The organism is Ruegeria sp. YTSC004, assembly GCF_059609805.1.
Genome location: NZ_JBXWMJ010000012.1, coordinates 1 through 113659, shown reverse-complemented (window position 1 = coordinate 113659; position 113659 = coordinate 1). Strand labels below are relative to the sequence as shown.

At 57.6% G+C, this 113659-nt stretch carries 114 protein-coding genes (1 of these 114 cut by a window edge); 59 read left to right on the top strand and 55 right to left on the bottom strand.

Translation table 11 applies throughout. The features are described from left to right. Positions 1 to 615, top strand: the 3' portion of a protein-coding gene (locus tag AC2FFP_RS19200; RefSeq protein WP_496779099.1) for an SH3 domain-containing protein. 39 nt of this gene lie to the left of the window's left edge; only the last 615 of its 654 coding nucleotides appear in the window; its start codon lies off the left edge, out of view; its stop codon occupies positions 613 to 615. Here the strand turns inward: AC2FFP_RS19200 and mfd are convergent. Continuing rightward, positions 612 to 4070: a transcription-repair coupling factor gene (gene mfd, locus AC2FFP_RS19195; protein WP_496881378.1), complete on the bottom strand. Its 3459-nt coding sequence runs from the start codon at positions 4068 to 4070 to the stop codon at positions 612 to 614. The two genes, AC2FFP_RS19200 and mfd, sit on opposite strands and share 4 nt — an antisense overlap. 19 nt (positions 4071 to 4089) lie before the next feature. Further along, entirely contained in the window at positions 4090 to 4617 is a 528-nt protein-coding gene (locus AC2FFP_RS19190) for a component of SufBCD complex (RefSeq protein WP_496723037.1), read from the bottom strand. 119 nt (positions 4618 to 4736) lie between these two features. Between AC2FFP_RS19190 and hemB the strand changes: the two genes are divergently transcribed. From hemB to AC2FFP_RS19170, 4 genes are all read left to right on the top strand, one after another. Further along, entirely contained in the window at positions 4737 to 5735 is a 999-nt protein-coding gene (gene hemB, locus AC2FFP_RS19185) for a porphobilinogen synthase (RefSeq protein WP_496881377.1), read from the top strand. Between the two features lie 142 nt (positions 5736 to 5877). Next, positions 5878 to 6450, top strand: coding sequence for a lipid-binding SYLF domain-containing protein (locus AC2FFP_RS19180; RefSeq protein ID WP_058271789.1), 573 nt, complete (start codon positions 5878 to 5880; stop codon positions 6448 to 6450). 173 nt (positions 6451 to 6623) lie between these two features. Continuing rightward, positions 6624 to 9086 (top strand): penicillin acylase family protein, encoded by a 2463-nt coding sequence (locus AC2FFP_RS19175; protein ID WP_496881376.1) that lies wholly within the window; start codon positions 6624 to 6626, stop codon positions 9084 to 9086. A gap of 108 nt (positions 9087 to 9194) precedes the next feature. Then, positions 9195 to 9590 carry an SgcJ/EcaC family oxidoreductase gene (locus AC2FFP_RS19170; RefSeq protein WP_496738465.1) on the top strand — a complete coding sequence of 132 codons (396 nt, stop codon included), beginning with the start codon at positions 9195 to 9197 and terminating at the stop codon, positions 9588 to 9590. 12 nt (positions 9591 to 9602) lie between these two features. Here the strand turns inward: AC2FFP_RS19170 and AC2FFP_RS19165 are convergent, their stop codons facing one another. The 5 genes from AC2FFP_RS19165 to trkA all read right to left on the bottom strand — a co-directional run bounded on the left by AC2FFP_RS19165 (position 9603) and on the right by trkA (position 14457). After that, positions 9603 to 9887 carry a putative quinol monooxygenase gene (locus tag AC2FFP_RS19165; protein ID WP_496881375.1) on the bottom strand — a complete coding sequence of 95 codons (285 nt, stop codon included), beginning with the start codon at positions 9885 to 9887 and terminating at the stop codon, positions 9603 to 9605. Positions 9888 to 9905: 18 nt separating this feature from the next. Beyond that, entirely contained in the window at positions 9906 to 11177 is a 1272-nt protein-coding gene (gene hflX, locus AC2FFP_RS19160; protein ID WP_496764609.1) for a GTPase HflX, read from the bottom strand. Continuing rightward, positions 11177 to 11416: an RNA chaperone Hfq gene (hfq, locus tag AC2FFP_RS19155; protein WP_005982826.1), complete on the bottom strand. Its 240-nt coding sequence runs from the start codon at positions 11414 to 11416 to the stop codon at positions 11177 to 11179. The genes hflX and hfq overlap by 1 nt, the downstream gene beginning before the upstream one ends. 126 nt (positions 11417 to 11542) lie before the next feature. Beyond that, positions 11543 to 13081: a TrkH family potassium uptake protein gene (locus AC2FFP_RS19150; protein ID WP_496723048.1), complete on the bottom strand. Its 1539-nt coding sequence runs from the start codon at positions 13079 to 13081 to the stop codon at positions 11543 to 11545. Next, complete coding sequence (gene trkA, locus AC2FFP_RS19145) at positions 13081 to 14457, bottom strand: Trk system potassium transporter TrkA (RefSeq protein ID WP_109311769.1); 1377 nt, start codon at positions 14455 to 14457, stop codon at positions 13081 to 13083. Before trkA ends, AC2FFP_RS19150 begins: the two co-directional genes overlap by 1 nt. Positions 14458 to 14553: 96 nt before the next feature. On the opposite strand from trkA, the gene AC2FFP_RS19140 reads away from it, so the two are divergent. After that, positions 14554 to 15036: a hypothetical protein gene (locus AC2FFP_RS19140; protein ID WP_496721695.1), complete on the top strand. Its 483-nt coding sequence runs from the start codon at positions 14554 to 14556 to the stop codon at positions 15034 to 15036. 12 nt (positions 15037 to 15048) lie between these two features. On the opposite strand, the gene ntrX is transcribed toward AC2FFP_RS19140, so the two are convergent. The 5 genes from ntrX to dusB all read right to left on the bottom strand — a co-directional run bounded on the left by ntrX (position 15049) and on the right by dusB (position 22293). Beyond that, positions 15049 to 16458: a nitrogen assimilation response regulator NtrX gene (gene ntrX / locus AC2FFP_RS19135; protein ID WP_496738462.1), complete on the bottom strand. Its 1410-nt coding sequence runs from the start codon at positions 16456 to 16458 to the stop codon at positions 15049 to 15051. Continuing rightward, a complete protein-coding gene (locus tag AC2FFP_RS19130; RefSeq protein WP_496764606.1) occupies positions 16455 to 18743 on the bottom strand; it encodes a sensor histidine kinase NtrY-like in 2289 nt (762 codons plus the stop codon). The genes ntrX and AC2FFP_RS19130 overlap by 4 nt, the downstream gene beginning before the upstream one ends. Positions 18744 to 18842: 99 nt before the next feature. Beyond that, the gene (locus AC2FFP_RS19125) at positions 18843 to 20210 is read right to left on the bottom strand and encodes a response regulator (protein ID WP_496881374.1); all 1368 of its coding nucleotides are present in this window, start codon (positions 20208 to 20210) and stop codon (positions 18843 to 18845) included. A 38-nt stretch (positions 20211 to 20248) separates the two neighbouring features. Continuing rightward, the gene (locus AC2FFP_RS19120) at positions 20249 to 21313 is read right to left on the bottom strand and encodes a two-component system sensor histidine kinase NtrB (protein ID WP_496881373.1); all 1065 of its coding nucleotides are present in this window, start codon (positions 21311 to 21313) and stop codon (positions 20249 to 20251) included. Continuing rightward, the gene (dusB, locus tag AC2FFP_RS19115) at positions 21310 to 22293 is read right to left on the bottom strand and encodes a tRNA dihydrouridine synthase DusB (protein ID WP_496881372.1); all 984 of its coding nucleotides are present in this window, start codon (positions 22291 to 22293) and stop codon (positions 21310 to 21312) included. Before dusB ends, AC2FFP_RS19120 begins: the two co-directional genes overlap by 4 nt. A gap of 184 nt (positions 22294 to 22477) precedes the next feature. Here dusB and AC2FFP_RS19110 point away from each other — a divergent pair, with 184 nt between their 5' ends. The 6 genes from AC2FFP_RS19110 (at position 22478) to AC2FFP_RS19085 (ending at position 28456) form a co-directional block, all read left to right on the top strand. After that, positions 22478 to 23608 (top strand): bifunctional 2-C-methyl-D-erythritol 4-phosphate cytidylyltransferase/2-C-methyl-D-erythritol 2,4-cyclodiphosphate synthase, encoded by a 1131-nt coding sequence (locus AC2FFP_RS19110; protein WP_496881371.1) that lies wholly within the window; start codon positions 22478 to 22480, stop codon positions 23606 to 23608. Next, positions 23605 to 24102, top strand: a complete 498-nt coding sequence (locus AC2FFP_RS19105) for a phosphatidylglycerophosphatase A family protein (RefSeq protein WP_496881370.1) — start codon at positions 23605 to 23607, stop codon at positions 24100 to 24102. The genes AC2FFP_RS19110 and AC2FFP_RS19105 overlap by 4 nt, the downstream gene beginning before the upstream one ends. Next, complete coding sequence (locus AC2FFP_RS19100) at positions 24099 to 24575, top strand: CinA family protein (protein ID WP_496881369.1); 477 nt, start codon at positions 24099 to 24101, stop codon at positions 24573 to 24575. Before AC2FFP_RS19105 ends, AC2FFP_RS19100 begins: the two co-directional genes overlap by 4 nt. 160 nt (positions 24576 to 24735) lie before the next feature. Next, entirely contained in the window at positions 24736 to 25917 is a 1182-nt protein-coding gene (locus tag AC2FFP_RS19095; protein ID WP_109311760.1) for an ammonium transporter, read from the top strand. 142 nt (positions 25918 to 26059) lie between these two features. Next, the gene (locus tag AC2FFP_RS19090) at positions 26060 to 26740 is read left to right on the top strand and encodes an orotate phosphoribosyltransferase (RefSeq protein ID WP_480508506.1); all 681 of its coding nucleotides are present in this window, start codon (positions 26060 to 26062) and stop codon (positions 26738 to 26740) included. Positions 26741 to 26965: 225 nt separating this feature from the next. Further along, complete coding sequence (locus AC2FFP_RS19085) at positions 26966 to 28456, top strand: replicative DNA helicase (protein WP_496723064.1); 1491 nt, start codon at positions 26966 to 26968, stop codon at positions 28454 to 28456. Positions 28457 to 28459: 3 nt separating this feature from the next. Here the strand turns inward: AC2FFP_RS19085 and AC2FFP_RS19080 are convergent, their stop codons facing one another. Then, complete coding sequence (locus AC2FFP_RS19080) at positions 28460 to 29002, bottom strand: GNAT family N-acetyltransferase (protein WP_496881368.1); 543 nt, start codon at positions 29000 to 29002, stop codon at positions 28460 to 28462. Positions 29003 to 29231: 229 nt separating this feature from the next. Here AC2FFP_RS19080 and alr point away from each other — a divergent pair, with 229 nt between their 5' ends. The 13 genes from alr (at position 29232) to AC2FFP_RS19015 (ending at position 40038) form a co-directional block, all read left to right on the top strand. Then, a complete protein-coding gene (alr, locus tag AC2FFP_RS19075; protein WP_496764585.1) occupies positions 29232 to 30266 on the top strand; it encodes an alanine racemase in 1035 nt (344 codons plus the stop codon). Then, positions 30263 to 31045, top strand: coding sequence for an MlaE family ABC transporter permease (locus tag AC2FFP_RS19070; RefSeq protein WP_472723887.1), 783 nt, complete (start codon positions 30263 to 30265; stop codon positions 31043 to 31045). The genes alr and AC2FFP_RS19070 overlap by 4 nt, the downstream gene beginning before the upstream one ends. Further along, entirely contained in the window at positions 31042 to 31788 is a 747-nt protein-coding gene (locus AC2FFP_RS19065; RefSeq protein WP_108858454.1) for an ABC transporter ATP-binding protein, read from the top strand. Before AC2FFP_RS19070 ends, AC2FFP_RS19065 begins: the two co-directional genes overlap by 4 nt. 2 nt (positions 31789 to 31790) lie before the next feature. After that, a complete protein-coding gene (locus tag AC2FFP_RS19060) occupies positions 31791 to 32237 on the top strand; it encodes a hypothetical protein (RefSeq protein ID WP_496779121.1) in 447 nt (148 codons plus the stop codon). Positions 32238 to 32241: 4 nt separating this feature from the next. Then, the gene (locus AC2FFP_RS19055; RefSeq protein ID WP_496779123.1) at positions 32242 to 32691 is read left to right on the top strand and encodes a paraquat-inducible protein A; all 450 of its coding nucleotides are present in this window, start codon (positions 32242 to 32244) and stop codon (positions 32689 to 32691) included. A gap of 197 nt (positions 32692 to 32888) precedes the next feature. After that, positions 32889 to 33620, top strand: a complete 732-nt coding sequence (locus AC2FFP_RS19050; RefSeq protein WP_496881367.1) for a DNA repair protein — start codon at positions 32889 to 32891, stop codon at positions 33618 to 33620. Positions 33621 to 33740: 120 nt separating this feature from the next. Next, positions 33741 to 35102 carry a DNA repair protein RadA gene (gene radA, locus AC2FFP_RS19045; RefSeq protein WP_058278214.1) on the top strand — a complete coding sequence of 454 codons (1362 nt, stop codon included), beginning with the start codon at positions 33741 to 33743 and terminating at the stop codon, positions 35100 to 35102. A 40-nt stretch (positions 35103 to 35142) separates the two neighbouring features. Continuing rightward, positions 35143 to 35742, top strand: coding sequence for a CvpA family protein (locus tag AC2FFP_RS19040; RefSeq protein ID WP_496881366.1), 600 nt, complete (start codon positions 35143 to 35145; stop codon positions 35740 to 35742). A 191-nt stretch (positions 35743 to 35933) separates the two neighbouring features. After that, positions 35934 to 36539 carry an AAA family ATPase gene (locus AC2FFP_RS19035; protein WP_496764576.1) on the top strand — a complete coding sequence of 202 codons (606 nt, stop codon included), beginning with the start codon at positions 35934 to 35936 and terminating at the stop codon, positions 36537 to 36539. Between the two features lie 595 nt (positions 36540 to 37134). Then, complete coding sequence (locus AC2FFP_RS19030; RefSeq protein WP_496764573.1) at positions 37135 to 37275, top strand: hypothetical protein; 141 nt, start codon at positions 37135 to 37137, stop codon at positions 37273 to 37275. A 36-nt stretch (positions 37276 to 37311) separates the two neighbouring features. After that, the gene (gene purF, locus AC2FFP_RS19025; protein ID WP_496764571.1) at positions 37312 to 38835 is read left to right on the top strand and encodes an amidophosphoribosyltransferase; all 1524 of its coding nucleotides are present in this window, start codon (positions 37312 to 37314) and stop codon (positions 38833 to 38835) included. A 268-nt stretch (positions 38836 to 39103) separates the two neighbouring features. Beyond that, positions 39104 to 39352, top strand: coding sequence for a hypothetical protein (locus tag AC2FFP_RS19020; RefSeq protein ID WP_282151357.1), 249 nt, complete (start codon positions 39104 to 39106; stop codon positions 39350 to 39352). Positions 39353 to 39393: 41 nt separating this feature from the next. Continuing rightward, complete coding sequence (locus tag AC2FFP_RS19015; protein WP_496723088.1) at positions 39394 to 40038, top strand: SDR family NAD(P)-dependent oxidoreductase; 645 nt, start codon at positions 39394 to 39396, stop codon at positions 40036 to 40038. A 59-nt stretch (positions 40039 to 40097) separates the two neighbouring features. On the opposite strand, the gene AC2FFP_RS19010 is transcribed toward AC2FFP_RS19015, so the two are convergent. From AC2FFP_RS19010 to AC2FFP_RS18995, 4 genes are all read right to left on the bottom strand, one after another. Further along, entirely contained in the window at positions 40098 to 40940 is an 843-nt protein-coding gene (locus AC2FFP_RS19010; RefSeq protein WP_496844233.1) for an ATP-binding protein, read from the bottom strand. Between the two features lie 116 nt (positions 40941 to 41056). Continuing rightward, positions 41057 to 41932: a twin-arginine translocase subunit TatC gene (gene tatC, locus AC2FFP_RS19005; protein WP_496723092.1), complete on the bottom strand. Its 876-nt coding sequence runs from the start codon at positions 41930 to 41932 to the stop codon at positions 41057 to 41059. After that, the gene (tatB, locus tag AC2FFP_RS19000) at positions 41929 to 42387 is read right to left on the bottom strand and encodes a Sec-independent protein translocase protein TatB (RefSeq protein ID WP_496723094.1); all 459 of its coding nucleotides are present in this window, start codon (positions 42385 to 42387) and stop codon (positions 41929 to 41931) included. Before tatB ends, tatC begins: the two co-directional genes overlap by 4 nt. 6 nt (positions 42388 to 42393) lie before the next feature. Continuing rightward, positions 42394 to 42609, bottom strand: coding sequence for a twin-arginine translocase TatA/TatE family subunit (locus AC2FFP_RS18995; protein ID WP_170354368.1), 216 nt, complete (start codon positions 42607 to 42609; stop codon positions 42394 to 42396). A gap of 217 nt (positions 42610 to 42826) precedes the next feature. Here AC2FFP_RS18995 and AC2FFP_RS18990 point away from each other — a divergent pair, with 217 nt between their 5' ends. Together AC2FFP_RS18990 and AC2FFP_RS18985 are read left to right on the top strand one after the other, a co-directional pair. Beyond that, the gene (locus AC2FFP_RS18990; protein WP_496881365.1) at positions 42827 to 43135 is read left to right on the top strand and encodes a hypothetical protein; all 309 of its coding nucleotides are present in this window, start codon (positions 42827 to 42829) and stop codon (positions 43133 to 43135) included. A 15-nt stretch (positions 43136 to 43150) separates the two neighbouring features. Then, a complete protein-coding gene (locus AC2FFP_RS18985; RefSeq protein ID WP_496881364.1) occupies positions 43151 to 43822 on the top strand; it encodes a helix-turn-helix transcriptional regulator in 672 nt (223 codons plus the stop codon). A gap of 61 nt (positions 43823 to 43883) precedes the next feature. On the opposite strand, the gene AC2FFP_RS18980 is transcribed toward AC2FFP_RS18985, so the two are convergent. From AC2FFP_RS18980 to AC2FFP_RS18945, 8 genes are all read right to left on the bottom strand, one after another. Further along, positions 43884 to 45050: a peptidoglycan DD-metalloendopeptidase family protein gene (locus AC2FFP_RS18980; protein WP_496881363.1), complete on the bottom strand. Its 1167-nt coding sequence runs from the start codon at positions 45048 to 45050 to the stop codon at positions 43884 to 43886. A gap of 63 nt (positions 45051 to 45113) precedes the next feature. Beyond that, a complete protein-coding gene (locus tag AC2FFP_RS18975) occupies positions 45114 to 45764 on the bottom strand; it encodes a protein-L-isoaspartate(D-aspartate) O-methyltransferase (protein WP_496881362.1) in 651 nt (216 codons plus the stop codon). Next, positions 45761 to 46543, bottom strand: coding sequence for a 5'/3'-nucleotidase SurE (surE, locus tag AC2FFP_RS18970; protein WP_496881361.1), 783 nt, complete (start codon positions 46541 to 46543; stop codon positions 45761 to 45763). Before surE ends, AC2FFP_RS18975 begins: the two co-directional genes overlap by 4 nt. A gap of 120 nt (positions 46544 to 46663) precedes the next feature. After that, complete coding sequence (locus tag AC2FFP_RS18965) at positions 46664 to 47749, bottom strand: ABC transporter ATP-binding protein (RefSeq protein WP_496881360.1); 1086 nt, start codon at positions 47747 to 47749, stop codon at positions 46664 to 46666. A gap of 80 nt (positions 47750 to 47829) precedes the next feature. Beyond that, on the bottom strand, positions 47830 to 48876 hold the full coding sequence (locus tag AC2FFP_RS18960) for a methyltransferase domain-containing protein (RefSeq protein WP_496881359.1): 1047 nt from the start codon (positions 48874 to 48876) through the stop codon (positions 47830 to 47832). 105 nt (positions 48877 to 48981) lie between these two features. Then, on the bottom strand, positions 48982 to 50094 hold the full coding sequence (locus AC2FFP_RS18955; protein ID WP_496764549.1) for a YhaZ family DNA alkylation repair protein: 1113 nt from the start codon (positions 50092 to 50094) through the stop codon (positions 48982 to 48984). A gap of 2 nt (positions 50095 to 50096) precedes the next feature. Beyond that, positions 50097 to 50876: an SDR family oxidoreductase gene (locus AC2FFP_RS18950; protein WP_496764547.1), complete on the bottom strand. Its 780-nt coding sequence runs from the start codon at positions 50874 to 50876 to the stop codon at positions 50097 to 50099. A 69-nt stretch (positions 50877 to 50945) separates the two neighbouring features. After that, a complete protein-coding gene (locus AC2FFP_RS18945) occupies positions 50946 to 51308 on the bottom strand; it encodes a SnoaL-like domain-containing protein (protein WP_496723112.1) in 363 nt (120 codons plus the stop codon). A 109-nt stretch (positions 51309 to 51417) separates the two neighbouring features. On the opposite strand from AC2FFP_RS18945, the gene AC2FFP_RS18940 reads away from it, so the two are divergent. The 4 genes from AC2FFP_RS18940 (at position 51418) to AC2FFP_RS18925 (ending at position 55696) form a co-directional block, all read left to right on the top strand. Then, positions 51418 to 53025, top strand: a complete 1608-nt coding sequence (locus AC2FFP_RS18940) for a peptide chain release factor 3 (protein ID WP_496723114.1) — start codon at positions 51418 to 51420, stop codon at positions 53023 to 53025. Positions 53026 to 53074: 49 nt separating this feature from the next. Next, the gene (locus AC2FFP_RS18935; RefSeq protein ID WP_496881358.1) at positions 53075 to 53218 is read left to right on the top strand and encodes a hypothetical protein; all 144 of its coding nucleotides are present in this window, start codon (positions 53075 to 53077) and stop codon (positions 53216 to 53218) included. Further along, the gene (locus AC2FFP_RS18930; RefSeq protein ID WP_496881357.1) at positions 53215 to 54144 is read left to right on the top strand and encodes a glycosyltransferase family 2 protein; all 930 of its coding nucleotides are present in this window, start codon (positions 53215 to 53217) and stop codon (positions 54142 to 54144) included. Before AC2FFP_RS18935 ends, AC2FFP_RS18930 begins: the two co-directional genes overlap by 4 nt. 184 nt (positions 54145 to 54328) lie before the next feature. Further along, complete coding sequence (locus tag AC2FFP_RS18925; protein WP_496738434.1) at positions 54329 to 55696, top strand: DEAD/DEAH box helicase; 1368 nt, start codon at positions 54329 to 54331, stop codon at positions 55694 to 55696. Here the strand turns inward: AC2FFP_RS18925 and AC2FFP_RS18920 are convergent. From AC2FFP_RS18920 to AC2FFP_RS18910, 3 genes are read right to left on the bottom strand one after another with little or no spacing between them, the layout of a single operon-like run. Then, positions 55693 to 56595 carry an EamA family transporter gene (locus AC2FFP_RS18920; RefSeq protein ID WP_496844229.1) on the bottom strand — a complete coding sequence of 301 codons (903 nt, stop codon included), beginning with the start codon at positions 56593 to 56595 and terminating at the stop codon, positions 55693 to 55695. The two genes, AC2FFP_RS18925 and AC2FFP_RS18920, sit on opposite strands and share 4 nt — an antisense overlap. 21 nt (positions 56596 to 56616) lie before the next feature. Next, positions 56617 to 57501, bottom strand: coding sequence for a fatty acid desaturase (locus AC2FFP_RS18915; RefSeq protein WP_496738432.1), 885 nt, complete (start codon positions 57499 to 57501; stop codon positions 56617 to 56619). Further along, positions 57494 to 57697, bottom strand: coding sequence for a DUF2061 domain-containing protein (locus tag AC2FFP_RS18910; protein WP_058278218.1), 204 nt, complete (start codon positions 57695 to 57697; stop codon positions 57494 to 57496). The genes AC2FFP_RS18915 and AC2FFP_RS18910 overlap by 8 nt, the downstream gene beginning before the upstream one ends. A gap of 105 nt (positions 57698 to 57802) precedes the next feature. On the opposite strand from AC2FFP_RS18910, the gene AC2FFP_RS18905 reads away from it, so the two are divergent. Continuing rightward, complete coding sequence (locus AC2FFP_RS18905) at positions 57803 to 58666, top strand: helix-turn-helix domain-containing protein (protein WP_496764538.1); 864 nt, start codon at positions 57803 to 57805, stop codon at positions 58664 to 58666. A gap of 94 nt (positions 58667 to 58760) precedes the next feature. Beyond that, positions 58761 to 58943 carry a hypothetical protein gene (locus AC2FFP_RS18900; RefSeq protein WP_496738430.1) on the top strand — a complete coding sequence of 61 codons (183 nt, stop codon included), beginning with the start codon at positions 58761 to 58763 and terminating at the stop codon, positions 58941 to 58943. Here AC2FFP_RS18900 and AC2FFP_RS18895 read toward each other — a convergent pair. The 4 genes from AC2FFP_RS18895 to bcoG are packed head-to-tail and all read right to left on the bottom strand — an operon-like array spanning position 58940 to position 62311. After that, entirely contained in the window at positions 58940 to 59701 is a 762-nt protein-coding gene (locus AC2FFP_RS18895) for an SDR family oxidoreductase (protein WP_496779152.1), read from the bottom strand. The genes AC2FFP_RS18900 and AC2FFP_RS18895 overlap by 4 nt on opposite strands. Next, entirely contained in the window at positions 59698 to 61164 is a 1467-nt protein-coding gene (locus tag AC2FFP_RS18890; protein WP_496764534.1) for a carnitine 3-dehydrogenase, read from the bottom strand. The genes AC2FFP_RS18895 and AC2FFP_RS18890 overlap by 4 nt, the downstream gene beginning before the upstream one ends. Before the next feature lie 5 nt (positions 61165 to 61169). Further along, positions 61170 to 61403: a hypothetical protein gene (locus AC2FFP_RS18885; protein ID WP_496764531.1), complete on the bottom strand. Its 234-nt coding sequence runs from the start codon at positions 61401 to 61403 to the stop codon at positions 61170 to 61172. Then, positions 61400 to 62311, bottom strand: a complete 912-nt coding sequence (gene bcoG / locus AC2FFP_RS18880) for a 3-dehydrocarnitine:acetyl-CoA trimethylamine transferase BcoG (RefSeq protein WP_496764529.1) — start codon at positions 62309 to 62311, stop codon at positions 61400 to 61402. The genes AC2FFP_RS18885 and bcoG overlap by 4 nt, the downstream gene beginning before the upstream one ends. 133 nt (positions 62312 to 62444) lie before the next feature. On the opposite strand from bcoG, the gene AC2FFP_RS18875 reads away from it, so the two are divergent. Further along, positions 62445 to 63431, top strand: coding sequence for a GlxA family transcriptional regulator (locus tag AC2FFP_RS18875; protein WP_496781265.1), 987 nt, complete (start codon positions 62445 to 62447; stop codon positions 63429 to 63431). A gap of 70 nt (positions 63432 to 63501) precedes the next feature. Here the strand turns inward: AC2FFP_RS18875 and AC2FFP_RS18870 are convergent, their stop codons facing one another. From AC2FFP_RS18870 to AC2FFP_RS18855, 4 genes are all read right to left on the bottom strand, one after another. Then, positions 63502 to 64548, bottom strand: coding sequence for an aldo/keto reductase (locus AC2FFP_RS18870; protein WP_496781264.1), 1047 nt, complete (start codon positions 64546 to 64548; stop codon positions 63502 to 63504). A 271-nt stretch (positions 64549 to 64819) separates the two neighbouring features. Continuing rightward, positions 64820 to 66031, bottom strand: coding sequence for an NADH:flavin oxidoreductase/NADH oxidase family protein (locus tag AC2FFP_RS18865; RefSeq protein WP_496881356.1), 1212 nt, complete (start codon positions 66029 to 66031; stop codon positions 64820 to 64822). 154 nt (positions 66032 to 66185) lie between these two features. Then, the gene (locus AC2FFP_RS18860; protein WP_282118261.1) at positions 66186 to 66644 is read right to left on the bottom strand and encodes a DNA polymerase III subunit chi; all 459 of its coding nucleotides are present in this window, start codon (positions 66642 to 66644) and stop codon (positions 66186 to 66188) included. A gap of 4 nt (positions 66645 to 66648) precedes the next feature. Further along, positions 66649 to 68115: a leucyl aminopeptidase gene (locus AC2FFP_RS18855; protein WP_496764516.1), complete on the bottom strand. Its 1467-nt coding sequence runs from the start codon at positions 68113 to 68115 to the stop codon at positions 66649 to 66651. Between the two features lie 240 nt (positions 68116 to 68355). On the opposite strand from AC2FFP_RS18855, the gene lptG reads away from it, so the two are divergent. From lptG to rsmA, 5 genes are all read left to right on the top strand, one after another. After that, positions 68356 to 69456 (top strand): LPS export ABC transporter permease LptG, encoded by a 1101-nt coding sequence (gene lptG, locus AC2FFP_RS18850; RefSeq protein WP_496844222.1) that lies wholly within the window; start codon positions 68356 to 68358, stop codon positions 69454 to 69456. Beyond that, positions 69456 to 71618: an LPS-assembly protein LptD gene (locus AC2FFP_RS18845; protein ID WP_496881355.1), complete on the top strand. Its 2163-nt coding sequence runs from the start codon at positions 69456 to 69458 to the stop codon at positions 71616 to 71618. The genes lptG and AC2FFP_RS18845 overlap by 1 nt, the downstream gene beginning before the upstream one ends. Next, positions 71609 to 72862: a peptidylprolyl isomerase gene (locus tag AC2FFP_RS18840; protein ID WP_496723143.1), complete on the top strand. Its 1254-nt coding sequence runs from the start codon at positions 71609 to 71611 to the stop codon at positions 72860 to 72862. Before AC2FFP_RS18845 ends, AC2FFP_RS18840 begins: the two co-directional genes overlap by 10 nt. Continuing rightward, positions 72859 to 73824 carry a 4-hydroxythreonine-4-phosphate dehydrogenase PdxA gene (pdxA, locus tag AC2FFP_RS18835; RefSeq protein ID WP_496723145.1) on the top strand — a complete coding sequence of 322 codons (966 nt, stop codon included), beginning with the start codon at positions 72859 to 72861 and terminating at the stop codon, positions 73822 to 73824. Before AC2FFP_RS18840 ends, pdxA begins: the two co-directional genes overlap by 4 nt. An 84-nt stretch (positions 73825 to 73908) precedes the next feature. Then, entirely contained in the window at positions 73909 to 74751 is an 843-nt protein-coding gene (gene rsmA, locus AC2FFP_RS18830; RefSeq protein ID WP_113790091.1) for a 16S rRNA (adenine(1518)-N(6)/adenine(1519)-N(6))-dimethyltransferase RsmA, read from the top strand. A gap of 59 nt (positions 74752 to 74810) precedes the next feature. On the opposite strand, the gene AC2FFP_RS18825 is transcribed toward rsmA, so the two are convergent. The 3 genes from AC2FFP_RS18825 to prfA all read right to left on the bottom strand — a co-directional run bounded on the left by AC2FFP_RS18825 (position 74811) and on the right by prfA (position 77542). Further along, on the bottom strand, positions 74811 to 75407 hold the full coding sequence (locus tag AC2FFP_RS18825) for a DUF4167 domain-containing protein (protein ID WP_496721647.1): 597 nt from the start codon (positions 75405 to 75407) through the stop codon (positions 74811 to 74813). Positions 75408 to 75644: 237 nt separating this feature from the next. Further along, on the bottom strand, positions 75645 to 76490 hold the full coding sequence (gene prmC, locus AC2FFP_RS18820; protein ID WP_496881354.1) for a peptide chain release factor N(5)-glutamine methyltransferase: 846 nt from the start codon (positions 76488 to 76490) through the stop codon (positions 75645 to 75647). Then, on the bottom strand, positions 76487 to 77542 hold the full coding sequence (gene prfA / locus AC2FFP_RS18815) for a peptide chain release factor 1 (protein ID WP_058277596.1): 1056 nt from the start codon (positions 77540 to 77542) through the stop codon (positions 76487 to 76489). The genes prmC and prfA overlap by 4 nt, the downstream gene beginning before the upstream one ends. 63 nt (positions 77543 to 77605) lie before the next feature. Here prfA and AC2FFP_RS18810 point away from each other — a divergent pair, with 63 nt between their 5' ends. Then, complete coding sequence (locus tag AC2FFP_RS18810) at positions 77606 to 77893, top strand: hypothetical protein (protein ID WP_496764504.1); 288 nt, start codon at positions 77606 to 77608, stop codon at positions 77891 to 77893. On the opposite strand, the gene AC2FFP_RS18805 is transcribed toward AC2FFP_RS18810, so the two are convergent. From AC2FFP_RS18805 to AC2FFP_RS18790, 4 genes are all read right to left on the bottom strand, one after another. Continuing rightward, a complete protein-coding gene (locus AC2FFP_RS18805; RefSeq protein WP_496764502.1) occupies positions 77834 to 78232 on the bottom strand; it encodes a DUF1499 domain-containing protein in 399 nt (132 codons plus the stop codon). The genes AC2FFP_RS18810 and AC2FFP_RS18805 overlap by 60 nt on opposite strands. 319 nt (positions 78233 to 78551) lie before the next feature. Then, entirely contained in the window at positions 78552 to 79499 is a 948-nt protein-coding gene (gene speB, locus AC2FFP_RS18800; RefSeq protein ID WP_496881353.1) for an agmatinase, read from the bottom strand. 62 nt (positions 79500 to 79561) lie between these two features. Then, positions 79562 to 80530 carry an agmatinase gene (gene speB, locus AC2FFP_RS18795; RefSeq protein ID WP_496881352.1) on the bottom strand — a complete coding sequence of 323 codons (969 nt, stop codon included), beginning with the start codon at positions 80528 to 80530 and terminating at the stop codon, positions 79562 to 79564. Positions 80531 to 80542: 12 nt separating this feature from the next. After that, positions 80543 to 81706 carry a M20 aminoacylase family protein gene (locus AC2FFP_RS18790; RefSeq protein ID WP_496881351.1) on the bottom strand — a complete coding sequence of 388 codons (1164 nt, stop codon included), beginning with the start codon at positions 81704 to 81706 and terminating at the stop codon, positions 80543 to 80545. Between the two features lie 66 nt (positions 81707 to 81772). On the opposite strand from AC2FFP_RS18790, the gene mazG reads away from it, so the two are divergent. The 3 genes from mazG to AC2FFP_RS18775 all read left to right on the top strand — a co-directional run bounded on the left by mazG (position 81773) and on the right by AC2FFP_RS18775 (position 84081). Beyond that, positions 81773 to 82630: a nucleoside triphosphate pyrophosphohydrolase gene (mazG, locus tag AC2FFP_RS18785; protein WP_496881382.1), complete on the top strand. Its 858-nt coding sequence runs from the start codon at positions 81773 to 81775 to the stop codon at positions 82628 to 82630. 63 nt (positions 82631 to 82693) lie between these two features. Then, the gene (locus AC2FFP_RS18780) at positions 82694 to 83635 is read left to right on the top strand and encodes a nucleoside hydrolase (RefSeq protein ID WP_496881350.1); all 942 of its coding nucleotides are present in this window, start codon (positions 82694 to 82696) and stop codon (positions 83633 to 83635) included. Further along, positions 83632 to 84081, top strand: a complete 450-nt coding sequence (locus AC2FFP_RS18775) for a GNAT family N-acetyltransferase (protein WP_496779183.1) — start codon at positions 83632 to 83634, stop codon at positions 84079 to 84081. Before AC2FFP_RS18780 ends, AC2FFP_RS18775 begins: the two co-directional genes overlap by 4 nt. Before the next feature lie 48 nt (positions 84082 to 84129). Here AC2FFP_RS18775 and AC2FFP_RS18770 read toward each other — a convergent pair whose 3' ends face one another. The 6 genes from AC2FFP_RS18770 to AC2FFP_RS18745 form a co-directional block, all read right to left on the bottom strand. Next, positions 84130 to 84297 (bottom strand): hypothetical protein, encoded by a 168-nt coding sequence (locus AC2FFP_RS18770; protein WP_199528541.1) that lies wholly within the window; start codon positions 84295 to 84297, stop codon positions 84130 to 84132. A gap of 151 nt (positions 84298 to 84448) precedes the next feature. After that, positions 84449 to 84988: a GNAT family N-acetyltransferase gene (locus tag AC2FFP_RS18765; RefSeq protein ID WP_496779185.1), complete on the bottom strand. Its 540-nt coding sequence runs from the start codon at positions 84986 to 84988 to the stop codon at positions 84449 to 84451. Between the two features lie 46 nt (positions 84989 to 85034). Next, positions 85035 to 86312, bottom strand: coding sequence for a phosphopyruvate hydratase (gene eno, locus AC2FFP_RS18760; RefSeq protein WP_496723170.1), 1278 nt, complete (start codon positions 86310 to 86312; stop codon positions 85035 to 85037). Between the two features lie 145 nt (positions 86313 to 86457). After that, positions 86458 to 87339, bottom strand: a complete 882-nt coding sequence (locus AC2FFP_RS18755; protein ID WP_496779187.1) for a DMT family transporter — start codon at positions 87337 to 87339, stop codon at positions 86458 to 86460. Positions 87340 to 87474: 135 nt separating this feature from the next. After that, a complete protein-coding gene (locus AC2FFP_RS18750; protein ID WP_496738406.1) occupies positions 87475 to 87888 on the bottom strand; it encodes a Fur family transcriptional regulator in 414 nt (137 codons plus the stop codon). 71 nt (positions 87889 to 87959) lie between these two features. Further along, complete coding sequence (locus AC2FFP_RS18745; RefSeq protein WP_496844214.1) at positions 87960 to 88664, bottom strand: endonuclease/exonuclease/phosphatase family protein; 705 nt, start codon at positions 88662 to 88664, stop codon at positions 87960 to 87962. A 204-nt stretch (positions 88665 to 88868) separates the two neighbouring features. Here AC2FFP_RS18745 and AC2FFP_RS18740 point away from each other — a divergent pair, with 204 nt between their 5' ends. Beyond that, positions 88869 to 89756, top strand: a complete 888-nt coding sequence (locus tag AC2FFP_RS18740) for a DMT family transporter (RefSeq protein ID WP_496844213.1) — start codon at positions 88869 to 88871, stop codon at positions 89754 to 89756. Positions 89757 to 89852: 96 nt separating this feature from the next. Then, entirely contained in the window at positions 89853 to 90824 is a 972-nt protein-coding gene (locus AC2FFP_RS18735; protein ID WP_496844212.1) for a cation efflux transmembrane domain-containing protein, read from the top strand. An 11-nt stretch (positions 90825 to 90835) separates the two neighbouring features. On the opposite strand, the gene AC2FFP_RS18730 is transcribed toward AC2FFP_RS18735, so the two are convergent. Beyond that, on the bottom strand, positions 90836 to 92254 hold the full coding sequence (locus AC2FFP_RS18730; RefSeq protein ID WP_496844262.1) for a protein adenylyltransferase SelO: 1419 nt from the start codon (positions 92252 to 92254) through the stop codon (positions 90836 to 90838). An 85-nt stretch (positions 92255 to 92339) separates the two neighbouring features. Between AC2FFP_RS18730 and AC2FFP_RS18725 the strand changes: the two genes are divergently transcribed. The 9 genes from AC2FFP_RS18725 (at position 92340) to AC2FFP_RS18685 (ending at position 101384) form a co-directional block, all read left to right on the top strand. Beyond that, positions 92340 to 92759, top strand: coding sequence for a cupin domain-containing protein (locus AC2FFP_RS18725; protein WP_496779195.1), 420 nt, complete (start codon positions 92340 to 92342; stop codon positions 92757 to 92759). Positions 92760 to 92762: 3 nt separating this feature from the next. Beyond that, positions 92763 to 93665 (top strand): fatty acid desaturase, encoded by a 903-nt coding sequence (locus tag AC2FFP_RS18720; protein WP_496844211.1) that lies wholly within the window; start codon positions 92763 to 92765, stop codon positions 93663 to 93665. A 241-nt stretch (positions 93666 to 93906) separates the two neighbouring features. Next, positions 93907 to 95028: an aromatic ring-hydroxylating oxygenase subunit alpha gene (locus tag AC2FFP_RS18715; RefSeq protein WP_496881349.1), complete on the top strand. Its 1122-nt coding sequence runs from the start codon at positions 93907 to 93909 to the stop codon at positions 95026 to 95028. Further along, entirely contained in the window at positions 95025 to 96551 is a 1527-nt protein-coding gene (betC, locus tag AC2FFP_RS18710) for a choline-sulfatase (RefSeq protein ID WP_496881348.1), read from the top strand. The genes AC2FFP_RS18715 and betC overlap by 4 nt, the downstream gene beginning before the upstream one ends. Before the next feature lie 5 nt (positions 96552 to 96556). Beyond that, on the top strand, positions 96557 to 97351 hold the full coding sequence (locus AC2FFP_RS18705) for an SDR family NAD(P)-dependent oxidoreductase (protein ID WP_496881347.1): 795 nt from the start codon (positions 96557 to 96559) through the stop codon (positions 97349 to 97351). Continuing rightward, a complete protein-coding gene (gene kce / locus AC2FFP_RS18700; RefSeq protein ID WP_496723195.1) occupies positions 97351 to 98283 on the top strand; it encodes a 3,5-dioxohexanoate:acetyl-CoA acetone transferase in 933 nt (310 codons plus the stop codon). The genes AC2FFP_RS18705 and kce overlap by 1 nt, the downstream gene beginning before the upstream one ends. A 10-nt stretch (positions 98284 to 98293) precedes the next feature. Beyond that, positions 98294 to 99712: a gamma-aminobutyraldehyde dehydrogenase gene (locus tag AC2FFP_RS18695; RefSeq protein ID WP_496738397.1), complete on the top strand. Its 1419-nt coding sequence runs from the start codon at positions 98294 to 98296 to the stop codon at positions 99710 to 99712. Beyond that, positions 99712 to 100452: an SDR family NAD(P)-dependent oxidoreductase gene (locus AC2FFP_RS18690; protein ID WP_496738396.1), complete on the top strand. Its 741-nt coding sequence runs from the start codon at positions 99712 to 99714 to the stop codon at positions 100450 to 100452. The genes AC2FFP_RS18695 and AC2FFP_RS18690 overlap by 1 nt, the downstream gene beginning before the upstream one ends. After that, entirely contained in the window at positions 100452 to 101384 is a 933-nt protein-coding gene (locus AC2FFP_RS18685) for a 3-hydroxyacyl-CoA dehydrogenase NAD-binding domain-containing protein (protein WP_496764460.1), read from the top strand. Before AC2FFP_RS18690 ends, AC2FFP_RS18685 begins: the two co-directional genes overlap by 1 nt. Here the strand turns inward: AC2FFP_RS18685 and AC2FFP_RS18680 are convergent. After that, complete coding sequence (locus AC2FFP_RS18680) at positions 101362 to 102393, bottom strand: GlxA family transcriptional regulator (protein WP_496764458.1); 1032 nt, start codon at positions 102391 to 102393, stop codon at positions 101362 to 101364. The two genes, AC2FFP_RS18685 and AC2FFP_RS18680, sit on opposite strands and share 23 nt — an antisense overlap. A 301-nt stretch (positions 102394 to 102694) precedes the next feature. On the opposite strand from AC2FFP_RS18680, the gene AC2FFP_RS18675 reads away from it, so the two are divergent. Beyond that, positions 102695 to 103744, top strand: a complete 1050-nt coding sequence (locus AC2FFP_RS18675) for a GFA family protein (protein WP_496764456.1) — start codon at positions 102695 to 102697, stop codon at positions 103742 to 103744. A gap of 197 nt (positions 103745 to 103941) precedes the next feature. On the opposite strand, the gene AC2FFP_RS18670 is transcribed toward AC2FFP_RS18675, so the two are convergent. The 3 genes from AC2FFP_RS18670 to gntH are packed head-to-tail and all read right to left on the bottom strand — an operon-like array spanning position 103942 to position 108220. Beyond that, entirely contained in the window at positions 103942 to 105171 is a 1230-nt protein-coding gene (locus tag AC2FFP_RS18670; RefSeq protein ID WP_496881346.1) for a HupE/UreJ family protein, read from the bottom strand. Positions 105172 to 105217: 46 nt separating this feature from the next. Next, positions 105218 to 106984 (bottom strand): hypothetical protein, encoded by a 1767-nt coding sequence (locus AC2FFP_RS18665; protein WP_496844207.1) that lies wholly within the window; start codon positions 106982 to 106984, stop codon positions 105218 to 105220. Positions 106985 to 107038: 54 nt separating this feature from the next. After that, positions 107039 to 108220, bottom strand: coding sequence for a guanitoxin biosynthesis MBL fold metallo-hydrolase GntH (gene gntH, locus AC2FFP_RS18660; protein ID WP_496844206.1), 1182 nt, complete (start codon positions 108218 to 108220; stop codon positions 107039 to 107041). Between the two features lie 200 nt (positions 108221 to 108420). On the opposite strand from gntH, the gene AC2FFP_RS18655 reads away from it, so the two are divergent. Beyond that, positions 108421 to 108942 (top strand): TetR/AcrR family transcriptional regulator, encoded by a 522-nt coding sequence (locus AC2FFP_RS18655; RefSeq protein ID WP_496844205.1) that lies wholly within the window; start codon positions 108421 to 108423, stop codon positions 108940 to 108942. Positions 108943 to 109114: 172 nt separating this feature from the next. Here AC2FFP_RS18655 and AC2FFP_RS18650 read toward each other — a convergent pair whose 3' ends face one another. Next, positions 109115 to 110173 (bottom strand): anhydro-N-acetylmuramic acid kinase, encoded by a 1059-nt coding sequence (locus AC2FFP_RS18650; RefSeq protein WP_496844260.1) that lies wholly within the window; start codon positions 110171 to 110173, stop codon positions 109115 to 109117. A gap of 209 nt (positions 110174 to 110382) precedes the next feature. Between AC2FFP_RS18650 and AC2FFP_RS18645 the strand changes: the two genes are divergently transcribed. The 3 genes from AC2FFP_RS18645 to AC2FFP_RS18635 all read left to right on the top strand — a co-directional run. Continuing rightward, positions 110383 to 111651, top strand: a complete 1269-nt coding sequence (locus AC2FFP_RS18645) for an MFS transporter (protein ID WP_496881345.1) — start codon at positions 110383 to 110385, stop codon at positions 111649 to 111651. A gap of 91 nt (positions 111652 to 111742) precedes the next feature. Beyond that, positions 111743 to 112996: a tyrosine--tRNA ligase gene (gene tyrS / locus AC2FFP_RS18640; protein ID WP_282168145.1), complete on the top strand. Its 1254-nt coding sequence runs from the start codon at positions 111743 to 111745 to the stop codon at positions 112994 to 112996. 117 nt (positions 112997 to 113113) lie between these two features. Further along, a partial coding sequence (locus AC2FFP_RS18635) for a hypothetical protein (protein ID WP_496881344.1) occupies positions 113114 to 113659 on the top strand: 546 nt, incomplete at its 3' end.

The following is a 113659-nucleotide window of genomic DNA, read 5'->3' as shown; positions in this document are numbered from 1 at the left end:
CCAGCCCTGGCTGACCGGCAGTCATTTCCGCCGGTCGATGAAGCAGAACGCGATCCTACCCTTGTGGCCTTTCGGGAGAGTTTGTTGGCGAGCGTGGCCGCACGTGATACCGACACCGTTATCGCAGCTGCTTGCCCGGACATCTACCTCAGCCATGGCGGAAGCGGTGGGCCCGGGGAATTCCTTGAATACCTCGGCCCGGAAAACAGCTCTCTAGAAGACCAGAGCCGCGAAGCCTATTGGAGCGATCTGGAAACCACCCTGTCCCAACCGGGCTATTTCGACGACGAGGGCGAGTTTTGGATGCCGCATCAATGGCAGATCACCTTGCCTGCCTCATTGGACCCTTACGTGGCCTACTTTGTCACCGGTGAGAACGTCAGTCTTCGGCAAGCCGCCGAACCAGGCTCCCCAGCGCTGAGCCTCATCAGCTACGAGATCGTCATCGTCCCGACCCATCGAGACGGTGCCGACTATCAACCGGTGATGCTGACTGACGGCACGCGGGGATTCATGCACGGCGACTTTCTATGGCCCATGACAGGTCACCGCGCCGCGCTTGTGAAATCGGACGCGGGCGAATGGCAATTGTGCACTTTCGTCAGCGGAGACTAGGCTTTCGCCTTTTTCTTCTTCGCTGCCATGACCTTTTCCGCCAGATCGCGGGCGATGGCAAATGCGCCTTTGATCTTGTCGCTGTCCTTCTTCCAATCGCGTCTGACGACGATCTTGTTGTCCTTGACCTTGGCCAAACCGCGCTGGTTCTGAATGAACTCTACCAAACCCTCCGGCGAGGCGAACTTGTCGTTGTGAAACTGGATTGTCGCGCCCTTCGGCCCGCCATCCAGTTTTGCAATCCCTGCGCGTTTGCACATCGCCTTGATGCGCACGACCAGCATCAGGGTGTTTACCTCTTTCGGCAGCGTGCCGAACCGGTCGATCAGTTCTGCGGCAAAACCTTCCAGCTCGACCTTGGTCGAAAGCGACGACAAGCGACGATAAAGCCCAAGGCGCACATCCAGATCGGGCACGTAATCTTCGGGGATCAGAACCGGCACGCCCAGATTGATCTGTGGCGCCCATTGATCGTCGGCTTCAGACAGCCCTTCCATTTCACCGGCTTTGATCTTGGCAATCGCCTCTTCCAGCATCGATTGATAGAGCTCATAGCCAACATCGCGCATCTGGCCGGACTGTTCCTCACCCAGCAGGTTGCCCGCACCACGAATGTCCAGGTCCTGCGATGCGAGCGTGAACCCGGCCCCCAGAGTATCCAGCGAGCCCAAAACCCGCAGGCGCTTTTCGGCTGTCGCCGTCAGTTTCTGACGCGGTTTGGTGGTCAGGTACGCATAGGCACGGGTTTTGGAGCGACCCACCCGGCCTCGGATCTGATAAAGCTGAGCCAGCCCGAACATATCTGCCCGGTGCACGACCATCGTGTTGGCGGTTGGAATATCCAGCCCGCTCTCCACAATCGTGGTCGCCAGAAGCACGTCGTACTTGCCGTCATAAAAAGCGTTCATTCGGTCGTCGAGTTCACCCGCCGCCATTTGCCCATGCGCCACCATATAAGTCAGCTCGGGCAGTTGTTCCTTTAGGAATTCTTCGATCTCTGGCAGGTCCGAGATGCGGGGAACAACGTAGAAGCTCTGCCCGCCTCGATAGTGTTCGCGCAGCAGGGCTTCGCGTATGGTCACGGCGTCGAATTCGCTGACATACGTGCGAATGGCAAGACGATCGATAGGCGGCGTGCCGATAATCGACAGGTCGCGCACGCCGGTCAGCGACAGCTGCAGCGTCCGTGGGATCGGCGTGGCGGTCAAGGTCAGCACGTGAATGTCGCTGCGCAGCTGTTTCAGGCGTTCCTTGTGACCGACGCCAAAATGCTGTTCTTCGTCGATGATCAACAGGCCCAGATTGTTGAACCGGATACCCTTGGCCAGCAACGCATGGGTGCCGATCACGATGTCGACGGTCCCGCGCGCCATACCATCACGGGTCTGCTGTGCATCTTTCGCGGACACAAACCGCGACAGCTGCCGCACTTCCAGCGGAAAGCCCCGGAACCGTTCCTTGAAACTGGCCGCGTGCTGACGCGCCAGCAATGTGGTCGGTGCAATCACGGCCACCTGAACACCGGACATCGCGGCGACAAAGGCCGCGCGCATGGCAACCTCGGTTTTGCCAAAGCCCACGTCACCACAGATCAACCGATCCATCGGTGCGCCGGAATGGATGTCCTCCATCACCTCGGAAATCGCGCGCAGCTGGTCGTCGGTTTCCTGATATGGAAAGCGGGCGCTGAACTCCTCCCACGCGTGGGGCGGTGGATCCATGACCGGAGCTTTGCGCAAAGCGCGTTCAGCGGCGATACGGATCAGCTTGTCCGCCACCTCGCGGATGCGTTCTTTCAGCTTGGCTTTCTTAGCCTGCCACGCACCTCCACCCAAGCGGTCCAGCAGACCTTCGTCATGGCCGTATTTCGACAGCAGCTCGATGTTCTCAACCGGCAGATACAGCTTGGACTGTTCTGCATATTCCAGCAGCAGGCATTCATGCGCAGCACCGGCCGCCGTGACCACCTCCATCCCCATGTACCGCCCGATCCCGTGGTCGACGTGAACCACCAGATCGCCTGGGCTGAGCGACTGGGTTTCGGTCAGGAAATTCTCGGCCTTGCGGCGCTTCTTGGGCTGGCGGATAAGGCGGTCACCCAGCACGTCCTGCTCGGCGATCACGGTCAGACCGGACGTTTCAAAACCGTGCTCAAGCGCCCAGACCGCCAGATGCAATCCGCGTTTGCCAATCCGGGTGCCATCGGTGACGGGGATGGCTTCGGCCAGACCTTCATCCTCGATCAAGCCGGTCAGGCGCTCTCGTGCCCCTTCGGAATAAGACGCAATCAAGACGGGCCCCTTGGCCATCTTGTCGGTAATATGGCTTGCCAAAGCACCAAACAGGCTGATGTTTTCTTGCTGCCGCTCTGGTGCGAAATTGCGGCCGATCCGCCCACCTGCATCGATCACACCGGGACCGCTGGCCTGGGGCAGCGGGCTGAACTGCATCACCCGCCTGTCCGCGACCGCCTGCTCCCATGCGGCATCGTCCAGATAGAGCAACCCAGGTGGTGTTGGCTTATAAACCGTGTCCATGCGCGAACGGTTTTCCAGCGCCAGACGCCGCGTTTCATACTGATCGGCAATTGTATCCCAGCGGGCAAGCCGCGTGGGTGTCACCTGATCATCCACAGTGATCGTCGCATCCGGCAGATAATCGAACAGGGTTTCCAGCTTTTCGTGGAAGAATGGCAGCCAGTGTTCGATGCCCTGATGCTTGCGGCCCGCGCTGATCGCCTCATACAGCGGATCATCGGTGCCCGCGGCACCAAATTCGATGCGATAGTTTTGGCGGAACCGCGTTATGGCGGCGTCATCCAGAATGACCTCGGACACCGGGGCCAATTCGACAACATCCAGCTTTTCGGTCGTGCGTTGCGAGACCGGATCGAACCGGCGCGCGCCGTCCAACACGTCTCCGAACAGATCCAAACGTACGGGACCGGATTCGCCCGGAGGGAAAATGTCGATGATACCGCCACGAACCGCATAGTCGCCCGGCTCCATCACCGTCGGACTTTGCGTGAACCCCATGCGTACAAGGAAGTTCCGCAGCGCCGTTTCGTCGACGCGGTGATTCACGCGAGCGGTAAAGGCCGCCTCGCGCAGCACATCTCGCGCAGGCACTCGCTGGGTCGCGGCGTTCAGCGTGGTCAGCAGGACAAACCGTTCCGGCATCTGATGCACCAATGCCGCCAAAGTCGCCACACGCGCCGCCGCAATGTCGGCGTTGGGTGACACCCGGTCATATGGCAGGCAGTCCCACCCCGGGAACACAAAGACCGGCATATCGGGGGCAAAGAAGGCCAGTGCGGCCCGCATTGCCTCCATCCGTTTGTCATCACGCGCGACGTGGCAGACCGGCCCGCCAACGCGCGCGATCTCATTCAGAACAAGCTGTGCGTCAAACCCTTCGGGAGCGCCGCCAACCGTCACATGGTTCGGAGCTGTCATCGCATTGCCTTTCTGATTTTCATCCCCCGAGAACGCCGATCGAGACGTTCTGGTACATACCCCAAAGTGACGTGATGACAATTGAGATCATGCCAATGATCTGGGTGTAAATCCTGCAGCGTACAAGGATCTTTGACACGCTTCCGAGCACCGGCTCGATGCCTTGCAACTTGCGCGCGGCGCGAATGTTGATCAGCATCACCAAACTCACGGGGAACAGCAACAAAAACACGGCCTGTGCAAATTCAACGCCATAGTAGAAACCCAACATCGCAAGCCCGGTAAAAAAGAAACAGCATAAAGCAAGAATAACCAGGCCTGACATATCAACGATGTAAAGCAGCCTGTTCCCATTGATCCGAACGATATCCAGCAGGTCCTGTTCGGACTGTCCGCCAACACGACGGGCACGTACAAGCAGATCGTAGGGAACCCCCATCGCCCAGTGGCTGGCCGACGACCAGAGCACCGCCAGCACGATCCAGTACCACAGATTCGAAAAGCTGCGCATGTCGATGAGTTCGAAAATCGAAGAGTGCAAATCCACGCATCAGCCCTTTGTTCATTGTCCTTGGGGCGTTCTTCGCGCAGGCGCGTCCAATGTTACCCTTGAGACCATCGGGAATTCATGCCACCCAATGCACGATTATTCAAGGAGAGCGCGACATGAAACCGACCATCGCCCCCTACCCCCTTACGCGATTTCGCCGGGCGCGCCAATCCGGCGCCATTCGTGGGTTGGTGCGGGAAAACGCGCTGACGACAGACGATCTGATCTGGCCGGTTTTTGTGCGCGATGGTGAAGGCATTGAAGAACCCGTACCTTCGATGCCCGGCGTTGTGCGGCGCTCGGTCGATCTGATCGCAAAGGCCGCAGTCGAGGCACAGGCTATGGGCATCCCGGCGATCTGCATCTTTCCCTACACCGATCCCAATCTAAAAACCGAAGATTGCGCCGAGGCGTGGAACCCCGACAACCTGTCAAACCGGGCCATTCGGGCAATCAAATCTGCAGCCCCTGATATTGCCGTGATGACCGACGTGGCGTTGGATCCCTATAACATCAATGGCCATGACGGCTACGTCGTCGATGGCGAGATTGTGAACGATCAGACTGTCGAGGCGCTGGTCAAAATGACACTGGCGCAGGCTGAGGCCGGCGCCGACATCATTGGTCCCTCAGACATGATGGATGGCCGCATCGTTGCGATGCGTCGCGCGCTTGAGACTGCGGGGCACCACAACGTGATGATCCTCAGCTATGCCGCCAAATATGCCAGCGCATTCTATGGTCCCTTCCGCGATGCAGTAGGCGCGTCAGGTGCGCTGACCGGTGACAAGAAGACCTATCAGATGGATCCGGCCAATTCGAATGAGGCGCTGCGCCTGATCGAACGAGATCTGACCGAAGGTGCCGACATGATCATGATCAAGCCGGGGATGCCATATCTGGATATCTGTCGGCGCGTGAAAGACACGTTTGGCGCGCCCACATACGCCTATCAGGTGTCCGGTGAATACGCGATGGTACAGGCTGCGGCGCAGAACGGCTGGATTGATGGTGAGAAGGTCATGCTGGAAAGCCTGCTGGCCTTCAAGCGCGCAGGCTGCGATGGAATCCTGACCTACTTTGCACCGCAGGTCGCACGCATCCTTCAGGGCTAAAACCCCGGACGGTCGCGACTTTTCGCCGATTGTGAACGCTGTTGGACCAGCTTTCCCGTGACACACGGACGCAATCGGCGTATTCTTGCACACAAGATCGGGAACACCCGACACTTCAGGCAGTTTATACAGAGAAAAAAACATGAGCAGTTCCAACTCTCCCCGACTAAACCGTCGTGGCTTTGCGCTTGGCATGGCCGGGCTCACACTGACCGCAGCATGCGGAAACGGTGTAGGCAATTCCAATGCGGCCCAGATCGACGCCCGTGTGAACGTGACGTTGAACGAAATGTTCAGCAAGTACCCCAACACCGTCGAGATCGCCAACAAAGCCGACGGCATGCTGGTGATGCCCCTGATCACCGAGGCCGGGTTCATCTTTGGCGGTGCCTATGGCCAGGGCGCGCTGCGCATTAACGGTGCAACGGTAGACTATTACTCGGCCCTATCCGGCAGTGCTGGTCTGCAGATCGGCGCGCAACAATATGCGCACGTCCTGTTCTTCATGACGCAGGACGCGCTGGATGACTTCCGCCGCTCCAGCGGTTGGACGGCGGGTGCGGATATCGGCTATGTCGTCGATGCCACCGGCGACTCGCTCTCGACCGACACAACCCAATTGCGTAAGCCAGTGTTGGCCGCCGTTTTCGGACAGGCTGGTCTGAAATTCGGCGCGACCGTCGAAGGCACCAAGTACACGCGCATCATCCCCTGATACAGAATACCACCCCCCCCTTTGCCACGAACCCCGCCACATGTTCAAAACCATATGGCGGGGTTATTCATCTCAACATGTTAACTCAACGTTCGCGCGGCGTTCCTCTTTCGGTTGCCCGGTCCTTCCAGTAGGGTTCAGCCAATAATTTCTTATGGGGATATGGGGCGTTCATGGGTCTTGTCTTTCGCTGGCTGGTACGGATTGCTACGGGCCTGATCCTGTTGGCCGTTGCGGCTGTGGGCCTTGTCTACTTTCTGGCCAGCCAGTCCCTGCCGGATTATGATCAGACCGTCGAAGTCAACGGGCTGCGCGCCCCGGTCGAGATCGTGCGCGACACCGCCAATGTTCCGCATATTCTGGCCGAAAGCGACCCGGACGTGTTCTTTGGCCTAGGCTATGCCCATGCGCAGGATCGCCTGTGGCAGATGACCGTGATGCGTCGCACGGCGCAGGGCCGTTTATCCGAAGTGTTTGGCAAGCGCACTGTCCCCATCGACAAGCTCTTGCGCCGTTTTGACTTGTACAGTCTTGCCCACCGCTCGGTCGAGGTGCAGGACGATTACACCAAAGCTGCGCTGCGCGCTTATTCTGCGGGCGTAAATGCCCGGCTGGACGAGATCAATGAGAACGCATTGGGACGCGGCGCGCCCGAGATGTTTCTGTTCAACGCATCTGTTTCGCCGTGGCAGCCCGGCGACAGCATTGCGATCATCAAACTGATGAGCTTGCAACTGTCCGGCCATTTGAAAGATGAGGTCCTGCGCGCCCGCACATCCCTGATGCTGAACGATCCTCAGCGGCTGGCCGATATCCTGCCAGATGTGCCGGGTGCGGGCATCGCGGCGCTGCCGGAATATGCGTCTTTGTTCCCAGAACTACCGCGCTATGCCGAAGGCACGCCGATGCCAGACTCGCCGCTGTCACCATTCCCTAAACGCGGCTTGGCCGGGGCGTCGAACGCGTGGTCCGCCGCGCCTTCGCGTTCGGCGATCGGGGGCACCCTGCTGGCCAACGACCCTCATCTGGGCCTGACCGCACCGGGCATTTGGTACCTGGCACGGCTGGAGCTTGCCAAAGGCGGTGTCATCGGTGCAACCATTCCAGGCGTTCCCGCGATCATGACGGGCCGCAGTGACCGGCTGGGCTGGGGTCTGACGTCGTCTTACCTAGACGATCAGGATGTTCACATCGAACAGCTGAACCCTGAAAACTCAGAAGAATACCTGTCGCCCGAAGGTTATAAACAGTTCCGCTCGCGCCCCTCAATCATCGAGATTAAAGATGAAGCCCCAATCACACTGACCCTGCGCTGGACCGAGAACGGACCCGTCTTGCCCGGCAGCCACTACGATCTGGAAACGATCACCCCGCCCGGACACGTCGCGTCGTTGTCCTGGACGGCGCTCAGCCCGCGTGACACGTCGATGACAGCGTCGATGGCCTTGATGAATTCGGACAGTGTGCGCGAAGCCATCGATGTGGCCGAGCTGTTCATTGCGCCCTCGCAAAACCTGTCGCTGGTCGACAAGGACACGATCGGCATGAAACTAATCGGCGCAATGCCAAGCCGAGACCTTCGCAACCAAAGCCGCGGCCGTATCCCAACGCCCGGTTGGCTGGCCGAGAATTCGTGGCAAGGACGTTTGCCCTATGCGAACAACCCCGAGTTCGTGGCTCCGGCAGGGGGGATTTTGGGCAATACAAACAACAAGATCATCGACCGCCCCTTCCCCGACCATGTCTCGTATGAATGGGGTGATACGCAGCGCGTGCACCGTTGGGAACGCCTTATGCAATCGCGCGAGGTTCACACCCGCGACAGCTTTATCGAAGCGCAGCTTGATACCGTCAGCTTTACCGCCCGCTCGCTTCTGCCGCTAATCGGCGCCGATCTTTGGTTCACCGGAGCCTCTGCGCCCGACGGCACACCTGAACGCCAGCGTCAGGTCGCGCTGGCCTTGCTGGCCGAATGGAACGGTGAGATGAATGAACACCTGCCCGAACCGCTGATCTATGCCGCATGGTTGCGCGCGTTGCAAATCCGACTGATCTCGGACGAGTTGGGGCCGTTGGCTGCCGAATACAAACATGTTGAACCGCTGTTCATCGAACGGGTCTACCGCGATATCGACGGCGCCTCGGTCTGGTGCGACGTGCGCCAGAGCGCGCCAGTGGAAACCTGCACCGACATGGCCCGGTTGGCGCTGGACGACGCGCTGATCTGGATCAGCGAGAAATACGGTGGTTCGCTGGAATCGCTGCGCTGGGGAGACGCCCATCAGGCCACGCATGACCACCCGGTTCTGGGCACGGTTCCCGTTCTGCGGTTCTTCGTCAACATCCGCCAATCCACCAGCGGCGGCGACAACACCCTACTGCGCGGACGGACATCAGGCGAAGGGCCCAACCCTTTCCAAAACGTGCACGGTGCGGGATATCGCGGCGTCTATGATTTTGCCGATCCCAACAGTTCGGTCTTTATCACGGCAACGGGTCAGTCGGGGCATTTCCTGTCGCGCTACTACGACGATCAGGCCCAGCTTTGGCGGCGAGGTGAGTATATCCCCATGTCACTGGACATGGATCTGGCCCGCGCGGCAGCAGTCGGCGTAACCAACCTGACCCCGCGCTGATTTCACTGCTTCGGCAGGACCTTGCCCCTTTTGCAAGCTGCCGTGGACGCGCGCAGGTGTTTTCGCCTACGATCTGCAAGCCGACAATTCGGGACCTTGGGGGTACAGATGGCCAGTTTTCGGGATATGTTGAACAATCTCGCACGCGATTACGCAATCGCGTGGAGCTCAGGCGACCCAAATGCGGTTGCCAGCTTTTTTGCCCCCGACGGGCAGATCACGATCAACCGGGGTGAACCAATTGTCGGCCGTGCCGCCGTCGCAGACATGGCGCGCGGATTCTACGCCGACTTCCCGGATCTGGAAGTGCGCTGCGACATGCTGCGATGGGCCGGATCACACGCGATTTTTGTCTGGACACTGGAAGGTCATCATTCCGAGACCGGCAACCACGTGGTCACACGTGGTTGGGAAGAATGGGAGCTGACCGAAGACAACGAAGTCCAATCTTCGCTTTTCTGGTTCGATGCAGACGACTATCAGCGCCAGATAGACGGGCAGTAGCGGACGCCCCGCCTAAACGCGCGTGATCTGATAGTCGCGCGGAATGCCTTCTGTCACCTTGAACCAGGTCGAGGCTTTGGTTCGCGCCTGATGGGCGTCAAAGGCCGCTTGGTATTCAAAAATTTCGTGTACGTTGAACCGACCGGGAATATCCGCGTCTTCTGTGACGTCGAATGTGATGCAACCCGGTTCGGCCCGAGTCAGGGCGATGTGGTCCGGCAACGCCTCCCGCACCTGTGTGACACGGTCGGCAGGCACCGAAATATGACCACGCAGAACCACCTTAACTTTTGCCATCGTGACCTCGCTTATCGATCAAAGCGCGGCGAACTGCGCCGCCTGCTTGTCGGTCCACAATACGGTGATCTGAAATCCGTCATCCGTCTGCTCTTCGGATTGAACGACATCCTGACGGAACAGCCACGCACGCTTGTTGCCTTCGGCAAATGCCAGCGTCAGAACCATCTCGTGCCGAACCCCCTGCAAATTAACCGCGATCTCGGCCAACAAAGGTTCGATGCCTTCGCCCGTCACAGCAGAAATGGCAAAGATCGACGGGTCGCGGTCGGCCCGGGCAAACGTGGCCTCGCGCTCATCTTCGTTCAACAGGTCGATCTTGTTCCAGACCTCAAGCCGGGGCCGTTCGTCATCAACGCCCAACGAGGTCAAAATGGTCTCGACATCCCGGGCTTGCGCCTCGGTGTCTTCATGGCTGATGTCGCGCACATGCACGACGATATCTGCGCCCAGAACCTCTTCGAGTGTGGCGCGGAAGGCCGCGACCAGTTCGGTCGGCAAGTTCGAAATGAACCCCACCGTGTCCGACAGAATCACCTCGGGACCATCGGGCAGCTCAACCCGCCTCATCGTGGGGTCCAGAGTTGCGAACAGCATGTCCTTGGCCATCACCTCGGCACCGGTCAGGCGATTGAACAAAGTTGATTTGCCGGCGTTCGTATAGCCCACCAACGCAACAATCGGATACGGCACCTTGGCTCGCGCAGCACGGTGCAATGTCCGGGTCTTGATCACCTTCTGTAATTGACGGCGCAGTCGCACAAGCTGATCGTCAATCGCCCTTCGGTCAGCCTCGATCTGGGTTTCACCGGGACCACCGACAAACCCCAACCCGCCCCGCTGACGTTCAAGGTGGGTCCAGGCGCGCACCAGACGCGTACGCTGATAGCTGAGCGCGGCCATCTCGACCTGCAGCACACCTTCACGAGTACGGGCGCGGTCGCTGAAAATCTCCAAAATCAACCCGGTCCGGTCGAGAATTTTGACCTTCCACGCTTTTTCCAGATTGCGTTGCTGAACGGGGGTAACCGGCCCGTCGATCAGAACCAGCTCGACCTCGGCGTCATGAAATCGTTCGCCCAATTCTTCGATCTTGCCGGTCCCGAACAAAAGCCCCGGCTGGGCACGCGGCAGGCGCACAATATCGGACCCGATCACATCCAGATCGGGCAAAGCGGCAGCCAGCGCCACCGCCTCTTCCAGCGCCGGTCCAGGAACACGGCGCTGTTCATCTGATTTGATTTCCGGATGCAGCACCCAAGCCCGGGTGCGCGTCCTGTCATGTTCCATCAAGAGGCGTCTTCGCCCTCATACAGGTTGATCGGCTGCGACGGCATGATCGTAGAAATTGCGTGTTTATAGACCAGCTGCGACTGTCCGTCGCGGCGCAACAATACGCAGAAATTGTCGAACCAGGTGATGACACCCTGCAATTTCACACCGTTGATCAGGAAAATTGTGACCGGGACCTTTGCTTTCCGTACATTATTCAGGAACGCGTCCTGCAGATTCTGTCTGTCCGAAGCCATATTATTATAATCTCGCCATTGTTCTTGCTACGCGCTGCGGACCAACGCGCTCCCTCTGGCAGAGTATGGAGTGTCGTTAACCGATATTCCAGATGAAAAATAAGGTGTCGGCAAAGGTGAGGATTCTTAGTCTCGCCAGAGGGTTGGCGTAATCAGCGCAATGATCGCCAATGTTTCCAGTCGCCCGATCACCATAGCCGCACACATGGTCAGCTTTGCGCCCCAGGGCAAATCGACCAGACGGATGGGAACATCGGTGGCCAGTTCGATCAGCGGCCCGGTGGTGCTGAGTGCCGCGACGCTGAGGACCATCGCCTGTTCAAACCCCGACCCCATCGCGGCCAGCAGCAGATTGAACAGTGCTGCGGTCAGGGCGAACATCATCAGGAATATCCAGGCGATAAAGGCTCCGTCGCTTTGAATGCGACGGTTACCGCCGCCAATGCCACTAACGGATGAGGGATAGATCAACCGATCAATCTCGCGCGCGCCATTGAGGTACAGGGCAAAGACCCGCAACAGTTTGACCCCACCCGCCGTTGTGGCCACCCCACCTCCGATCAGGGCGAGACCCATCAGGATCAGTCCGGGGGTGCCAAGGCCGGACAATTGCTGGGCATCATTCCAGTTTGCGCTTTCGAAACCGGCTGTGGTCAGGAAAGACAACGCCGTAAAGATCATGCCCCAAATCACGCTGAGTGCCTGAAGCGGTTCCAGCTGATTGCCGATTTCCAGAACGCCGGCCCAGACGCGCGCGAACAACAGTGCCGCGACGACAACCACAATCATCAAGCCAATCCGGAATTCGGGGTCTTGGTCCAGCCGGGAATAACCTGTGGTCGCCGTATCGGTCGAAAACGTCAGCCGCGACAAAGCGAAGAACAGGAACAGAAACAGGATCGCCTCGCCCGTTATGCCTGCCTGCGCCCCCTCCAGCCCGCCGACCGGAGATATCCCCGACGTGGCCATGGTTGACATGGCGTGACACACGGCAGTCAAACCGTTTTCGCCAGCGATCAGTAGCAATATCCAAATGGTTGAGGTCAGACCGGTATAGACTGGTGTCAAGGTCCGGGTCACACGGATCAGACGGCCGCGGGGGTCGACCTCTTCGCTTTGTGCGACGCCCGACACCGGGCGACCGGGCTGGCCGCGCGCCGTAATCTCGAACCCGCCCAGCGACAAGGGCGCCAGAATTGCAGCGGCAGCAATCCACATCAGCAAGCCGCCCATCCAGCCGACCAAAGCACGCCACAGGTGTAGAGGTGCGGTCAGGCGATCCGGGTCCGGAAACAGATCTGCACCGGTGGTGGTCACAGCACTGACCATATCAAAATACGCATTCAAAAAGGTGGTGTTGCCCAAGGCATCATGCAGCGGAATCGCCAGAAACAGCGGCAGAACGGTAAAACACCCCAGCAACACGGCCAGTTGCCCAAGCGTCCCACGTCGCGGCACCCGATTTGATGCTGCCACAGCGATCGTGGATACCACGAACAGTCCCAGAAGGCCGGAATAGAAAAAGGATCGCGACGTGTCGTGATCATCCAAGGCCAGCGCGTAAATCGCTGGAATCCACATCGACAACGCAGCGATTCCCGAGATCAACAGAAACAGCGGCAATCGCTGTATCAAAGTGATCTGTTGTCTCAGAGCGCGCGCCATCAGAAGAAATCAATTGAAACCTGCATCAGGCGCTCGACCTCGGGCACGTCCTTGGCCATCGCAAAGATTGCCACCACGTCCTTTTCGTCGATCCGCAGGCTGCCTGTCGGGCGCAAAAGCTCATCGCCTTTTCGTACAGCACCCACCAGAACGCCTTCGGGAAAATCGATATCCCGCAGCTTCTGTCCTGCCATGGGCGAGGTCGACAGCACCTCGGCCTCGATCACTTCCGCCTCGGCATCCCCGATAGAATACACCTGCCGCACCCGCCCGTGGCGAATATGGCGCAGGATCGAGCTGACAGTGGTTGCACGCGGGTTGATATAGGCGTCGATCCCCAGTGGGCCCATCAGGGCAACCATGCTGGGATCATTGATCAAGGCAATTGCCAAGGCACAACCTTCGGCCTTGGCCCGCACCGCAGCCAGCATGTTGGCACGGTCGTCATCGGTGACCGCCAACATCGCGTCGGCGCGCTCGATCCCGGCCTCGCGCAACAAAGCGGCATCCAGCCCGTCGCCATTCAGGACAATCGTCCGTTCCAGTGTTTCGGCGGCTATTTCAGCGCTTTGGCGATCACGCTCGATCACCTTGGCGCGCACGCGGCTTTCACGCTCTTCCAACGTCCGGGCCACTTCCAACCCGACATTGCCGCCACCAACGATCACGACGCGGTCCTGCTTTTTGTGGGTCTTGCCGAAAACCTCCATTGTGCGGTCCACGTCTTTGACATTGGTAAAGACATAGCATTCGTCGCCGACAAATAGCTGATCTTCGGATTCAGGCGCAAACAGCGTTCCATCCCGCCGAACACCGACAACGATTGAGCTGAGCGTCGAAAACAGGTCCGTGAGCTGCCGCAATGGCGTGTTCACGATGGGGCAATCTTCGTCAATACGGATGCCCAACAGCTGCGCCTGCCCATCCATGAACATCTCAGTATCAAAGGCGGACGGGGCCGAAAGGCGGCGCATGGCAGCAGCTGCGACTTCGCGTTCAGGGCTGATCACGACGTCGATGGGCAAGTGGTCACGACGGAACAGATCCGAATGGATCGCCTGCAAATACGATTTAGCCCGCAACCGCGCGATCTTGCGCTGGATGGAAAAGATCGAATGCGCCATCTGGCAGGTGACCATATTCACCTCGTCCGAATGGGTCGCCGCGATGATCATATCGGCATCCCGCGCGCCTGCGCGTTCCAGCACGTCAGGATAGCTGGCAAATCCGGCAATCCCCTGAACATCCAGCGTTTCCGTCGCCCGGCGCACCAGATCGGGATTGTTGTCCACCACCGTTACATCATTCAGTTCGCCCGACAAGTGCCGTGCGATCTGCCAGCCGACCTGACCGGCACCGCATATGATGACCTTCATGTTTCTGGCCCTTCTGCCTGAAATCCTTGAATGACAGATGCCCCCAAAGCGGTCAATTGAATTGTCATTCGGGCGAAGCTGGGGCAAGATAACCCTATGAAATCAGTGCTTCACTTACTAATTCCTCTGACCGTCCTGTCCGCATGCAGCGGCCCACTTTCGCTGTACTACCGCGAAGGTGAAAGCGTGTCGCGCGCGCAGTCCGAGACCACGCAATGTCAGGTTAAGGCGGTAAATGACGTTCCCGTGGCTAATCAGGTGCGGCAAAGCCCGCCCACATACTGGCCGGGACGCACTTATTGCGACAACCGGGGGCACTGCTATCGCTCGCCTGGTTGGTGGGAACCCGGGCGCGTGTATACGGTCGACGTGAATGCCGGTCTGCGCAATCAGGTCGAGGCCCAATGCATGGCCAAAAAAGGCTTTCGTCCGATCAGCCTGCCACCCTGCAAACAGAGCGTAAAGTCTCAGGTTCCACCTGCGCGCACAACGAAACTGCCGCCGCTGGGAACCCAATCCTGCTATGTGAAATTCGACGACGGCTCGTTTCAGATCATCACCCCGGGTCAGGCAGGGTAAAGCCCCGGCGGATTACTCCGCCGGTTCTGGTTCGTCGATCTGCGCCACCCGCGCCCCGGATTTGTTCGAGGTCACAACACCAAGCGATTTCAGCTTGCGGTGCAGCGCGCTGCGTTCCATGCCCACAAAGCTGGCAGTTCGGCTGATATTGCCACCGAAACGGTTGATCTGGGTCAGCAGGTACTCACGTTCGAACGCCTCGCGCGCTTCCCGCAGCGGCAGCGTTGCCAGCGCACCGGACAAAACCACGCGGCCCGAGTCGTCGGTTTTCTCTTCTTCGGTTGGCAATTCGCGGGCTTCGATCGGGCCTGTTCCATCGCCCAGGATCAGGACACGCTCGATCAGGTTCTTCAGCTGACGCACATTGCCGGGCCAGGTCATGGTCTGCAACAATGCCACCGCCTCTTCCGAGATTTCGCGAATCGGTAAGCCTTGGGTTTCGTTACACATTTCGATGAAATGCTGCGCCAGAACCGGAATATCCTCGCGACGGTCCTCCATCGAAGGCACGGCGATCGGCACAACGTTCAGGCGGTGATACAGCTCTTCGCGGAACCGGTCAGCTTCGATTTCGGCATCAAGATCGCGATTTGTCGACGAGATGACCCTCAGATCCACTCGCACCTTGTCAGACCCGCCTACCCGCTGGAATTGCTGGTCGACCAGAACCCGCAGAATCTTGGATTGCGTCCCTAAGGGCATGTCGGCCACTTCGTCAAAGTAGATCACGCCTCCGTGGGCCTCTTCCAGCAAGCCGGATTCGATCCCGCGTTCCGTTGACTCGCGCCCGAATAGCACCTCTTCGACGCGCTCAGGTTCGACCCCTGCGCAGTTAACGATGACGAAAGGGGCGTTGGCGCGGTTGGAATGGGCGTGGATATAACGCGCGGCAATCTCTTTGCCTGACCCGGCTGGCCCGCTCAACATCACGCGGCCGTTCGACTTGGTAACCTTGTCCAGCTGGCTCTGCATCGCCCGGAACGAGGCCGATTTGCCGATCATGTCCGAGTTTGTGACCTCGCGGCGCTTGAGCGAGGCATTCTCGCGGCGCAAGCGCGAGGTCTCCATGGCGCGGCGGATCACGACCATCAACTGGTCTATGTTGAACGGCTTTTCGATAAAGTCGTAAGCGCCCTGCTTGATCGCCGCCACAGCAATTTCGATATTTCCGTGACCGGAAATGATCACCACCGGCACGTCAGGGTTGTCGCGTTTCACCGACTTCAGGATATCGATCCCGTCCATGCGGCTGTCTTTCAGCCAGATATCAAGGATCAACAGACCCGGCGGCTCAGAATTGATCGACGACATACACTCGTCCGAGTTTGCCGCCAGCCGGGTGGAATAGCCTTCGTCCTCCAGAATGTCGGACACCAGTTCGCGAATATCGCGTTCGTCATCTACGATCAGAATGTCGCTCATCTTTGGCCTGCTTTCAGTTTGTTAGTATGAATTGCCTGCTTTTGTGGCGCTGCGGTCTGGGAAATATTGCCCCCTGGCAAACGGATCACGGCCATCGCACCGAAATGGTCCTGTCCGTCGAAAACGGGCGCGTCTTCCAAAGTCAGCGCTCCGCCATGTTCTTCTATGATTTTCTTGACGATGGGCAGGCCCAGCCCCGTGCCTTCGTCGCGCGTGGTGACATAGGGTTCAAATAACCGCGCCCGATCTTCGGGCAACCCAATGCCATTGTCCGCTATTGTAATGATCGTACCCGTATCATCGTTGGAGATGTCCACTTTGATCTGTGGCTTCAAATTTTCTGGCGGGCCTTTTTTCTTAAGTGTTTCAATGGCCTCACCCGCGTTCTTTATCAAGTTCGTCAACGCCTGGTTCAACATCGTCGCATCGACATCTGCCAGGATGGGGTTGTCTGGCAACGTCGCGTCGATCTGAACGTCCGGCTGTCCGGCTTGCTGCAACAACACGGCTTCGCGCACCAAGTTAACAACGTCTTCCTCACGCCGAACCGGTTCGGGCATCCGCGCGAATTTCGAAAACTCGTCCACGATCCGCCGCAGATCGTTGGTCTGCCGCACGATCACATCGGTCATGGATTCAAGGCTGTCACAATCCTCTTCGTTCAGTTTGCGCGAGAATTTGCGCTTGATCCGTTCCGCGCTGAGCTGGATCGGCGTTAGCGGGTTCTTGATCTCATGGGCAATACGGCGGGCCACATCGCCCCAGGCCGCCATGCGCTGTGCACTGACCAGATCGGTCACGTCATCAAAGGCCACCACGTAGCCTTCCAAACCGCCATCCTCACCGCGCCGGATCGCCATGCGCACGAGCAAGTTTTCCAACCGCCCCTTGCGCGTGACCTTAACCTCACCCTGTACGGCCTCTTGACCGCTGGCTTTCAGATTTTCGAACAAGGGAAGGAATTCGGGAACTGCGATGCCGATAGCCAATTGTTCTTCACCGCGCGACCAGTCCAGAAGACGCTCGGCCGAGCGGTTTACGAATGTGACACATCCATCCGAATCGACGCCGACTACACCGGACGTCACCGAGCTCAGTACAGAATCGAACAGGCGGCGGCGGCGTTCAATTTGACGCGTGTTTTCCAACAACGTTTCGCGTTGGCCTTTTAGTTGCCGCGTCATCTGATTGAAATAACGACCTAACATGGCGATTTCGTCATCGCTGGCTTCTTCGATGACCTGAACGCTCAGATCCCCGGCACCGACCCTTTGTGCGGCGGTTGTCAGACGGCCAACCGGGCGCGACAGGCGTTCGGCGAACCACATCCCCAAAGACATCGCGGCAAGGATCAGGATAACCGCAAAGCCCAGGTACAGGAGCCCGAACTCAAAAAGAACCCGGCCCCTTTCACTTTCAAGCTGTTGGTAGAATTGAACCGTTTCCTTGGTGTCATCCAGCAATTTCAGCAGTTCGCCATCCACCTCGCGGCTAACATAGAGATACCGGTCCAGATAAGCCTGCAACGGCACCAGCGCGCGGAATTCGTTGTTTTGCCAATCGGCAATGATCAGAAGGCCACTGTCGGTTGCTTCAACCATCTGCTCCGGTGTCGGCGGTTCATAATTGAACAGGTAGGACCTGTCGCCACGAGATTTGATTTCGCCACCGCCATCAATGACATAGGCCTCGCGCAAGCCCCGTTGAATCTGCGATTGTCCCTGTGCCAGAACCTCGCGCAATTCGGCATCCGAGATGTAAAAGTCCAGCGTTCGCGCATTGTCGAGGAACCGAGAAAGAACGATGGCGTCCTGTGTCAGGCCGCTGCGGTGCTCAAGCTCATAGGCCTCTGCGGCGGACAGGGATGATCCGACAACCTGACGGACCCGATCCGAAAACCATCCCTCAAGCCCGATATTTACCGTCAGGCCGGCAAAGATCGCGACGGTCACTGTCGGCACCAGGGCCAGCAAGGTGAACGCACCGATCAGCCGCAGGTGCAGACGAGATCCGGCAGATTTTGCACGGCGTGCAGCAATCAGACTGAACACCTGCCCCAGAACAAGTGCTGCAACGACCAGCACATAGACCAGATCGGCCAGCAGAATCAGCCGCAGCGTAGGCGCTGCCGAACCCAAATCAAACGGACCGATGACCAGATACGTGGCCAACGCCAGAATTGGCCCCAGAAGGACCAGCCCCAAGGTGCTAAAATTGCGCAGCTTTCGGGATTTCCGCCACCGATCAATCGATAGGATCAGCCCGCTCTGTGCTCGGGTTGCCACCGTCTGCCCTCATCCTGATGTGCCGCTTGCGCGACGTACCGCCATATCTCGTGGTCGTTGCCGGGCTTGTACCCGGATGCCACGCTTTGTGTGGCGATATTACATCAGTTTGCGTCGGCGTGTCACCTGAATATCGAGATCGGTGATTTTTTTGCGCAGCGTATTCCTGTTGATCCCCAGCAAATCCGCACATTTCGCCTGATTTCCGCCGGTTGCGTCCAGTGCCTGCTCGATCAAGGGGCCCTCAACCTCGCGCAGGATGCGCTGATACAGGCCCGGAGGTGGCAACAAATTGCCGTGCAGATCGAAATAGCGACGCAAATGACGGGCCACAGAGGCCGAGAGTTTCTCCCTTTCGCCGTCACCAAGAATCGGTTCCGCTTCGGGCTGACTGCCCAAAACCATCTCAACCTCGGCTTTCGATATTTCTTCGGCCCGGCTGGTCAGGCTTAAACGTCGGATCGCGTTTTCCAACTGTCGTACATTACCGGGCCAGGAATACCTTCGGATCAGTTCTACGGCCTCGGAGCTGAGCCAGCGCTTTGTGCCATGCTCCCGTTCTTCGCGGGCAAGGAAGTGGTCAACCAGCAGGGTGATATCGTCCACCCGCTCGCGCAGCGCTGGCACGTGGATCGTCGCACCGCACAGTCGATAATACAGATCCTGACGCACCCGCCCGCTTTCCATCGCTTCGGTCAGGTCCGATTGGCTGGTCGCCATAAAACGCGGAAGATGATCGCCGGGCGTGTCCATCATCCGGACAATACGTGCCTGGACCTCATCTTCGATATCAGCGATCTCGTCGATCAACAGGGTGCCGCCCCGTACCCTGGCCATAATGCGCGCAGGTCCCTCGAGGTCACGCAGATCACCAGCGGTCGCAGTGACGAAGGGCAGCATGCGCCGGTCCGAAAAATCATGAATAGCTCGCGCTATCAAGGACTTGCCGGTGCCACTTTCACCGGAAATCATGACAGAAAGATCGGTATTCATCACACGTGCCACAAGGCGATACAGCGCCTGCATCCCCGGAGTGCGCCCGACCAGCGGCAGCTCCTCAGGACGGTCTTCGGCAGGTACGACCGCATCCGCCTGCACGCGTTGCTTTTGCTCCAAGGCCCGTGCGGTCCGCTTCATCAGGTCTGGCAGATCAAAGGGTTTGGGCAGATAGTCATATGCATCCGCCTCGGCCGCTTGAATGGCGGTCATAATCGTGTTCTGCGCCGAGATCACGATGACCGGCAGCCCCGGACGATCCTGCGCGATTTTTGGCAACATCTCCAGCCCGTTGCCATCCGGCATAACCACGTCCGAGATTACAACGTCTCCTTTGCCCTCGCCGACCCAGCGCATCAGGGTGGTCAGCGAGGATGTCGCATGAACCTTGCACCCGGCCCGCGTCAGGGCCTGAGTCAGTACGGTTCGGATTGTGCGATCGTCATCTGCGACCAGTACTGTGCCATCCATCAGGTGCTCTCCTTACTATCTCTGCCCGGTTGTCCATCTCAGGTCGCGTCGCGCGGTGCGCGCCTGAGCGACAGTCGGAATACGGTGTGTCCCGGAACCGACTCAGCCAAGATCCAGCCGTCGTGGTCCGAGATGATTTTGCTGACCAGCGCCAGCCCAAGACCGGTGCCGTTTTCCCTGCCCGACACAAACGGATCGAAAATGTCGCTGCGGATGTTGTCCGGTAGCCCCGGGCCGTCATCGATGATTTCAATCTGCAGGGGCAAAGAATGCCCCGAACCGTCGCTGCGGCGCAGGCGGAAGGAATGTTCGAAATACGTCCGCAGGCGGATTGTCCCGCCTTTGGGGGACGCCTCGGATGCATTTTTGAGCAGGTTCAGCACCACCTGCAAAAGTTGATCCGGGTCACCATAGGCCAGCGGCAACGAGGGGTCGTAATCCTCGATAATCGTCATATGCGCGCCAAAGCCCAACAGCGCTGAGCGCCGCGCACGGTCCAGAACGTCGTGGATATTGACTGGTTTGAAATCTGGCTGGGTCAGGTTCCCAAATTGCTCGACTTGCTCTAACAGCTTCACTATTCGGCGGCTTTCAGCAACGATAAGATCTGTAAGTTCAAGGTCTTGCTGACTGATATTCATGCTCAGAAGCTGCGCAGCCCCGGTGATCCCCGCCAATGGGTTCTTGATTTCATGTGCCAGCATTTCCGCCATGCCAATCGCCGATTGCGCCGCAGATTTTACCGTGTTGCCCCGTGTCATCCGCCCCGCCAGTTCGCGTGGGGACATGGTCATGATCATCGACCCCGGATGCCCAAGCAGCGGCGCAATTTGCAAAGCGCATTGCAGCGGCGCCCGATTACCTGACCCCACATCCACATCATTCACGAAAAGCGGTGTGCCCTGTAGGCGTGCGCGCAAAAACGCTTCTTCCAATGGTGCATCCACGGCGATCTGGTCCCAGACCGGATGACCGATAACTGCATTACGGGAGGCGTTCAGGAACCCCTCTCCGGCGGAATTCACATCGGTGATCCGGTCATCGGCATCAATAATGAAAGCCGGAACCGGTAGTGAAGCCCAGATGTTTTGGTCCGAGGTCATGCTGCTGCCTCTGCGTCGCTGTGCAGGGCATCGCCCAACAGACGGAGCACCTCGGCGGTATCCCGCGAGGTCAATACCGCACGGCGAAGGGTTGCCGGGGTCGCGGCCTCATCCATGTACCAGCCAAGATGTTTACGTGCCACGCGCAGCCCCAGATCGGTGCCGTAAAAGTCCAGCATCGCCTCATAATGACCGCGCACCATGTCGATCAGGTCGCCATTGGCGGGGATGACCGGCGCTTGTGCGCCATACAAATCGTGGCACATCTGGGCCAGCAGCCATGGCTTACCCTGCGCCCCACGCCCGACCATGACGCCATCGGCACCTGAGTGGTCCAAAGCCGTGCGCGCTGCATTAGTATCTACGATATCCCCGTTCGCGATGACGGGGATCGACACCGACTCTTTCACCGAACGGATCGCTTGCCAGTCCGCGCGTCCCTTGTAGAACTGGCACCGCGTACGCCCGTGGATTGTGACCAGTTGGATGCCCGCACCTTGCGCCCGGCGCGCCACATCCGGTGCGTTCAGCAGGTTGTCGTCCCAACCCAGACGAGTTTTCAGAGTGACCGGAATGTCGACAGCCTCGACCACGGCCTCAATCAGCGTCAGCGCGTGGTCCGGCGTCTTAAGCAGCGCCGAACCGGAATAGCCATTCGTCACCTTCTTTGCCGGGCAGCCCATATTGATGTCGATCACCCGCGCGCCACGATCGGCCACCTGACGCGCAGCCTCGGCCATCCAATGCGCCTCGCGCCCGGCAAGTTGAACAGCGGTGTTTTCAACGTCAGCAGACAGCTCGGCCCGTTCCCGCACGCCCGGTTTGGCCTGCACCATTTCCTGACTAGCGACCATTTCGCTGACGACCATGCCCGCGCCAAAGCGCATCACCAGATCGCGGAACGGTCGATCGGTGATCCCGGCCATCGGGGCCAGCATGACCGGCGGATTTAAGGTTTTGTCGGCGAGGTGCAGGGTCAACGTGCTTAATCCTTGGGCAGTTGCGACTTAGATATCGAATTCCGCGCATATGAACAACAAAACGGCAGGAAACAAGCTTGCAAAATCACCACTTGACTATTTTTTAAGCAACTTGACGCGGGTGATTGCCTCTACATTCACCGCAGCTTAAACACTGCGCTCAAATCATCGGAGAATTCGCCCAATGACCACCGCCGCCATCATCGTCGCCGCAGGACGCGGATTGCGCGCCGGAGGCGGCATTCCCAAGCAATGGCGACCATTGGCCGGACGCAGAGTTGCAGACTGGACCATCGACCGCTTTCGCCATCAGGTCGATCATATTGTTCTGGTGCTGTCCGAGGATGATAAGACCGCTTGCGACGAGTTTTTAGGCTCTGATCTGCTGCTGGCAAAAGGTGGCAGCGATCGTGCCGGGTCGGTACGGAACGGGCTGGATGTATTGGATGGGATGGGGATCGAACATGTCCTGATTCACGACGTCGCTCGCCCCTGCGTGAGCAGCCAGACCATTACAGGCGTCCTGACCGCCCTGACCAAGCATGAGGCTGCAGCGCCCGGTCTGTCCGTTACAGATGCGCTTTGGACCGGTGACGAAGCCGTCGTTACGGGTACGCAGGACCGGACGGGTCTTTTCGCAGCCCAGACCCCACAGGGTTTTCGCTATGACGCGATTGTAGCGGCGCACGCGGCCCATTCTGGCGGCGCGGCGGACGATGTCGAGGTCGCCCGTGCCGCAGGTATGAACGTGGTAATCGTGCCAGGCGATGCCGATAACATCAAAATCACAAGACCCGAGGATTTTGCCCGGGCGGAACGCGTATTGGGGACAGACATGGATGTGAGACTGGGCAACGGCTATGACGTGCATCGCTTTGGCGACGGGGATCACGTAATCCTGTGCGGCGTCAAAATTCCCCATGACCGAGGGCTGCAGGGCCATTCGGATGCGGATGTCGGCATGCACGCGGTTACTGATGCAATCTATGGCGCGCTGGCGCAGGGCGATATCGGTCAACACTTCCCGCCATCGGACCCGCAATGGAAAGGCGCGGCAAGCGAGATCTTCCTGCGCCACGCGGTCGAGTTGTCGGCCCAGATGGGTTACAGCATCTCAAATGTCGATTGCACGCTGGTCTGCGAATACCCCAAGATCGGTCCGCACGCATCCACGATGCGTGAAGAAATGGCGCGAATCATGGGGCTGCGCGTCGATCAGATATCGGTCAAGGCGACCACGTCTGAACGCCTTGGTTTTACCGGGCGAAGCGAAGGCATCGCCTCGCTTGCAACTGCCTGTTTGGTGAAGTCATGAACGCCGCGCGATTGATCGGGACGGTTTGCGGCGTCGGATATCTGCGCCCGGCACCAGGAACATGGGGATCTCTGGCCGCCCTGCCCCTGGCCTGGGTTCTACATACGCTGGGCGGTTTTCCCTTGTTGGTCATCGCCACTGTCGCCGTTTTTGTCGGTGGCCTGTGGGCAACCAAAGTGATGACTGCTGGGCAGGAAGATCACGACCCGTCCGAAATCGTCATCGACGAAGTAGCCGGGCAGTTCATCTCGCTTTGGGCCATTTCCTACCCATCTTGGGCGCATGGAATTGATATTACAGCCCTTTGGCCCGGCTGGATCGCAGGTTTCCTTCTGTTTCGCCTGTTCGACATCACGAAACCCGGCCCTGTCGGTTGGGCTGATCGCAAAGGTGATGCGATGGGGGTGATGCTGGATGACGTGATCGCCGGCGTCTTTGCCGGGATCGGCGTTCTGGCTTTTGCCGGCATCTCGCACGGTGTCCTTGGCCTATGAATGTCGCCACCTTGCTTGACCGCGCCAAGTCGCAAGGCGTGATGATCGCGACAGCCGAAAGCTGCACCGGCGGCATGGTCGCTGCCGCACTGACGGATATTCCAGGCAGCTCAGCCGTGGTGGATCGCGGGTTTGTCACCTACACCAATGAAGCCAAGCAGCAGATGCTGGGTGTGCAGCCCGAAACGCTGGAAGCTCATGGCGCGGTGTCCGAGGAAGTGGCGCAAGAGATGGCCGATGGCGCATTGAGGAATTCAGACGCGCAATTGACCGTGTCCATCACCGGCATCGCGGGTCCTGGTGGATCCGAATTCAAACCCGAAGGCCGCGTGTGCTTTGGATTGGCAGTGGACGGGCAGAAGACGATAACCGAAACGGTCGAATTCGGGGCGTTGGGGCGTGACAAGGTCCGGCTGACCGCCCGTGATTATGCGTTGGACCTGCTGTCACGCGGCCTTTCGTCAATTGCTTAATAATCTAGCACCCCACTCATTTTGGCGCTCATTTAATCACCGGTTCACAAAAGGCCCTTAAAACAGGCGTCAAAAACCACCTCTGCCTCTTTTTTCCCCGCCTTCTCTCCGCTTCAACGCCAGCTACGCAAGCTGAAGACGCCACAGAGGAGACCGGCTGATGAACGGAGCCGATACCGCCTGGATCATAGTTGCAACTGCACTGGTCCTATTCATGACATTGCCGGGCCTCGCCCTGTTCTATGGCGGCCTCGTGCGCGCCCGCAACGTGCTGAGCGTTTTCATGCACTGCTTCTCAATCGCTTGTTTGATGAGCATACTTTGGTTGGTCGCCGGATACTCGATCGCATTTGGTGACGGTGGGTCGGGCCTGTGGGGCGGTCTGGGCAAAGCCTTCCTGAACGGAGTTGATGTCGACAGCCTGTCGGGCACCCTGCCCGAGGTTCTGTTCTTTGCCTTTCAGATGACCTTTGCAATCATCACCCCCGCCCTCATCATCGGCGCGTATGTCGAGCGTGTGGGCTATGGCTTTGTGATGATCTTCTCGGGCCTGTGGATGCTGCTGTGCTACGCACCCGTCGTCCACTGGATCTGGGGTGGCGGCATTCTGACCGATGGCGGCATTCTGGGCGAGATCGGCGTGCGTGACTTTGCCGGTGGTATCGTAGTGCATGAAACCGCAGGTCTGGCCGCGCTGATCATCGCCGTGGTCCTTGGCCCGCGCCGCAATCGCACAACCCCGCCACACAACCCTGGCTACGTCATGATCGGTGCCGCGATGCTTTGGGTTGGCTGGTTTGGCTTCAACGGCGGTTCACAATTGGCGGCAGATGGCGGTGCCGCTATGGCGATAACAGTCACGCATATCTCGGCCGCAACCGCATCGCTGACATGGGCGCTGTATGAACGCATCAAATATGGTAAAGCCTCGATGGTGGGCCTGGTTACAGGTACGATTGCGGGTCTGGCCTCGATCACTCCGGCCTCAGGCTATGTCGATCCGGTTCAGGCGCTGATCATCGGTGCCGTAGCAGGCGTGTTGTGTCAGGAGGCCGTGAACATCATCCGTAACAAGCTGAACATCGACGACACTCTGGACGTGTTCGCGGTGCACGGCGTCGGCGGCATCTTTGGCACCATCATGATCGCTGTGTTCGGCCTGGGTGCCTGGACCGCGCAGTTGGGCGGGCTGGTCATCGTAGGTGTCTTTACGGCAGTTGTCACATTTGTGTTGATCAAGGTGGTTGCGCTGATCACCCCGCTTCGCGTAGATGCAGAAACTGAGACAAACGGGCTCGATCTTTCGGTACACGGCGAGCGTGCCTATGACATGAGCAGCTAAGCCCACCTTGGCTGCCTCTTGCCCGCAAGGGCCAAAGCGGGCCTCTTCTTGAGGTCCGCTTTTCTTTTGCTTGCACCCTCTCGACTCTGGGCCGCGGGACGGGCTATCAGCCCGCAATGCCATTCAGCCCAGAGGTACCGTTATGATCCCCAGTTCATTCCCCGACAGCACCGAAATCGCTCGCCTGACCGCGCGGATGTTGCTGGAGATCAAAGCCGTCCATTTCAATTCGCGTGAGCCGTTCACACTGGCCAGCGGCTTGCCCAGCCCGACCTATATCGACTGCCGCAAGCTGATCTCGTACCCGCGCATTCGGTCGACCCTGATGGATTTCCTGACCGTCACCGTGATGCGGGATGCCGGGTTTGAGGCATTCGACAATATCGCCGGCGGTGAGACCGCGGGCATTCCCTTCGCCGCCATGGTTGCCGAGCGATTGGCGCTGCCGATGACCTACGTGCGCAAAAAGCCAAAGGGTTATGGCCGCAACGCCCGTATCGAAGGCGCGATGAGCGAAGGTGAACGCGTGCTGCTGGTCGAGGATCTGACCACCGATGGCGGGTCCAAGCTGTCCTTCGTGGATGCGATCCGCGAAACAGGTGCCACTTGTGGGCACACGGCGGTCATCTTCTACTATGGCATCTTCCCCGAGACCGAAAAAACGTTGGGCGACCACGGCATCCAACTGCATCACCTGTGCACATGGTGGGATGTTCTGGCCGAGGCCAAAGCGCAGAAAGCCTTTGATCAGGAAACACTTGACGGTGTCGAAGCCTTCCTGAAAGACCCGCGTGGCTGGCAGGAAGCAAATAAATCCACGTAAACCTCTTGTGGACAGATTGGGGATAAGCCCGGAAGAATCGGTCGACCGGCCACGATATCTGGTGACTTTTGCCCCAATTCCTACATAATAAGCTACGCATACACAGGTATCCAAACTGTCAGGAAAGTTATCCCAAGGCTTTATCCATAGTTAGCCACAGGTATTTCCAGATAGCCGACACGCCGAAATAGCGTGTAGAAAGCGCCGCAGGGCAGCGGGGACAAAATGAACGAGATCAGTAGCATCGAGCAGGCAGCAGCTCGGATTCAGAACGCCGAAACCATGCCGCATTCCATTGAGGCCGAACAGCAGCTTCTGGGTGCGATCCTGACCAATAACGATCTTTATGATCGGGTCGCCTCGATCATCGGGGCCGAGCATTTCTATGACCCGGTTCACTCCCGGATTTATGAAGTCGCCTCGACCCGGATAGCCAAGAATGCGCTGGCCTCGCCGGTGACACTGAAATCCTTCATGGCCGAAGATGAGGGCCTGCAGGAACTGGGTGGCCCGGCCTATCTGGTCAAACTGGCGGGCGCATCGATCAGCGCCTTTGCGGTGCATGACTATGCCCAGATGATTTATGATCTTGCCATCCGGCGCGAGCTGATCCGCCTGGGTCGGGATATCTCGGACAAGGCGGCGCGGGTTGATGTCTCAAGCGAGCCGAAAGAACAAATCGTCGAGGCCGAGCAACAGCTTTATCAGTTATCCGAGCAGGGCCAGACCGAACAGGGATTTCAATCCTTCCTCAAGGCGGTCACAGAAGCCGTCAACGTCACCAACGAAGCGTACCAGCGCGGTGGTGGCATGGCAGGGATTTCCACCGGTCTGGCCGACTTGGACAAACAACTGGGTGGATTGCACCCTTCTGACCTGATCATTCTTGCCGGTCGTCCGTCGATGGGGAAAACCTCTTTGGCGACCAACGTGGCATTCAATGTGGCCAAGGCGTACAAACGTGGGCTGAAACCGGACGGCTCAGAGGGCGCGATTGACGGCGGTGTCGTTGGCTTTTTCTCATTGGAAATGAGTGCGGAACAGCTGGCCGGCCGGGTTCTGGCCGAAGCCTCCGAAATCTCATCCCATAAAATCCGCCAGGGTGACATGACCGAGTCCGAGTTCCGCCGCTTTGTCGACGCGGCCAAGGAACTGGAAGCCTGCCCGCTCTTCATCGATGACACGCCTGCCCTGCCGATCTCGCAGTTGGCGGCTCGGGCACGCCGTTTGAAGCGGACACATGGTTTGGACCTGCTCGTTATCGACTACCTGCAGCTGTGCCGGGGTATGGCCGAAAACCGCGTCAACGAAATTGCCGAGATTTCGATGGGCATGAAAGCCATCGCCAAGGAATTGCAAATTCCGGTGATCGCCCTGTCCCAGCTTTCGCGTCAGGTTGAAAACCGCGACGACAAACGCCCACAACTGTCCGACCTGCGGGAATCAGGCTCGATCGAACAGGACGCCGACGTGGTGATGTTCGTGTACCGCGAGGAATACTACAAGGAACGCGAAAAGCCCGGCGATCACGAACTGGAAAAGATGGAAGAGTGGAAGCAGGCCATGGAACGTCTGCACGGCAAGGCCGAAGTCATTGTCGGGAAGCAGCGCCACGGTCCCATCGGCACGGTCGACCTTTCGTTCGAGGCGCAGTTCACCCGTTTTGGAAATCTGGTAAAACCCTGGCAACAGGACGGGCAGATTGAGGGGTATTAACCCTTACCATAGCTCGGGTTTGTTGAATGCACTGACACAGTGGGATGGCCCCTTGAACGGCGCCATCTCAACCCCCGTCAATGATTGCCCCAACCACCCGTGCGGATGGCTTAACGGCAGAGGAGCTTGGGCGACTTTTTCTGAAATCGGAAAAAACCCGGTTTTGCCGTAGTAGTTCGGATCGCCGTAAGTCAGCACAAAATCCACTTTGTCACGGCGCAGCTCGTCCAACCCAAACGCGATCAGTCGTTGCCCTATCCCCTCTTTCTGGCGATCCGTACGCACGGCAACCGGCGACATCAGGAACACCTTTCGCGGATCTTGGTCAAAGCGCAGCCGCGAAAACAGGATGCAACCCTGCACTTGGGGACCATCATCGGCAATGGCGGCGTGCAGGTCATCTCTGTCCGTCGTCTCCAACAAATCGCTGACCAGCGCACTGATCACTGCTCCCTCTTCTTTACTCTCAGATGCCGTGAATACGTCGCGAAACAGTTCAGGCAGTTCGGTCGCATACGCATTGTAGTCCCAGGTTATTTTCAGCATGGAATTCCTCTCACTTCATCGTCCGGCTCTGAGTAAACGATTTACTTATACAACGTTCGTTGAATACGTAGCGGATACAATGTCGATGCAACTGTAATACTCCTAAAAGTCAGGCAAACCGCCATTGTCCCTGCGATAGCAGCTAGAAGCCGCCCAGCACTCGCAAAATCTCCTCAAGAATTGCTGTTTACCCCCTTGACCTGCCGCAATCCAATGTCATGAACACTCCATGGGTACCGCACACTTAACGATCAATCTTCATGCGCTCGCCAGCAATTGGCGGGCATTGGACGCAAAAACAAAAGTCGAAACCGGAGCAGTTGTCAAAGCTGATGCTTATGGGCTTGGAGCTGGGCCAGTGTCTGCGACCCTGGCTGAAGAAGGGGTTCGCCAATTTTTTGTCGCCGCCGCCGAAGAAGGCGCCGCTGTGCGCGACGCGGTAGGCCCCAAGCCGCAGATTTTCGTGTTCTCTGGTTTCATGGAAGGGGACAATGGGCTACATTATGCAGATAATCTGATCCCTTTGATCAATTCGCCGGAACAGTATAAGAGGCTCCGGCAGGCAATGCCGGATCGCCCTTTTGGGGTCCAATTGAACAGTGGCATGAACCGCCTTGGGCTTGAGCCCGCAGACTGGGCTGAACTGCGGCCCGAGATGGAGGCCAATAACCCGGTGGTAGTTATGTCACATCTGGCCTGCGCGGATGAGCCTGATAACCCGATGAACCAACAGCAGTTGAAATCCTTCCGCGAGATGACAGATGGCGTGACTGCCCCCCGTTCTCTGGCTGCTACGGGTGGTACGATGTTGGGGTCCGAGTTCCACTTTGACTTCTGCCGCCCCGGCATCGGCCTGTACGGCGGCATGCCCTTTGCCGACGCGAAACCCGTTGTCGCGATCGACCTGCCTGTTATCCAAGTCCGCCCTGTCGACGTCGGTGAAACGGTCGGATACGGCAACAGCTGGATTGCGCGTCGTCCCTCTCGCATTGCAACCGTTGCCGCCGGTTACGCTGATGGATTGCACCGCGCCATCGGTGGTGGGATCGACGTGTTTTTTGGCAACCAGCCCTGCCCCGTTGTTGGACGCATCTCGATGGATCTGATCACGGTCGACGTCACCGATCTGCCCGAAGATCCCGAACGCCTGCGCATCCTGAACGGACATCAAACAGTCGACGACTTGGCCGAAGCCGCCGGCACCATCGGCTATGAAATCCTGACGTCGCTGGGCGCGCGTTATTCCCGGGGATACGTGGAATGAACCCTTTGGCCGTGCTGGGTGGGTTGGGCCGTGCTGTCCTGTCCATGCTTGCCAATTTTGGCAAGGTGGGAATTTTTGCGCTGGACGCGATCTCACACATCTTTCGGCCACCCTATTACCCGCGCGAATTTGCCGTTGCCCTGATGAATGTGGGCTGGCTGTCACTGCCGGTTGTTGGCCTGACCGCAATCTTCACTGGTGGTGCGCTGGCCTTGCAAATCTATGCGGGCGGCGCGCGTTTTAACGCCGAGGCCGTGGTACCCCAGATCGTTGCCATCGGCATGGTGCGCGAGCTTGGGCCGGTGCTGGTTGGCCTGATGATCGCCGCGCGCGTAACCTCATCCATTGCAGCAGAAATCGCTACGATGAAAGTGACCGAGCAGATTGACGCGCTGGTCACCCTGTCGACCCACCCGATGAAATACCTAACCGCGCCGCGGGTTCTGGCCGCACTCATCACCGTGCCCTTACTGGTCGGTATCGGTGATATCATCGGCATCGCAGGCGGCTATGTGGTTGCGACCCAAAATCTGGGCTTCAACGCAGCGACGTACCTGCAAAACACGGTCAATTTTCTTGAAACCAAAGACATCGTGTCATCGCTGGTCAAAGGCGCAGCCTTTGGCCTGATCGCAGCCATCATGGGCTGTTACTACGGCATGAACTCGGGCCGGGGTGCGCAAGGCGTTGGCCGAGCGACCAAGTCATCGGTCGAATCCGCCGCGATCATGATCCTGGCCGCCAACTTCATTCTCACAGGAGTGTTCTTCTCGGTATGATCAGGATGGAGAACGTAGCAAAAGCCTTTGGCGACAATCAGGTTCTGCAAAGCATGAGCCTTGAGATCCCCAAGGGCACCTCGATGGTCATCATCGGTGGTTCGGGCACCGGCAAGTCCGTGGCGCTGAAGTGCATTCTGGGCCTGATCAAACCCGATAGCGGGATGATCTACGTAAACGGTAAGGACGCTGCAAAAGGTGACCGCGATAAATTCCTGGCCCGCTTCGGGATGCTGTTTCAGGGCGCGGCGCTGTTCGATTCCCTGCCCGTCTGGCAAAACGTTTCCTTCCGTCTGCTGCGCGGTCCGTTGAAACGCCCAGCCGAGTACGCGCGTGAGATCGCCATCGAAAAACTGCGCCGCGTGGGCCTGAAATCCGACGTCGCGGACCGCTTCCCCTCCGAACTGTCGGGCGGGATGCAAAAACGCGTGGGCCTAGCCCGCGCCATCGCCGCCGAGCCCGAGATCATTTTCTTCGACGAGCCCACCACAGGGTTGGACCCGATCATGTCCGGCGTCATCAACGACCTGATCCGCGAGATCGTGACCGAGATGGGCGCCACCGCGATGACCATCACCCACGACATGAGCTCTGTCCGCGCGATTGCGGACAACGTGGCCATGCTGCACGGAGGCGTCATCCAATGGACCGGCCCGGTCAGCCAGATGGATGCGTCGGGTGATCCTTATGTGGAGCAGTTTATCAGCGGCAGTGCGGAAGGGCCGATTGAGGCGGTGAGATAAAGATGAACGTCAGCCTGATAGAACTGTCAGATCTCATCAGGCTTTTGGGCCTTGCGTATTTGACGGGTATTGTGATCTCTACATCCGGCGTTTTTCCTGCCTTTGCGAAGTCACAGTTTTCGAACAGCAAATACGACGAATCTCAGACCACTATTCAAAGAAAACAGCTCGGCTGGAGTTTCGGACTGTATGCCGAAGACGAGAGCAATGCAAAGGCTACCGTTCTGACTTGGATAGCGGTAGTTGTACTAATCGCGGTGGCCTTCTTTGGCTTGCGCTGGGCAGAAAATGCACAAATCCCTGCACTGAATGTTACTCTGGGAATTACGTGCATCCTTTTGGGGCTTAACTGCCGCAGGCTGTTTTTGCGAAAATGGGCTGGAAAAGCATGGAAAATCGACTTTGCAAGCTTTCTGGTTGGATTGTTTATTTTGATTACCCAAATATAGATTCATGCTCCGCTTCGCCACCCTTTCGCTCCTGATCCTCTACCCCATCGCGTGGTTCGCCCCGCTGATGCGCGCAGGGCTTCTCCCAATCTTCGGCCTCAGCGAGATCAGTGTCATCACCGGCCTGCAATCCTTGTGGAAATCGGACGTCTTTCTGGCCCTGATTGTCACCATCTTCGCCCTCTTCGCACCATACATCAAAACCATCGGCACAGCGCTTATCCAATGGGACTTGTTGGACCCGCGCGTCCAACCTGCGCTCAACCTACTCGGGAAACTCGCCATGGCGGACATCTTCCTGATCGCGCTCTATATCACGCTGGCGAAGGGAATCTCCTACGCGACCATCGAAACTGCATGGGGTCTTTACCTGTTCACGGCGTGCATTCTGGCCTCGCTCGCACTAGGCCACATTACCGAAATGACACGCGGATCACGAAATTCTCAGACGTAATTGATTGAAAACGCTTATCTGAGTATCATCTATATATTTCGAGCAGAAAATTTTTGTAGTTTCGGTCCTGAGCGGATCATTCTGTGTGCGTTAGATGTCCCCGCTTTGGGCTGGTGTGTTCCGGTTTCAAAAGGAGTTCGTCTAAGATGACTGCCCTCCACAACATCACATTGCAATTTCAGAATGCCTTTTTAAGATTGACTTTTTTCCTCATATGCACTGCGGCCCTGTTCTCGGTTGGCGCGTGTTTTCTGTCCGCTTTGGGGGTACTGCCCTGGCTATCCATGCAGGCCGGTTTCGGCACAGGTCCAGCTGTCGACGCAGGTATGTATGTTCAGACAGGCCTGACGGTGCTGATTCTCATGTTGGCGTTTTATCTTCCCGCAAACGCCCGGATGATGGCGCTTGAAACGTCACATCGTAAGTTCTCATTGAACATGCATGACGTGGCTCAGGCCTATCACTTGGCCCATTCAGCAGATCGCGGCGAAACGTTTCTGCTGTCCTCAGAATTCGACGCGGTCAAGGAAAGGATGGCCTTCCTGCGCCACCACCCTGACCTGCAATCGCTTGAACCCGAAATCCTGGAGCTGGCCGCACAAATGAGCCAAATCAGCCAAGAGCTGGCAGAAACCTATGGCGATGCGCGCGTCAGCCGTGCTCGCACGTTCCTGCAGCAACGTCAGGAAGAAATTGAGACGTTCCAGAAGCGGATCGAAGAAGCGCAGGTCATCCAGCATGAGCTGCGCCAATGGACCCACGATATAGAAATGGAAGAATCCATTGCCAAATCGCAGCTGGCACGTTTGCGGGACGAACTGTTTGAACTGTTGCCCGAATTGTCGGCACAGCTTCAATCGCCCGTGGACGACCGCGATCCCAAGAAATCGAGCGTCATAGCAATGTCGCCGCCCCGCGCAGCGGAATAGGCGCGACAGTGCCCGCCGGGGACGATGGCCCATAGGGCCTGAGGACGCGGCGCGCCTCCGGCAGAGATGAAAGCCCAACAAGGGCTTGAAGAACCGCCCGCGCTCGGGCACCAAGGCCGAATGGCAAAGACAACTTTCTCCTGCTCGGCTTGTGGCGCAACGCATTCCCGGTGGTCCGGGCGGTGCGACGGCTGCGGTGAATGGAACACAATCACGCAAGACGTGCCTCTTTCGGCTGGCCCTGCAAAGAAATCCCTCGGCGGCAAACGTGGCCAGTCCATTACACTCACGGACCTGTCGACCGAGGAAACACCGCCGCCGCGCACCTTGTGCGGCGTAGAAGAACTGGACCGCGTTTTGGGTGGCGGTCTGGTCCCGGCCTCGGCCCTGCTGGTTGGGGGTGATCCAGGTATCGGCAAGTCGACGCTGCTGTTACAGGCCGCAGCGCGGTTTGCACGTGCGGGCGTCAAGACCATCTACGTATCTGGCGAAGAAGCCAGCGCTCAGGTGCGCATGCGCGCGCGCCGGCTGGGGCTAGAGGATGCACCGGTCCAACTGGCCGCCGAAACCAATCTGCGGAACATACTGACGACGCTTGAGGCTGAGAAACCCGGTCTGGCCATCATCGACTCGATTCAGACCATGTGGGCCGACAATGTGGACAGCGCACCGGGCTCGGTGTCACAAGTCCGGGCCGCGGCGCATGAATTGACCACCTTTGCGAAACGACACGGTGTTTCAATCATCATGGTCGGCCACGTCACCAAAGAAGGCCAAATTGCGGGTCCCCGCGTCGTCGAACATATGGTGGACACCGTCCTTTATTTCGAAGGCGAGCGCGGCCATCAGTTCCGCATCCTACGGGCGGTCAAGAACCGCTTTGGCCCTGCGGACGAGATCGGCGTGTTTGAAATGACTGGCAAAGGGCTGGCACAGGTGACCAACCCATCGGCCTTGTTCCTGTCCGAACGCGGCACGCCCAGCCCCGGATCGGCAGTCTTTGCCGGGATCGAAGGCACACGCCCCGTTTTAGTTGAATTACAAGCGCTTGTAGCCCCGTCTCCACATTCACAACCACGCCGGACCGTTGTCGGTTGGGACAGTGGAAGGTTGGCAATGATCCTCGCCGTGCTTGAAGCACGCTGCGGCATCCCTTTTGCAGGTCTCGATGTGTACCTCAATGTCGCAGGCGGATTGAAAATCGGTGAACCCGCCGCAGATTTGGCCGTTGCCGCAGCCCTTCTGAGTGCCCGAGAAGACACAGCCCTGCCCGCAGATACCGTTGTTTTCGGAGAAATCTCGTTATCTGGGGCACTTAGACCGGCCCCACAGACCGAAAACAGGTTGAAAGAAGCCCAAAAACTTGGTTTCACATCGGCAATCGCTCCGGCGGGCGGCAAAACCGGTACTGTGGCAGGTCTGACACTCACCCGACCCTCTGATTTGGTTGGGTTTGTTGGCGAAACCTTCGGAGCAGGTTAAAGTCGCCCCCTGAGGGGCAGAAAAAAAACAGGCGAGGGCCATGGAAGGTTTTACAATAATTGACGGGGTCGTTGCCCTGATCGTCGTCGTTTCAGGCATTCTTGCCTATTCGCGCGGCTTCTTACGTGAGGTTCTGGCCATCGCAGGCTGGGTCGCAGCCGCAGTGCTGGCCTTTGTTTTCGCACCCCAAGCGGTGCCACTGGTCAAAGAGATTCCGGTTGTTGGGGATTTCCTGCGCGACAGCTGCGAATTGTCCGTCATTACGGGCTTTGCTGCAGTGTTTGCAGTTGCACTTATTATTGTCAGCATCTTTACGCCCTTGTTTTCGTCGATCGTCCAGCGATCTGCTTTGGGCGGACTGGATCAGGCACTTGGCTTTTTCTTCGGCATCGCCCGCGGCATCCTGTTGGTTGCCATCGCGTTCTTTGTCTATGACACTGTGATGACGGGTCAGTCCTATACGATCGTTGACGAAAGCCGCTCGGCCAAAGTGTTCGAACAGTTCAGCGATAAGATCGAAGAACAGAACCCCGAAGCGGCCCTTGGCTGGGTCACCCGCCAATATGAAGAACTGGTCGCCAGCTGTGCGGAAGGTTCCGCACCGGCCGAGGATCTGACAGCCCCCACGACTACGGAATAAAGTTTCCCTTGCTGTGGGCATGGCCTTTGAACAAATGCTGCAGATCATCGAACGGTGGTCTGCAGCGATCATATTTACGAGCGGTCAATGGCAGTATTGAGCCCAACGCATCGCATACAACAATCTCCACCAATGTCCGCCGCTGTTTCTGGGCAGTCAATTCGTAGGATCTACTCCGGACGCGCCGTCGAATGAAGGTCACGATATACAGGCGAGCCTGTTTCCCCGGGGTCCTATGGAAGGGTGTTTTCATGAGACACGCAGTGATCGTAACGGGTCTTCCAGCAAGTGGAAAAACGACAGTCGCTCGTGAAATCTCTAAACCCTTGGGCTTTGAGTTTCTAGACAAAGACGATTTCCTCGAAGACCTATACGAGCGTGAGAGTGTCTCTTCATGGAACCATCGAAAAAGCCTCAGCAGGCAAAGCGATGACGCATTCCAAAAAGCAGCTAAAAAGTCAGGTTCCGCCGTCCTCGTGTCACATTGGCGGCCGCTACGAAGTACCGCAGATAGCGGAACGCCGTCGGATTGGTTAGTTGAGGAATACGATTCATTGGTTGAGGTGTGTTGCTTGTGCTCCCCAGAAGAGGCCCTCAGGCGATTTTTGTCGAGAACGAGACATCCAGGACACCTAGATAAGCAACGTGACACCAAAGAACTGGCAAAGCGCTTAGATTCTTGGACCAATCGCTTTCCTCTTCGAATGGGCACGTTGTTAGAAGTTCGAACTGACGCTGAAGTGAACTTTGAGAGGTTGATGGTGGATGTTCGAAAGTCGTTGTCATCTGGTGGATAGCAGCCATCCGCGCTGCCACAGCGAAAGTAAGAAAATCCGCCGACCACAAACTGAACCACCGCAGGCGTCCCAACGAATTTGGGAACAGATCGTCGACATCAAATGATGACGACAGCAATACCGAACAAGCTGCAATACTTGTCCTGATGAACTGGAATGTAGCCGGGAATTTTCCAGATCGCATTCGGGCTCAGACGAACCCTTCGCCTGCACAAACCGTGCATCTAATCGTCTTTAAACCGAAACAGCCGTCGCAGCGATTGAAAATCGGCTTCCCGTGAATGTCGCGGCTTTTGATAACCTCCCCCGATCCATTACAGATCTGACAGGGTGCCCGCCCCATGCCCCTGCATCGGTGACACCGGCGCTTTACCGGTTCTTCTTTTTTGTTTCCTTGTTTGTGCTGCCACATGCCGGGTATCCGATCGAACCTGTATCATTGCCGAAAACTCACTATGTCGACCATGACACCACATGCCCGCGGCCGCTGTCACCTTTTCAATTTGTTTTTGGCAGAATCCGCATGCGTCAAATCGCGAATGTGATCCTTTGATGACACAGGCGCGCTTAGGCATTATGTGAGTGGCGAACTGACATGGAATCGGAGCTGCCGATCTTGCTGTATCTGTTTTCTTACGCGCTTACCGTTGCGACGCTGGCGTGTGCGCGCCGCCAATCGGCCGGGCGACAATGCGTACAGATACCGCTGTCCAGACGGTCCGACCCGCACACCTAATCAACATAAACACGTCATGGAAATTGGAGCCCGTATATGTGTGGCATTTTAGGGATCGCAAGCAGGACACATGATGTCTTTGCGGAAATCTATGACGGGCTGCTGATGTTGCAGCACCGGGGTCAGGATGCCTCGGGGATCGTGACCTATACCGGTGAATTCTTCCGAGAGAAGAAAGCCAACGGGTTGGTCAAAGACGTCTTTAACGCCTGCGACGCCGAGACCCTGCTGGGACAGGTCGGTATGGGGCATGTGCGCTACCCTACGGCCGGATCGCTTAGCGCGGCTGAGGCACAGCCGTTCTTCGTCAACGCGCCCTATGGCATCTATCTGGTCCATAACGGCAACATCACCAACACCGCCGAGCAGCGCGAGAAAGTCACCGCCAAATACAGTCGTCATCTGCGCACCACGTCGGATTCAGAGATTATGCTGAATGTGCTGGCCGACAAAGTGGCCGACGCAATCAAGGTCAATGGCAATGCCGAACCGATCCGCAACATCTTTGCCGGTGTGAAGATGACAATGGAACGCGTTCAGGGTGCCTATTCAGTGATCTGTCTGGTGGCCGGTGTTGGCATGCTGGCGTTTCGCGATCCCTACGGCATTCGACCGCTGTCGGTTGCCAAGCGCGATGTGGATGGAGACGGCGACGACTATGCCTTTGCGTCCGAAGACGTGGCATTCGGCATCAACGGATTTGAAAAGCTGCGCGATGTGAAACCGGGTGAGGCCATCCTGATTGACCTCGACGGCAACATGCACACTTTTCAGGCGGTTGAAGGTCAACTGACCCCCTGTATCTTCGAATACGTCTATCTGGCCCGTCCGGATTCGCTGTTAGATGGTGTTTCGGTCTACAAAACCCAGATGCGTATGGGCCAGACTCTGGCGCGCCAGATTGAGGCTGCAGGCCTAGAGATCGACCGCATCATTCCTGTGCCGGACAGCGCGCGCCCTGTGGCGCTTGAGGTCGCGAAAGCCACGGGCATTCCTTACCGTGAGGGACTGGTCAAGAACCGCTATGTAGGCCGCACATTCATCATGCCCGGTCAGGAAGAGCGTCAGAAATCCGTACGCCGCAAGCTGAACGCGGTTCCGCTGGAGTTCAAAGGTCACAACGTATTGCTGATCGACGATTCCATCGTGCGCGGCAACACGATCAAAAAGATCGTTCAAATGTGCCGTGAAGCCGGGGCCAAGAAGGTGTTCATCGCCAGCGCCTCGCCACCGGTGAAGTTTCCCAACGTTTATGGCATCGACATGCCCACCAAGCACGAGTTGATCGCAAACGGTAAGAACATTGAGGATATCCGGCAGGAGTTGGGCGCAGACGCCTTGTTCTATCAGGACCTCGATGACCTGATTTGGTCAGCCAAGGAAGGCAACCCGGATATCGAATCCTTCGATTGCTCGTGCTTTGACGGAAATTACATTACCGGCAGCGTCAGCGAAGACTATCTGGACAGCCTCGAAAACAGCAGCCGGGTCAGCAAGAAAAAGCAGGACATGCAGGTGCCCGGCGGGTCCTGGAATGCGGCCAAACTGGCGTCCGGCTAAGGACATATCAGCGAATCAGATTGCAGTGATGGCCCGTTTCGCAATTGCGATGCGGGCCTTTTCACGTATGGGCTGCGCCTGATCGGTCGGTTTTCGCGCACAACTTTTCGATGAAGAAACCGCAATTGCAGGGGCTTCGGCGGCGCAGCAATTCAGCTGCGCTATCGCGCAATCCCCGCCCCTTTAGTTCCGGTCCTTCGTTTGATAGCGCATCTGCCGAACCACTCATAAAACAAGGGGTCAGGCCAACGCGGCCGGGCCGGAAATCATGTCAAACGCCAACGTCAAAAGCGCGGCCACACAGACAGGCGCGTTGAAGAAGAACGCAGTCGCTGTCCTGGGCATCTTTGGCCCAAAAGCTGACATGCGTGCATTGGTACGCCTGTCGTCAGGTCGGGTCAAAGAGGTCAAACCCGGCAGTCGGGTGTCCTCGGGCACTGTGATAGCCATTGATGACGAAGGCGTCATGCTGCGACAAAGCGGCCAGACCAAGCGGATCGTCATCCCCGGAAGTTAATCTGTCTTGACGCCCTGCGCGCATGGGTTCAAACCGCCCTTATGACCGATCAGACTAAAATTGCCCTCATCACCGGGGCCTCGCGCGGTTTGGGTGCTGCCCTGGCCGAAGCTCTGGCACCCGAGTATCACATCGTCGCCGTCGCCCGCACCACTGGTGGGCTGGAAGAGTTGGACGACCGGATCAAAGCCAAGGGTGGTGCCGCCACGCTTGCGCCGATGGACATCGCGGATCCGAACGCCATGGCGACGCTGTGCCGGGGCATTCATGACCGATGGGGCAAAGTTGATCTGTGGATGCACACTGCAGTCCACACCTCGGCCCTGACGCCCGCGCATTTCGTGGACCCCAAGGAATGGACGAAGGCGGTCAACATCAACGCCACAGCCACGTCGGTTCTGATCCCGTATATCGCGCCCCTGCTGGGCGACAGCGGCCATGCGGTGTTTTTTGACGATCCCAAGGCCGGTGAAAAATTCTATGGCATCTATGGTGCAACCAAGGCTGCGCAACTGGCGCTTGCCCGTAGCTGGGCGGTGGAAACAGAACGTACAGGACCACGCGTTTCGATCGTGGAACCCGCACCGATGCCGACGGCCGTACGCGCCAGGTTCCATCCCGGCGAAGACCGCAATGCGTTGATAAACCCGGCGGATGAGGCTGCCAGAATTTTGGCATTGTTGTAGGAATTGCCCTTTAGGCCATGCCTCCAGTGGGGGTATTTTGGCCTGATGTAGCGGGCGGTCTACGCGATATGTACGCCGTTGCGCCCAGCCAGATCGACAAAGAACTGCCATGCCACGCGACCCGAGCGTCCGCCCCGGGTGGCTTGCCATTCGATGGCCTCGGCGCGCAGGATATCGGCGTCGACGCATACACCATGAGCCGCGCAATACCGGTCAATCATCGCAAGGTATTCATCCTGATCGCAGGGATGGAAGCCCAGCCACAGGCCGAACCGGTCAGAGAGCGAGACTTTTTCCTCGACCGCCTCTGACGGATTGATCGCGCTGGAGCGTTCGTTTTCGATCATGTCCCGCGGCATCAGGTGACGGCGGTTCGAGGTCGCGTAGAAGACAACGTTTTCGGGGCGGCCCTCGATGCCTCCGTCCAGCACCGCCTTGAGTGATTTGTAATGCTGATCATCGTGGCTGAACGACAGGTCATCGCAGAACAGAATGAACCGGTGCGGAGCGGCGCGCAGATGGTTGAGAAGGCGCGCGACCGAGCCCATATCTTCACGCTGAAGTTCGACCAGTTTGAGGTCTGGAAAATCCGCCTGCAACGTACCGTGGACAGCTTTCACGAGGCTGGATTTGCCCATGCCCCGTGCGCCCCACAACAGCGCGTTGTTGGCCTTGTACCCGGCCGCAAAGCGGCGCGTGTTGTCCAGCAACGTTTCGCGTGAGCGGTTAATGCCCACCAGCAGGTCCAGATCGACACGGTTGACCTGTTTGACCGGCTCAAGCCGGTCCGGCTCGACTTGCCAGACAAAAGCCGGGGCAGCTTCGAAGTCGGGCGCGGCCAATGGGGCCGGTGCCATGCGTTCCAAGGCGTCAGCGATACGGTTCAGGGCTTGGTCGTTCATAGGCGCCTCCGGTCAGTTTTGCTGGTTTCAAACCATGTTCCGCCGGGCGCAACAAGAGCCGCGCACAAAAAAGGCGCGCCGTGACGGACGCGCCTGATTGTTATCGATCATCAGGATTACTTGCCTTCTTCTTCCTGAATAATCTCTTCATCCGCTTCTTCTTCATCGTCGTAGTAACCGTCAGCGCGCAGTTGTTCCTCGCGCTTTTTCTCGACGCGTGCGACCAGGAAGATCGAAATTTCGTACAGCCCATAGACAACCACGAACAGGATGACCTGAGTGATCACGTCAGGCGGTGTCACCAGTGCGGCCAGAACCAGAATGGCGACCACCGCGTACTTACGCACGGCCCCCAGACCTTCGGCAGTTACCAGCCCGGCTTTTCCCATCAGGGTCAGAAGAACCGGCAACTGGAAGCACAGCCCAAAGGCCACGATGAACTTGATGGTCAGGTTCAGGTATTCCTGTGCCGAGCCCTGGAAGACCACGCTGAGCGGTGCAGTAGCAGTGCCGTCAACTACTGCCTCGCCTTCTGATCCGAACTGCTGGAAGCCAAGGAAGAAGTCATAAGCCAGCGGCGTGACCACGTAGAAGGCAAAGCTTGCCCCCAGCAGGAACATGAATGGCGATGCCAGCATGAACGGCAGGAACGCGTTCTTTTCCGACCGGTACAGGCCCGGTGCAACGAACCGCCACATCTGCATCCCTATATAGGGGAATGCCAGAATGAAGCCGCCCAGAAGCGAGACCTTGATGGCGACGAAGAACCCTTCCTGCGGTGAAATGAAGATCAAATCACAATCCTGCCCGCGTTCTGCCAGCACCTCGCACAATGGGTTTGTGAGGAAGTTGAACAGCGGCGTGGCAACGGTGAAGCAAATTATCATCCCGATCAGGAACGCCACGACGCAGTGAATCAACCGCGTGCGCAGTTCTGCCAGATGCTCGATCAATGGGGCCGAGCTGTCTTCGATCTCGTCGGTATTGCTCATGTCTTGCTTTCAGTATTCAGCGCGGCTTCGGCCTCTTCAGCCTTGGCTAGCGCATCCGCAGCTTCTTTGGCCTTACGCTCGGCAGCGGCACGTGCCGTCGAGGCCTGGATCTTCTTGGCCTGCTCTGCACGTTCAGCAGCCAGTTTACCGGTTTCGCTGTCGGGGTCGAACTTAGTCGGGTCCATGCTCTTGGCCATTTCCTGCGCAGCTTCTTTCACGCCGTCCATGGCGGTGTTCACAGGATTGGTGGCCGCATTCAGACCCTTCTTGATCTCGTTCACACCCGCCTGATCCGCTGCCTCGTTCATGGCGCTGCTAAACTCGCGCGCCATGCCACGGGCCTTGCCGACCCAGCGGCCAACGTTACGGAACAGCACCGGCAGGTCCTTTGGCCCCACAACGATCAGGGCAACAATGCCGATGACCAGAAGCTCGGTCCAGCCCAGATCAAACATCTGCGCTTAGGCCTTGTCTTTGTCGGTCTCGGGGGTGACGTCTTTCGCCATCTCGGACGCGTCCTGCTCTAGCTCGTCCGCACCTTCTTTGACGCCCTTCTTGAACGAGGTGATGCCTTTGCCCACTTCGCCCATCAACGAGCTGATTTTGCCGCGGCCAAACAGCACCAGCACCACAACGGCAATCAGCAGAAGACCGGGAAGTCCGATATTGTTAAGCATGTCTCTTCTCCTTTGAAGTCGGCGCAGGCGCGCCGGGAATGTGATCTGGCACTGTGTTTACGCCAGGGCGGTCCATCGCAAAAGCGTGTCGGCCCGGTTCAATGCCCAAAAATGAACGGATCACGCGATTTTTGAGGACTCGCAATTCTCAACTGACAGGTTTATGTCAGTTGAGAGCGCGTAGAACGGCCCTGTCTCATCAAAACAGGAGCATGACGTGACACAAATCGCAGAAACCGTAACCTTCAAACTCGCAGCCGATGTAACAAACGAGGATTTCGTGAACATCATGAAAGGCACCGAATCCTTTGTTCGGAACGCAGATGGCTTTGTCTTTCGACGCCTCAGCGCAGGGGATGACGGGCTTTGGACCGACACCGTCATCTGGGCAGACATGGATTGCGCTCAATCCGCCGCCGTTGCATTTCCCAAACAGGACTTCGCCCCCGCGGTGATGGCTGCAATCGCGCCGGACACGGTGACTATGCGCCACGATGCAATCCATTGGACCATCGGAGCGTCATGACACACAGGACATCCCATGCGCCGCAGTGACCGGCTATTCGATATCATCCAGATCCTGCGCGACGGCAAACTGCACCGTGCGCAGGACATCGCGGATCGGCTTGAGGTGTCGGTCCGCACCATCTATCGCGACATGGATACGCTGGTTGCTTCGGGCGTCCCGGTCGAGGGCGAGCGTGGCGTAGGCTACATGGTGCGCGAGCAGATCACCCTACCCCCTCTGAACCTGACCCCTACCGAGCTTGAGGCGTTGAACCTCGGTATGGCCATCGTAGCCGAAGCCGCAGACCCCGACCTCAAGGCCGCAGCCACGTCGCTGGCCGACAAGATCGATGCCGTGTTGCCCACGCAGGTCGTGGCCGAGGCTGACAGTTGGAAATTTGCAGTCTATCCCTTTGCCGATGCGGCTCGGGGGCTGGCGCATATGGCCCCTATCCGTGCCGCTATCAAATCGCGTCAGAAACTCCGTCTGTCTTACCGCCGGATCGACGGCGTTCTGACAGACCGGGTCATACGCCCCCTGCACATGGAATACTGGGGGCGCGTCTGGACACTGACGGCGTGGTGCGAGTTACGTCAGGGGTTCCGTGTTTTTCGCATAGACCTGATCGAAGCAATCTCGCCCCTGCCGGAGGTCTTCGCAGACGAGCCCGGCAAGCGCCTAAGCGATTATGATCCGCACGCCTGACGGGATTCGTCTTTTCGCAAATACTCTGGCCGAATGCTTGGCCCGCTCAGGGCCATAAACTTCACCGCAGATAGGGTTCCGGATCGACAGATTCGAACCCTTTACGAACCTCAAAATGCACATAAGCATTGTCGCCACCGCGCAAGGAGGCGATCTTTTGGCCGCGCTTGACGCGAGCACCCTTTTTCACAGTGATGTTTTCGACATTCGCGTAGACGGTCAGCAGGTCGCTGTTGTGCTTTACCACAATGATCGGCACTTGATCCGCGTCTGCCGTGATTGCGGCGACGGTGCCCGCTGCGGCAGCGTTAACCGGGCTACCAGGCGAGGCCGCAATGTCGATGCCTTCGTTCGAGCCCTTTTTATAGGTGCGGATGATCGTTCCGGTGACCGGCAGGCCAAGTGCGGAATTGCTTTGCGTTGTGGGTGCTTCGGCGGTCACGTCCGGCGCGGGTTCTGCCGGCTTGATATCTTCATCCGGCAGCGGTTGCGTCGCACTGGGCGGGGTCGGCGTGGGCGATCCCTGCCCCGGTTGGGTGATCGTGGTCGCAGGAACGGTTGCAGCGGCAGCTTCCTGACGGGGTGCAGCCTGATTTTTGATGGGAATCAGCAGAAACTGCCCTTCACGGACGGTAAAGTCAGACCCCAGCCCGTTCCACTCGGCCAGAGCGTCGACCGGTACGTTATACAGGCGCGCGATCGTATACGCGGTTTCGCCGCGCTTGACCTTGTGGCGAATGGGCTCGGGTCCTACTGGCGCAGTGGCCGGTGCAGGCGCAGCGGCTGGTTGTGCCGGTTCCAGCGTCGATGTGCGCACCGACCCATCCGCGGGCGCTTCGTCAATCGCAGTGCCTGCAATTGTCGCGATATCGACAGAGCTGGCCGCGCTGACGGTACGGGGCAAGGCGACCACCTCGCCATCACGCAGCTGGTCCGCAGCTTGCAATCCGTTAAAACGCGCGACTTCCGCTGCCGGTAATCCGACCCGGGCGGCGACATCGCCAACCGTGTCGCCCCGGCGCGCAACGGCCACTTGATAATTGGGATAGGTGATCACGCCACGCGCATCCGGTGCCGGCCGGTTGGCAGTGGCTGCCTGCGCCGCATCGGCCGTGGAAAAACCACCGACATTGCCGCGCAGATCATAATCTATGGGGCCTTCGCATCCCGCGAGGAACGCCAAAGACGCAACACCTGCTGCGACTGCTGATTTGGAAACTGCTCTCATTTTACTGTCCTCACCGCCTGCCCCTGTTGTCCGGGGTTCCAGCGCTTATCGCGAAATATTTCCTTACGCTCCGTCTTTGCCAAGCCCTTCTAGCAGGGGCACGAACCGAACGGGCAACAATTCATCATAGTCCAGGCCGGTCTCAGTGCGTCTGACCCGGATCAGGGTCTGAACCGCATCCGACTGTCCCACCGGCAAAACCATGATACCGCCGATTTTGAGCTGCGCCAAGAGCGGCCCGGGCGGGTCCTCAGCGGCGGCGGTCACAATGATACGATCAAACGGGGCTTGTTCCGACAAACCGAACGATCCGTCAGACAGCATCGCCGTCACATTGGTCATTCCCAATTCTCGAAACAGTTCGCCGGTTTCGCGCACCAGACGCTTATGACGTTCGACCGTATAGACCCGGCGCGCCAGCTTGGACAGAACCGCCGCCTGATAGCCCGAGCCTGTACCAACCTCCAGCACCGTATCACGGGGGCGCACATCCAGCGCCTGCGTCATCAGCCCCACCACCGAAGGCTGGCTGATCGTCTGACCGCAGGCAATCGGCAGCGGTGTATCCTCATAAGCGCGCTCGGCGAACAACCCTTTGACGAAACGGCCCCGATCGACCTGCTCCATCGCGGCCAGAACGCGCGCATCCGTTACCCCGCGCGACCGCAGGGCAAAGAGGAACTGCATAATGGTTTCAGGATCAGGTCCGCTCATTCGATCGACTTCAGTTGTTCCAGAACGTCATGGGCCGTCAGATCCGCACGCATCGGCGTGACCGAGATGTAGCCCCCAAGATTGACCGCTGCATCAGTACCGGGTGCTGTCGGGTTGTGCTGATAGCCGCCCTTGATCCACAGGAACCGCCGGCCCGAGGGCGAGCTGTGTGGTTCAACCGAGAAATTGGTATCCCGGCGAAAGCCCTGCGGCGCGATGCGCGTTCCCAGAACCTCATCCGCCGGCACAGGTGGGAAATTCACGTTGTAAAACAGGCGGTAATCGACTTGCTCTTCAGGCGTTGCTTTCAGAACTCGCCGCACGAGGTCGGCCCCGTAACGCGTTGCAGCCTCGAAAGGATCATCCAGACCAAGATTGCGCGGGCCAAAATACTGCGACAAGGCAATTGCAGGAATACCCTGCAGGGCGGCTTCCATCGCCCCACCAACCGTGCCGGAATACAGCGTGTTCTCGGCCGAATTGTTACCCCGGTTCACCCCCGACAACACCAGATCGGGCGGCGTGTCCTTCATGACGTCATGCAACCCGGCCAGAACGCAGTCGGCGGGCGAGCCTTCGGCGGCATAGCGACGTTCGCCCAGCTTGGCGACCATCATCGGGTGGGTATAGCTGATGCAGTGGCCGACACCTGATTGTTCGAATGCAGGCGCGACGACCCAGACTTCACCATCCGGGCCTGCCAGATCGGCGGCAATCGCCTCAAGTGCGATCAGCCCCGGGGCATTGATCCCGTCATCATTGGTCAGAAGTATACGCATAAGCCCCATCCACCCGGCGTTTTGCCCTTGATAGACCCGCCCCCGCGTCGCGGCAAGCAACGCGCGCGTCCAATCTGATGCTTTCGCGCACCACTTGGCGCTAAACTGTGGCTTTCCAGCCTAAACCGGGAAAACGAAACACCTGTCACGGCGGATGGTCAGCCACATGACCCGTCCCGGGCTGGGAACAAAGACATTAGGCACCGTCGCCCTCAGGATCGAGCCATCATGGTCCATCCGAAATTCAACAAGGCTTTCGTTGCCCAAAAACCGTGCCCGCTCGACCACGCCCCGCGCGGCAACGCCGTCGGTCGGTGTCGGCAGCGGCCCCTTGCCGTTTCGGTCAAAGTCCAGCCGCACGTGCTGCGGGCGGAATACGATCTCGACATCTGTATTGTCAGGCACGCCGGGTGCCAGAAATTGCCCGAATGGCGTTTCCGCCAAGGCTCCATTCACTTTGGATTGCAAAACATTGATATCACTAAAAAACGCTACCGCCGCCTTGTCCGCCGGGCGGGTAAAGACGTTGTAGGGCGCGCCTTGTTGCACGACTTTACCGCGCCGCATCAGGGCGATTTCATCCGCCATGCGCATCGCTTCTTCCGGCTCGTGCGTGACTAGAACAACGGCGGCATCCTCTTCCTTGAGGATCGCAAGCGTTTCATCCCGAATGCCGTCCCGCAACCGGTTGTCGAGGCCCGAGAAAGGCTCGTCCATCAACATGATCCGCGGACGCGGGGCCAATGCGCGGGCCAGTGCCACACGTTGCTGCTCGCCACCTGACAGATGATGCGGGTAGTCGTCGACGAAACGCATCAGGTCGACCTTGCGCAGCAGCGCTTCGACGCGGGCGCGTTTTTCGTCCTTATGCCCCTTCAGGCCAAAGGCCACATTGTCGGCAACGCTGAGATGCGGAAACAGGGCAAAGTCTTGAAACATCAGCCCTATTTCGCGCCGTTCGGGCGGCACACGAAACACAGTGTCACAGATCAGCTTGCCATCGACGTAGATTTCACCGGATTCCTGCATTTCGACGCCCGCGATCATGCGCAGCGTCGTGGACTTGCCGCAGCCCGAAGGCCCCAACAAACAGGTCACCTGCCCCGCCCGCACCGTCAGTGAGACGTCATCCACCACGACCCGCCCTTCATACCGGGCGATCAGATTTCGGATTTCCAACCGAGGAGGAGTAGCGTTTTCTGTCACCGATGGGCCCCGTTGCCTTTCCCGATCAATTCCATCGGGCTTAGGCGGGGATAACAACCCCGCCCCTCAGGTGCAAGAGATCAGCAACAGCCGCCGGATGGGGCCTCGCCCATGGCTTCAAACGGGCTTTCACCACCGCAGCCTTCGAATATCCCGTAGTGGGTCGAGAAATCGCCAATGAAATCGAAATGCCGGGCAAAACGCGTGTCTTTCAACATCATCCACGTGTTGCCGCAGACAGGAAAAACCTTACCCGCCTCGATCGCGTGGTGATCATCTAGCTCGAACAGATGCGGGGCATTCGGGATGGTGCCCTTGTATATCACGGCCTGGCCGTAATCCTCGCAGTCTGGTTCCAACTCGGGCAGCTTGAACAGACGGTAGGTGGCGGACAGGAATTTAAGAGGCGCGACACGCTCTTCGAGTACAGCGTTTTCGATGGTCAGCGGACGATGCGTGACACGGCGCGGATCACCAAAGCCCGCTTTGCGCGACATCGACAGGAAATCGTTCCAATACAGAGCGCCGGACAGGCATTCGCCGTACAAAACCTCATCCTCGGCCATCGCCTGTGGCACCCGGCGATCTGCGTAAACGTCCGAGAAATACATCTCGCCTCCGTCTTTCAGCAACCGGTGCACACCACGCAAAACAGCCTCTTTATCGGTGGCCAGATTGATCACGCAGTTCGAGACGATGATGTCAAAAGAACCGGGTTCCAGGTCAAGCTCGTCCAGCTTTTCGATATAGCCATGGTGGAATTCCACATTGCTGTCAGAATGCCCAAAGGCTTGCGCGTGATAGTCCTGATGCGCCCGCGCGACGTTCAGCTGTTCCGGTGTCATGTCCACGCCGACAACGCGCCCCTTTTCACCTACCATTGCGGACAAGGCATAAACATCACGTCCCGCACCACAGCCGAGATCCAGAATGCTCATCCCCTCAAGGTCGTGCGGAGCGATCAGACCGCAGCCATAGTAGCGCGTCAGAACTTCGTCATGAATTTTCGACAGGATCTTTTTGACATGATCCGGCATGTCATCAGGCGTACAACACGCGTTTGTCTGCAAGTCCGAGCTGCCCTGCAAGACTTCGCCATAGTAATTCTGCACTGACTCATGCTTCATCGCGGTTATCCTTCTGTCTGATGGCTGCATAGCAGCTAAAGCAGCGCGGGGCTTGGCGCAATCCGGGCCTTTAGAATCTGACGAAAGCGTGAGGGCGTGTAGGGGTTATGCCAGCAGTTCGAAATCAACGCCCGCGCGCAGTTTGCCGTTCACCTGTATCTCAAGCCGATGCGCACCAGGGATAAGTTTGAACGTGGTGGCGTCACCTTTGAGCTTGTGCTTTTTGGTCAGGGTAAGAGCACCATCTGCCAACGCGGACTGTTTCAGCTTGTGCACTTTGGCTGAGGTTTTACCCCCAGGCCTTTGAAAATGAACAATGTAATCGACCAGAACCGGTTGTTTTCCATTGCCATTCAGCACGACATCAAACTCCAGCGCTCCACCGATCTGCGCGTCACCCTTGATGGTAACATCGGCCGAAACTTCAGCATCAGGATCAAAGCCCAGCATCTTCATGGCGCGCGGATGGCCTGCTTTCACAAGCCCACGCAAGGTGTGCGAGGTCATCCAGCCCATCTCGGCCTGATCCTGCCGCCCGTTCCCGCCCCAATCCTGCAACCGGTCCAAAACCAGATCGGGGTCTTTTTTGGTTATGTCATTCAGATGGTTGGCAACCGACCGAGTGACATAGCGCGTTCCATCGGCATGCAGCCGATCCAGTAAAGGCAGCGGATCGGTCAGGTCCAGCCCCACCGCCTGCCCCCAAGGCAAACGCGGTCTTGTGCCTTCGCTGACCAGTCGACGCACGTGATAGCTGTCATGCGCGCACCATTCCTGCATCCGCGCCAGCACCTGTTCCTGATGGGTATTGAGGAACGGCCTTATGGCCCATTCCATTGAAAACCTTTGGGTCAGTTCCTCGAGCACATCCAATGACTGCTCAGGATGATCCATCCCCACGGCAACAACCCAGTCACCCAGCGGTGCAAAGATGAAATCACCAAAATCGTCATCCGTTTTGCCGGGATCCAATGGTGGCGGCAAGGCGCGCAGCAGCGTAGGTGCGATCTGAGGCAAGTCGCCCGGCACCGCCTGTTGCAGACATTCGGCGATCCAGGCCATCCTCTCTTTCAGCTCCAGATCCAGCAGACGCGACATGACCTGCGCCTCAAACGCCTCGGCATCAAAGGACGGGTCCGCGCCCGCGAAAAGCCCCGCCAAATAGCGGGTCTTTTCGACATTAAACAGTTGATCTTTAAGCGAGAAGTTTTGTGCCATGATCACATCGTCAGATTAGTGGCGCCACCATCTAGCAGTATGTTCTGCCCGACAATGAAACCGGCATTCTGCGAACACAGGAACGCACAGGCTGCACCAAATTCTTCACGCGTTCCATACCGTCGCGCCGGGATGGTTGCCGCGCGTTCAGCGCGCGCCTCGTCCATCGAAATTCCTTTTTGCGCAGCCACGCCACCATCCAACGAGTCCGCCCGGTCGGTGGCATGAATGCCCGGCAGCAAGTTATTGATCGTTACCCCTTTCGGCGCCACTTGACGCGCAGTTCCCGCGACATACCCCGTCAAACCGGTACGTGCCGCGTTCGACAGACCCAGTGCGGGGATCGGCGCGCGCACAGATTGCGAGGTGATATTCACCACCCGGCCCCAGCCTTTGTCCATCATCCCAGGCAACAAAGCCTTCATGAACGCAATCGGCGTCAGCATGTTGGTGTCCAGCGCCTTGATGAAATCATCGCGATCCCAATCCGACCACAAACCCGGGGGCGGGCCTCCGGCATTTGTCACGAGGATATCAACACCCTGCGCGGCTTCGATTACCTGCACCTGTCCTTCAGTCGAAGTCACATCGCAGGCGATAGTCTGAACCTGTACGCCATGTTCAGCGCGAATGCGGTCAGCCGATGCCTCCAAAGCCTCAGTCCCCCGCGCGTTCATCACCAGATCAACACCCGCGGCGGCCAGCGACTCGGCACAACCCAGACCCAAACCTTTGCTACTGGCGCAGACCAGCGCACGTTTACCTTTGATACCAAGATCCATCTGATCCTCCCTGTATTTGCCGCACATCTAGCACCAGCCTTTCAGGGAAGACCAGCAATGGACCTTTGATCAATAAAAGAACTCTTCACGCACAATCTTGCCATCCGCGACGTGGTAAATGGCGACTTCGCGCATATCAAAGCTGTCACCGCTTTCCTTCACTGTGCCCTTTACTTCGAAAATTACGGCAAAGCGGTCCTCACCATGCACAAATGGATCACTTACCGAAGTTTTTGTCACATCATGTGCACCTTCCCACCATTCTTGTTTGCCACGGATCGCGTCGCGGCCGGCGACTTCGCGCCCCATGCCCGAGTAATCCACGGCTTCGACGGAGACGGCATCGTCCGCATAGAGCTTATCCAAATTCGCTTTGGCCCGGCCTTCTCGGCAACCAGCGACCAGTTCGTTTGCGATTTCTTTTAAATTCATCACACCTCTCCATAATTTGTTCACTATATGTTCTTTTTGCCACCGTCAGGCGATTCTGAACACCCCCTTTGTCTTGCTTCGGCAGAATTCCCCGCATATACGCGCGTTCATGCTTGATACCGCCACCAACCAACCCGTTTTGCCGCCCGAGATCGCCCGGCGCCGGACATTCGCCATCATCTCGCACCCGGATGCGGGCAAAACGACGCTGACTGAAAAGTTCCTGTTGTACGGGGGCGCCATTCAAATGGCAGGTCAGGTGCGCGCCAAGGGTGAGGCAAGACGAACACGCTCGGACTTCATGCAAATGGAGAAGGACCGCGGTATCTCGGTTTCCGCATCGGCGATGTCCTTTGACTATGACACTTTCAGATTCAATCTGGTGGATACGCCCGGCCACAGTGATTTCTCGGAAGACACCTATCGCACGCTGACCGCTGTGGACGCCGCCGTGATGGTGATAGACGGCGCGAAAGGTGTGGAAAGCCAGACGCAGAAATTGTTCGAGGTCTGCCGCCTGCGTGACCTTCCGATCCTGACCTTCTGTAACAAGATGGACCGCGAAAGCCGCGATACGTTCGAGATCATCGACGAAATTCAGGAAATGCTGGCGATCGACGTTACCCCTGCCGCATGGCCTATCGGCGTAGGTCGCGATTTCATCGGCTGCTACGACATGCTGCGCGACCGGCTGGAACTGATGGACCGCGCCGATCGTAACAAAGTGGCCGAAAGTATCGAAATCAACGGGTTGGATGACCCGAAACTGGCCGAACACGTGCCCGAGCACCTGTTGGAAAAGTTCCTGGAAGAGGTTGAGATGGCGCGCGAGCTGCTGCCCGCCATGGACCCGCAGGCGGTGCTTGAGGGGCATATGACCCCGATCTGGTTCGGCTCGGCGATCAACTCGTTCGGTGTGAAGGAACTGATGGAAGGCATTGGTGCCTACGGCCCCCAGCCGCAGATCCAGTCTGCCGAACCGCGTCAGATTGCACCCGACGAAAAGAAAGTCGCGGGTTTTGTCTTCAAGGTTCAAGCCAATATGGACCCAAAGCACCGCGACCGCGTGGCGTTTGTTCGTATGGCATCGGGCCATTTCAAGCGTGGCATGAAGCTGACCCATGTGCGGTCGAAAAAACCGATGGCAATTTCGAACCCTGTGCTGTTCCTCGCATCGGACCGGGAACTGGCCGAAGAGGCTTGGGCTGGTGATATCATCGGCATCCCCAACCACGGCCAATTGCGCATCGGCGACACGCTGACCGAAGGCGAAGCGATCCGGGTTACTGGCATCCCCTCATTCGCGCCTGAACTGCTGCAGACCGTGCGGCCCGGCGACCCGATGAAAGCCAAACATTTGGAAAAGGCGCTGATGCAATTTGCCGAGGAAGGCGCGGCCAAGGTGTTCAAACCCTCAATCGGATCGGGCTTTATCGTTGGCGTCGTTGGCGCGCTGCAATTTGAAGTGCTCGCCAGCCGTATCGAGATGGAATACGGCCTGCCCGTTCGGTTCGAAGCATCTCAGTTCACCTCGGCCCGCTGGGTCAGCGGTGACAAGGCCGAGGTCGAAAAGTTCGTCAACGCCAACAAGCAGCACATCGCTCACGATCATGATGGCGACATCGTCTATCTGACGCGTCTTCAGTGGGACATCGACCGGGTCATCCGCGACTATCCCGAACTGAACCTGACGGCCACGAAAGAAATGATGGTGTGATGCGTCAGGCTGATTGCACAGGCAACATGGCCTGTGCAATTTTACCCGCATGAATGACGACTTCCAGACGCCCACAGGCGCACTACACGGGTTCGGTGCCCAGAAAAAACTTTTTGAATTCAGCGTGGAATCGCCCGATCCTGATTCCTGCATTGCGCGTGAATATGGCGTCACACAACAGGTCTGGGCATGACGACCTGGGGCATCGTTTCAATGGTTCGCGGATCGACCCGCGACATACTCAGGTTCGCGGCCCATCACCTCGACCTAGGTGCGGATTATCTGTACATCTACCTGGACGAACCCAACCGTGAGGCGCACCGGGCCCTCAGGAAACACCCGAAAATCAGAGCCCGAATCTGCGACGATGCTTTTTGGGAGAAACGCAAACGCGACCGACCGGAACGCCATCAGGTTCGTCAGACGCTGCATGCCACATTCGCCTATCGCAACACCGATCTGGACTGGCTGGCCCATATCGACGTGGACGAGTTCCTGTGGTCTTCAAAACCCATCCGGGAGCAGTTGCAATCCGTCCCCGCCGACATCCCAGCCGTCCGTGTCCGGCCAATGGAGGCAATGGCAGGCGGCGAGGATCTGTTCAAGGCGCATATCCCCAGCGGCCCGGACCGCTCAGCCATGGTGCAGTCCATCTATCCCAACTATGGCGGCTTTGTACTCGGCGGGTTCCTCAGCCACGTTCAGGGTAAGCTGTTCGTCCGCACAGGCATGGAAAAGCTGAACTTTCGCATCCACAACCTGTTTCAAAACAAAAAGCTTCTGCCCTGCAAGTTCGAACTTCCGGGGTTGGAGCTGTGTCATTGCCACGCCCCTGACTGGGACCACTGGGCGGCGCATTATCAGTTCCGGATGGCGCGTGGGTCCTATCAACCCGGCATGTCCCCTAATGTTCCGCGCGAACTGGGCGGTCTGAACAAGAATGAGTTGTTCAACTGGATCGACACAGAACAGGGTCAAGACGGCTTGCGTGCGTTCTATGACGAAATTAGCGGTGCCGATCCCGGCGTACGCGCTCGTCTCGAAGAATATGGGTTGATCCGGTACAGACCGCTGGATCTGGACGCGAAAGTTGCGAAACACTTCCCCGGAAGCTGCTGAATTGTTGCGGAAAACCAGCAGTGGGCGCTAGCGACGTCAGGTTAAAACCTCTTCATTTGACCCTGCCTCATGATTTTGTTATGTCCGCGCAAAGCCGAAATGTGCCTGACAGCGCATGGCCATCCGGGCCCGGCATTCCATTGACGCGCGGGCCAGGTCTAGTGTCCGCATGAACCGGACATACATGACAAAATTTAACGAACTGAACCTGAACCCGAAGGTCCTCAAAGCCATTGAGGAAGCCGGATACGAATCCCCTACCCCAATTCAGGAAGGCGCAATACCCGCGGCTCTGGAAGGGCGCGATGTCCTGGGCATTGCTCAGACAGGGACCGGCAAGACTGCAAGTTTCACGCTGCCGATGATCACCTTGCTGGCCCGTGGGCGCGCTCGTGCGCGGATGCCGCGTTCGCTGGTGCTGTGCCCGACGCGGGAACTGGCCGCGCAGGTGGCTGAGAATTTCGACACGTACGCCAAACACTTGAAACTGACCAAAGCGCTGTTGATTGGCGGCGTCAGCTTCAAAGAGCAGGACGCGCTGATTGACCGGGGCGTTGACGTTCTGATCGCCACACCGGGTCGCCTGCTGGACCATTTCGAGCGCGGCAAGCTGCTGTTGACCGGCGTTCAGATCATGGTTGTAGATGAAGCGGACAGAATGCTCGACATGGGGTTCATCCCCGATATCGAACGCATCTTCTCGCTGACACCGTTCACGCGCCAAACCCTGTTCTTCTCGGCCACTATGGCACCCGAGATTGAACGTATCACCGACACGTTCCTGTCCGCGCCCACCCGCGTCGAGGTCGCCCGTCAGGCCACCGCGTCCGAGACCATCGAACAGGGTGTTGTCATGTTCAAAGGCGGTCGCCGCGATCGCGAAGCCAGTGCCAAGCGCAAGGTTCTGCGTGCGCTGATCGATGCCGAAGGTGAAAAATGCACCAACGCAATCATCTTCTGCAATCGCAAAACCGATGTAGATATCTGCGCGAAGTCGTTGAAAAAATACGGATATGACGCTGCAGCGATCCACGGTGATCTGGACCAATCACAGCGGATGAAAACTCTTGATGGTTTCCGCGACGGCTCCTTGCGCCTGCTGGTCGCCTCAGACGTGGCCGCGCGCGGCCTTGATGTGCCGTCGGTGAGCCATGTGTTCAATTTCGACGTTCCCGGACACCCTGAAGACTACGTGCACCGAATTGGCCGTACAGGTCGCGCCGGACGCGATGGCAAAGCAATTACGATCTGTTCAGGGCGAGATGAAAAAGCCCTGGCCGCAATTGAAAAGCTGATCCAAAAAGAAATTCCCAGGCTCGACAACCCGGTTCAGGCTGAAGAGCCCAAAGCCAAAGAAGAAGCGCCAAAGCCTGAGCGGAAAGCCAAACCGACTGACGCCAAGAAAAGCGAAAGCAGGAAGAGCGACCGGAAGAAGGACAAAGAACCCAAGGGCCGTGGCCGCAGAGACGACAAAGGCCCTGCTGTTGTCGGCATGGGCGATCACATGCCCAGCTTCATCGCCCTCAGCTTTGACGAGCGCCGCGCAGGCTAAATCGTAAGTACCAGTGCCAGTATCGAGGCACCAAGCAAGGTCATCCCGGCGATTTCGCGCCGGGTGATTTTTTCGCGGAAAAACAAGATCGAGGCGAATAGGCTGAAGATCAGTTCAACCTGGCCCAGTGCTTTGACATAGGCCGCGTTTTGCAGCGTGAAGGCAAAAAACCAGCAGAACGAACCGCACAGGCTGGTGAGGCCGACAAAGACGCCGGTTCGACGTGTGTCCCAAACTGCGCGCAACTCAGCCCGGTCGCGCCACAACAACCACAATCCCATGCTCAGGAATTGGTACGACACGACCACAGCCAGTGTGATCAACGCCCGATACCATGCGTCAATGTCCCCCAACTCCAAAGACGCTCCGCGATAACTGACGGATGAGAAGGCGAACAGAATGCCAGAACCCAACCCAAGGCGCGATGCCCGGTTGGTGAGATGTGCCCACCAAACCCCTTCCCCGCCTGGATTTTTCGACAGCAGCAGGACGGCTATCAGTCCCAGAATTATTGCAAACAATGCGCCCGAGGACACCTGATCACCCAAGACAAGAAATCCGACGATGGCAGTCTGGATGACCTCGGTCTTCTTGAATGTAATGCCGACGGCGAAATTACGCTGTTTGAACAGGGCCACCACGCAAATGGTCGCCAATATCTGCGTTGTCCCGCCGATCACTGCAAACAGCCAGAATCTTCCGGTCAGGACTGGCAGGCTGTAACCGGTTACCTTCATTGCCACGACCAACACGAGAACGGCCAAAGGCATGGAATAGGCAAATCGGGCAAAAGTCGCACCGGCAGCCGTAAGCTTCACGGTGCTCAGCGATTTTTGCAGCATGAACCGCACGGTCTGAAATGCCGCGGCGGCGATGGTGACGGGAATCCACAAACTCATGAATTCCCTTGTGTCGGCAAATCAGCCCTTTGGCCAGAGCGGATGCGCCACCGGATCCTTCGCGCGCCAAAGGTACGAGCGGAAGATCTGGCCGTAGGACCGATAGACATAGGCCTCGTTCGTTGACTGATACCGATCTCTTCCAGCCCGATACAGAGCGGGCAATCGGTACCACGGCGCACCGGGATTCATGTGATGTACAACGTGCAGGTTGTTGTTTAGAAACAAGAAAGCCAATAGTCCGCGATCTTCAACTATGACGGTACGCGCACCCGAGTCTTCATGCGCCCTGTGTTCAAGAAACGTCCGGATCTTGACCAAACCCAACCCAATGTAAGCTGACAGAACAAAGGCCCACAGCGGCATTGGCGATTGCGCGACTATCCACAAAACCACAGCGGCTCCGATCAGGTGCAGCCCCCAGGCCAGTAATATGTCTTTGTCTCCGCGTTTAGCGCCGCGCAGCTCATCCCGAATGAAGGTGAATTGACCAATCGCCGGGCCCAGCACCATGCGTCCAAGCAGCGTGTTATTCGCTCTCAGCAGTCGCTTTTGCCAGCCTTTGAGCGTATTCCAAACCTTCGGGTCCAGATAGTTCGACTCAGGGTCGTCATACGGATCAGTCAGGGTCGAATCCCTGTGATGCGCCAGATGCAGATCGCGGAACCGGTTATATGGGATGAACAAAGTCAACGGCAGCGCCAACAATGCCTCGTTCAACCAACGGGTGCGAAAAGGATGTCCATGCAGCGCCTCATGTGTCAGCGATGAGTGCAACGCCGCGACCAATCCCATTGCGGGAATGGCCAGCCAAACCGGGAACATAAAGATCACAGCAAGCCAAGCTGCGTAGCATGCGATTATAAGGGCAAAGGTGCCCCACTCGGGACCTGGCCGCTCAGACATTTCGGCCCCATGTGATGCCTGCCCAGACGCGCTCGTAGATCACGTACATCGTCAGGCCGATGCCCGTGTTCACAATCGCCAACGTCCCGCCAACTGCAGCAGAGCCTGTCGCGATAAGACCCACCAGCGTCATCATGACCAGGCCCATCGCATTCCACACCACAGCCTTCACGACCGATCTTCGTCGCGTTTCCATTCCGTCACCCATATTATTGTTATGTTTAAGAATTACGGATCGTGGCCGAGTTGAAAATTCTGAATATGATTAACAAAACTCATCACTTATGATATAAATCACCATATGACGGATAAATTAGACAAACGAGATCGCGCTGCGCAGTTTCGCCAACGCCTTGCCCGCGCGATGGAAGAACGTGACATCAGCCAAAGCGCGCTTGCCCGGGATATCGGTGTCGACCGATCGACCATATCCCAACTTTTGACTGGCGAAGGTGCGCGCCTGCCGAACGCGCATGTCGTTGGCAGCTGCGCCACAGCGCTTGGTGTTTCGGCTGACTGGCTGCTGAGCTTATCGGATCGGCCAGAAAGCGCTGCAGAGCTACTGGCGCTTTCTCTGAGTATGACCAAGGCGCCCCGCGCGCTGGTCGATGAGCGCATCTTTGAATGGCACAAAGAGGCGGCTGGCTACAAGGTTCGCTATGTGCCCGCCACCCTGCCCGACATGTTGAAAACCCGCGCCGTGCTGGAATGGGAATACGCCCCGCATTTGGGACGCACAGCAGATCAGGCCATCGGCGCGTCGGCAGACAGGCTGACTTGGATGCGCAGTGCGCAATCAGATTATGAAATCGCCATGCCACTGTATGAGATCGACAGCTTTGCCCGCGCGACCGGATACTACGAAGGCCTGTGCCCAAAGATCAGGATGGATCAGATCGACCACTTGTTGGAGCTGAGCGACCAGCTTTATCCCCGCATGCGCATCTATCTGTTTGATGCCAAACGCCTCTATTCTGCGCCGGTCACGATTTTTGGCCCGCTGCTGTGTGTGTTCTACGCGGGCAGTCACTATATGGCCTTTCGGGACCGCGACAGAATCGAAGTTTTTTCCCGTCATTTCGATACGTTGGTGCGAGAAGCGGATGTGACGGCGCGGGACTTCCCCGATCATCTCAGGCAGCTACGATCAACGATTTCCGCCTGATAACGGCCTCATAGATGCGTAAGCGACCAAGGTGTGATATCGTCACTTGGCGCGAACTTTCGAGCGATCCGATCACAGACGGAGGACCATAGGAATGGACGCACTAAAAACCGCTCAATACGCACGGGCGCTTTATTCCGCCCACGGAGATCAGGCCGAGGCCGAGGCCGCGCAGAAGATGCGCGAATGCAAAGACGCCGGGAACATGCAGCAAGCCCGCGACTGGCAGGCAGTTCGCCAGAGCATCCGCCAGATTCGCGGACCCAATCAGGCTTAAACTTTGGGGTCGGGGTTGACGGTGTGCCCATCGACCGCAATCACCTGCCCCGACACCAACCGCGCCGCATCTGATGCAAGGAACACGGCCATATTGGCGATGTCGTGCCCTTCGACGAAGCGACCCATTGAAGTGCCCGAGGCATAACCCTCATAGACCTGATCGCGTGTCATGCCCTTGGCATCGGCCTCGCGCTGCAGGACGCCTTCCATCCGCGGACCCTCAACCGAGCCAGGGCAAATGACATTGCACCGCACTCCGTGTGCGCCCAGCTCCATCGCCAGAGTTTTGGCCAGCCCGATCATCCCCCATTTCGCCGCCGCATAGGGCGCGCGATTGGGATAACCGTATTGTCCCGCAGTCGAAGACGTTATGACCACCGCGCCGCTGCCTTGTCGTTTCAGGATTGGAGACGCGTATTTGGCGCACAAAAAGGCCCCTTCCAGGTTCACCGAAAGACACATGCGCCAATCGTCCAATGCAACGTCTTCAACCAAAGCGGTTGGTCCCGCGATTCCTGCGTTTGCGCACAGGGTATCCAAACCACCCCATTCCGCCTCGATGTCATTGAACAAGGTGGCCACGGCATCCTCATCCGCGACGTTCGCCTCGGACCGCTGCCAATGGGCCGGACAATCAGACAGGGCATTCGGGTCAACATCAGCCACCCAAACCTGCGCACCGGCTGTATCAAAGGCCTCGGCCATGGCGCGGCCAACGCCCGACGCGCCAGCCGTGATCAGAACGCGCCCACTCATGCCGGTTTGCGGATCGCCGCACCCGCACCTTCCGGATAAGGCAAGCTTGCCTGAGCTTCAGCGATCCGGGCCATAGCCGCTTCGATTTCGACAGAAGGTGCGCTCGGGCGACGGGTTTCCAGACTGACATGCAGCAGGAAGCTTTCGCCTGTGGCCAAAAGCTTGTCGCCTTCATACATGGAATGGAACACGTGCAGCTTCTTGCCCTGCCCCAATAGCATCTGCGTGCGCACTTCGATCTTTGCACCTGCGTGGACTTCGTCGATATAACGGATATGGTTTTCTGCGGTGAAGTAACTGCCGCCCGAGGCGATGTAATCCGCATCACACCCCATGATCTCCATGAACCGGTCGGTCGCCGCGGCGAAGGCCTCAAGGTAACGCGCCTCGTTCATGTGACCGTTATAGTCGGTCCAGTCCAACGGCACTGCGCGCGACAAGGTCAGAATTGGCTGGCTCAGATCGGCCTGATCCATCGTCGGAAGTGCGCCCGGTTTCAGCGCCGCGTCATGCTGGTTCAGAACAGTACCGGCCCCATAGTTCTGCGCCTTGAGCGCCCGCATCATACCAACGAGGTTATTGTCGCGGATGCGCTCTAGTTCGCGGATCGAGTGCATGCCCGATTGCGCGTCAGACTGATCCGCGATCATGTCGACCAGCTCATCAGTGAATTCGGGCACATCCATCAGCTTGGTCCAAGGCCATTGCAACGCCGGGCCGAACTGCGCCATGAAGTGCCTCATCCCCGCCTCACCACCGGCTACACGATAGGTTTCGAACAGACCCATCTGTGCCCAGCGAATGCCAAAGCCCATGCGAATTGCATCGTCGATTTCTTCGGTTGTCGCGATACCGTCTTTGACCAGCCACAGCGCCTCGCGCCAGACGGCTTCGAGGAACCGGTCAGCAATATGCGCGTCGATCTCTTTTTTGACATGCAGAGGGAAGAAGCCCACCGATTTCAACAGGTCCTTCGCGCGGTCGACCATTTCGGGCGGGTTCTTGTCGGTCGGCACCAATTCGATCAGCGGCAGCAGATACACCGGGTTGAACGGGTGCGTCACAACAATCTGTTCTGGGCGCAGCGCTCCTTCCTGCAGCTCGGACGGTTTGAACCCGCTGGTTGACGACCCGATGATCGCCTCCGGATCGCAGGCACCCTGCAAGCTTTTGTAAACCTTCAGCTTCAGATCCAGCCGTTCGGGCACGCTTTCCTGAATCCAGGTGGCGCCTTGCACGGCGTCAGTCAGATCGTCGTGGAAGGTAAGTGCCCCCTCAGACGGCAAAAGCACATCACTCAACCCCGGCAGAGACCGGCGCGCATTGTCGAGCACCTCACCAATCTTGCGCTCGGCCTCCGGGTCCGGATCGAACACACGGACATCCCAACCGTTAAGCAAGAACCGCGCGGCCCACCCGCCGCCGATGACACCACCACCGATGATAGCTGCTATTTTTGTCATTAGTTTCACCAATTGTCTGGCAGTTTGATTTCTGCACCATCTATGGGCCAGCCATTCTCATCATAGCCGACGCAAAGTTTGGGGTTTGCGTTTCGGTCTGCGCGATAGTCACCTGCAATGTTCTCGCAAGTCTCGTTCAGGGCGTGAGCGCCATCAAACTCGACATCTGCCGCTTGAATCGTAGATGTCGAGCAAGCTGCCACGGTCACAAAGAGACCTGAAACCAAAACACGACTCACTTAGGCGCTCGTTTGACCAGCCCCAACTTCTCACGCACTTCCTGCGCGCCGATCACCCGCGCACCCATGTTTGAGACGATGGTGTTCGCCCGCTCAACCAACTGCCAGTTTTCGGCCAGAACGCCCTTATCCAGCCACAGGTTGTCTTCAAGCCCAACGCGCACATTACCGCCCGCCAGCACCGAAGCTGACGCGTATGCCATCTGGTTCCGTCCCAGCGCAAATGCGCTGAATGTCCAGTCATCAGGCACGTTGTTCACCATAGCCATGAAGGTATTCAGATCATCGGGTGCACCCCACGGCACGCCCATGCACAGTTGAACCAGTGCCGGGCTGTCCAGAACGCCGTCCTTCACCAGCTGCTTTGCGTACCACAAGTGACCGGTGTCAAAGGCTTCGATCTCGGGCTTCACGCCCAGATGCGTCATCATCCGGCCCATCGCCTGCAGCATACCGGGCGTGTTGGTCATGACATAGTCGGCCTCGGCAAAATTCATGGTGCCGCAATCCAGAGTACAGATTTCGGGCAGGCATTCAGCCACATGTTCGACCCGAGCCGCCGCGCCGATCATGTCCGTGCCATCTTCGTTCAGCGGCAGCGGAGATTCAGTCGGGCCAAAAATCATGTCGCCGCCCATCCCGGCGGTGAGGTTCAGCACAACGTCGACCTCGGCTTCACGAATGCGATCAGTCACCTCGCGGTACAGATCCAAACGACGGCTGGGTGCACCGGTTTCCGGATCACGCACGTGGCAATGCACGATGGCCGCGCCTGCCTTGGCCGCGGCGATCGCACTTTCGGCAATCTGCTTGGGCGAACGCGGCACATGCGGGCTGCGATCCTGTGTTCCGCCCGAGCCGGTGACAGCGCAGGTGATGAAGACTTCGCGGTTCATTTCCAGTGGCATGGTGTTTTCCCCAACTTATACCCGGTTTTGACCTAAGTTATCCTCAGGCTTCTCCCCGGATTCCGATTTGCGTTCATCCCCGACTCTGGCGCAGCTTTATGGAAACAACTTGCCAGAATGCGAATCGAACTTGATGAAATCCGCAAAAAACATATTGCAGCCCGAACATCGCGCCCTAAAAACGGCCGTGCTGGTTCTGGACGAATGCAACACGCTCAGCTTTGCCTCGGCCGTTGATCCCATGCGCGCCGCCAACCGTCTGGCGGACCGCCCGGCATTTGACTGGGACTATGTGACTGCCACGGCGGAACCGGCGATGCTGACCAGCGCCCTAAATGTTCCAGGCACACCGTTGGCTCGGTTGCAGGGCTGCGACCTGATGATTGTCATCGCGGGATTTCAACTGGCCCGTCACGCCACACCCAGCCTGCTCGCCGGATTGCGCCGCATTGCCGGTACCGGAGCCACCATGGCTGGCATCGACGGCGGCCCTTGGCTACTGGCCGAAGCCGGCCTGCTGAACGGCCACTCCGCCACAACGCACTGGGAGGATCTGGACAATTTCGCGAACCGCTTCCCCGAAGTTGATGTTCGCCCTGACCGATTTACTGTATCCGGCAACCGGCTGACTTCAGGCGGCGCGATCCCCGCAGTCGAGATGATGCTACACATCATCGCCGCGCGCCACGGCGCAGGTTTTGCCGCCCGCGTGTCCGGCCTGTTCCTATACGAGGGCGCACCCGAACCGTCCAAGCCACAAAGCCGTACAGGCGCGCCGCATCGTCATACGGCTCTGACAGCAAAGGCGAACTCGTTGATGGAGACTTCGCTCGAGGACCCGCTACCGTTGGCCGTCATTGCCGACTCTCTGGGCACCAGCCCTCGTACTCTGCAACAACAGTTCCGTCTGCGCCTGAACACAACGCCACAGGATCACTATCTGCAACTGCGCCTGGCCGAAGCGCGGCGTCTGGTAACCGATACGGATATGCCATTGATGGACGTGGCACTCGCCACAGGCTTTGCCTCACAATCCAGCTTTGCCCGTGCTTTCCGCACCGCGCACGGCCTGTCGGCCAGAGACCTCCGTCAGGACCGGATCCAGCCCACACATCACTGACCGGATCCGCTTCATCTGGCTAAAAATTTCCCGGGGGAGTCGCGCAAAGCGCAGCGGATGCAGAGCCCCCTTAGAACGGCATCGGATGCGCGCGATGCGCGGCACTGATATCCGCCAGGACATCATCCGCCAACACCACCTCCGTGCCCCCCAGAATATGGGCCAACTGCGCAACCGTGGTCGCTCCGAAAATGGCAGACATCATGAACGGGCGCGTTTGGCACCATGCCAGCGCCATATGTACCGGATCCAGGCCATGCCGCTGCGCGATCTTCAGATAGGCATCTACGGCCCCAAAAACACGCTCGTACTTACGCCCACCCATGGTCGGAACAAGATCCATGCGCGAGCCCTTAGGCACCGCTCCGCCCTGATACTTGCCCGTCAGAAACCCTGCCGCCAACGGAGAAAACGCCATCAGGCCGACATCTTCGTGCACGCTTAGCTCGGCCATATCGGTGTCGAAGTGGCGGCACAGCAGAGAATACTCATTCTGGACCGAAGCGACCCGTGGCGCGCCCGTCTGTTCGGCCAGCCGCAGCCATTGCGCGGTGCCCCATGCGCTTTCATTCGACAGGCCGAACGCGCGGATATTGCCCTTATCGACTTGCTGTTGCAGAGCGACAAGGCACTCCTCCATATTCTCCAGTACGTCATTGGTGTTGTGACCAGACGGCGCATAGGTCCAGTTCTGCCGAAACATGTAACTGCCGCGATTGGGCCAGTGAAACTGATACAGATCGATGCAATCCGTCTGCAATCGACGCAGAGACCCCTCGATCGCTTCGGGAATCGTTTGCGCAGAAATTGGTGCCCCGTCGCGGGCATGCGCGAAACCTGCACCGGAGTGTTTGGTCGCCAGAATATACTCCGCCCGCCGCGCGGGGTTCACCGCGTTCCAGTTGCCCAGGATTTCTTCGGTCCGCCCCACGGTCTCTTTCAAGACCGGGTTCACCGGGTACATCTCAGCCGCGTCAACGAAATTGATCCCAGCCTCCAGCGCCATGTCGATCTGGGTGTGTGCATCCGCTTCAGAGGTCTGCGTCCCAAACGTCATGGTGCCAAGGCACAGATCCGTCACTTCAATACCAGTGCGCCCCAATGGGTTCTTTTTCATCTCAAAATCCTTCTGCTCACAACGCCGCGCACCCTAAAGCAGAGAACCGTCAGAGCAAGGGTGCAGGCGATCAATTCCGGTGCAACAAGGGGTTGGGCTTATTCAAACCTCTCTGCAGAAAGCGGAATAAAGCCAAACGCAGCACACGGCGTTTCTGCCCCCTGTGATACGGGTATCCATGCCGATTCCAGCGAATGCGCTTTCCTTTCAAAGTTTTGGTCCGCCATGCGGACCAATGCTTCCGGTCACTGCAGCTGCGCCAATGCCGGCTTTAGGTTGCTCGTGAGATTCCGCTGAAATGAGAGTTCCAAACCTCTCGTCGAATCTCATCTCTGGCCTCGTATGCCGCTATTGCTTCGTCTAGATCATCTGGTTCAAGCGCGTCCTCACCTCTGGCAATCCGCGTGACTTGCATCGTGTACCATGCAGTCACACCGCCTTCCGGTGGGTTTTTGAAACGCGGGAATTGCGGCTCGTCGCGTTGATCGGAAAGCCAAAATGATGGCAATTCTGGATCAACGACCAATGCGCGGGCCAATCCAACGAGATCGGCTTTGCCCTCTGCAATGGCGCTTTTGGCCTGTGCAAGCGTCTTGAAACCGCCCGTCACCATAAGGGGAATGTTCGTTTTCGCACGCGCACGTTCAGCAAAATCAAGAAAATAGGCGCCGGAACCCGCACGATCTGATGATGACGCAGCACCCGGAAAATATGTGCCACCGCTGACATCAATCAGATCAATTGTTGTTTTGTCTAATGCCGCAATGACCTCAAGGGATTCATCTTCAGCAAAGCCGCCTTCAAGTTGATCTGTCGCGTTCAACTTGATGCCCACAGGGAAATCCGGGCCAACGGCATCGCGCACGGCGCTGATCACTTCCAGCAGCAGTCTCATCCGGTTTTGCAAAGAACCGCCATAGGCATCTTCGCGTTTGTTGAATAGCGGAGACAGAAACTGGTTGAGCAAGAATCCATGGGCCGCATGCAACTCAACGCCACCGAACCCAAGCCGCTTGGCAAGGTTTGCCGTGCGTGCAAATTCGGCCGGCAGCGCGCGGATCTCATCCAAGGACAGCGCGCCGCATTTCAGACCGGGCAATTCAAATCTACTCGGCCCCTTCGGCGAGCTGATCGGAGCATCCGCCATCGCACCTGCATGTCCAAGTTGCGGCCACAAATGAGCGTCGTTGGTTGCCCCTGCCTGTGCAAGTTTTCTTAGAAATGCGAAATCGGATTGATCGTTCAAAACCAAATTGCCGGGCTTCTCTGCGAAATGAGGTGTGCCTTGCACTTCGCCGATGATCGACAGGGCGAGGCCGCCAGTTGCCCAACGCTCATAGAGCTTGATTTGATCATCACTTGGATTGCCTTTGCCGTCACCAAGCGAGTCAGACATCGCCGATTTAGCAATTCGGTTTTTAAGAGTTACGCCGCAGGGAAGAATTAGCGGCTGGTGCAAGAGAGACTGGGTTATATTGGACATTTGGTTCCTCAAACTTTTGCCTTAACAATAGAAAGCAGTCATTTTTGCCTTGCACCGCATTCGGCAATTTGGGCTTCAATCCGGTCATTGAGGCATTTCTGATCGCACATCTTTGCGCGATGACCACCACGCCTTCCGGAAATCGGCTCGGGCTCTAAGCCTCAGCTTTCTTTTCCCAGCGCCCGGATTCTTCGGACCAGTATTGGGCGGAACATCCCGCACCGGTCAAAGCCTTCCACTGCCCGCGCGCGTGTTGAACGGCCTCTGCGTCATTGCCATCGAACAGGATACATACGCGGTCCAGTTTCTTGATCTCATCGGGGTCGACCGCCGCGCCATCTACCGCCATGACACAAGACGGGTCATTGGCAGCCTGCGCCTCAGTCGTCAGCAGGATCGGCTGCGCGGCATCGTGCGGACCGCCTGCGCGGCCATGTGGCAGGAACCCTTCCTCGGGCCCCTGCCACAGCTTTTCGTCCAGCCAGTCCATCCGCGCGGGATCGCTGCCTCGCACGGCAATCTTCCACCCGGCCTGCCGTGCCTTGTCCAGCAGCACCGGCAAGGTATGCTCCAACGGCTGGCGGGTCAGGTGATAGAAATAGACGGCCCCCATCGGCTTACTCGAAATTGTCCTGAACGAAACGGCTCAACGCGCGTACGCCCCAGCCGGTTGCGCCCTTCGGGGCGTAGGATGTCTCGGACGAGACCGAAGCCACACCGGCGATATCCAGGTGAATCCACGGCATGTCTTCCTTGACGAACCGCTGCAGGAACTGCGCCGCAGTGATCGAACCCGCCGGGCGTCCGCCCACGTTCTTCATATCGGCAATGCGCGACTTCAGCTGCTTGTCATAGGCTTCGCCCAACGGCATGCGCCATGCGCCTTCATCCTCGGCCCCCGCCGCCTTCAAGAAGGCATTGCAGAACGTGTCATTGTTCGAGAAGACACCCGCATTCTCATGCCCCAGTCCGATGATGACCGCTCCGGTCAGGGTGGCCAGATCGACCATTCCCACAGGCTTAAACCGCTCTTGCGCGTACCACATCACGTCGCACAGAACCAAACGGCCCTCGGCATCGGTGTTGATGATCTCGACCGTGTCGCCCTTCATGGATTTGACCACATCGCCCGGACGGGTGGCGTTGCCTGAAGGCATGTTCTCAACCAATCCGACCAGACCGACCACATTGGCCTTGGCCTTGCGTTTGGCCAGCGCGCGCATGGTGCCTGCCACTACGCCAGCGCCGCCCATGTCCATGGTCATATCTTCCATGCCACCCGCAGGTTTCAGCGAAATACCACCGGTGTCGAACACCACGCCCTTCCCGACCAATGCCAGCGGCGCGTCATCTTTGTCGCCGCCATTCCATTGCATCACCACAACCTTCGAAGGGCTGTCCGACCCCTGCCCGACGCTTAGCAGCGTACGCATGCCCAGCTCGGCCAGTTTGTCTTCTTCCAGCACTTCGACCTCAAGCCCCAGTGCCTTCATCTCGTCCAGACGGTCGGCGAATTCCGCGGTGGTCAGGATATTCGCAGGCTCATTGGTCAAATCGCGGGTCATGCGGACACCGTCGGCAACCGCGTAGAGCGGTGCAAACGCAGCCTCGATCTCATCCGCCTTCTGGTGGGTTATGATGACTGAACCGGCCTCATCAGATTCCTTAGTCTTGTGCGCATCAAAATCATAGCTGCGCAGCGCGATGCCCATGGCCAGATCCTCGGCCTTGACCTGATTGCCTGACATCACCAGCAAGTCCTTGCTGCCCGCCAGCTTGGCCAGCACAGCACCTGCCTTGCGGGCCTCGGCGGGTTCGGGGCGGCGCGGCAGAACCAGAACGTCCAGCGCCTCGGCTGCCATGCCGGATGGCCACGCCATCGAGATCACGTCACCGGTTTTCACTTTTTCGAACCGCTCGCTTTCGACCAACCGTGCCACAGCCCCGCGGGTCAGACGGTTGGCGCGGCGGGCGGCAGGGTTCATTTTGCCGTCGGACGGGATGATAATGGCCACGCGCCCTTCGGCCTGCGCCATCGCATCCATGTCGGGGTCCTGGAAACGGATCGGTACAAGACTGCTCATTGCGAACTCCTCAAAATCAGTTCCCCAAGACCTAGCCCGCGCCGCGCGGCTTGACCAGATAGCAGTTTTCCCCGGCCCGCATTTGGATTACAGTCCCGGAAAAAATCCGACAGGCTCGGGGGAGAAGGTTTTGGCAAGACAGAGCAGGCATAGGCCGTCACGCACAATTGCGTGCAGCGGTGATTCTAGTCTGCACCCGACCACGGGCTGTTTGCGCGTCATTTCGGCAGGAGTTCCTTCGTGATCCTCGACCGCTACTTCGCCCGCCGATTCATTCAGAGTTTCCTGGTCATCGGCAGCATTTTCCTGACGCTGATGATTCTGATCGACCTGATCGAACAGGTGCGCCGCTTTGACGATGCAAACCTGTCCTTTGGTCAGCTGTTGCAATTGACGTTGCTGAATACGCCTGCCGCGATCAGCGAAATGCTGCCGCTGCTGGTCATCCTGTCCACGATCGCGTTGTTTATCGGTCTGGCCCGCAGTTCGGAACTGGTTGTGACCCGCGCCACCGGCCGATCAGGCATCCGCGCCCTGTTAGCCCCTGTGGTGATAGCTCTGATGATCGGCGCACTGGCGGTTGGCATGCTGAATCCCATCGCAGCCGCCACGTCGGAAGAGTACAAACAGCTTGCCGAATCCTACAAAAACAACGGCGGATCAACTCTGTCGATCAGTGCAGATGGTCTTTGGTTGCGGCAGGGATCGGCCATTGGCCAATCCGTGATCCACGCCCAGGATACATCCAACGGCGACAAGTTCACCCTTAATCAGGTAACGATCATTACCTTCGCCCCGGACGGCACACCGACGCAGCAGATCGTGGCCGACCAGGCGGATCTGGAGAACGGTACGTGGGTCCTGACCAATGCCAAGATCTGGGCGCTGGAAGGCGGTGTGAATCCAGAAACCCACGCCACTGAACACGCGCGGCTTGAGGTTCCCACATCGCTGACACGCCAACGGATTCTGGACACGCTTGGCGATCAGGATTCCGTCTCGGTCTATGACCTGCCGGAACTGATCCGTGACCTGCGCGAAGCCGGGTTTTCGACCAAGCAATATGAGGTCTGGTTGCAGGTCCAACTGGCCCGTCCCTTGTTTCTTATGTCGATGGTTCTGATCGGCGCGGCCTTCACCATGCGCCACGTGCGATTTGGCGGCACCGGTATCGCGGTTCTGACCGCCGTCCTGCTGGGCTTTGGCATCTACTTTATTCGCAACTTTGCCCAAATTCTGGGGGAAAACGGTCAATTGCCTATCTTAGTCGCGGCCTGGGCCCCGCCCTTTGCAGCCATTCTTCTGTCCCTCGGCCTTTTGCTGCATGCGGAGGACGGCTGATGCGGCTTATTGCCAGTTTGTTGCTGTCCGGTGCGGTCGCACTGAACATGCCAGCGGGCGCATTCGCGCAGTCTCAACCCGCTGCCAACGCTGCACAGGGTACCACGCAAGAGGATCACCCTGCCCTGCTGGTGGCTGACCGGATCTTTATCACGCCCGAACGCAATCTGGTGGCCGAAGGGAATGTTGTAGCCTTTCAGGGCGACATCAAGGTCACTGCCAAGCGCATCACCTATGACCGCGAAACCGGCAATCTGTCGCTGGAAGGCCCGGTGCGCATTGATCAGGGTGGCGCAACCACGTTGCTGGCCGATTCCGCCGAACTGGATGACGGAATCATGAACGGTCTGCTGATCGGAGCCCGCATGGTGTTCGATCAGCAGGTTCAGATCGCCTCGGTCCAGGCTGCGCGCGCGGGGGGGCGTTACACACAGTTCAGCAAGGTCTCGGCCACGTCCTGCCACGTCTGCGCCAATGGTAAACCGCCGCTTTGGCAAATCCGCGCCCGCAAGGTCACGCATGACCAGTTGGAACGCCAATTGTATTTCGAAGGGGCACAGTTCCGGATACTGGATTTCCCGGTTTTCTACTTCCCCTATCTGCGCCTGCCCGACCCGACGCTGGACCGCGCGACGGGCTTTCTTGTTCCGTCGATTCGCACCACATCGCAGTTGGGAACCGGCGTGCAGGTGCCGTATTTCTTTAAGCTTGGCGACCACAGGGACCTGACGCTGACCCCCTATATCTCGGGGAAAACTAGAACACTGGGCTATCGCTATCGCCAGGCATTCAAACGCGGCCGGATTGAGCTGAACGGTGCTTTCACCCGCGACGACCTGCAAAAAAATGAGGATCGGGGCTATCTATTTGCCAACGGTTATTTCTTCCTGAACAACGACTTCCGCCTTTTGTTTGATGTGAAGACGACCTCGGATAACGCGTATCTCGCTGACTATGGTCTGCCTGATTTTGACCGGTTGCGCAGCGAAATCGCGCTTGAGCGGATCAAACGCGATACCGCCTTCCGCACCAGTTTCATCCATTACAAATCCCTGCGAGACAGTGAAAATGAGGAAGTGATCCCATCTCGGATCTTCGACCTGTATTTCCAGAAACGTTACTTCCCAACCTCTGTCGGCGGCGAAGTACGCTTGGGCTTTGTGGCCCACAATCACACACGCACCAGCGATCAGGACATCGTTGGCCGCGATGTCGCGCGCGCCACATTCGATGCGGATTGGATGCGCAGCTGGATTTTCGCATCGGGCCTCAGGGCTGATGCCCGGTTCGGGACATCGGTGGATATCTTTGACATCCGAGATGACAGCCAGTTTCCTGACCAGGTGACCCGCGCGGCCCCCCGCGCTGCACTCACCTTGCGTTACCCGATGACCCGGCGGGAAAAGTCAGGCGCCACTCAGGTGCTTGAACCCATCGCGCAAGTCGGTTGGACGAACGTGACAGATCAGGACGTTCCCAATGACGAAAGCACGTTTCAGGAATTCGACCAGGGGAACTTGTTGTCCCTGTCTCGCTTTCCGGCCCCGGATCGTCGCGAAGACGGCGCGACGGCGGTGTTTGGGGTCAACTGGGCGCGCTATGCCGCAAATGGCTGGCGCGCGCTTGCCACTGTCGGACAGGTCTTCCGCTCGACCGCTGACCCCAACTTCAACCTAACGTCGGGCCTACAGGGCACCGCCTCCGACGTGTTGTTGGCCGGTCAGTTGCAAACCGCCAATGGCTGGTCTTTGGCGGGTCGCGGCCTGTTGAATGGTGATTTCAGCTTTGCCAAGGCCGAGGTGCGCGCAGGCTGGAACAAGCCAAATGTCGGCCTAACCGGCAGTTATGTGTGGCAGGAAAAGGATCCGGCAGAAAATGCGAATGACGAGATATCCGAAATCTGGATGAATGGCCGCTACCTTGTTGACCAGAACTGGTTGACGCAGGCCTATGCGCGCTATGACCTCAGCGAATCCGAACCGATCCGTTATGGGCTGGGCGTTACCTACCAGAATGAGTGTGTAAAAGTTAACATGACCGTTAGCAGGCGATTTACCTCATCATCAAGTATTGAGCCTTCGACAGAATTCGGGTTTACCGTAGCCCTGACAGGTTACTCCGTTGAGGGTGGCGGCCAACAGTACAAGAGAAGATGCAGTTGATTTCAGGTTTCTCGCGATTCATTCGTTCCGGTTGGCTAAAACCGGTTGCACCGGCACTGGCTGCCGCTTTGCTGGCCCTGTCCACTGGTCACAGCCAGGCTCAGAGCCTGTTTTCACCTGCGATCAAGGTGAATCAGGACATTGTCACCTGGTACGAACTTCAGCAACGCCAGCAATTCCTGACCGTTCTGGGTGCCCCTGGCGCAACCGAGGACGAAGTCCGCGACGCGTTGATCGACGAACGACTGCGCAAGCAGGCCATGCGCGACGCAGGAATCGAGGTTGCACCAGAAGACATTCAGGTGGGCATTGATGAATTTGCAGCCCGTGGTCGCCTTTCGACCGACGAATTCCTGCAATTGCTGGGCGAAGCCGGCGTTTCCCCCGAAACCGTACGGGATTTCGTCGCTGATCAGCTTTCGTGGCGCGATTACGTCAGTTCGCGCTTTCTGTCCCAAGCCAGGCCGAGCGACGACGAGATTAACCGGGCTTTAGGACAGGCCGGGAGCGGCGGGCTTCAGGTTCTGTTGTCGGAAATAATCATTCCGGTCACTCCGCAGACCCTTGCACAAGCCGAATTGCTGGCCGAAGAGATTGCTCAGGTTGAAGGTTTCGATGCGTTTTCTTCTGCTGCCACGCAGTATTCAGCTGCTGGCACACGCGATGACGGCGGGCGTTTGGAATGGCTGAACCTGACCGACTTGCCCCCTGCCCTGCAACCTGTGATTCTGGGTCTCAAATCAGGCGACATCACGCAGCCTTTGTCGTTGCCCAATGCCATCGCCCTGTTCCAGCTGCGCGGCTTGCGCGAAGTCAGCACCAGCGCGCCGCGATACTCCAAGATCGACTACGCAATTTACAACATGGCCGGCGGTCGTAGTGCCGAAACTCTGGCCAGCGCTGCCCAGCTGCGCGAACAGATCGATACCTGCGACGACCTCTATGGCATCGCCAAGGATCAACCTGCCGCTGTACTGCAACGTGTCGAAGCCAGCCCCTCCGAGATCCCGCGCGACGTAGCGCTTGAGCTGTCCAAGCTGGACCTGAACGAAGTTTCGACGACGCTGACGGGGAACAATGGCCAGACTCTGAAGTTCCTGATGCTGTGCACACGCACATTGGACCGGGGCGAAGACACCACGCGCGTGGATGTGGCCAACGCCCTGACGCAACAGCGTCTGCAGGCCTTTGCCGAAAGTCTGGTTGAACAGCTCCGCGCCGACGCGACGATTATCGAGCAATGACCGCGCCCATCGCGCTAAGCTGTGGCGATCCTGCTGGCGTTGGACCTGAAATCGCCGCCAAGGCATGGTCTGAACTGCGCGCGAGCTGCCCGTTTTTCTATATCGGGGATGCGGCACATCTGCCCGCAGGCACGCCCACGCAGCGGATCAGCGATCCGGCGCAGGCCAATGAAATCAGCGCCAGTGCCCTGCCTGTTCTGCAATTGAGCTTTCCCGCCACAAACACAGCAGGCCAACCAGATCCGTCCAATGCGCCCAGTGTGATCGACGCCATCGAAACCGGTGTTTCTCTGGTGCAATCCGGCGCGGCGTCGGCGCTGTGCACTGCACCGATCCACAAAAAAGCCCTGATCGACGGGGCCGGGTTCGCCTATCCCGGCCATACCGAATTTCTCGCCGCTCTAGCCGGGCGCAAGCGTGTCGTTATGATGCTCGCCAGCGATCAGCTTCGCGTGGTGCCCGCAACGATCCACATCCCGCTGTCGCGCGTCCCGTCTGAGCTTACCCCCGATCTGCTGCGCGAAACCATCGCCATTACCGCTGAAGGCCTGCGCAGACAGTTTGGTATCCCCCATCCCCACATCGCCATTGCAGGCCTCAACCCGCATGCGGGCGAAGGCGGTAAAATGGGGCATGAAGAACTGGACTGGATCGCCCCTCTGATATCTGATTTGCCGGGCGATACCTGCACGGTTACCGGCCCACACCCGGCGGACACGATGTTCCACGCCGCCGCCCGCGCCCGATATGACGCCGCAATTGCCATGTATCACGATCAGGCACTGATCCCGATCAAGACACTCGACTTCGACCGTGGCGTGAACGTGACCCTCGGCCTGCCCTTCATTCGCACCTCGCCCGATCACGGCACCGCATTGGATATCGCCGGACAGGGCATAGCAAACCCCACCAGTCTGATCGAGGCACTGAAACTGGCCCAACGGATGGCACAAAGCGCTTGATCCTTCACCTGGCTGAAAATATCCCCGCCGGAGGCAAAAAATCACTGGCGTTCCCCCCCGGACACGCGCCACGGTAATCGGATCATGAGTTCAATCGACACCCTTCCCCCTCTGCGCGAGGTTATCGCGACACATCAACTCTCGGCGCGTAAATCGCTGGGGCAGAACTTTCTACTGGACCTCAACCTGACAGCCAAGATCGCGCGGCAGGCAGGGGATCTGACGGAATGCGACGTGCTGGAAATCGGCCCCGGCCCCGGTGGTCTGACCCGCGGTCTGTTGTCCGAAGGTGCGCGCAAGGTCGTCGCGGTCGAAAAAGACACCCGCTGTATCGCTGCCCTGAACGACATCGCTGCTGCTTACCCGGGTCGTCTTGAGGTCATCAACGGCGACGCACTGGAAATCGACCCGCTGGCGCATCTGACCCCACCTATCCGCATTGCCGCAAACCTGCCGTATAACGTTGGCACCGAATTACTGGTGCGCTGGCTGACCCCACCCGAATGGCCGCCGTTCTGGCAAAGTCTGACGCTGATGTTCCAACGCGAAGTCGCCGAACGCATCGTTGCCCAACCCGGGGGCAAAGCCTATGGCCGACTTGCGATCCTTGCCCAATGGCGGGCCGAGGCGCGCATCGCTATGTCCCTGCCGCCCGGGGCTTTTACGCCTCCGCCAAAGGTCTCAAGCGCTGTTGTGCATCTAACGGCCCTGCCCGAACCGCGCTACCCGGCAGATGCCCGGGTTTTGTCGCGCGTCGTGGCCGCAGCCTTCAACCAGCGCCGCAAGATGCTGCGCGCATCGCTAAAAGGCGTGGCGCCGGATATCGAGGACCGCCTGCTCGCGGCTGGTATCCAACCCACAGAGCGCGCCGAACAAGTCCCGCTCGAAGCATTCTGCGCGCTGGCCCGAGAAGTTCAAAAAAGCTAATGCGCAAAGAAAAAGCCCCGGAGTGAACTCCGGAGCTTTTTTGAATTCTATGGCGGAAATTACTCAGCCGCTTCCGGTGCATCACCGTTGCTTGTCGGCGCGTCCTCTGCCCCCTCTGGCGCAGGCTTTGGCTTACGCGTACGCGGGCGACGCGGAGCTTTTTCTTTTTTCGCCGGTGCTTCGGCCGCCGCAGCAGCTGCAGCATCCTTGCTCTCCGGGGTCTCAACCAAACCGGATTCCGGGGTGGCTGCCTCGGGTGTGAAATCCATCACGTCCGGTTGCGGCGCTTCGGCCGGGTCTGACTGACGGGCGGCAGCTTCGCGCTCCTGGCGCTCGGCGCGTTCGCGATCCCGCTCGGCTTGACGCTCGCGGTTCTGGCGGTCTTGCTCTTCGCGGCGCGCTTCCATTTCGCGCTGTGCCTCACTCAGCAGGCGCAGATAGTGTTCTGCGTGCTGCTGAAAGTTCTCAGCGGCCACACGGTCATTGGACAGTTGGGCGTCGCGCGCCAACTGATTATATTTGTCGATAATCTGCTGGGGCGTACCGCGCACCTTGCCTTCGGGACCCGAGCTGTCAAAAACCCGGTTTACGACATTGCCCCCAGAAGGACGGTTGCGGTTATTCTTGACCCGAGAGCGGGATTTGGAAGATCTCATTTACTTTACGTCAGCCTTGTCATTCGCTGTCGATCGTCTCGCATCCTGCACTGCTCAAAAGCTTAGCTGTGACGCGATGTCGACTATTTTGGGCTTGGCGTCCGGGGCCCGCTGAACCAGCGTCAGCCCTCCGACTGGAGTTGAGTAAACACGTCCTGTGCGTGCAGACAAGGGGGTTGTCCAAAAATTCGCAGCTTTTTTACATTAATCGGCGTATTTCGGCCTCAGGTTGCCGCATTAATGCGGCATTTTGGCAAAAACGACGCGATCGCGGCCGTCCAGATCGGGAACGATCCTTGTGGCTGTCAAACCCGCCGACTCGAACAAAGCCGCGACGCTTTGCCCCTGCGTTGGCCCGATTTCCACCAGCAGACGACCGCCGGGCAATAGAAAGTCCGGCGCACCCGCGGCGATGCGGCGATAGGCACCCAGCCCGTCCCCTTCGTCCGTCAGCGCCATGCGCGGTTCATGCACGCGCACTTCTGGCGAAAGGTCGGCCATTTCTTGCAGTGAAATGTAGGGGGGGTTCGAAACGATCAGATCAAACTGGCCGTCAATATTCTGAAACCAGTCCGATTGCAGAATTTCCACCCGGCTCTGTACCTGATGCTGCACTGCATTTGCGCTGGCCTGCAGACAGGCGGCCTCGCTCAGGTCCGCGCCCACGCCCGAAGCGCTGGCCCGTTCGGCCAGCAACGTGATCAGGATACAACCTGATCCGACCCCCAGATCCAGAACATGATCGAACGGTTCGCTGAGCGCGGCTTCGATCAGCGCTTCGGTTTCCGGCCGTGGGTCCAGCACATCGCGACTGACACGGAACCGTCGGCCATAAAACTCACGCTCGCCCAACAGATGCGACACCGGAACACGCACCGCACGCAGCGAGATCAACTGATCATAACGCTCTGCAACCTCAGGAGACAGCTCTTCGGGCGCAATCAGAGTGACCCGGCTGGCTTCGATCCGCGCCGCATGGGCAAGCAGAACGCGCGCATCCCGCGCCGGGTCAGCCACGCCAGCCGCCCGTAATCGCGCTGTAGCCGCGACCATCGCCTGTGCTGCTGTCAGTGCGGCGATCATTGCGCCATATCGGCCAGCAGCCGCGCCTGATCGTCGGCAGTCAACGCGTCGATCACCTCATCCAAATCGCCCTGCATCACCTGATCCAGCTTATAAAGCGTCAGATTGATGCGGTGATCGGTCATGCGCCCCTGCGGGAAATTGTAGGTTCTGATCCGCTCGGATCGATCCCCCGACCCCACCTGGCTGGCACGATCGGCCGACCGTTCACTGTCGATCCGCTGACGTTCCTGATCATACAGCCGGGTCTTGAGCACCTGCATCGCAATCTCGCGGTTGCGGTGCTGCGATTTCTCCGAGCTTGTTACAACTATCCCCGTCGGCAGGTGGGTAATCCGAACCGCCGAGTCCGTTGTGTTCACGTGCTGCCCCCCCGCACCTGAACTGCGCATAGTGTCGATGCGGATATCATTGGCGTCGATCTGGATGTCCACATCCTCGGCCTCGGGCAAAACCGCGACCGTTGCAGCCGAAGTATGAATGCGCCCACCGCTTTCGGTTTCCGGCACGCGCTGTACCCGGTGCACACCGGATTCGTACTTCATCCGGGCAAACACGTTCTCGCCCTTGATATGGGCCACGACCTCCTTGATCCCGCCCAGATCCGAAGCCTGTTCTTCAATAATCTCAAACTTCCATCCACGCGCCTCGGAATAGCGCTGGTACATTCGAAGAAGGTCCCCGGCGAACAATGCGGCCTCATCTCCGCCAGTTCCGGGACGAATCTCCAGCATCGCCGGACGCGCATCCGCCGCATCACGCGGCAACAGCGCAAGCTGCAAGGCGTGTTCGGATTCGGGGATGCGGGTCTTCAACGCGGGAATTTCTTCTTCCGCCAATTCTTTCATGTCGGGGTCGGCCAGCATCGCCTCGGCCTCGGCCAGATCGGCCACCAACTGACGCCATGCCATGATCTGATCCACAACCGGTTTGAGGTCGGAATATTCTTTGGCCAAGGCCGCAATATCCCCACCCGAGGCACCATCTGCCATGGCCGCTTCGAGGTACTGGAATCGCTGGGTTATCTGTTCAAGTCGTTCTTCGGGGATCATCCGGGCGGTGTCTATCAATCCGGCCCTTTGGTCAAGGCCCCTCACTATGCTAGGCTAATGCACATGAAACGGTTGATACTTGGTTTTACACTGCTCGTAACGCCCGCCCTGGCCGACGTGGTCGGCCCCGGCGGCAAGGTTCAGGACTGCTATTGCACCGACAAATCCGGAACCCGCGTCGAACTGGGCGAGATGATCTGCCTCCAGGTCGATGGCCGCATGTTCATGGCGCAATGCCAGATGTCTCTGAACGTACCGATGTGGCGCGAGGTTCAGGAGGGGTGCTTGTCCTCAGGGCTGCAACAGAGCAAGCCACTCATCAACACGAGCGCGATTTACCCCAAAATCTGACCGGCCAAACCTGAGACGAGCATAGATGCGAAGCGTGTCTCCGTCCTGTTGCACTGTCGTGTAGTCCGGAAAGCCGATCACTTTCGTACGCGTGATGTAAGTAATCATTCCTTCATCAACAGACCCGGCCAGCACTGATGTTCGGTCTGAAACACGTGCGAACGCATTCAGCCGCAGCAAGCCATCCGGCCCCGTTTCGACCACGCGGACAACACCTCCATCAAGATCACGGTCTTGATCGCCGACCGGCGCAATATGCCATTTCTCCGGGTCTGAGGGGGCAAGCCGAATGTATACCCCGAATAGAACCAGCAGGCCAACGATTACCCAAACCATCATCTTTTTGTCCAAGGTTATTCCGCCAGTCTACAGGTCGAGCCCTCATCTTTGTTGGGCAAGGTGACAAACGCTCACGGTTGAATAAACTACAACACAAACACGCGCGCTAGGGCTAAAGGAATTCTTCATGGAGATCGTAATCTGGATTTTTGAGGAACTTGCATGGGTCGCTATCCCGTTTGTATTTTTCATGCTTTACATGCACTTCTCGAAAAATAGAAGTTCTCAGGATCGTAGCCCCTCAAATAGCAATTCGGAATACTACAGCTCTGGTATAGACCCTGATTGCAAATAGGTAGATCACACTAATTACCTGCCCCTAGCGCGACGTCACGCCTGGCAGGATGCACAGCAGCTCAAACAACAGATTGGCCGCTGTGAGCGCCGTATTTCCTGACGGATCGTATGGCGGCGACACCTCGACCAGATCGCATCCGACCACGTTCACGCCTGCCAGCGCATGGATCAGCTGCAGGGCTTGCGGCGTGGTCAGCCCACCGATTTCCGGTGTTCCGGTGCCGGGGGCATATGCTGGGTCCAGGCTGTCGATGTCATAGGTGATATATACCGGGTGGTCGCCGATCGTTTTGCGGATTTGTGAGCCGATCTCGGTCAGGTTCTGCTGCCACAGCTCCCACGCCGGGAATTGGCGAAAGCCCCAGTCCTGCGCCTCGGTAAAGTCGCTGGCCGCGTAACCCGAACCGCGAATGCCGATCTGAAAGGTTTTATCCGGGACGATCAGATTTTCTTCGTAGGCACGGCGGAAGACAGTGCCGTGCGTTTCACGCTCGCCAAACATCTCTTCATTCACGTCGGCATGGGCATCCACATGGACCAGCGCCACCGGTCCGTGCTTGGCGGCAATGGCGCGCAGGATCGGCAACGTGATCGAATGATCGCCGCCCATCGCAACCGGGATAACCGCCTGATCGAGAATGGAATCATAGCTTTCCTTGATGATCTTCAGGCTTTCGGCCAGCGAAAAGGTATTGATCGCCAGATCGCCGATATCCGCAATCTGCAGGCTGTCGAACGGAGCGGCCGAATTGGCCATGTTATAAGGCCGGATCATCGCGCTTTCGCTGCGGATCTGTTTCGGCCCGAACCGCGTGCCGGACCGCCATGAGGTGCCGATATCCATCGGAATGCCCAGCACGGCCACATCCAGTCCTGCCAGCGACTCCGCCTGCGGCAAACGCATGAACGTGTTCGGCCCGGAAAACCGAGCCAGATCATTGCCGCTGATCGGTTGATTATAGTCTGTCATGCCCGTATTTCTCCCGTCCGGCTTTTGGTTAATCAGATACCGGAAAGATGGCTAACCAAAGGTTAATCCTGCACCAGCTTATTCCACCCCAGCAGACAGATGATCTGAGTGGCGACATGCGCACCAGCAATGGCCGTTGCACCTGACGTGTCGTAGGGCGGCGACACTTCGACCACGTCCCCGCCTTTGATGTTGATCCCTGCGATATCGCGCAGGATGATCTGGGCCTGAATGGAACTCAGACCACCCCAAACGGGCGTGCCGGTGCCGGGGGCAAAGGCCGGGTCCAGGCCGTCAATGTCAAAGCTCAGATAGACCGGGCTGTCCCCCAGAATGTCTTTGATCTTTTGCGCCACCGCGGCGGGGCCGGATTCGTATACCTCGCGCGCGTCGATGATGTTGACGCCCAGAGTGTCCTCGTTCGTCGTGCGAATACCGACCTGAACCGAGCGTTTCGGGTCCACGATCCCGGATTTCACCGCCTTGTAAAACATCGTCCCGTGATCCACGCGGGACATGTCGTCATCGGCCCAAGTATCGGTATGCGCATCGAATTGCAGCAGAGACATCGGCCCGTATTTCTCGGCATAAGCCTTGAGGATCGGAAAGCTGATATAGTGATCACCGCCTAACGTGACCGAAGACACATCAGCGGCCAGAATGGTGCGGATGTGGTCGGTCAGTGTGTCGGGAAAGGCCGGGATATTGGCATAATCATAGGCCATGTCGCCATAATCCACGATCGCCAGCTCGCTGAGCGCATCGAACGGCCACCCGTATGGGGCATCCGGAGATTGAAGCGCACTGGCCTCTCGGATTGCGCGCGGCCCCAGACGGGTACCGGGACGGTTCGTCACTGCCTGATCAAAAGGCACCCCTGTGACGGCAATATCGACGCCCTTGAGGTCCTTGGTGTAGAGCCGCCGCAGGAACGACGTCGCGCCGCCAAACGTGTTCTCATAGGACAACCCCTTAAGATCAGGATTGGTGAATGCCTCGTCCACCTGGTTCTTTGCGTCTTCCAGTGCCATGTCTTCCCCCCGTCAGCCCAGCGGCTGCGCCTTTTCGACGATCCGTGCAAAGAACGAAGCGCCAACCGGCGCGATCTCGTCGTTGAAATTGTATTTCGGATGGTGCAGTCCGGCGCTCTCGCCCTGCCCCAAAAACAGATAGGCGCCGGGGCGCGATTGCAGCATGTACGAGAAATCCTCAGCCCCCATCTCGCGGCCCATGTTGCCCACCACACGCTCGGCCCCCGACACATCGCGGGCCACCTCGGCGGCAAATCCGGCCTTTTCGCCATCGTTGATCGTGGCCGGATAGTTCTTTTCATAATCCAGCCGCGCCTCGACCCCGTATGAGGTCGCCTGCCCCTGCACAATTTGCTCCATCCGCTCGATCACCATCTGCTGAACGTTTGGGTCAAAGGTCCGGACTGTACCGTTGATGAAGGCCGTATCGGGGATCACGTTGTTCACCGTCCCAGTGTGGATTTGCGTGACCGAGACGACCAGGTCGTCCAGCGCATAGTTGTTGCGGCTAACAATCGTCTGGATCGCCTGCGCGATACCACAAGCCGCCATCACCGGGTCGCGGGCTTCATGCGGCATGGCCCCGTGACCACCAACGCCCTGAATATGAATCTCGAACGTATCCACCGCCGCCATGATCGGCCCCGGAGTGGTGTGAAATGCGCCTTCGGGCAGGTTCGGTGCATTATGCAGCGCATAGACCTGAGAGATGTCGAACCGGTCCATGATGCCTTCTTCGACCATCACGCCCGCACCGCCGCCTTCCTCTTCGGCTGGCTGAAAGATCAGCGCCACGCGGCCACGAAAGTTCCGTGTCTCGGCCAGATAGCGCGCAGCACCCAGCAACATCGTGGTATGCCCGTCATGGCCGCAGGCGTGCATCTTGCCCGGCTTGGTCGAGGCGTACTCGACCCCCGTCTCTTCAGGGATCGGCAGCGCGTCCATGTCAGCACGCAGACCGATCGTCGGCCCGTCACCCCGCCCGTTAATGATCGCGACGATCCCGGTCTTGGCAATGCCTTCGTGCAGCTCGTCCACTCCGAATTCGCGCAGACGGTCCGCAACAAATGCCGCCGTTTCATAGCATTCGAACTCAAGCTCGGGGATTGAATGCAAGTGTTTGCGCCATGCGGCCATGTCGGCTGAGTAATCGGCAATTCGGTTGACGACGGGCATCTGGGGTGGACTCCTGATCGGGACTGCGGAATGGATGCATCTGACACCGGAACGAAAGGGTTCGCAATGGCCGAAAATCCTCTGATCCACGACAGCGAAGCGGGTATCGAGCGCCTGCTGGAAATAATGCGCCGCCTGCGCGACCCGCAAACGGGCTGCCCGTGGGATATCGAACAGGATTTTGCCACCATCGCCCCCTACACGATCGAAGAGGCCTATGAGGTCGCCGATGCCATCGAGCGCGAAGCCTATGATGAGCTGAAAGGCGAGCTGGGCGACCTGCTGTTCCAGTCGGTTTTTCACGCACAAATGGCCGAAGAAGCCGGGCATTTCACCTTTCAGGACGTGGTGCGGACCATGTCGGACAAGATGGTCGACCGTCACCCGCATGTATTTGGCGATGAATCCCGCGAAAAATCAGCGGACCAGCAGACCGTGGATTGGGAAACCATCAAGGCGGCAGAGCGCGCCGGCAAGGAACAGAAAGGCGCGCTGGACGGTGTCGCGGCCAACCTGCCTGCCCTGTTGCGCGCGCACAAACTGCAGAAACGCGCGGCCCGCGTGGGGTTCGACTGGCCCGATGCCAGCCATGTGTTGGCCAAGATCACGGAAGAGGCTGCAGAGCTGGAGGAAGCGCGCAAGGCTAAGGACGCAGACGCGCTGGAGGATGAATTCGGCGATCTTCTGTTCGTGATGGTCAATCTGGGCCGCCATCTGGGGATCGAACCCGAGGCCGCCCTGCGCCGCACCAATGCCAAGTTTACCCGCCGGTTCGAGCAAGTAGAAGCGCGGCTGGCTGCGCGCGGGAAAACACCATCTCAAAGCGATCTCGAAGAAATGGATGCGCTGTGGGACGAGGTCAAAATTGAAGAGCACCGCGCCAATGGCAAACTCCCGCCGGTAGGTGCGACGACCGAGGTCTGAAACCGCTGGACAAGCGTGGTGACACTTGCGAGTGTCCGCGCTTCAATACCCCGGAGGCAAAGCATGGCACCGCGCAAGATCATCATCGACACCGATCCCGGGCAGGACGACGCAGTCGCCATCTTGCTGGCATTGGCAAGCCCGGAAGAGATTGATGTTCTGGGCATTACCGCCGTTGCGGGGAATGTACCGCTGGAACTGACGGCCAAGAATGCGCGGATCGTCTGTGAACTGGCCGGCCAGACGCATATTCCTGTTTATGCCGGGTGTGACCGCCCGCTAAACCGCCCTCTGGTCACCGCAGAACATGTGCACGGCAAGACCGGCCTCGACGGTCCCGTCCTGCCTGATCCGGAAATGCCGCTGGCTGACGGGCACGCGGTCGACTTCATCATCGACACCCTGCGCGCACACGAGCCTGGAACCGTCACACTTTGCCCGCTTGGCCCGCTGACGAATATCGCATCCGCCTTTCAAAAAGCGCCAGATATTGTCGACCGGGTCCAGGAAATCGTTCTGATGGGCGGTGCGTATTTTGAGGTCGGCAACATCACCCCGGCAGCGGAGTTCAACATCTATGTCGACCCCGAAGCTGCTGATATCGTGTTTAAATCCGGCGTTCATGTCGTCGTTATGCCGCTAGACGTGACCCATGATGCGCTGGTCACGAAACATCGCAATGACGCCTTCCGCGCGCTCGACAGTAAGGTCGGGCATGCCGTGGCCGAGATGACGGATTTCTTCGAACGATTCGATATAGAGAAATACGGCTCGGAAGGCGCGCCGTTGCACGACCCGTGCGTGACCGCCTATCTGATCCGGCCGGAGCTGTTCTCGGGCCGACACATCAACGTCCAGATCGAAACGCAGTCCGAACTGACGATGGGTATGACCGTCGCTGATTGGTGGCGCGTGACAGACCACCCGCCCAATGCATTGTTCATTGGGGAAATCGACGCTGACGGTTTCTTTGCCCTGCTGACCGAACGGCTGGCCCGGCTATGAGCGCCGCACTTCGCCTTGCGCGCCCCGAAGATCTGGACCGCCTGATGGGCCTGGTGACTGCGTTCCACACCGAAGCCGGGATTGCGCAGGACATGGACCAGACCCGCAATGCACTCACCCCCTTGCTAGAGGGTATTCCCCACGGTTGCGTCTACCTGATCGGCCCAGGGCGCGCGCCGCTGGGCTACGTCATCCTGACCTTCGGCTGGTCGGTCGAATTTGGCGGCATGGACGGCTTCATAGACGAAATCTACATCCGCCCGGCCGTGCGCGGCCGTGGCATCGCCACCGAAGTGCTGCTTGACCTGCCCAAGGCTCTGGCCGAGGCCGGTCTGACCGCCCTTCACCTAGAAGTCGATCGCACAAACGAGGCCGCGCATAAACTGTACTTGCGCACCGGCTTCAAACCGCGCGATCGCTATGTTTTGATGAGCCGAAAGCTCTAAATCGGTCAGATACTTACGGGCGTCGCCGCCCGTCCCCCCATGAAAGCCCTAGCGGGCTTCACCGCGATACATGTAGGTCGGCGATTCCATTGCCAAAACCGGGTCACTTGCGGACACCGCCTCCCCGGTGATCGGATAAGTACCCGGCCCCGCACAGGCCGCCAAAAATACAGTGCTGATCACTGAAGCTACGAGAAGGATTTTCGAACCAGTCATGTCGTTCCCCTTTCTGTAATGCAGGCACATTACGAGACACCGGGATCGGACAAATAGGTAAAAGTTCACACAAAATTGAATTTATGTAGACGTATTTCTATCAAGTTTGATTTTTACAAGCGATAACAACACGAAAGACTTTGAAAAAAAATCACTCGATTTGCGAGTTTTCCGCCTGAGCATCGGACAAAGGCATCTCAAAAAACAATAATGTGTCTTTCGCGATCTCCGGAATCTCGGAATATGCGTCGCGCAGTTGAAAGCCCATCGACAGGTACAGACGCGTTGCCGATTCCAATGGTTTGCCCGTATCCATGCGAATACAGTCGAACCCCTGTTTTCGGCACTGTTCAATCAAGGACATCATGACCGCATATCCTGCCCCTGTCCCTCGGGCGGCGTCATTTACAAACACCCGTTTAATTTCGGCAATGCCCGGCCCGATTGTCCGGAACATTCCGCACCCAACGGCATGTCCATCCTTTAGTACCAGCCGTACACCACCGCCCGGTGGGGCGTGTTCGACTTCGATCTCGTCCATCAGCCGGGCATAAACGTCGCGGGGATAAAAGGTTTTTACGACGCGCACGGACTTGGTGTCCAACGTCAGCAGGAAGTCGCGATATTCCCAACACAAACGCCGAACCTCATCAAAGTGGTCCGGCGTTTCAGCTTCGATAACTTTAAGCAAAACACGATCCTCGAAAAACACGAGGATCAGTCTAGCATTATTGATCTCAGTTGCGAAGGATTGACGCGCCTGCGTATTCCGCGACTTCACCCAGCGATTCCTCGATACGGATCAGCTGATTATACTTGGCCAACCGGTCCGACCGCGCCAGAGAGCCGGTTTTGATCTGACCGCAGTTGGTCGCAACCGCCAGATCGGCGATGGTCGCGTCTTCGGTTTCGCCAGAGCGGTGCGACATGACGTTGGTGTAGCCTGCGCGGTGCGCCATATCGACGGCGCGCAGCGTTTCGGTCAACGATCCGATCTGGTTCACCTTGACCAGCATCGAGTTGGCGCAGCCACGCTCGATCCCTTCGGCCAGACGCGCCGGGTTGGTTACAAACAGGTCGTCCCCCACCAGTTGGACTTTATCGCCTATGGCGTCGGTCAGGGCTTTCCAGCCGTCCCAGTCATCCTCGGACATACCGTCTTCGATCGATATGATCGGATAGTCTTTGACCAAAGCCGCCAGATACTCGGCGTTTTCCTCAGACGTCAGCGAGATGTTCTCGCCCGACAGGACATATTTGCCATCTTTGAAGTATTCGGTCGCCGCGCAATCCAGCGCCAGATGGATTTCCTCACCCGGCTTGTAGCCTGCCTTTTCAATGGACTGCAGGATGAAATCCAGTGCTTCGCGGGTCGATGCGATATTGGGGGCAAAGCCGCCCTCGTCGCCAACACCGGTGGCCAGACCAGCCGCCGACAACTCACGTTTCAGCGTGTGGAACACCTCGGAGCCCATGCGCACGGCTTCGCGGATATTCGCGGCCGAGGTCGGCATGATCATGAATTCCTGAATGTCGATCGGGTTGTCGGCATGCTCACCACCGTTGATGATGTTCATCATCGGAACCGGCAATACACGGGCCGAGGTGCCGCCGACATAACGGTACAAAGGTTGCGTCGTGAAATCCGCTGCGGCCTTTGCCGTGGCCAATGAGACCCCCAAAATGGCGTTAGCGCCCAGACGGCTCTTGTTCTCGGTCCCGTCCAGTTCGATCATCGCACCGTCGATGGCCACCTGTTCGGTCGCGTCATAGCCGACCAGTTCTTCGGCGATCTCACCGTTCACAGCGGCGACAGCTTCAAGCACACCCTTGCCCATATAGCGGGATTTATCACCGTCACGCTTTTCCACCGCCTCATACGCACCGGTTGACGCACCCGAAGGCACAGCAGCACGGCCCATGGTGCCGTCTTCCAGAATCACGTCCACTTCGACGGTTGGGTTGCCCCGGCTGTCCAGGATTTCGCGTGCGTGGATGTCGATGATGGTGCTCATGAGGCCCGTCCCTATGGCTGCATTTGGTTGCATGCCTCATAACATTACCGGGCCAAAAGTAAACCAGCGATGTTATCGCTAACGGGCATATTCATGGGCGTTTAGGGCTAACAGCCACGTGTTTGCGCCAACGTGCGACGATCCGTCAGGCTGCAACCACCATGTCACGCGCCAACCTGCGTTCGCGAACAAAGGTGTACATGCCAGAGCCGAGGATCAACGCGGCACCGGCCACAGTCATCAAATCAGGCCGTTCGCCAAACATCAACATCCCTGCCGCGATGGAAAACACGAGCCGGCTGTACCGGAAAGGTGTCAGGGCCGAGGCCTCACCGATCCGCATGGCCGTCACGATGCCGTAATATCCCAGGACGCCAAAGCCGATTGCCCCCAGATACGGACCAATCTGGGCGTTCTGCAGCGGGACAATGGGCTGAGCCAAAAATACCATCAGAACCACCCCGGCAAGGGCAACGGCGATATACGCCTGCATGGCAACAACGGACGAGGCCACACGGACGTCCAGCTTGCGTGTGATCAGATCACGTGCGGCGATCGCAATAACGGTCGCCACCACGAACAGCGACTCGGGCTGGAACCCCTCCAGACCCGGACGAATAATCATCAGGACACCGATAAAGCCGATCCCGATGGCGCTCCAACGTCGCCAACCGACTTGCTCGCCCAGAAACAGCGCGGCGCCCATGGTCACGGCCAGCGGCATGGCCTGAAATACGGCGGCAACCGTAGACAACTCGACCAGAGACAACGCAGTGACAAAGGTCAGGGCACCAACCGCTTCTGTCGCTGCCCGCGCCAGCGGCAGGCCTTGCCACGCCACCGGATCTAGGATGCGTTTGCGCGTGGCCAACGACATCGCGACGAAGACCAGTCCACATACCAACCCCAATGCGATCATGATCTGGCCCGTAGGGACAGTGACCGACAGATGCTTGATGAACATGTCCTCAAGCGCGAAGGCCGCCATCGATCCGATGATCAGCAAGATGCCGTGTACGTTGTTCATGCGCGTGTCCGTTGGGATGGGCTGGCAAATCTGCGCCCTTGAGTCACCAAAACCGGAACATGCGCGACGTCGCAAGCCATATTGCGACATGATTGATGAATTGCCGTGCGGCAACCAATCGCGTTTCGTGATGAATCAGTCTTGTTCCAGCGGCACGCCGTACAGTTCCAGCCGGTGCCCTTTCAGCTTGTACCCAAGCTTGGCTGCGATCTTTTCCTGCAGGGCCTCGATCTCGGGGTCGACAAATTCGATCACTTCCCCCGACTGCATGTCGATCAGGTGGTCGTGGTGGTCCCTCTCGGCATCCTCATAGCGGGCGCGCCCATCACCGAATTCCAACCGCTCCAGAATCCCTGCCTCTTCGAACAGCTTTACGGTGCGATAGACCGTGGCAATCGAGATACCCGAATCCACTTTTGAGGCGCGCGCATACAGCTCTTCTACGTCCGGATGGTCATCGCTTTGCTGCAACACCTGAGCAATCGTGCGGCGCTGACCCGTCATGCGCAAACCTTTGGCTTCGCAACGGGCGATGATCGTGTCGGACATAGTGACCCTCAGAGTAGTTCGGGTTTCTGTCTTAATACGTCTGCGCCGCTGGCGCCACAGGGGAATTGCGCCTAAGCGACCCGGCGAAGATCAGCCCAGATCGGCAGGTGATCTGATGCGATATGCGCAGGCCGCGCTTTGTGGACGCCATGCACCACGGCCTCAAGCCCAGCGCCCAGCGCGATCCGATCCAGTGCGCCCAGAGGCTGTGCAGCCGGGAAACTGGGAACCGGGGGTAAAAATCGCATGTCGGGTGCAAGATGATCGAGCACTGGCTGGCGCGACCACTCGTTGAAATCTCCGGCCCATACGGTAGGCATCTGATCCAGATCCTCATCGCAGCGCCGGAGCTGGTGAATCTGCTGCCGCCGAGAAGCGGGCAGAAGGCCCAGATGCATCCCCATCACCCGAAGCGGCCCGATCTGGGTGTCGAACTCGACCCGAACAGCACCGCGGGGTTCCAACCCAGGCAAATCATGGTGCCCGGTCGTGCGCACGTCAATTTTGTCACCGCGCCAGATGACCGCGTTGCCGTGCCAGCCCAAGCTGCCTGCGCCCCCCAGATCGACAATCTGCCAACCGGCTTCATCCAACATGAAATGCGGTAAGGCCGCGGGTCGCGGCGGCAGCCTTTTGTCGGCCTCTTGCAGCACCACAATATCAGCCTGCATGCCTTCAATGACCTGCATGATGCGCTGCGGTTGGCGGCGAAAATCCAAGCCCACGCATTTCTGGATGTTATAGCTTGCAATCCGCAGGATTGAATGAGGCGACATAGGGTTCCGATCAAATGGTCGACTCCCAAAGTGCCATGCTGGTTGCGGGGTGCAACCCCAGTCTTTCTAAGGTCGATAAATTAACGCTGATTATCCTGACCATTTGCCCGAAAATTCGGCAGATCGCGAGATCAGGAATGCTGCGCTTGATCAACGGGGTGCCGATACTCTATCCCCGTGGAACGCGTCCAATTGAGGCCTGAAGTGGTTTCCAGCAACACACCCTCGAACAACCGCACCTGGGCAAGCATCGTTCTGGTGATCGGTGGCATGATGTGGGGTCTCTATTGGATCCCCGTTCGGTTTCTCTTTGACCTGGGCCTGACCGGGCCCTGGCCGGGTATTGCGATGTATAGCGTTGCGCTGCTGGGCCTGGTTCCCTTCATCTGGAAAGAGAGAGGGACGCTGGCCCTGCAATGGCGCGATCTGGTGTTCAGCGGAATGTTCACCGGCGCGGCCTTCAGTCTTTATTCCATCAGCCTTGTCTATACGGATGTGGTGCGGTCGATCCTTTTGTTCTACCTCACACCGATCTGGGGCACGATTCTGGGCCGCGTGTTCCTGGGCGAACGCCTGAGTCTGGGGCGGCTTGCAGGTCTTACTTGCGGAGTCGGTGGCCTGTTCGTCGTGTTAGGCGACTCAGGCGGTGTTCCGCTGCCCCAAAACAGCGGCGACTGGATGGCGTTGGCCTCTGGCATGTGCTGGGCGCTGGGTACGTTGGGGCTGTACCGAACCAGCAAGATCTCAGCCTCGGGTCAGGTCTTTGCCTTTGTCGCAAGCGCGCTGATCCTTTCTCTGGTCAGCCTCACGGTCCTGCCCGAACCTGTGTTGCCGACAATTGTGCAGGCGGATCTTCTTTGGACCCTTCAGTTCGTACTGCTGTCGGCCTTCTACACCTTACCCATGGTGTTCATGACAATCTGGCCCGCAACCAAACTGTCCCCTGCCCGCGTCGGCATCCTGCTTATGAGCGAGGTGGTCGTCGGCCTGGCCTCGGCCGCCGCGTTCTCAGGCGAGCCGTTCGGTTTGCGCGAGCTTTTAGGCGCCATCCTGATTGTCAGTGCCGCAGTGCTGGAAATCATGCGGGACTAGGCAACGAACCGCTTTGACCTTCAAAGCTACTGTTGGCCTATCCCTTTCGAGTGTTTATCTGTTGCCGAGTTTGTTGCCCTATCAGGACGTTACCAGATGTCGACGCCAAACGCGGAACGTAGAAAACAGCTTGAGGGGCGCGCGCTCATCATTGCCATGGGCGGCAACCTTTTCATGGGCGCGGCGGGTATTCTGGCCGGGATCCTGTCGAACTCCAACGCGATCATGATGGACGGCCTGTATTCGCTGGTCGGCTTTGGATCGGCATTCCTTGGTCGCCGTATTAGCCTGAAGATTGATGCAGGCCCCGACAAACGCCGCCCCTTTGGCTATGCAGCGGATGAGGCGATCTTTTCCACCTTCCGCTCTCTGTCTCTGTTAGGACTGGTGCTGTTCGCCATCTCGAACGCGATTAAAAACATCTACAGCTACTACAACGGCATGATGCCTGAACCGCTGATATTTGGGCCGATGTTCATCTACTTCGCTGCCATCGGCCTTACCTGCGTGCTGTTATGGGCGTTTCACTATTTCACTTGGCGGCAGACCGGGAAGGCCAGTGCAATCCTACGGCTGGAATCCAAGGCAGCGCTGTTCGATGGTCTGTTCACGGCCGCCGCAGCAATTGGCCTTGGAGCAATCTACTTGTTCCGGGATGGGGCCCTATCGGCGATCGCACCCGTCGGCGACTCAATCATCGTATTGTTCCTGTGCGTTCTGGCCATCGGATCATACCTACGCGACTTCCGTGGTGGGTTGGGTGAGCTGGCAAACGCCACCGCAAGCCCCGAACTTCTTGCTGCTGCGCGTCGTGCCTTGCGCCCGGCAATCGCAGAGGACGGTGGCGCATTGCGGGATATGTCCGTAACCAAGCAAGGTCGGACCATTTTGATCACCGTCTATTACAACCCTCTGCGCGCGATCACCGCCGACGAGGTCGACACGCTTAACCTGCGCATGGTCCGCGATGCGCGCAAGGCAATCGACGGGGCGGATGTCTACCTGATGATCTCGCAATATGCGCGGCGCTGGCCGGATGAGATCAATCCCTATCGTGATGAGGCCTGAGCGGTCGAACCTCAGGTTCCACAGAACGTGGCGTGCACCACTTCGCTGTCGGTCGGCGGACGCTTCAGATCATCCGCATTAGGCTGTTCCTCATAAGGCCGCGCCAACACAGTGTTCAGCCTTTGGAACGGCGCATAGTCGCCCTGAACGGCAGACTGGATCATCTGCTCAACACGGTGATTGCGCGGAATGAACGCCGGGTTTGCGGCGGACACTACGGCGGATGGGTCCTGCTCACGCCCCAGACGCGCGTTCCACCCTTCGGACCAGGTGTCGTACGCCGTGGGATCGGTGAACTGATCACGTGCGGCATCATCGCCCAGCGCACGGAAGGTGTTGGTAAAATCCGCCTGATTCTGCGCCATGCGTGTCAGCAGGTCCGAGATCAGCTCCAGATCGCCCTCTTCCTCGGTCACCAAACCGATCTTGGCGCGGAACCGCTTCAACCAGTTCTCCTGCAGTTGCGCAGGCATGGCGTGTACGATCTCGGTCGCCTCTTCAACGGCAGCGTCCTTGTCTTCCATCTGCTGAATCAGTGCCGTCGCCAGTTGTGCCACGTTCCAAACGGCAATGTCGGGCTGGTTGGAAAAAGCATAGCGCCCCATCCGGTCAATCGAGCTGTAGACCGTGTTCGGATGATAGCTGTCCATAAAGGCGCAAGGTCCATAGTCGATGGTCTCGCCCGCGATTGAGCAATTGTCGGTGTTCATCACCCCATGGATAAATCCTACGCTCATCCATGCCGCGATCAGCCGCGATTGTGTTTCAACCACTCCACGCAACAGGCCCATCGGACCGTCCGCATCCGGGTAGTGACGATCAATGGCGTATTCCGTCAGGCGGCGCAGGCTGTCCAGTTGGCCACGTGCGGCGAAAACCTGGAATGTCCCGACCCGCAGATGACTTTTCGCCACACGGGTCAGAACCGCACCGGGCATCGGCCCCTCGCGCAGAACGACCTCTCCGGTCTCAACAGCGGCCAGCGCACGGGTTGTCGGGATGCCCAGCGCATGCATTGCCTCGGACACCACGTATTCCCGCAGCACGGGTCCCAGCCAAGCGCGGCCATCCCCCTGACGGCTGAACGGGGTCGGTCCGGACCCTTTGAGCTGGATATCCCGACGAAGACCATCTGTCCCGATCGTTTCGCCCAGCAGTACAGCGCGGCCGTCGCCAAGCTGCGGGTTGTAGTTGCCGAACTGATGTCCCGAATAAAGCTGCGCAATCGGCTCTGCGCCTTCGGGCAGCGTGTTGCCGGCGAAGGCTTCGGCCATCTCCTCTACCTCCCCCGGTGTGACCTTCAATACCTTCGCCAATTCCGAGTTGAATGCGATCAGGCGTGGGGCACGCACAGGTATAGGTGCCTGCCGCGCATAAAAGCTGTTGGGAAGGCGGGCGTAGCTGTTGTCAAACGGGATGGTCAGGGTCATGCGGCAAACATATTCCTTGCGTAGACGAATACCATAGCGGATCGCACCTTCCCGTGCATAATCATCGCAAAAGGCAAGAGGCCCCATGACCGCACTAGAGATCATCGACCACCTGAAACTGGAACAACACCCCGAAGGTGGCTGGTTTCGCGAAACCTGGCGCGCGGATAACGCGGGCCGCGCCACCGGCACCTGCATCTACTTCCTGTTGGCCGCTGGTGAAAGCAGCCACTGGCACCGCGTGGACGCGACCGAAATCTGGCTCTACCACTCTGGTGCTCCGCTGATCCTGTCGCTGAGTGCAACCAATGACGGTCCAGCCACCGATCACATCCTAGGCCCCGACCTTTCAAAGGGCGCACCGCAATTAATCGTGCCCGAAAACCACTGGCAAGCGGCGCGCACCACCGGAGACTATACGTTGGTCAGTTGCACTGTTTCGCCCGGGTTCCAGTTTGACGGGTTCGAACTGGCCGAGCCAGGGTTCGACATAGCGCGCGGATGATGCATGGATCACCGCGCCCTCATAGCATCGCTGCCACCCGCGGCCAAAGATCAGCTACAACGGCGCTCGGACTCAGCAGGTCTGCGTCATCTTCTGGGCTATCTGGTGTTACTGTCCGCCACCAGCGCGGGTATCGCGTGGCGGGTCCCTCTCTGGCCGCTCCTGATCCTGCCACAGGGTGTCTTGATGGTGTTTCTGTTCACGCTCAGCCATGAATGCACCCATAAGACCCCATTCAAGACCGGCTGGCTGAACGACGCTGTGGGGCATCTTGTTTCAGTCCCGATCGCCCTGCCCTTTACGTGGTTTCGGTATTTTCACCTTGCGCACCACAAATGGACGAACCACCCTAAGAAAGACCCCGAGCTTGGCGGTAAGCCACGACCGCAGGACCGGCTGAGCCTGCTGACCTACCTGTCTGGCTGGCCTTACTGGAAAGGCATGGCACTTGTCCTGTTCCAAAACGCCTTTGGTCGCATCGACGCCCCGTACCTACCTGCGCGCCAACACACCGCCATGCGGGCTGAGGCACGTCTGCTGTTGATACTCTACGCGGCCGCAGCCCTAAGCCTGCTCCTGTCGCCGCTGCTCTTCTGGCTTTGGATTTTACCGGTTCTGCTGGGGCAGCCATTCCTGCGCCTCTATCTACTGGCGGAACACGGCCTGTGTCCGCCAGTCGCCAACATGCTCGAGAACTCGCGCACCACGTTCACCAACCGGATCGTGCGTTTTGTGGCCTGGAATATGCCCTTCCACGCAGAGCACCACGCATTTCCGAATGTGCCGTTCCATCAGTTGCCCGCGTTGCATCATTGGACACGGGAACATCTTAGATCGACTTCGGACGGATACTCGGAGTTTACGATTGATTATGTACGCAGTGTTAAGCGGCAATCATTCAGCTAGTTGGTTACGAATTGGCTGCTTTGAGCCCATTTTGCCGATTGCTGCAATGTGCACGAATGACCGCTGAACAGGTGCAGGCAAGGACCCAGCATTCGCTTATCAACTAAATGCAATGCTTGATGGATTACTACGGTGTCCCCAAATGCCGAATACTTGGCGAAAATAATCAAACTGGCGGCTGATTAAACATAGCTCCGAATCCAATTTGAAATAGATTTAACCTAACATCGGAGACGCAATCATGACTGATACAGATACAATTTTATTTGGCTATCATGCTGATCCATCGCGCTCCAGCTCATTGCAGGCTGCTGCCTACACCGAGCGCAAGTGGTTTGACGCAGACCTTTGCGCCATCCTCTCCAAAACTTGGCAATGGGTATGTCATGTTGAGAAAACACGTGAGCCGGGATCTTATGTAACAGTGGATATTGCCGGCCAACCCATTGCCGTTGTGCGTGACAAAGAGGGTAAGCTTCGTGCCTTTTATAATGTCTGCAAACACCGTGCGCATGAATTGCTGTCGGGCGAAGGCAATACAACGCGGATCATGTGCCCCTATCATGCTTGGGTCTATAAACTTGACGGGCAATTGGCCCGCGCACCACATACCGAAAACCTCGAAGATTTCAGGAAAGACGAGATTTGTCTCGATGCAGTGCAGGTCGAGGAATTTTGCGGCTTTGTTTTCGTCAATTTGGATCCGATGGCAGCTTCTTTGTCAGAACAATCCGGCAACTTGGAAACCGAAGTGCGCCATTGGGCACCGGATGTGGATCAACTCACTTTTGGCCATCGTCTGACCTATGACATCAAATCCAACTGGAAGAACGTCGTGGACAACTTCCTAGAGTGCTATCACTGTCCTACAGCGCACAAAGATTTTTGTGACCTCGTGGATATGGATACCTACAAGGTTACGACCTACGGCATTTACTCCAGCCATATGGCTGACGCGGGCACAAGTCCGAATTCCGCATATGACGTGTCGAATGCCACCGTGAAAACCCATGCGGTTTGGTGGCTCTATCCGACGACCTGCCTGATGCGGTATCCGGGGCGATCAAGCATGATCGTGTTGAACATCATCCCCGTTGGGCCAGATCGGACGCTTGAAACTTACGACTTCTTCCTTGAGACGCCGGAACCCGACGCGATGGAGTTGGACGCAATTCGTTATCTGGATGAAGTTCTTCAGGTCGAAGATATCAGCCTTGTCGAAAGTGTGCAGCGCGGGATGAACACACCTGCGTTCACCCAAGGTCGGATCGTCAATGACCCGGATGGTTCCGGCAAGTCCGAGCACGCCGTACATCACTTCCATGGCCTAGTCCTGGATGCTTACGCAAAAGGTGCTGCGTGACACGGCCAAACATCCTTGTGATCATGGCGGACCAATTGGCACCACACTTCACTGGGGCATACGGGCACAAGGTTGCCAAGACACCCCACCTTGATGCGTTAGCCGCACGCGGCATGCGCTTTGATGCGGCTTACTGCAATTCTCCACTCTGTGCACCTTCACGGTTTGCCTTTATGTCGGGCCAGCACATCAGCCGCATTGCAGCTTACGACAATGCATCCGAGTTCAGAGCCTCGGTGCCAACATTTGCGCATTACCTTAAATCGCTAGGCTACCGGACCTGTCTTTCAGGCAAGATGCATTTCGTTGGCCCAGATCAGATGCATGGGTTCGAAGACAGGGTAACAACCGATATCTACCCCGCAGATTTCGCATGGACCCCGGATTGGGAAGCGCCTGATGAGCGGATCGATAAGTGGTATCATAACATGCAAACCGTCAAGGAAAGCGGTTTGGCCCATGCGACCTTCCAGATCGACTATGACAATGAAGTTGGCTTTGCCGCCAATCGCTGGCTCTTCGATGTTGCCCGAGACAAAGCACGTGGGAACGATGCGCCCTTTGCGATGGTGGTAAGCTTCATTCACCCGCATGATCCTTACGTTGCGAGGCCCGAATGGTGGAATCTCTATTTGGACGATGAGATCGACATGCCGTCCTTTACACCCGCGACAGAGGATCAGGACCCGTTCTCGCGTCGATTGATGGATGGGATCGAAGCATCATATGTGCCGCTCAGTGATGAAGAAATCCGTCGCGCGCGTCATGCTTATCTGGCCAATGTCAGCTACTTCGACAGCAAGATCGGGGAGCTGATTCAGACCCTCGAAGAGACGGGCGAGTTGGACAATACCATAGTGTTTGTAACTGCGGATCACGGTGACATGCTGGGCGAACGTGGGCTGTGGTATAAAATGAATTTCTTTGAACACTCTGCGCGCGTTCCACTGGTCATGGCCGGGCCGGGCGTTGTAGCGGGGACAACGCAGAATGCAGTGTCGCTGGTCGATTTGCTGCCAACCTTTATCGATATTGGCGGCGGTAATGAGACGATGATCGGAGAACCGATCGACGGCCGCAGTCTAATGCCTTTGGCCCGTGGCGAATACGACCCAGTTGATGAAGCCATCGGTGAGTATTGTGCCGAGATGACGGGCTATCCCGTAATCATGATCCGGCGCGGCCCTTTAAAATACATTCATTGCGACAGCGATCCGCCGCAGCTCTACGACCTAAACGCTGACCCACTGGAAACAAAAAATGTCGCCACAGACCCTGACTATGCTGACCCGGCAGCCGGCTTTGCAGCCGAAGTCGCGGAACGGTGGGACGGTAGTGAATTGCGAAAGAAGATTATTGCCACGCAGAAATCACGCCGCGCGTTACATGCCGCAATGGAAGCAGGTGCCAGCGCGCCATGGGATTACAACCCACCATCTGATGCAAGTCAGCAGTATGTCCGTAACAACTTGGATTGGACGGTGGCCGCTAGTCGCTACCGCTATCCGCCTTCGAAGGATTGAAGCCAATGATGCTGAACGGAAAAATTGCCCTTGTGACCGGCGCGCGCGGCGGTATCGGTCGCGCGATTGTCGCGCGGTTTCTAAAAGAAGGCGCAAAAGTATTTGCCGCAGACCTTACACCGGAAGGGTCGTTAAACCAGCACGACGAAGATGGCAGTCATTTTGTTAAACTGGATGTCACGCGAGAGGCAGATGCGATTGCAGCGATGGATCATGTGCGCGCCGCACAGGGAAAGTTGGACATCCTTGTGAACGCGGCGGGGATCGAGATCGAAAAAACGGTTGAGGAAACGACTCTTGAGGAATGGAACCAAAGCTTTGCGGTTAATTCCACAGGCACGTTCCTGACCTCGAAATATGCCATCCCGTTGATGCGCGAAGCGGCGAAATCAGGCAACAGCGCAAGCCTCATCAATTTTGGCTCCTACGATGGGTTCATTGCTGATCCGGGTCTTGCGGCCTATTGCGCAACCAAAGGTGCAGTACACGCTTTGACCCGCGCAATGGCTTGCGATCATGGCCCCGAAGGTATCCGCGTAAACGCCATCTGCCCCGGCTATATCGATACCCCAATGCTGCAGAGCTTCTTCAACGGAGATGGATCTGGTGGCGGCGGCGGCAATATTGAAACGCTGCAACAGGCCGTGCGCGATGTTCATCCGACGCGCACCTACGGGACGCCACAGGACATTGCAAACCTGGTTAACTGGCTTGCTTCCGACGAAGCACGGTATGCCTCTGGCCAGTTGTGGGTTCTGGACGGGGGGCTGTCTGCACAAGTGCAGCAGATGAAACTCTGATGCCCAAATCCGTCATCATCACCTGCGCACCCACAGGGGGCATCCATACGCCGTCGATGTCACCACATCTGCCGATTACGCCCGCCGAGATCGCGACAGCAAGTATTGAAGCGGCCCAAGCCGGCGCGTCGATTATTCACTTGCACGCACGGCATCCAGAGACCGGCAAACCCGACCCCCGACCCGAGCTGTTTCAGCAATTTTTACCTGTGATCAAACAGTCCACTGATGTGGTGATGAATGTCTCTACCGGCGGCGGTTTGGGTATGTCGATGGATGAGCGCCTGCTGGCGGCGACCTCGACTAGCCCAGAGATGGCATCTCTCAACATGGGTTCCATGAACTTTGGCATCTTTCCGATGCTGCAGAAATACACTGAGTTTCAGCACGATTGGGAACAGCCATTCCTGGAGATGACAGAGGACTTCATCTTTCCCAACACCTTCAAAACAATTCGTTACGCCATTGAAAAACTTGGTGGTGATCATGGCACCAAGTTCGAGTTCGAATGCTATGATCTTGGCCATCTCTACAACGTCAAATGGTTCGTGGATCAAGGCCTGATCAAACCGCCTTTTTTCATTCAGATGGTGTTCGGCATCTTGGGTGGAGTTGGCGCGGATGCAGACCATCTAACCCACATGCACAACACAGCGGACAAGCTGTTCGGGGCAGAGAACTACGAATGGTCTGTCCTTGCCGCTGGCCGTCACCAAATGCCTTTTGCAACCCAAAGTGCATTGCGCGGCGGAAACCTTCGGGTGGGTCTCGAAGACAGCCTGTTCATCGGCAAAGGTGAGTTGGCCAGATCTAACGCGGAGCAGGTCACGCGCATCCGATCAATTATTGAAAACCTTGGCCTAACGGTCGCGACCCCAGCTGAGGCGCGCGTGCGGCTTGCACTTAAGGGCGGCGATCAGGTTGGGTTCTAAGGAGACGCATATGCAGACGAAAATGTTGATCAACGGTGAAATGGTGGAAGGTACCGGGGAAGCCTTGCGCATCCTGAACCCTGCAACAGGCGAGACTATAGGCGAAGTAAAAGAGGCTAGCGATGCACAGATCGAGGCGGCCGTGCGCGGCTCGACAGAGGCATTTGAAGCTTTTTCAACCTCGCCCCCTGCAGAACGAGCCGCGATGTTGCTTCACATAGCTGATGTTATCGAGGCGAACAGCCAGGAGTTGGCAGAACTTGAAAGCCTGGATGTGGGAAAGCCTTGGCCATCCGCTCATGATGACGAGATGCCGCTGACGATTGATGTCTTTCGCTTTTTCGCTGGTGCTGCGCGAACCATGATGGGATCTGCTGCTGGCGAATATGTTGCGGGTAATACCTCGATGATCCGGCGTGATCCAATTGGTCCCGTAGCGGCCATAGCGCCTTGGAACTATCCGCTGATGATGGCGTCCTGGAAGATTGCCGCACCAATTGCGGCAGGATGTTCCATTGTGTTGAAACCGTCGGAGATAACGCCCCTATCTACTCTGCGACTTGCAGAATTGTTACAAGATGTTCTGCCAAAAGGCGTGCTAAACGTGATCCATGGTCGCGGGCTCGGCGTGGGGAATGCCCTGATGAACAGCCCACAGATGGAAGGGATCAGTGTAACGGGTTCTCCGGCGACAGGCATGGCTGCAATGCGGGCTGCTTCCCAGAAAATTAAACACGTTCATCTGGAATTGGGCGGCAAGGCACCGGTCATAGTCTTTGATGATGCTGATCTCGATGCTGTGGCCGAGACGATCCGATATGGCAGCTACTTCAATGCCGGTCAGGACTGCGCACAGCCATGCCGAGTGATGGTTGCAGACAGTGTTTACGACAAACTTGTGGCTGCGATTGCCGATCAGGTAGGCCAGATCCAGACAGGTGCACCGAAAGCTGAAGGAACGGAAATGGGCCCGCTTGTCTCTGCAGTTCAGCGGGATCGAGTAGCGGGTTTTGTTGATCGCGCACGCTGCAGCTCTGAAATCGTTTCCGGTGGGGCGTCTGGCGAAGAAGACGGCTTTTTCTACCAGCCGACAGTCATCGCTGACGTGGACAATACTGCGGAGATAGCTTGCAACGAGGTGTTTGGACCTGTTGTAACAGTCTCCCGTTTTTCTGACGCAGAAGAGGCGTTGAAGATTGCCAACAACGGGCCTTACGGGTTGGCCTCATCGGTCTGGACACGAGATGTTGGACGCGCGATGCAAATGACATCCAAGCTGCGCTATGGGTTTACGTGGGTAAACACGCATGGGGTCGCGACACCCGAGATGCCATGGGCCGCTATGAAGGGGTCCGGTACGGGTAGCGATATGTCGGTCTATGCGCTGGATGCTTACACCGCAGTCCGTCACGTTATGGTGGCACACTGATGCGGTTGGCTGGAAAATGTGCCTTTGTCACAGGCGGCAAGCAGGGCATTGGGCGGGGCATCGTTGAGGCGTTCGTGGCTGAAGGGGCCGCTGTCACTACCTGCGGGCGTGGCCCTCAACCCGATGATCTGCCGGAAAACGTAATTTGGTACACGCTGGATGTGTCCGAAGCCAACGCAGTTGCAGAGATCGCCAGGACAGTCTGTGGGACTGATATCCTTGTAAACAACGCCGGTGTTCAGGTCGAAAAAACAGTGACCGAAAGCACAGACGCGGATTGGGACTTAGTGATGGGCGTAAATGCGCGAGGCGTTTTTAACTGTTGTCGCGCCTTCATTCCAGAAATGTCGCAAGGTGGCTCGATCATCAACATCGGGTCGATCTCGGGCAATGCCGCGGACCCATCGATGGCGCTCTACAATGCGTCAAAGGCGTTTGTGCATGGGCTGACACGCTCTATCGCAGTGGACCACGGACCAGCGGTGCGCTGCAATGCGATCTGCCCGGGGTGGATTGAAACGGGCATGCTGGACGCAGCGTTCGACCTCGCTCATGACCCGGAAAAAGCTAAATCCGACGCGCTGGCTCGCCACGCGGTCAAACGCTTTGGCAAACCTGCCGATATTGCAGCGATGGCTGTGTGGCTGGCCTCTGACGACTCGTCTTTTGCAACCGGCCAGTTGTTCACGGTGGACGGTGGCCTGACGGCGGCCTCCCCCCTTAATCCGGGACTCTTATGATGTCAGAAATTGAAAGAACCGCCATTCTTGGAGCCGGTGTCATCGGGGCAAGCTGGGCAGCTTTGTTTCTCGCCTCGGGCCGTAGCGTGACGGTCTTTGACCCCGATCCGAATACCGAAGCATCCGTTCGCTCTTATATCGAAAAAGCCTGGCCGGCATTGGACGAATTGAATCTCACAGATAGGGCCACACCTGACGCTATCACTTTCGTTTCAACCGCCGAGGCGGCTGTCCAGGGCGCACAATTCGTTCAGGAGAACGTGCCAGAAAGACTGCCAATTAAGCATTCGACCTATGCCGGGATTGAGCCAGAGTTGAACCCTAACGCAATAGTTTCAAGCTCAACTTCCGGCCTGACGCTCGAAGCTTTGCAAGAGGGATGGCGCGATCCTAGCAAATTGATCCTAGGTCATCCATTTAACCCACCGCATCTCATCCCACTGGTCGAATTGACCGTCAACGATTCCACCGGTTCAGATGTTTTGGACCGCACAGAAGCTTTCTACAAAGACATTGGTAAAATCACGATCCGGATCAAGAAAGGCATGCCAGGGCATGTCGCGAACCGTTTGCAAGCCGCAGTTTGGCGCGAGGCCGTTCATATGGCGGTCGAAGGTGTCGCCAGTGTCGAAGACATCGATAAAGCGATGTGGGCTGGTCCGGGACTCCGATGGGCCGCGATGGGTCCCACAACGCTTTTTCACTTGGGTGCAGGCAATGGTGGCCTGCAGGCCTTCTGTGACCATTTCAAAGACACATTCAATGGCTGGTGGGACGACCTGGGCGACCCTCGTCTTGATGAGGATGTCATCAATAAACTGGTCGACGGCATAAAGGATCAAACACAGGGGCAAAGTACCGAAGAGTTATCAGCGCAACGCGACAAGATGCTTACGGCGATGCAAAAAGCTACCCAACACCTTCGGACTTGATGTCAGGCTTGAACATTGGCCAAGCGCGAAACTCGAACGGGGTGCGGCCTTCAATGCGATCCGCACTGGGGGTCAATCCAAATCGTTTGCGGTATGCCCGGCTGAAATGAACCTGTCCATTAAACCCTGATGCTTCCGCAATCTCGCTGAACTTAAGCTCAGTTTGCGTCACTAATCCGCGCGCGCGATCAAGGCGTATGTCGCGGTAATACTCGATCGGTGACTTATGGACATATTGCTGAAACAATCGGCTAAGTTGCCGTTGCGAAATCTTCAACCTCGCTGATATTTCAGGGATCGACAAAGTGGCTTCCAAGTGCGCCTCCATCAAATCGATCGCGTCCCTTACCACTCCAGAGGTGACGTACCCCAGCGGCTCTACGTCTTTGGGGTTCTGTGATTGGCCTTCTCCGCGCACATTGTGATGAAAAAGGTATCGAGCAGATGCATTGGCGATACTCTCACCAGCGACAGAATGTATAAACCGCAATCCCAGATCTGTTGCTGCAGAACCCCCGCAACAAGTGAAAATCTTTCCATCCATAACAATCATGTTCTCCGACACGGTGGTGTCATGGGCCGTTTCGGCAAAGGCGTCGATGTGTTCATAGTGAACCGTTGCGGTCTTTCCTTTGAGTAGTCCAGCCGTCGCAAGAACAATTGCGCCGGTATCCAAACCACCGAGGATTGCTCCACTCGATTCCCATTTCTGTAGGGCTACCTTGAACTGAGGTGTCCCGTGACGCTCAGGTGTCCAACTTGTACTCACCAGAACCATCCAAGGCTTGCGCGCCACCACCTCCGCCAATGGGGCAGTGTCAACGACCAAGCCGCTGCTGGTTTCAATTGGACCACCAGGGTCTGAGACATAGGTCCAAGAAAATCGAGCCGAACCTGTCAGGTAATTTGCTACTCTGAATGGATCCACGAAAGACGTTGTCGCCGAAACATTAAAATGCGAACTCACCAAAACAACTATGTCTAGCTTGCGATCTAATGGCTGCGTCATGACCGATTTTGTAAAACAGCGTCCAAAATTGTCAATTATGTTTCGGAATTACGCAAAAAACACCAGTGTACTGAGCCAAACACTGCCTAAGTGCGAAGGCTAGGCCGAGGGGATCAGATCTCAATCAGTTTCTGAAGCTAGAATGCCGACATTCGCTTCACCGCAGCGAAGGCCCACTTTGAGCCCAGAGCAGTTTTTTGAAAGTCAAAACAAACGTCTGAATGATCATCCCTCGGGCTATGGCGATTTATGTTAAGCTTTACAGAAACCAGCAGAGACATAACAGTTCTAAGGAATAGAGATGGAACGCAAATTGGCGGCCATACTGGCCACGGATGTTGTTGGTTTCGCGGGGCTGGTTTCGCGCGACGAGAGCGGAACATTGGCCGAGTTGGTACGTCTGGAACGTGAAATCATCCGCATGCAAGTTGAGGCGAACCGAGGCCGTGTTTTCAAGTCTACTGGCGACGGATTCTTGGCTGAGTTCTCAAGCGTTATTGAGGCGGTCAACTGTGCAATTGGCATTCAAAAAGCGTCTGCGCTCGAAGCCCGTCAGTCGAACACGGAAAATGCACTCATCTTGCGTATCGGGGTCTCTCTTGGTGATGTCGTTGTACATGGGGCAGATATATTGGGAGATGGTGTTAATATTGCCGCTCGGCTCGAAGCAATGGCCGAGCCAGGAGGAATAGCGGTCTCCGGCGAAGTGATGGCGCAAATAAATGGTAAGGTAGACATTCCACTTGCGGATTGCGGGCACAAAAAACTGAAAAGCACGGATACTTCAGTCCATGTTTACATGACCCAGTCAAAGCACGGTGAAGAAGGCGGGTTTCTGGATTTCGACAAGGATGAATTGGCAAAGACTATGGTAAAGGGCGGCTGCATTTGTGGAGCCGTCCGGTACGAAGTCAATGCACCAGCGATCAGTACAGGGTATTGCCATTGCAGCTGCTGTAGAAAATTCTCTGGGTCAGCGGTCAATGCGTGGACGGCTTTTCCCGTTTCTGCTGTTCGATTTCTTGATGAAGAGCCCGTGTATTTCGCGACTACGCCAATAGCCAAACGGGGCTTCTGCGCCAAATGCGGAGCAAGCCTGACCTACCAACTCGTTCAGCCGAGGGAAACGGCTTACTTGGTTATGCACACTTCGAGCCTCGATAACCCAGAAAACTTCGCTCCATCGGTCCACTCCGGGATAGAAAGCAAAATGCCTTGGTTCGACATTTTGGATGACTTGCCTCGTACACGGTCAGCAGATTCCAAGGTATTATTGGAGGCATGGTCAAGTGTCGGCTTACCTGACCCGGAAACTTGGGGGCCTCTGGCCAAACCGCCTGAAGTTTTCTAGAACCCGCGCGATGTCGGCTTTGTCCGCGTCTTGCCTGTTCATGCGACGCGCAGCGAATGTCGATCCATACCAAACCGGCCCTTGGTGCAGATCGCGGTGAAGGTGTCAGGAGAGCCCAATCTGTCTTATGCTGTGGAACAGCCGAATATCCGCATTTCTCTCAGGAAACCATCACGGCACGCACCATCGCAATGACCTTAAGCCAACGTGGAATAAACCTCGGCAACTCGCTGAAAGGTCCAAAAGCAGGCGATAGCCGCACATCCACCGGCTAAGCCCACTCGTAAGGACATCCACAAACTGGAGTTCACGCGCCGACACATTATTAAGGCAGGCCAGAGCGCAAGAATAATGGCGACCTGGCCAAGCTCGACGCCAAGATTGAAAGCAAGCAAGCTCTGCCAGATGTTTGGGGATGTAACCTGCAAAATCTTGTGCAACACAAAGCTAAACCCAAGCCCGTGCAAGAGGCCAATCAGCGTTGTCAGAAGCACCATCGTGACTTCAGAGCGCGCATTGTCCTTAAAACCCACAAACGCTGCGACGGCTGCAAATATGATAGAAAGCGCGATCCCAGTTTCGACGGCAGGAACAAACCACGCGCCCGATGGCACAAACCCGAAGAACCCCAGAGACAGCGTCACGCTATGCCCAATGGTAAAACCGGTTGCACGCAGCAATAGCGCCCTGAGTGTCTGCGCTCCAATGACCAAACACACAACAAAAAGAACATGATCCAATCCTTCGAGGATATGTCGTATACCTTCCCAGACAAAACTCAGGAATCCTCCATACCCCTCTTGCTGAACCACCAATGGTTCAGTCATCAGGCCCCGAGATCGGAATATCTGCGGTGTGTCCGAAGCGTAATCGAGAATGAGGTTGGCCGTTTGGTCCTGATCCGGCAAGCCGGGGTCCAGCACGTTGGCAATGCTGTACGATTGGACCGGGCCGTCCGTGTCATAATGCAGGACGAGATCGACAATTGTGTCACCAACAAAAAGCGGTGGCGTTAGGGCCGTTTCGCTGTCCTCGGCCTGTTGAGCTTCGGCCAAAGTTGCAAATCCGGGCTCATTTCCAATTCGATGCAAGCGAACGGACTTAACTGTTCCTCTTATGCGCTGATTGTCGACCAACAGATGCAACCCACCTTCGGCGAATTGCCCCAGACCGTTGGGATCGCTCATGACAGCCTGCAAGTCGACAAAGTGGACCAACTGACCGTCGCTCATGGCATTAGTCGTGAATGGTGCAGCTATCGGCAAGGCATCACCTTCCTGATCACCGACCTTGTCTGCAACCAGATAAGGCATGGGCGTACGGATGTAGACGCGCAGACCGTCTTCGGAATGCTCGACATGCGAAATTCGAACGTTGAGGTTAAGCAAAAAATGTGCCGAGGCTGACAGCGTCAGTGACAAGAACACACCGACAAACAAAGCGCCGAAAGCAAAAACCTTTGGTCTTAAACACTTACGCATTTGGATCGCGAGCCTCGATTACAGTTAATCCATCCAGCTTCCATTGCCCTGACTCAGGTATGACCTCCGCCAGCACCCGAAATGTAACGGCGCGTATGTGGGCGTGCCCCCAATGACCGCCTTGTGCTTTCACTGTCCATTTGGTCAGGGCACTAAATCCTCCCGGCGTGTGGGTTGGGTTAATGCGCTCCAATTTCAGGTCGCTGATATCAGTAACCGTAGCAAGACTGCCTCCTGGCGTTCGGATCGCGAGACCACGTTCAACCTCTGTTGCGATGTCACCTAGAGACGCTTCCGTTACAATGTGCGCCAGCTCTGCCTTTCTTGCGGCCGGCGAAATTTCCAGACTCACCGTGCTCAAGTTCTCGACCATTGAGCGCAGTATATCTTCCGCAGCCTGCAGCTCAGGGGGCTCAGACTTCTTCCAAGGCAAGTCCGGCAAATATCCCGAAAATGCGACGGTTGCCGATGTTGCGGCAATCATGGTTGCGCAACTGGCGCGCTTTGCAACTTTGCCCCTGCACATGAGGAAGAAACCAAGTGAGACGGCACTGATAACTCCGGTGATTAAAGCGATTGCCGGGTTCTGCTGTATCTGCTGCTCGACTGGAACCTGAGTGACAGATGCTTTTTCGTATTGGAGCAAGTGGTTCTGCCACTGAAACTGAGGGTCCACTGGTGTCACAGCTCCAAAGAACGGCCCGGCGATATCGTTTGAAATGGTCGCGACGCGGGTAATTTCCTCGTCAAACATATCCCATGTGACTGTCACCTGTTCGGGAAGTTCTGCCGATGAGAAAGACAGGATAGCTCCGATAAACGCATTGTTCACGGACACTTCCTTTCCAGGCTCGACAACCTGAAAACCTTGCGATGTTAGCTCCAGGAGCTTTGCTGTTGCGTTTGACGGTTGCACTGATTTGCCATCAATTGTCACCGGGTTACGAGAAGCCAGGAAGGGCGCTGCCTGGTTTACGATCAAGGCGCTAAGTTGTGGCGAAAGTGTCTGCCCTACGTCGAAAGTTTCACCGATCCAAGGCGCCAGTTCACGCAAGCGGATCAGCGTCTCATGCCGAACTTCACGAGGTTCGATATAAAGAAATGTTGAAGTTCCGTCCTGGGCTTTTCGATTCAGGCTTTCTGCGGAAAATCGGGTTTCCCAAGGGTCAGGCCAGGAAATCTTTAACTCTGCCTGCTTTGACAAGAAGCTGAAATCCGTGACCGGAACCTCTCGGTCAAAAACCTGCATCCCGATAGTCGCCAGTGGTACACCATCCCACGATGGAGGCACTATCGTCAGCTCCTTGGGAACTGAGTTTTGAAACGGAAAGAACACTTCGACGAACAGGACACGCGGATCTTTTGGCGGGCTGGGAACAATTTGACCCGAGAATGGGTCGCGCTGACCTGCAAGCGGCGAGGCCCGGTCGATGCGCGTTCGGTATTCTAACTTTCTGATTTCAGCGTTTAGCGGCTGTTTGTCCCTTCCAACAATCGACAGCGCCCGACTTAAAGCCTGCGTAGAACCCTGATTGAAATCTTGTTCAGCCTCCGGCTCACCCCCGACGAAATCTGATGACCAACCAATTGGCAACATATCAGCAAACAACGGAATATTTTCGACGTAGATCTCAAGGTCGACGTAGACCCCATCATCTTTGACATGAAGGACAGCGATATTGGGGGCGACTTCTGATCCGTTAGTCAGAACGACATCCGCCGAAACGGCCTGTGCAACTGAAGCCATCAGGCTCAGCATCAGGAATAGTCGGTACAGATACTGCCAAATCGGAATTTTGTTCACCCCTGAACGTTAATTATCCGGCATTGGCGGTGGTGTGTAACCCTCCCATTTTCCCGCTTTGACTTTGTCGGACGGCTCTTTTTCTTTTGAGCGCGGGGCATTGATGTACTCGTCGCTTACAGCTGGTGGCAACGCATAGTCATCAACACTCGCTTCCCGAACAACGATCTGGCCCTTGGTTACGTTGATCACCTGTAGATCTCGCGCCAGCGTCAGAGGCCCATCGTAAGTCGAACGGACGCCTTCCAAAATCGCCTGATAGTTTTCGGGTGAAAGAACAGAGTGATACCCCAGCGCCATGCGCGGTTCGACTGCGGACATCACTTTGCCAAAAGCCGCAGGTTCGGTATGAACGCGCGTAGCTACATAGGTCGCCTGTTTCATGTCCCAGCCAAAATACGGGGCCAGCGCATCCGGTGGTAGAAAAGCCTCGTGAGAAGCGATGTCCGCCCCTTTGGCATATTCGACATACCATTTGTTTGGGTAAGTATCGCCACCAAAGACGTATTTTAGCCCATTCCATTCCAGTGAGTAGCTCACGGAACCATCAAGGCTGTGGATCGCTGGCCAGGACCGGATCGTGACATCGTTCTCCTGATAAACAATTTCGTTTTCCTGCATGTAGTCGAATTCAGTGACATCAAGCTTTGCGCCATCGTCCGGCAGCGCGCCCGTTCGCGTGGCCAAGTCCCAGGCGTAAGCCTTGGACATGCCATCAACATAGGCTTTGGTCCCAAGCTCGTCCTCTGACCCAGATGGACCGAAGACGCGAAGCGGAGTATATCTGCCCGAAAGCCACCCCCCAACATGAAGACCCATGAAGTCTCCAACGTGGTCGACATGCAAATGACTGAAGAAGACCTTGTCGATTTTTGCAAAATCCGGTCGCAACGAAAACAAGTTTCCCGTTGCACCCGTTCCCACGTCAAACAGAAAGACGTCCCCATTCCCAAGTTCTACATAAAACGAAATAGATACGGCCGCCTTGGTTTGGTTTGGCATCCCCGTGCCCAATGCCGTGATACGCATCTCATCCTCGCCGAGGATTTCAGTGTTGGGAAAGTAAGACGCGGGATATACGTCGTTTTCGATTGCAGTGGCACTCCGACCCGTTGGCAACGCGTTTTGCGCCGTGGCTGTGCCAGCCAGTGTCACGCCTAAGGCCATCAATGTGCCGGCTGCGGTTTTCATTAAGTTATTCATTGATCCCCCCCCCTTCAAAGCGAAGCCTCTTAAGAGAACACAAATTTGTGATCCCCTCGTTCACCATAGACATCTCTACGGTAAGCCCATAGACTGCTCTATGTCAAATAAAGAATGCTGTAATCTGAATGTCAGAATCTATCGCTCGAAACTCACCCAAAAACGCCGCGACCAAGGAAGACTGGATATTGCTGGCCTACAAAGTACTCAACGAGGGCGGCGTTGCCGCGATAAAGGTCGTGCCAATGGCAAAGCGGCTGAACCTGACAAGCGGTAGCTTTTACTGGCATTTCAAGAACGTCCGCGAGCTTTTGGATGAAGTTCTCAGATATTGGGAGCAAGAACTGACTGACAAAGTGATCGCGCAGGCAAAGACATTTGGCGGCCCCCCAGAAGACCGAATTCTTCTTCTTATGAAAAAGGTCATTGAAGAGGACGCCGCCTTGCCGGATCACGCTGTCTCAGTGTGGGCGAATACTGATGAGAAGGTGAAAGAATCGTATCAAAGAACCATCGGCAAACGGTTCCAATTCGCCGCCTGGATGTTTGAACAGGCCGGGTTCTCGAAAGAGGAAGCGAAAGCGCGTGGAAGATTGATGGTTACTTCGCTAATGGGAGACTCTTCAACCGGTCTGAAAGCGCAAGGCGATTGGGAAAAGGTTATAGAGAGGGAACATGCAATTCTTGTCGGAAAGAAGAAGACAGAATAAGTATATCGCCCGGCATTGTTAGTTTGCTCGAAACGGACTGCCAGTTTTTAATCGCCCTGTAGGAAGAGCACACGCAACAGTGCCAGAAGCCGACGTTCAGTCTGTGACCATCAAGGACCGCTTCGTCCGCGAAAGCAGAAACCGGGCAATTAGCTTTTAACCCACCGCCCCATTACGCAACCGAACTCACAACCCCACCGCCGACCAGCGCCTTCACACCTGTCGTCCCCGGACACGACGTCGGCAGCCTGCGGGCGACGCGTGCCGCCAAATAGGCGAAGGCCTGCGCCTCAAGCATATCTCCGTCCAGACCCACGGCCTCGACTGGTTCGACCGGGCAGTCCAATGCAACGCGCAGCATCTCCATCAATACAGGGTTGTGTCTACCGCCCCCGGTGACCAACATGCGCGAGGGTGGTTTGGGGCAATGTTCCATCCCCTGCACCACGCCCGCGGCACACATGCCGGTCAGCGTGGCCACCGCGTCCGCATCGCTGAGTTCCTGCACCAGTTTGATCATCTCGGAAAAGTCGTTCCGGTCCAGTGATTTTGGCGGCATGCGTCTAAAGTAAGGCTCGGACAAAAACAGCTCGAGTGCGCCCATCTCGACGGTTCCGCCGCGCGCGACGGCTCCGTCGCGATCCATCGGCAGGCCCAGACGCGCCTGCATCAGATCGTCGACCGGTGCATTCGCGGGACCAGTGTCGAAAGCCAGCAACGCGCCGGGGGCTTCGGGGCCATCGTAACTGGGGTCCACATACGTCAGGTTCCCGACACCACCGAGGTTCAGAAAGCACAGCGGCTGGGTTGCCTCGATCCACTTGGCGCAGGCAAAGTGAAAGAACGGCGCCAACGGGGCGCCTTCGCCGCCCATCGCCACATCGTCGCTGCGAAAATCCCAGACGACTGGCACCCCCAATGCCTGAGCCAGCCCTTTCCCGTCGCCCACCTGCAACGTCCCGCGCCCACTTGGTTCATGCGCAAGAGTTTGGCCGTGCACACCGATCAGATCGACCTCATCAAATTCAGACAGCGCCTCGGCATGGGCCAGGGTAACAAGCTCTGCCGCGGCATCCACGTCAGGCCCGTGCCATTGCCCTAAAGCGGCGCGCAATACCGCGCGCTCGTGATCGGAGTAGGCACGATACCCACTTGGACCAAATCCCAAAATCCGGTGCCCGTCCGTTTCGACGACCGCAGCATCCACCCCATCCATCGAAGTGCCGGACATCGCGCCCAAAACCCTGATCGCACCTTTTCGTTTGATGGCCCGCCCCACTTTAATCTCTCCTGCCGAATTCTGTTTGTACCGTCATGGTTGATCGGCACAGCCCGTTTAACCTGCCCCTACCGCTGAAGCCAAGGCAAGCCAGATCACACGAGTGTCGCGCTTTTTCCCGACAATTTGGTATAAGGAACACAAATCGGTTTTGGGTGCATATGTCAGACACATACTCACAGAAACAACCATCCGAAGGCCGGAACTATTTTCTGATCTTCTGGTCCGGGGCTCTGGCCACGATCGGAGGGCAGTTGATCAACCCAAATCTGGTGCTACCGTTCCTGTATCTGGCTCTGGGCGCGCCAACGTTTTTTGCAGGAATGCTTCTGCCCTTTGTCACCGGATCGCGCCTGATTGCCGAGATCTTTGTCGCACCTTTCATTAACCGGGCAACCCGCGCCAAGCTGGCCGTTTACGCACCGAACCTGTTGACAGCCGCAGTATTGGCGGCGGTGGCCCTGTTTTCAACAAAACTACCCAGTGTGATGATCGTACTGCTGTTCCTGACCACCGCGATGGTCCTGGGATTGTGCCAGGGGATCACCAGCCTTGGAACCAGCCAGATCTACGGCATCTCCGTTCCCGAAGCGAAACGAAACCGGATGGTGTTTGCGCAAGCCACCATCTCGGGCGTTTTGGCCATCATCGTCGTTCTGATCACGCGCGACCTGCTGTCCGGGGACCAACCGATGCAGCGCCACATCGTCGTTCTGTGGTGCGGCGTGATTGCCATGTTTGCCGCAGGTGTTGCCTTTGCAGGAGTGCGACTGCTTGAGGATGAACAGCGCGCCCCATTGCCGGAGCCAAAGAAAAAACCCAAACCCCTGGCCGAGTTGGCGACAGGATTCAAAACCGGCATGGCCTATCCCTGGTACCGCAAGTTTCTTTCGGCCCGACTGATCTTTGTGTCGGTCGAGCTAGCGATGCCCTTCTACACGATCCATGCTGCGACGCTTCATATGGGGACCAAGCATTCACTCAGCTATTTTGTCATAGGGGCCAGCCTTGGAATGGTGATCGGCTCGCTTCTGTGGGGATGGCTCAGCGATCGTGTCTCGGTCAAACCTGTGATGTGGCTGGGGTGCATGATCGCCGCAATCTCGGCTCTGATGGCGCTTGGCTTTACGTTCCTCGGCTACGCTCAGAACGTCTGGGTCTACGCGCTGGTGATCCTGCTGCTATCGCTGGGCGGGAATGGGGTGATCTATGGGCGCTACCTGTATCTCATTCAGATGAGCGTTGAAAAAGAGCGCCCCTACCTGGTTGCACTAGGGGATGTCAGCGCTGGCCTCGTAGGAATTGTTTTTGCTGCGATCCTTGGCGCAGTCGCACATCTGCATGATCCGATCACGCCGATTGTTGTCCTTGTGGTGTTGAACACCATCGCAATGTTCTATGCCTTCCGCCTGCCCCCGGTCAAAAGCTGACACAGCCCGCGTTTTCTTGGAAATGGTGCCTTTTCCTTACCCAGTGCGCCGCCTATACAGTGCCCCGCAACATAAACCCAAAGGGCACGATATGACCTACCACCCCAAATCGGATTTCATCGCCACGATGATCGAGCGCGGCTTTCTCGCCGACTGCACCGATTATCAGGGCCTTGACGAGGCGCTGATCAGTGGGTGCAAACCGGCATATATCGGCTTTGATGCGACGGCCAAGTCGTTGCATGTGGGCAGCCTGATCCAGATCATGATGCTGCGCTGGTTCCAGAAAACCGGACACCAGCCAATCACTCTGATGGGCGGCGGCACCACCAAGGTGGGCGACCCGTCGTTCCGCGCGGATGAACGCCCCCTGCTGGGTCCCGAACAGATCGACGAAAACATTGCGGGCATCAAAAAGGTGTTCTCGGCCTATATCGATTATGACAGCGATGCCGAAAACAAGGCGCTGATGCTGAACAATGCCGAATGGCTTGATGGCCTGAACTACCTCGATTTCCTACGCGATATCGGGCGGCATTTCTCGGTCAACCGGATGCTGGCGTTTGAATCGGTGAAATCACGGTTGGATCGCGAGCAATCGTTGAGCTTCCTTGAGTTCAACTACATGATCCTGCAGGCCTATGATTTCCTTGAGCTGAACCGCCGTTACGGCTGCGTCCTGCAGATGGGCGGCTCGGATCAGTGGGGCAACATCGTCAACGGTATCGACCTGACGCGTCGCGTGCTGGATCATGAGATCTACGGCCTGACTTCGCCGCTTCTGACCACCAGCGACGGCAAGAAGATGGGCAAGTCGCAGGACGGTGCGGTCTGGCTGAACGCCGAGATGCGCTCGCCTTACGAATTCTGGCAGTTCTGGCGGAACACGACCGACGCGGATGTTGGCCGTTTCCTAAAGCTTTACACCGAAATGCCGGTGGATGAGTGTGACCGACTGGGCGCGCTGCAAGGGTCCGAGATCAACGAGGCCAAGATCCGCCTCGCCAACGAAGTCACCGCCCTGCTGCACGGAACTGAGGCTACGGCCAACGCCGAGGCCACGGCCCGTGAAGTGTTCGAAAAAGGCGGTGTTGGGGGCGATCTTCCGACCCTGACCCTCAGCGCGGCTGAATTGGGCGACGGCATGTCCATCGTACAGGTCATCGTGAAATCGGGTCTGGCAAAGTCCGGTAAAGAGGCCAAACGGCTGATCGCGGAAAACGGTGCCAAGCTGGATGACGCTCCGTTGACGGATGCCGGGTTGATGATCGACGCGGGTGCTCTGTCGTCACCAATCAAGCTGAGCGCAGGTAAGAAGCGCCACGCGTTGGTTCAGCTGGGCTAGCGAGCCATTCACCATGAAGTAGACGAAACGGCCACCCTTTGCGGTGGCCGTTTTTTGTTTTAGGTATCGGCTAAGCTTAGGGATGCCCTTGCAAGAACCGCGTCACCTTTCATCATCGTGGGCATTGTTACCCTGGCCCGGGCTATTGCCTTCCGGCCCGTTGCCTCCACCGTTGTTCCCTTTACTGCCGCCCTTACCGCCACCTTTACCTTTGCCGCCTTTGCCGCCACCTTTACCGTCGCCGCCCTTGCCGCCACCTTTACCGTCACCGCCTTTGCCGCCACCCTTACCGTCGCCGCCCTTGCCGCCACCTTTACCGTCGCCGCCCTTGCCGCCACCTTTACCGTCACCGCCTTTGCCGCCACCTTTACCGTCGCCGCCTTTGCCGCCACCTTTACCGTCGCCGCCTTTGCCGCCACCTTTACCGTCGCCGCCCTTGCCACCGCCATCATTGCCGCCACCATCGTTGCCGCCGCCATCATTGCCGCCGCCATCGTTGCCGCCGCCATCGTTGCCGCCGCCATCATTGCCGCCGCCATCGTTGCCGCCACCATCGTTGCCGCCGCCATCATTGCCGCCGCCATCGTTGCCGCCGCCATCGTTGCCGCCGCCATCGTTGCCGCCACCATCGTTGCCGCCGCCATCATTGCCGCCGCCATCGTT

Bases quoted from the DNA above. Each gene is read 5' to 3' on its own strand.
- mfd (WP_496881378.1), bottom strand. From the start codon at position 4,070: ATGACAGCTCCGAACCATGTGACGGTTGGCGGCGCTCCCGAAGGGTTT.
- hemB (WP_496881377.1), top strand. From the start codon at position 4,737: ATGAAACCGACCATCGCCCCCTACCCCCTTACGCGATTTCGCCGGGCG.
- AC2FFP_RS19180 (WP_058271789.1), top strand. From the start codon at position 5,878: ATGAGCAGTTCCAACTCTCCCCGACTAAACCGTCGTGGCTTTGCGCTT.
- AC2FFP_RS19175 (WP_496881376.1), top strand. From the start codon at position 6,624: ATGGGTCTTGTCTTTCGCTGGCTGGTACGGATTGCTACGGGCCTGATC.
- AC2FFP_RS19170 (WP_496738465.1), top strand. From the start codon at position 9,195: ATGGCCAGTTTTCGGGATATGTTGAACAATCTCGCACGCGATTACGCA.
- AC2FFP_RS19165 (WP_496881375.1), bottom strand. From the start codon at position 9,887: ATGGCAAAAGTTAAGGTGGTTCTGCGTGGTCATATTTCGGTGCCTGCC.
- hflX (WP_496764609.1), bottom strand. From the start codon at position 11,177: ATGGAACATGACAGGACGCGCACCCGGGCTTGGGTGCTGCATCCGGAA.
- hfq (WP_005982826.1), bottom strand. From the start codon at position 11,416: ATGGCTTCGGACAGACAGAATCTGCAGGACGCGTTCCTGAATAATGTA.
- AC2FFP_RS19150 (WP_496723048.1), bottom strand. From the start codon at position 13,081: ATGGCGCGCGCTCTGAGACAACAGATCACTTTGATACAGCGATTGCCG.
- trkA (WP_109311769.1), bottom strand. From the start codon at position 14,457: ATGAAGGTCATCATATGCGGTGCCGGTCAGGTCGGCTGGCAGATCGCA.
- AC2FFP_RS19140 (WP_496721695.1), top strand. From the start codon at position 14,554: ATGAAATCAGTGCTTCACTTACTAATTCCTCTGACCGTCCTGTCCGCA.
- ntrX (WP_496738462.1), bottom strand. From the start codon at position 16,458: ATGAGCGACATTCTGATCGTAGATGACGAACGCGATATTCGCGAACTG.
- AC2FFP_RS19125 (WP_496881374.1), bottom strand. From the start codon at position 20,210: ATGGATGGCACAGTACTGGTCGCAGATGACGATCGCACAATCCGAACC.
- AC2FFP_RS19120 (WP_496881373.1), bottom strand. From the start codon at position 21,313: ATGACCTCGGACCAAAACATCTGGGCTTCACTACCGGTTCCGGCTTTC.
- AC2FFP_RS19110 (WP_496881371.1), top strand. From the start codon at position 22,478: ATGACCACCGCCGCCATCATCGTCGCCGCAGGACGCGGATTGCGCGCC.
- AC2FFP_RS19105 (WP_496881370.1), top strand. From the start codon at position 23,605: ATGAACGCCGCGCGATTGATCGGGACGGTTTGCGGCGTCGGATATCTG.
- AC2FFP_RS19100 (WP_496881369.1), top strand. From the start codon at position 24,099: ATGAATGTCGCCACCTTGCTTGACCGCGCCAAGTCGCAAGGCGTGATG.
- AC2FFP_RS19095 (WP_109311760.1), top strand. From the start codon at position 24,736: ATGAACGGAGCCGATACCGCCTGGATCATAGTTGCAACTGCACTGGTC.
- AC2FFP_RS19090 (WP_480508506.1), top strand. From the start codon at position 26,060: ATGATCCCCAGTTCATTCCCCGACAGCACCGAAATCGCTCGCCTGACC.
- AC2FFP_RS19085 (WP_496723064.1), top strand. From the start codon at position 26,966: ATGAACGAGATCAGTAGCATCGAGCAGGCAGCAGCTCGGATTCAGAAC.
- AC2FFP_RS19080 (WP_496881368.1), bottom strand. From the start codon at position 29,002: ATGCTGAAAATAACCTGGGACTACAATGCGTATGCGACCGAACTGCCT.
- alr (WP_496764585.1), top strand. From the start codon at position 29,232: ATGGGTACCGCACACTTAACGATCAATCTTCATGCGCTCGCCAGCAAT.
- AC2FFP_RS19070 (WP_472723887.1), top strand. From the start codon at position 30,263: ATGAACCCTTTGGCCGTGCTGGGTGGGTTGGGCCGTGCTGTCCTGTCC.
- AC2FFP_RS19065 (WP_108858454.1), top strand. From the start codon at position 31,042: ATGATCAGGATGGAGAACGTAGCAAAAGCCTTTGGCGACAATCAGGTT.
- AC2FFP_RS19060 (WP_496779121.1), top strand. From the start codon at position 31,791: ATGAACGTCAGCCTGATAGAACTGTCAGATCTCATCAGGCTTTTGGGC.
- AC2FFP_RS19055 (WP_496779123.1), top strand. From the start codon at position 32,242: ATGCTCCGCTTCGCCACCCTTTCGCTCCTGATCCTCTACCCCATCGCG.
- radA (WP_058278214.1), top strand. From the start codon at position 33,741: ATGGCAAAGACAACTTTCTCCTGCTCGGCTTGTGGCGCAACGCATTCC.
- AC2FFP_RS19040 (WP_496881366.1), top strand. From the start codon at position 35,143: ATGGAAGGTTTTACAATAATTGACGGGGTCGTTGCCCTGATCGTCGTC.
- AC2FFP_RS19035 (WP_496764576.1), top strand. From the start codon at position 35,934: ATGAAGGTCACGATATACAGGCGAGCCTGTTTCCCCGGGGTCCTATGG.
- AC2FFP_RS19030 (WP_496764573.1), top strand. From the start codon at position 37,135: ATGGAATCGGAGCTGCCGATCTTGCTGTATCTGTTTTCTTACGCGCTT.
- purF (WP_496764571.1), top strand. From the start codon at position 37,312: ATGTGTGGCATTTTAGGGATCGCAAGCAGGACACATGATGTCTTTGCG.
- AC2FFP_RS19020 (WP_282151357.1), top strand. From the start codon at position 39,104: ATGTCAAACGCCAACGTCAAAAGCGCGGCCACACAGACAGGCGCGTTG.
- AC2FFP_RS19015 (WP_496723088.1), top strand. From the start codon at position 39,394: ATGACCGATCAGACTAAAATTGCCCTCATCACCGGGGCCTCGCGCGGT.
- AC2FFP_RS19010 (WP_496844233.1), bottom strand. From the start codon at position 40,940: ATGAACGACCAAGCCCTGAACCGTATCGCTGACGCCTTGGAACGCATG.
- tatC (WP_496723092.1), bottom strand. From the start codon at position 41,932: ATGAGCAATACCGACGAGATCGAAGACAGCTCGGCCCCATTGATCGAG.
- tatB (WP_496723094.1), bottom strand. From the start codon at position 42,387: ATGTTTGATCTGGGCTGGACCGAGCTTCTGGTCATCGGCATTGTTGCC.
- AC2FFP_RS18995 (WP_170354368.1), bottom strand. From the start codon at position 42,609: ATGCTTAACAATATCGGACTTCCCGGTCTTCTGCTGATTGCCGTTGTG.
- AC2FFP_RS18985 (WP_496881364.1), top strand. From the start codon at position 43,151: ATGCGCCGCAGTGACCGGCTATTCGATATCATCCAGATCCTGCGCGAC.
- AC2FFP_RS18980 (WP_496881363.1), bottom strand. From the start codon at position 45,050: ATGAGAGCAGTTTCCAAATCAGCAGTCGCAGCAGGTGTTGCGTCTTTG.
- AC2FFP_RS18975 (WP_496881362.1), bottom strand. From the start codon at position 45,764: ATGAGCGGACCTGATCCTGAAACCATTATGCAGTTCCTCTTTGCCCTG.
- surE (WP_496881361.1), bottom strand. From the start codon at position 46,543: ATGCGTATACTTCTGACCAATGATGACGGGATCAATGCCCCGGGGCTG.
- AC2FFP_RS18960 (WP_496881359.1), bottom strand. From the start codon at position 48,876: ATGAAGCATGAGTCAGTGCAGAATTACTATGGCGAAGTCTTGCAGGGC.
- AC2FFP_RS18955 (WP_496764549.1), bottom strand. From the start codon at position 50,094: ATGGCACAAAACTTCTCGCTTAAAGATCAACTGTTTAATGTCGAAAAG.
- AC2FFP_RS18950 (WP_496764547.1), bottom strand. From the start codon at position 50,876: ATGGATCTTGGTATCAAAGGTAAACGTGCGCTGGTCTGCGCCAGTAGC.
- AC2FFP_RS18945 (WP_496723112.1), bottom strand. From the start codon at position 51,308: ATGAATTTAAAAGAAATCGCAAACGAACTGGTCGCTGGTTGCCGAGAA.
- AC2FFP_RS18940 (WP_496723114.1), top strand. From the start codon at position 51,418: ATGCTTGATACCGCCACCAACCAACCCGTTTTGCCGCCCGAGATCGCC.
- AC2FFP_RS18935 (WP_496881358.1), top strand. From the start codon at position 53,075: ATGAATGACGACTTCCAGACGCCCACAGGCGCACTACACGGGTTCGGT.
- AC2FFP_RS18930 (WP_496881357.1), top strand. From the start codon at position 53,215: ATGACGACCTGGGGCATCGTTTCAATGGTTCGCGGATCGACCCGCGAC.
- AC2FFP_RS18925 (WP_496738434.1), top strand. From the start codon at position 54,329: ATGACAAAATTTAACGAACTGAACCTGAACCCGAAGGTCCTCAAAGCC.
- AC2FFP_RS18920 (WP_496844229.1), bottom strand. From the start codon at position 56,595: ATGAGTTTGTGGATTCCCGTCACCATCGCCGCCGCGGCATTTCAGACC.
- AC2FFP_RS18915 (WP_496738432.1), bottom strand. From the start codon at position 57,501: ATGTCTGAGCGGCCAGGTCCCGAGTGGGGCACCTTTGCCCTTATAATC.
- AC2FFP_RS18910 (WP_058278218.1), bottom strand. From the start codon at position 57,697: ATGGAAACGCGACGAAGATCGGTCGTGAAGGCTGTGGTGTGGAATGCG.
- AC2FFP_RS18905 (WP_496764538.1), top strand. From the start codon at position 57,803: ATGACGGATAAATTAGACAAACGAGATCGCGCTGCGCAGTTTCGCCAA.
- AC2FFP_RS18900 (WP_496738430.1), top strand. From the start codon at position 58,761: ATGGACGCACTAAAAACCGCTCAATACGCACGGGCGCTTTATTCCGCC.
- AC2FFP_RS18895 (WP_496779152.1), bottom strand. From the start codon at position 59,701: ATGAGTGGGCGCGTTCTGATCACGGCTGGCGCGTCGGGCGTTGGCCGC.
- AC2FFP_RS18890 (WP_496764534.1), bottom strand. From the start codon at position 61,164: ATGACAAAAATAGCAGCTATCATCGGTGGTGGTGTCATCGGCGGCGGG.
- bcoG (WP_496764529.1), bottom strand. From the start codon at position 62,311: ATGCCACTGGAAATGAACCGCGAAGTCTTCATCACCTGCGCTGTCACC.
- AC2FFP_RS18875 (WP_496781265.1), top strand. From the start codon at position 62,445: ATGAAATCCGCAAAAAACATATTGCAGCCCGAACATCGCGCCCTAAAA.
- AC2FFP_RS18870 (WP_496781264.1), bottom strand. From the start codon at position 64,548: ATGAAAAAGAACCCATTGGGGCGCACTGGTATTGAAGTGACGGATCTG.
- AC2FFP_RS18865 (WP_496881356.1), bottom strand. From the start codon at position 66,031: ATGTCCAATATAACCCAGTCTCTCTTGCACCAGCCGCTAATTCTTCCC.
- AC2FFP_RS18860 (WP_282118261.1), bottom strand. From the start codon at position 66,644: ATGGGGGCCGTCTATTTCTATCACCTGACCCGCCAGCCGTTGGAGCAT.
- AC2FFP_RS18855 (WP_496764516.1), bottom strand. From the start codon at position 68,115: ATGAGCAGTCTTGTACCGATCCGTTTCCAGGACCCCGACATGGATGCG.
- AC2FFP_RS18845 (WP_496881355.1), top strand. From the start codon at position 69,456: ATGCGGCTTATTGCCAGTTTGTTGCTGTCCGGTGCGGTCGCACTGAAC.
- AC2FFP_RS18840 (WP_496723143.1), top strand. From the start codon at position 71,609: ATGCAGTTGATTTCAGGTTTCTCGCGATTCATTCGTTCCGGTTGGCTA.
- pdxA (WP_496723145.1), top strand. From the start codon at position 72,859: ATGACCGCGCCCATCGCGCTAAGCTGTGGCGATCCTGCTGGCGTTGGA.
- rsmA (WP_113790091.1), top strand. From the start codon at position 73,909: ATGAGTTCAATCGACACCCTTCCCCCTCTGCGCGAGGTTATCGCGACA.
- AC2FFP_RS18825 (WP_496721647.1), bottom strand. From the start codon at position 75,407: ATGAGATCTTCCAAATCCCGCTCTCGGGTCAAGAATAACCGCAACCGT.
- prmC (WP_496881354.1), bottom strand. From the start codon at position 76,490: ATGATCGCCGCACTGACAGCAGCACAGGCGATGGTCGCGGCTACAGCG.
- prfA (WP_058277596.1), bottom strand. From the start codon at position 77,542: ATGATCCCCGAAGAACGACTTGAACAGATAACCCAGCGATTCCAGTAC.
- AC2FFP_RS18810 (WP_496764504.1), top strand. From the start codon at position 77,606: ATGAAACGGTTGATACTTGGTTTTACACTGCTCGTAACGCCCGCCCTG.
- AC2FFP_RS18805 (WP_496764502.1), bottom strand. From the start codon at position 78,232: ATGATGGTTTGGGTAATCGTTGGCCTGCTGGTTCTATTCGGGGTATAC.
- speB (WP_496881353.1), bottom strand. From the start codon at position 79,499: ATGACAGACTATAATCAACCGATCAGCGGCAATGATCTGGCTCGGTTT.
- speB (WP_496881352.1), bottom strand. From the start codon at position 80,530: ATGGCACTGGAAGACGCAAAGAACCAGGTGGACGAGGCATTCACCAAT.
- AC2FFP_RS18790 (WP_496881351.1), bottom strand. From the start codon at position 81,706: ATGCCCGTCGTCAACCGAATTGCCGATTACTCAGCCGACATGGCCGCA.
- mazG (WP_496881382.1), top strand. From the start codon at position 81,773: ATGGCCGAAAATCCTCTGATCCACGACAGCGAAGCGGGTATCGAGCGC.
- AC2FFP_RS18780 (WP_496881350.1), top strand. From the start codon at position 82,694: ATGGCACCGCGCAAGATCATCATCGACACCGATCCCGGGCAGGACGAC.
- AC2FFP_RS18775 (WP_496779183.1), top strand. From the start codon at position 83,632: ATGAGCGCCGCACTTCGCCTTGCGCGCCCCGAAGATCTGGACCGCCTG.
- AC2FFP_RS18770 (WP_199528541.1), bottom strand. From the start codon at position 84,297: ATGACTGGTTCGAAAATCCTTCTCGTAGCTTCAGTGATCAGCACTGTA.
- eno (WP_496723170.1), bottom strand. From the start codon at position 86,312: ATGAGCACCATCATCGACATCCACGCACGCGAAATCCTGGACAGCCGG.
- AC2FFP_RS18755 (WP_496779187.1), bottom strand. From the start codon at position 87,339: ATGAACAACGTACACGGCATCTTGCTGATCATCGGATCGATGGCGGCC.
- AC2FFP_RS18750 (WP_496738406.1), bottom strand. From the start codon at position 87,888: ATGTCCGACACGATCATCGCCCGTTGCGAAGCCAAAGGTTTGCGCATG.
- AC2FFP_RS18745 (WP_496844214.1), bottom strand. From the start codon at position 88,664: ATGTCGCCTCATTCAATCCTGCGGATTGCAAGCTATAACATCCAGAAA.
- AC2FFP_RS18735 (WP_496844212.1), top strand. From the start codon at position 89,853: ATGTCGACGCCAAACGCGGAACGTAGAAAACAGCTTGAGGGGCGCGCG.
- AC2FFP_RS18730 (WP_496844262.1), bottom strand. From the start codon at position 92,254: ATGACCCTGACCATCCCGTTTGACAACAGCTACGCCCGCCTTCCCAAC.
- AC2FFP_RS18725 (WP_496779195.1), top strand. From the start codon at position 92,340: ATGACCGCACTAGAGATCATCGACCACCTGAAACTGGAACAACACCCC.
- AC2FFP_RS18720 (WP_496844211.1), top strand. From the start codon at position 92,763: ATGGATCACCGCGCCCTCATAGCATCGCTGCCACCCGCGGCCAAAGAT.
- AC2FFP_RS18715 (WP_496881349.1), top strand. From the start codon at position 93,907: ATGACTGATACAGATACAATTTTATTTGGCTATCATGCTGATCCATCG.
- AC2FFP_RS18705 (WP_496881347.1), top strand. From the start codon at position 96,557: ATGATGCTGAACGGAAAAATTGCCCTTGTGACCGGCGCGCGCGGCGGT.
- kce (WP_496723195.1), top strand. From the start codon at position 97,351: ATGCCCAAATCCGTCATCATCACCTGCGCACCCACAGGGGGCATCCAT.
- AC2FFP_RS18695 (WP_496738397.1), top strand. From the start codon at position 98,294: ATGCAGACGAAAATGTTGATCAACGGTGAAATGGTGGAAGGTACCGGG.
- AC2FFP_RS18690 (WP_496738396.1), top strand. From the start codon at position 99,712: ATGCGGTTGGCTGGAAAATGTGCCTTTGTCACAGGCGGCAAGCAGGGC.
- AC2FFP_RS18685 (WP_496764460.1), top strand. From the start codon at position 100,452: ATGTCAGAAATTGAAAGAACCGCCATTCTTGGAGCCGGTGTCATCGGG.
- AC2FFP_RS18680 (WP_496764458.1), bottom strand. From the start codon at position 102,393: ATGACGCAGCCATTAGATCGCAAGCTAGACATAGTTGTTTTGGTGAGT.
- AC2FFP_RS18675 (WP_496764456.1), top strand. From the start codon at position 102,695: ATGGAACGCAAATTGGCGGCCATACTGGCCACGGATGTTGTTGGTTTC.
- AC2FFP_RS18665 (WP_496844207.1), bottom strand. From the start codon at position 106,984: ATGCTGAGCCTGATGGCTTCAGTTGCACAGGCCGTTTCGGCGGATGTC.
- gntH (WP_496844206.1), bottom strand. From the start codon at position 108,220: ATGAAAACCGCAGCCGGCACATTGATGGCCTTAGGCGTGACACTGGCT.
- AC2FFP_RS18650 (WP_496844260.1), bottom strand. From the start codon at position 110,173: ATGTCCGGCACTTCGATGGATGGGGTGGATGCTGCGGTCGTCGAAACG.
- AC2FFP_RS18645 (WP_496881345.1), top strand. From the start codon at position 110,383: ATGTCAGACACATACTCACAGAAACAACCATCCGAAGGCCGGAACTAT.
- tyrS (WP_282168145.1), top strand. From the start codon at position 111,743: ATGACCTACCACCCCAAATCGGATTTCATCGCCACGATGATCGAGCGC.